This window comes from Bradyrhizobium sp. HKCCYLRH1030 (assembly GCF_051168395.1).
GTDB lineage: Bacteria > Pseudomonadota > Alphaproteobacteria > Rhizobiales > Xanthobacteraceae > Bradyrhizobium.
The window spans coordinates 282,492-394,693 of sequence record NZ_JBNPUY010000004.1; the positions used below are offsets into that span (position 1 = coordinate 282,492).

Annotated in this window: 109 protein-coding genes (2 of these 109 cut by a window edge); 74 read left to right on the top strand and 35 right to left on the bottom strand. The window is 66.4% G+C overall.

Annotation, left to right across the window (positions count from 1 at the left end; genetic code table 11):
* Together ACQR1E_RS14405 and ACQR1E_RS14410 are read right to left on the bottom strand one after the other, a co-directional pair.
* On the bottom strand, positions 1-477 hold the 5' portion of the coding sequence (locus ACQR1E_RS14405) for an amidase family protein (RefSeq protein ID WP_434842876.1). The gene continues 1,089 nt to the left of window position 1, outside the view; 477 of the gene's 1,566 nt are visible here — the first part of the coding sequence; the start codon lies at positions 475-477; its stop codon lies off the left edge, out of view.
* A 23-nt stretch (positions 478-500) separates the two neighbouring features.
* The gene (locus tag ACQR1E_RS14410) at positions 501-1,919 is read right to left on the bottom strand and encodes a M20 family metallopeptidase (RefSeq protein ID WP_316193123.1); all 1,419 of its coding nucleotides are present in this window, start codon (positions 1,917-1,919) and stop codon (positions 501-503) included.
* Positions 1,920-2,218: 299 nt separating this feature from the next.
* Here ACQR1E_RS14410 and ACQR1E_RS14415 point away from each other — a divergent pair, with 299 nt between their 5' ends.
* Positions 2,219-2,464: a hypothetical protein gene (locus tag ACQR1E_RS14415; RefSeq protein ID WP_315717765.1), complete on the top strand. Its 246-nt coding sequence runs from the start codon at positions 2,219-2,221 to the stop codon at positions 2,462-2,464.
* Positions 2,465-2,470: 6 nt separating this feature from the next.
* On the opposite strand, the gene ACQR1E_RS14420 is transcribed toward ACQR1E_RS14415, so the two are convergent.
* Both ACQR1E_RS14420 and ACQR1E_RS14425 read right to left on the bottom strand, forming a co-directional pair.
* A complete protein-coding gene (locus tag ACQR1E_RS14420; protein ID WP_172112235.1) occupies positions 2,471-2,659 on the bottom strand; it encodes a hypothetical protein in 189 nt (62 codons plus the stop codon).
* Positions 2,660-2,712: 53 nt separating this feature from the next.
* Positions 2,713-2,868 carry a hypothetical protein gene (locus tag ACQR1E_RS14425; protein ID WP_315717764.1) on the bottom strand — a complete coding sequence of 52 codons (156 nt, stop codon included), beginning with the start codon at positions 2,866-2,868 and terminating at the stop codon, positions 2,713-2,715.
* Positions 2,869-2,984: 116 nt separating this feature from the next.
* Between ACQR1E_RS14425 and ACQR1E_RS14430 the strand changes: the two genes are divergently transcribed.
* The 6 genes from ACQR1E_RS14430 to ACQR1E_RS14455 all read left to right on the top strand — a co-directional run bounded on the left by ACQR1E_RS14430 (position 2,985) and on the right by ACQR1E_RS14455 (position 8,553).
* A complete protein-coding gene (locus tag ACQR1E_RS14430; RefSeq protein WP_316226400.1) occupies positions 2,985-3,563 on the top strand; it encodes a cytochrome c oxidase subunit 3 family protein in 579 nt (192 codons plus the stop codon).
* A gap of 3 nt (positions 3,564-3,566) precedes the next feature.
* Complete coding sequence (locus ACQR1E_RS14435) at positions 3,567-3,830, top strand: cytochrome C oxidase subunit IV family protein (protein ID WP_315750297.1); 264 nt, start codon at positions 3,567-3,569, stop codon at positions 3,828-3,830.
* A 101-nt stretch (positions 3,831-3,931) separates the two neighbouring features.
* On the top strand, positions 3,932-4,384 hold the full coding sequence (locus tag ACQR1E_RS14440; RefSeq protein WP_315717761.1) for a c-type cytochrome: 453 nt from the start codon (positions 3,932-3,934) through the stop codon (positions 4,382-4,384).
* A 36-nt stretch (positions 4,385-4,420) separates the two neighbouring features.
* Positions 4,421-5,767 carry a cbb3-type cytochrome c oxidase subunit I gene (locus tag ACQR1E_RS14445; protein WP_315717760.1) on the top strand — a complete coding sequence of 449 codons (1,347 nt, stop codon included), beginning with the start codon at positions 4,421-4,423 and terminating at the stop codon, positions 5,765-5,767.
* 59 nt (positions 5,768-5,826) lie between these two features.
* Entirely contained in the window at positions 5,827-6,636 is an 810-nt protein-coding gene (locus ACQR1E_RS14450) for a CbbQ/NirQ/NorQ/GpvN family protein (RefSeq protein WP_315717759.1), read from the top strand.
* Positions 6,637-6,639: 3 nt separating this feature from the next.
* Positions 6,640-8,553 (top strand): nitric oxide reductase activation protein NorD, encoded by a 1,914-nt coding sequence (locus ACQR1E_RS14455; RefSeq protein ID WP_316226399.1) that lies wholly within the window; start codon positions 6,640-6,642, stop codon positions 8,551-8,553.
* A 67-nt stretch (positions 8,554-8,620) separates the two neighbouring features.
* Here the strand turns inward: ACQR1E_RS14455 and ACQR1E_RS14460 are convergent, their stop codons facing one another.
* Entirely contained in the window at positions 8,621-9,055 is a 435-nt protein-coding gene (locus ACQR1E_RS14460) for a DUF2267 domain-containing protein (RefSeq protein ID WP_315750299.1), read from the bottom strand.
* 1,279 nt (positions 9,056-10,334) lie between these two features.
* Between ACQR1E_RS14460 and ACQR1E_RS14465 the strand changes: the two genes are divergently transcribed.
* Both ACQR1E_RS14465 and ACQR1E_RS14470 read left to right on the top strand, forming a co-directional pair.
* Positions 10,335-10,577 (top strand): hypothetical protein, encoded by a 243-nt coding sequence (locus tag ACQR1E_RS14465; RefSeq protein WP_315717756.1) that lies wholly within the window; start codon positions 10,335-10,337, stop codon positions 10,575-10,577.
* 303 nt (positions 10,578-10,880) lie between these two features.
* Positions 10,881-11,675, top strand: coding sequence for a creatininase family protein (locus ACQR1E_RS14470; protein WP_434897198.1), 795 nt, complete (start codon positions 10,881-10,883; stop codon positions 11,673-11,675).
* Positions 11,676-11,778: 103 nt separating this feature from the next.
* Here the strand turns inward: ACQR1E_RS14470 and ACQR1E_RS14475 are convergent, their stop codons facing one another.
* Complete coding sequence (locus ACQR1E_RS14475) at positions 11,779-12,717, bottom strand: LysR family transcriptional regulator (protein ID WP_315717754.1); 939 nt, start codon at positions 12,715-12,717, stop codon at positions 11,779-11,781.
* Positions 12,718-12,896: 179 nt separating this feature from the next.
* On the opposite strand from ACQR1E_RS14475, the gene ACQR1E_RS14480 reads away from it, so the two are divergent.
* The 7 genes from ACQR1E_RS14480 to ACQR1E_RS14510 are packed head-to-tail and all read left to right on the top strand — an operon-like array spanning position 12,897 to position 19,380.
* A complete protein-coding gene (locus ACQR1E_RS14480) occupies positions 12,897-13,847 on the top strand; it encodes an N-carbamoyl-D-amino-acid hydrolase (RefSeq protein WP_434897199.1) in 951 nt (316 codons plus the stop codon).
* A 23-nt stretch (positions 13,848-13,870) separates the two neighbouring features.
* Entirely contained in the window at positions 13,871-14,692 is an 822-nt protein-coding gene (locus tag ACQR1E_RS14485; RefSeq protein WP_434897200.1) for an ABC transporter substrate-binding protein, read from the top strand.
* Entirely contained in the window at positions 14,689-15,543 is an 855-nt protein-coding gene (locus ACQR1E_RS14490) for an amino acid ABC transporter permease (RefSeq protein ID WP_434897201.1), read from the top strand. Before ACQR1E_RS14485 ends, ACQR1E_RS14490 begins: the two co-directional genes overlap by 4 nt.
* A complete protein-coding gene (locus tag ACQR1E_RS14495) occupies positions 15,540-16,307 on the top strand; it encodes an amino acid ABC transporter ATP-binding protein (protein ID WP_315750447.1) in 768 nt (255 codons plus the stop codon). Before ACQR1E_RS14490 ends, ACQR1E_RS14495 begins: the two co-directional genes overlap by 4 nt.
* Before the next feature lie 4 nt (positions 16,308-16,311).
* Entirely contained in the window at positions 16,312-17,130 is an 819-nt protein-coding gene (locus ACQR1E_RS14500; RefSeq protein ID WP_434897202.1) for an ABC transporter substrate-binding protein, read from the top strand.
* A complete protein-coding gene (locus tag ACQR1E_RS14505) occupies positions 17,117-18,010 on the top strand; it encodes a polysaccharide deacetylase family protein (RefSeq protein ID WP_315750305.1) in 894 nt (297 codons plus the stop codon). The genes ACQR1E_RS14500 and ACQR1E_RS14505 overlap by 14 nt, the downstream gene beginning before the upstream one ends.
* On the top strand, positions 18,007-19,380 hold the full coding sequence (locus tag ACQR1E_RS14510; RefSeq protein WP_316174812.1) for an amidohydrolase family protein: 1,374 nt from the start codon (positions 18,007-18,009) through the stop codon (positions 19,378-19,380). The genes ACQR1E_RS14505 and ACQR1E_RS14510 overlap by 4 nt, the downstream gene beginning before the upstream one ends.
* Before the next feature lie 6 nt (positions 19,381-19,386).
* Here the strand turns inward: ACQR1E_RS14510 and upp are convergent, their stop codons facing one another.
* From upp to ACQR1E_RS14525, 3 genes are all read right to left on the bottom strand, one after another.
* Positions 19,387-20,016, bottom strand: coding sequence for a uracil phosphoribosyltransferase (upp, locus tag ACQR1E_RS14515; RefSeq protein ID WP_315827065.1), 630 nt, complete (start codon positions 20,014-20,016; stop codon positions 19,387-19,389).
* Positions 20,017-20,287: 271 nt separating this feature from the next.
* Positions 20,288-21,511, bottom strand: a complete 1,224-nt coding sequence (locus tag ACQR1E_RS14520) for a URC4/urg3 family protein (protein WP_434897203.1) — start codon at positions 21,509-21,511, stop codon at positions 20,288-20,290.
* Between the two features lie 15 nt (positions 21,512-21,526).
* Entirely contained in the window at positions 21,527-22,783 is a 1,257-nt protein-coding gene (locus ACQR1E_RS14525) for a GTP cyclohydrolase II (RefSeq protein ID WP_315717746.1), read from the bottom strand.
* Positions 22,784-23,039: 256 nt separating this feature from the next.
* On the opposite strand from ACQR1E_RS14525, the gene ACQR1E_RS14530 reads away from it, so the two are divergent.
* Positions 23,040-24,269 carry an amidohydrolase family protein gene (locus tag ACQR1E_RS14530; RefSeq protein WP_316193120.1) on the top strand — a complete coding sequence of 410 codons (1,230 nt, stop codon included), beginning with the start codon at positions 23,040-23,042 and terminating at the stop codon, positions 24,267-24,269.
* Between the two features lie 143 nt (positions 24,270-24,412).
* On the top strand, positions 24,413-25,339 hold the full coding sequence (locus ACQR1E_RS14535) for an N-carbamoyl-D-amino-acid hydrolase (protein WP_434841264.1): 927 nt from the start codon (positions 24,413-24,415) through the stop codon (positions 25,337-25,339).
* 256 nt (positions 25,340-25,595) lie between these two features.
* Here the strand turns inward: ACQR1E_RS14535 and ACQR1E_RS14540 are convergent, their stop codons facing one another.
* Entirely contained in the window at positions 25,596-26,255 is a 660-nt protein-coding gene (locus ACQR1E_RS14540) for an aspartate/glutamate racemase family protein (RefSeq protein ID WP_316193118.1), read from the bottom strand.
* A 128-nt stretch (positions 26,256-26,383) separates the two neighbouring features.
* Between ACQR1E_RS14540 and hydA the strand changes: the two genes are divergently transcribed.
* The 3 genes from hydA (at position 26,384) to ACQR1E_RS14555 (ending at position 29,786) form a co-directional block, all read left to right on the top strand.
* Entirely contained in the window at positions 26,384-27,853 is a 1,470-nt protein-coding gene (gene hydA / locus ACQR1E_RS14545) for a dihydropyrimidinase (RefSeq protein WP_316193117.1), read from the top strand.
* Between the two features lie 198 nt (positions 27,854-28,051).
* Positions 28,052-29,023: an NAD-dependent epimerase/dehydratase family protein gene (locus ACQR1E_RS14550; protein WP_316193116.1), complete on the top strand. Its 972-nt coding sequence runs from the start codon at positions 28,052-28,054 to the stop codon at positions 29,021-29,023.
* Position 29,024: 1 nt separating this feature from the next.
* Positions 29,025-29,786 carry an SDR family oxidoreductase gene (locus ACQR1E_RS14555; protein WP_316171556.1) on the top strand — a complete coding sequence of 254 codons (762 nt, stop codon included), beginning with the start codon at positions 29,025-29,027 and terminating at the stop codon, positions 29,784-29,786.
* A 1-nt stretch (position 29,787) separates the two neighbouring features.
* Here the strand turns inward: ACQR1E_RS14555 and ACQR1E_RS14560 are convergent, their stop codons facing one another.
* Positions 29,788-30,684, bottom strand: a complete 897-nt coding sequence (locus ACQR1E_RS14560) for a LysR substrate-binding domain-containing protein (protein ID WP_315750315.1) — start codon at positions 30,682-30,684, stop codon at positions 29,788-29,790.
* A 210-nt stretch (positions 30,685-30,894) separates the two neighbouring features.
* On the opposite strand from ACQR1E_RS14560, the gene ACQR1E_RS14565 reads away from it, so the two are divergent.
* The 6 genes from ACQR1E_RS14565 to ACQR1E_RS14590 all read left to right on the top strand — a co-directional run bounded on the left by ACQR1E_RS14565 (position 30,895) and on the right by ACQR1E_RS14590 (position 39,230).
* A complete protein-coding gene (locus tag ACQR1E_RS14565; RefSeq protein WP_315750316.1) occupies positions 30,895-32,310 on the top strand; it encodes an NAD(P)/FAD-dependent oxidoreductase in 1,416 nt (471 codons plus the stop codon).
* Between the two features lie 143 nt (positions 32,311-32,453).
* Positions 32,454-34,073 (top strand): ABC transporter substrate-binding protein, encoded by a 1,620-nt coding sequence (locus ACQR1E_RS14570; RefSeq protein WP_315750317.1) that lies wholly within the window; start codon positions 32,454-32,456, stop codon positions 34,071-34,073.
* Between the two features lie 18 nt (positions 34,074-34,091).
* The gene (locus ACQR1E_RS14575; protein WP_315750318.1) at positions 34,092-35,123 is read left to right on the top strand and encodes an ABC transporter permease; all 1,032 of its coding nucleotides are present in this window, start codon (positions 34,092-34,094) and stop codon (positions 35,121-35,123) included.
* Positions 35,124-35,125: 2 nt separating this feature from the next.
* On the top strand, positions 35,126-35,986 hold the full coding sequence (locus ACQR1E_RS14580; protein WP_315750319.1) for an ABC transporter permease: 861 nt from the start codon (positions 35,126-35,128) through the stop codon (positions 35,984-35,986).
* Positions 35,987-36,032: 46 nt separating this feature from the next.
* Positions 36,033-37,694, top strand: a complete 1,662-nt coding sequence (gene nikE, locus ACQR1E_RS14585; protein WP_315750320.1) for an ABC transporter ATP-binding protein — start codon at positions 36,033-36,035, stop codon at positions 37,692-37,694.
* A 120-nt stretch (positions 37,695-37,814) separates the two neighbouring features.
* Complete coding sequence (locus ACQR1E_RS14590; protein ID WP_315827052.1) at positions 37,815-39,230, top strand: FAD-binding oxidoreductase; 1,416 nt, start codon at positions 37,815-37,817, stop codon at positions 39,228-39,230.
* A 24-nt stretch (positions 39,231-39,254) separates the two neighbouring features.
* Here ACQR1E_RS14590 and ACQR1E_RS14595 read toward each other — a convergent pair whose 3' ends face one another.
* From ACQR1E_RS14595 to ACQR1E_RS14605, 3 genes are read right to left on the bottom strand one after another with little or no spacing between them, the layout of a single operon-like run.
* Positions 39,255-40,067, bottom strand: a complete 813-nt coding sequence (locus tag ACQR1E_RS14595) for a TonB family protein (RefSeq protein WP_434897204.1) — start codon at positions 40,065-40,067, stop codon at positions 39,255-39,257.
* Between the two features lie 58 nt (positions 40,068-40,125).
* Positions 40,126-41,607, bottom strand: a complete 1,482-nt coding sequence (locus ACQR1E_RS14600) for a mannitol dehydrogenase family protein (protein WP_434897205.1) — start codon at positions 41,605-41,607, stop codon at positions 40,126-40,128.
* Between the two features lie 11 nt (positions 41,608-41,618).
* Positions 41,619-42,629: a Zn-dependent oxidoreductase gene (locus tag ACQR1E_RS14605; protein WP_434897206.1), complete on the bottom strand. Its 1,011-nt coding sequence runs from the start codon at positions 42,627-42,629 to the stop codon at positions 41,619-41,621.
* Between the two features lie 171 nt (positions 42,630-42,800).
* Between ACQR1E_RS14605 and ACQR1E_RS14610 the strand changes: the two genes are divergently transcribed.
* From ACQR1E_RS14610 to mmsB, 21 genes are all read left to right on the top strand, one after another.
* Positions 42,801-43,817: a TRAP transporter substrate-binding protein gene (locus tag ACQR1E_RS14610; RefSeq protein WP_434897207.1), complete on the top strand. Its 1,017-nt coding sequence runs from the start codon at positions 42,801-42,803 to the stop codon at positions 43,815-43,817.
* A gap of 72 nt (positions 43,818-43,889) precedes the next feature.
* On the top strand, positions 43,890-45,752 hold the full coding sequence (locus tag ACQR1E_RS14615) for a TRAP transporter large permease (protein ID WP_434897208.1): 1,863 nt from the start codon (positions 43,890-43,892) through the stop codon (positions 45,750-45,752).
* A gap of 18 nt (positions 45,753-45,770) precedes the next feature.
* Positions 45,771-46,496, top strand: coding sequence for a GntR family transcriptional regulator (locus tag ACQR1E_RS14620; RefSeq protein WP_315718189.1), 726 nt, complete (start codon positions 45,771-45,773; stop codon positions 46,494-46,496).
* Between the two features lie 33 nt (positions 46,497-46,529).
* Positions 46,530-47,726: a mannonate dehydratase gene (uxuA, locus tag ACQR1E_RS14625; RefSeq protein WP_434897209.1), complete on the top strand. Its 1,197-nt coding sequence runs from the start codon at positions 46,530-46,532 to the stop codon at positions 47,724-47,726.
* Between the two features lie 83 nt (positions 47,727-47,809).
* Entirely contained in the window at positions 47,810-48,577 is a 768-nt protein-coding gene (locus tag ACQR1E_RS14630; RefSeq protein ID WP_434897210.1) for a glucose 1-dehydrogenase, read from the top strand.
* Positions 48,578-48,610: 33 nt separating this feature from the next.
* Positions 48,611-49,642, top strand: a complete 1,032-nt coding sequence (locus tag ACQR1E_RS14635; RefSeq protein WP_316226324.1) for an L-idonate 5-dehydrogenase — start codon at positions 48,611-48,613, stop codon at positions 49,640-49,642.
* Positions 49,643-49,689: 47 nt separating this feature from the next.
* Entirely contained in the window at positions 49,690-50,586 is an 897-nt protein-coding gene (locus tag ACQR1E_RS14640) for a sugar kinase (protein WP_409977992.1), read from the top strand.
* On the top strand, positions 50,583-51,227 hold the full coding sequence (gene eda, locus ACQR1E_RS14645; RefSeq protein ID WP_315750329.1) for a bifunctional 4-hydroxy-2-oxoglutarate aldolase/2-dehydro-3-deoxy-phosphogluconate aldolase: 645 nt from the start codon (positions 50,583-50,585) through the stop codon (positions 51,225-51,227). The genes ACQR1E_RS14640 and eda overlap by 4 nt, the downstream gene beginning before the upstream one ends.
* A gap of 240 nt (positions 51,228-51,467) precedes the next feature.
* Complete coding sequence (ytfQ, locus tag ACQR1E_RS14650; RefSeq protein WP_315718196.1) at positions 51,468-52,433, top strand: galactofuranose ABC transporter, galactofuranose-binding protein YtfQ; 966 nt, start codon at positions 51,468-51,470, stop codon at positions 52,431-52,433.
* Between the two features lie 109 nt (positions 52,434-52,542).
* Complete coding sequence (locus ACQR1E_RS14655; RefSeq protein WP_316175846.1) at positions 52,543-54,093, top strand: sugar ABC transporter ATP-binding protein; 1,551 nt, start codon at positions 52,543-52,545, stop codon at positions 54,091-54,093.
* Positions 54,090-55,082, top strand: a complete 993-nt coding sequence (locus ACQR1E_RS14660) for an ABC transporter permease (protein ID WP_315718199.1) — start codon at positions 54,090-54,092, stop codon at positions 55,080-55,082. The genes ACQR1E_RS14655 and ACQR1E_RS14660 overlap by 4 nt, the downstream gene beginning before the upstream one ends.
* Positions 55,079-56,074, top strand: a complete 996-nt coding sequence (gene yjfF, locus ACQR1E_RS14665; RefSeq protein WP_315718200.1) for a galactofuranose ABC transporter, permease protein YjfF — start codon at positions 55,079-55,081, stop codon at positions 56,072-56,074. The genes ACQR1E_RS14660 and yjfF overlap by 4 nt, the downstream gene beginning before the upstream one ends.
* Positions 56,071-56,814, top strand: a complete 744-nt coding sequence (locus ACQR1E_RS14670) for a FadR/GntR family transcriptional regulator (RefSeq protein ID WP_315827042.1) — start codon at positions 56,071-56,073, stop codon at positions 56,812-56,814. Before yjfF ends, ACQR1E_RS14670 begins: the two co-directional genes overlap by 4 nt.
* Positions 56,811-58,547, top strand: a complete 1,737-nt coding sequence (locus tag ACQR1E_RS14675; protein WP_315718202.1) for an IlvD/Edd family dehydratase — start codon at positions 56,811-56,813, stop codon at positions 58,545-58,547. Before ACQR1E_RS14670 ends, ACQR1E_RS14675 begins: the two co-directional genes overlap by 4 nt.
* 9 nt (positions 58,548-58,556) lie before the next feature.
* Positions 58,557-59,486, top strand: a complete 930-nt coding sequence (locus ACQR1E_RS14680) for a dihydrodipicolinate synthase family protein (protein WP_315718204.1) — start codon at positions 58,557-58,559, stop codon at positions 59,484-59,486.
* Positions 59,487-59,488: 2 nt separating this feature from the next.
* Positions 59,489-60,415: a Gfo/Idh/MocA family protein gene (locus ACQR1E_RS14685; RefSeq protein WP_315718205.1), complete on the top strand. Its 927-nt coding sequence runs from the start codon at positions 59,489-59,491 to the stop codon at positions 60,413-60,415.
* A gap of 4 nt (positions 60,416-60,419) precedes the next feature.
* Positions 60,420-61,499 (top strand): aldose epimerase family protein, encoded by a 1,080-nt coding sequence (locus tag ACQR1E_RS14690; protein ID WP_315750335.1) that lies wholly within the window; start codon positions 60,420-60,422, stop codon positions 61,497-61,499.
* Positions 61,499-62,380, top strand: coding sequence for an SMP-30/gluconolactonase/LRE family protein (locus ACQR1E_RS14695; protein ID WP_315750448.1), 882 nt, complete (start codon positions 61,499-61,501; stop codon positions 62,378-62,380). Before ACQR1E_RS14690 ends, ACQR1E_RS14695 begins: the two co-directional genes overlap by 1 nt.
* 109 nt (positions 62,381-62,489) lie before the next feature.
* Positions 62,490-63,560 (top strand): multiple monosaccharide ABC transporter substrate-binding protein, encoded by a 1,071-nt coding sequence (gene chvE, locus ACQR1E_RS14700; RefSeq protein ID WP_315750336.1) that lies wholly within the window; start codon positions 62,490-62,492, stop codon positions 63,558-63,560.
* 82 nt (positions 63,561-63,642) lie between these two features.
* Complete coding sequence (gene mmsA, locus ACQR1E_RS14705) at positions 63,643-65,193, top strand: multiple monosaccharide ABC transporter ATP-binding protein (RefSeq protein ID WP_315750337.1); 1,551 nt, start codon at positions 63,643-63,645, stop codon at positions 65,191-65,193.
* Between the two features lie 21 nt (positions 65,194-65,214).
* Complete coding sequence (gene mmsB / locus ACQR1E_RS14710) at positions 65,215-66,405, top strand: multiple monosaccharide ABC transporter permease (RefSeq protein ID WP_315750338.1); 1,191 nt, start codon at positions 65,215-65,217, stop codon at positions 66,403-66,405.
* A 185-nt stretch (positions 66,406-66,590) separates the two neighbouring features.
* Here mmsB and ACQR1E_RS14715 read toward each other — a convergent pair whose 3' ends face one another.
* From ACQR1E_RS14715 to ACQR1E_RS14735, 5 genes are all read right to left on the bottom strand, one after another.
* The gene (locus ACQR1E_RS14715) at positions 66,591-68,210 is read right to left on the bottom strand and encodes a rhodanese-like domain-containing protein (protein WP_434897211.1); all 1,620 of its coding nucleotides are present in this window, start codon (positions 68,208-68,210) and stop codon (positions 66,591-66,593) included.
* Positions 68,167-68,757: a cysteine dioxygenase gene (locus tag ACQR1E_RS14720; protein ID WP_434897212.1), complete on the bottom strand. Its 591-nt coding sequence runs from the start codon at positions 68,755-68,757 to the stop codon at positions 68,167-68,169. The genes ACQR1E_RS14715 and ACQR1E_RS14720 overlap by 44 nt, the downstream gene beginning before the upstream one ends.
* A 71-nt stretch (positions 68,758-68,828) precedes the next feature.
* Positions 68,829-68,993, bottom strand: coding sequence for a hypothetical protein (locus ACQR1E_RS14725; protein ID WP_434897213.1), 165 nt, complete (start codon positions 68,991-68,993; stop codon positions 68,829-68,831).
* Between the two features lie 92 nt (positions 68,994-69,085).
* A complete protein-coding gene (locus tag ACQR1E_RS14730) occupies positions 69,086-69,604 on the bottom strand; it encodes a hypothetical protein (protein WP_315718256.1) in 519 nt (172 codons plus the stop codon).
* A 277-nt stretch (positions 69,605-69,881) separates the two neighbouring features.
* Positions 69,882-70,286 (bottom strand): nuclear transport factor 2 family protein, encoded by a 405-nt coding sequence (locus ACQR1E_RS14735; RefSeq protein WP_315718215.1) that lies wholly within the window; start codon positions 70,284-70,286, stop codon positions 69,882-69,884.
* Positions 70,287-70,422: 136 nt separating this feature from the next.
* Between ACQR1E_RS14735 and ACQR1E_RS14740 the strand changes: the two genes are divergently transcribed.
* A complete protein-coding gene (locus ACQR1E_RS14740; protein WP_434897214.1) occupies positions 70,423-72,039 on the top strand; it encodes a flavin monoamine oxidase family protein in 1,617 nt (538 codons plus the stop codon).
* 223 nt (positions 72,040-72,262) lie between these two features.
* On the opposite strand, the gene ACQR1E_RS14745 is transcribed toward ACQR1E_RS14740, so the two are convergent.
* Complete coding sequence (locus tag ACQR1E_RS14745) at positions 72,263-74,005, bottom strand: hypothetical protein (protein WP_434842896.1); 1,743 nt, start codon at positions 74,003-74,005, stop codon at positions 72,263-72,265.
* 581 nt (positions 74,006-74,586) lie between these two features.
* Here ACQR1E_RS14745 and ACQR1E_RS14750 point away from each other — a divergent pair.
* Positions 74,587-75,744: a PcfJ domain-containing protein gene (locus ACQR1E_RS14750; RefSeq protein WP_434897215.1), complete on the top strand. Its 1,158-nt coding sequence runs from the start codon at positions 74,587-74,589 to the stop codon at positions 75,742-75,744.
* 12 nt (positions 75,745-75,756) lie between these two features.
* Here the strand turns inward: ACQR1E_RS14750 and ACQR1E_RS14755 are convergent, their stop codons facing one another.
* Positions 75,757-77,037 (bottom strand): gallate dioxygenase, encoded by a 1,281-nt coding sequence (locus ACQR1E_RS14755; RefSeq protein ID WP_434897216.1) that lies wholly within the window; start codon positions 77,035-77,037, stop codon positions 75,757-75,759.
* Between the two features lie 134 nt (positions 77,038-77,171).
* On the opposite strand from ACQR1E_RS14755, the gene ACQR1E_RS14760 reads away from it, so the two are divergent.
* On the top strand, positions 77,172-78,092 hold the full coding sequence (locus ACQR1E_RS14760; RefSeq protein WP_315750345.1) for a LysR family transcriptional regulator: 921 nt from the start codon (positions 77,172-77,174) through the stop codon (positions 78,090-78,092).
* Between the two features lie 19 nt (positions 78,093-78,111).
* Here the strand turns inward: ACQR1E_RS14760 and ACQR1E_RS14765 are convergent, their stop codons facing one another.
* The 4 genes from ACQR1E_RS14765 to ACQR1E_RS14780 all read right to left on the bottom strand — a co-directional run bounded on the left by ACQR1E_RS14765 (position 78,112) and on the right by ACQR1E_RS14780 (position 80,330).
* Positions 78,112-78,483, bottom strand: coding sequence for a signal transduction histidine kinase (locus tag ACQR1E_RS14765; protein ID WP_315750346.1), 372 nt, complete (start codon positions 78,481-78,483; stop codon positions 78,112-78,114).
* The gene (locus tag ACQR1E_RS14770) at positions 78,474-79,280 is read right to left on the bottom strand and encodes a sensor histidine kinase (RefSeq protein WP_434897217.1); all 807 of its coding nucleotides are present in this window, start codon (positions 79,278-79,280) and stop codon (positions 78,474-78,476) included. The genes ACQR1E_RS14765 and ACQR1E_RS14770 overlap by 10 nt, the downstream gene beginning before the upstream one ends.
* A gap of 73 nt (positions 79,281-79,353) precedes the next feature.
* Positions 79,354-79,752, bottom strand: coding sequence for a hypothetical protein (locus ACQR1E_RS14775; RefSeq protein ID WP_316192156.1), 399 nt, complete (start codon positions 79,750-79,752; stop codon positions 79,354-79,356).
* Positions 79,753-80,021: 269 nt separating this feature from the next.
* Positions 80,022-80,330, bottom strand: a complete 309-nt coding sequence (locus tag ACQR1E_RS14780; protein ID WP_316171619.1) for a hypothetical protein — start codon at positions 80,328-80,330, stop codon at positions 80,022-80,024.
* Between the two features lie 267 nt (positions 80,331-80,597).
* Between ACQR1E_RS14780 and ACQR1E_RS14785 the strand changes: the two genes are divergently transcribed.
* Positions 80,598-81,317 carry a class I SAM-dependent methyltransferase gene (locus ACQR1E_RS14785; protein ID WP_315718225.1) on the top strand — a complete coding sequence of 240 codons (720 nt, stop codon included), beginning with the start codon at positions 80,598-80,600 and terminating at the stop codon, positions 81,315-81,317.
* Positions 81,318-81,356: 39 nt separating this feature from the next.
* Here the strand turns inward: ACQR1E_RS14785 and ACQR1E_RS14790 are convergent, their stop codons facing one another.
* From ACQR1E_RS14790 to ACQR1E_RS14805, 4 genes are all read right to left on the bottom strand, one after another.
* Positions 81,357-81,836 carry a VOC family protein gene (locus ACQR1E_RS14790; RefSeq protein WP_315718226.1) on the bottom strand — a complete coding sequence of 160 codons (480 nt, stop codon included), beginning with the start codon at positions 81,834-81,836 and terminating at the stop codon, positions 81,357-81,359.
* Between the two features lie 321 nt (positions 81,837-82,157).
* The gene (locus tag ACQR1E_RS14795) at positions 82,158-83,312 is read right to left on the bottom strand and encodes a DUF4340 domain-containing protein (RefSeq protein ID WP_434897218.1); all 1,155 of its coding nucleotides are present in this window, start codon (positions 83,310-83,312) and stop codon (positions 82,158-82,160) included.
* Positions 83,309-86,233, bottom strand: coding sequence for a Gldg family protein (locus ACQR1E_RS14800; RefSeq protein ID WP_434897219.1), 2,925 nt, complete (start codon positions 86,231-86,233; stop codon positions 83,309-83,311). The genes ACQR1E_RS14795 and ACQR1E_RS14800 overlap by 4 nt, the downstream gene beginning before the upstream one ends.
* The gene (locus ACQR1E_RS14805; protein WP_315827029.1) at positions 86,226-87,179 is read right to left on the bottom strand and encodes an ABC transporter ATP-binding protein; all 954 of its coding nucleotides are present in this window, start codon (positions 87,177-87,179) and stop codon (positions 86,226-86,228) included. Before ACQR1E_RS14805 ends, ACQR1E_RS14800 begins: the two co-directional genes overlap by 8 nt.
* A gap of 461 nt (positions 87,180-87,640) precedes the next feature.
* Between ACQR1E_RS14805 and ACQR1E_RS14810 the strand changes: the two genes are divergently transcribed.
* The 14 genes from ACQR1E_RS14810 (at position 87,641) to ACQR1E_RS14875 (ending at position 97,985) form a co-directional block, all read left to right on the top strand.
* Positions 87,641-88,045, top strand: coding sequence for a hypothetical protein (locus ACQR1E_RS14810; RefSeq protein ID WP_315718230.1), 405 nt, complete (start codon positions 87,641-87,643; stop codon positions 88,043-88,045).
* Positions 88,042-88,638: a TlpA disulfide reductase family protein gene (locus ACQR1E_RS14815; protein ID WP_316167702.1), complete on the top strand. Its 597-nt coding sequence runs from the start codon at positions 88,042-88,044 to the stop codon at positions 88,636-88,638. Before ACQR1E_RS14810 ends, ACQR1E_RS14815 begins: the two co-directional genes overlap by 4 nt.
* A gap of 127 nt (positions 88,639-88,765) precedes the next feature.
* Complete coding sequence (locus tag ACQR1E_RS14820) at positions 88,766-89,113, top strand: BufA1 family periplasmic bufferin-type metallophore (RefSeq protein ID WP_315718233.1); 348 nt, start codon at positions 88,766-88,768, stop codon at positions 89,111-89,113.
* A gap of 55 nt (positions 89,114-89,168) precedes the next feature.
* Positions 89,169-90,056: an MNIO family bufferin maturase gene (gene bufB / locus ACQR1E_RS14825; protein WP_316171586.1), complete on the top strand. Its 888-nt coding sequence runs from the start codon at positions 89,169-89,171 to the stop codon at positions 90,054-90,056.
* Positions 90,037-90,828: an HvfC/BufC N-terminal domain-containing protein gene (locus ACQR1E_RS14830; RefSeq protein WP_316187215.1), complete on the top strand. Its 792-nt coding sequence runs from the start codon at positions 90,037-90,039 to the stop codon at positions 90,826-90,828. The genes bufB and ACQR1E_RS14830 overlap by 20 nt, the downstream gene beginning before the upstream one ends.
* A complete protein-coding gene (locus ACQR1E_RS14835) occupies positions 90,825-91,331 on the top strand; it encodes a DoxX family protein (RefSeq protein ID WP_409977990.1) in 507 nt (168 codons plus the stop codon). Before ACQR1E_RS14830 ends, ACQR1E_RS14835 begins: the two co-directional genes overlap by 4 nt.
* Positions 91,321-91,953: a sigma-70 family RNA polymerase sigma factor gene (locus tag ACQR1E_RS14840; protein WP_316167707.1), complete on the top strand. Its 633-nt coding sequence runs from the start codon at positions 91,321-91,323 to the stop codon at positions 91,951-91,953. The genes ACQR1E_RS14835 and ACQR1E_RS14840 overlap by 11 nt, the downstream gene beginning before the upstream one ends.
* Positions 91,950-92,618 (top strand): DUF1109 domain-containing protein, encoded by a 669-nt coding sequence (locus tag ACQR1E_RS14845; protein WP_315718237.1) that lies wholly within the window; start codon positions 91,950-91,952, stop codon positions 92,616-92,618. The genes ACQR1E_RS14840 and ACQR1E_RS14845 overlap by 4 nt, the downstream gene beginning before the upstream one ends.
* A gap of 137 nt (positions 92,619-92,755) precedes the next feature.
* Entirely contained in the window at positions 92,756-93,103 is a 348-nt protein-coding gene (locus ACQR1E_RS14850) for a hypothetical protein (RefSeq protein ID WP_434840617.1), read from the top strand.
* A gap of 90 nt (positions 93,104-93,193) precedes the next feature.
* Positions 93,194-93,607, top strand: a complete 414-nt coding sequence (locus ACQR1E_RS14855; protein WP_316167711.1) for a hypothetical protein — start codon at positions 93,194-93,196, stop codon at positions 93,605-93,607.
* A gap of 666 nt (positions 93,608-94,273) precedes the next feature.
* Complete coding sequence (locus tag ACQR1E_RS14860) at positions 94,274-94,882, top strand: nuclear transport factor 2 family protein (RefSeq protein ID WP_315750349.1); 609 nt, start codon at positions 94,274-94,276, stop codon at positions 94,880-94,882.
* A 306-nt stretch (positions 94,883-95,188) separates the two neighbouring features.
* On the top strand, positions 95,189-96,232 hold the full coding sequence (locus ACQR1E_RS14865; protein WP_315718240.1) for an aromatic ring-hydroxylating dioxygenase subunit alpha: 1,044 nt from the start codon (positions 95,189-95,191) through the stop codon (positions 96,230-96,232).
* A 6-nt stretch (positions 96,233-96,238) separates the two neighbouring features.
* Complete coding sequence (locus ACQR1E_RS14870; protein ID WP_315718241.1) at positions 96,239-96,994, top strand: GntR family transcriptional regulator; 756 nt, start codon at positions 96,239-96,241, stop codon at positions 96,992-96,994.
* Positions 96,995-97,004: 10 nt separating this feature from the next.
* Positions 97,005-97,985 (top strand): PDR/VanB family oxidoreductase, encoded by a 981-nt coding sequence (locus tag ACQR1E_RS14875; protein WP_315718243.1) that lies wholly within the window; start codon positions 97,005-97,007, stop codon positions 97,983-97,985.
* A 12-nt stretch (positions 97,986-97,997) separates the two neighbouring features.
* On the opposite strand, the gene ACQR1E_RS14880 is transcribed toward ACQR1E_RS14875, so the two are convergent.
* Both ACQR1E_RS14880 and ACQR1E_RS14885 read right to left on the bottom strand, forming a co-directional pair.
* A complete protein-coding gene (locus ACQR1E_RS14880) occupies positions 97,998-98,648 on the bottom strand; it encodes a hypothetical protein (RefSeq protein ID WP_434897220.1) in 651 nt (216 codons plus the stop codon).
* Positions 98,649-98,787: 139 nt separating this feature from the next.
* Positions 98,788-99,822 carry a cobalamin-independent methionine synthase II family protein gene (locus tag ACQR1E_RS14885; protein ID WP_316167729.1) on the bottom strand — a complete coding sequence of 345 codons (1,035 nt, stop codon included), beginning with the start codon at positions 99,820-99,822 and terminating at the stop codon, positions 98,788-98,790.
* A gap of 148 nt (positions 99,823-99,970) precedes the next feature.
* On the opposite strand from ACQR1E_RS14885, the gene ACQR1E_RS14890 reads away from it, so the two are divergent.
* From ACQR1E_RS14890 to hemC, 3 genes are all read left to right on the top strand, one after another.
* Positions 99,971-101,149, top strand: coding sequence for an acetate/propionate family kinase (locus ACQR1E_RS14890; protein WP_315750353.1), 1,179 nt, complete (start codon positions 99,971-99,973; stop codon positions 101,147-101,149).
* Positions 101,150-101,246: 97 nt separating this feature from the next.
* The gene (locus ACQR1E_RS14895; RefSeq protein ID WP_434897221.1) at positions 101,247-102,872 is read left to right on the top strand and encodes a GMC family oxidoreductase; all 1,626 of its coding nucleotides are present in this window, start codon (positions 101,247-101,249) and stop codon (positions 102,870-102,872) included.
* 15 nt (positions 102,873-102,887) lie between these two features.
* Positions 102,888-103,865, top strand: a complete 978-nt coding sequence (gene hemC / locus ACQR1E_RS14900; protein WP_315750355.1) for a hydroxymethylbilane synthase — start codon at positions 102,888-102,890, stop codon at positions 103,863-103,865.
* Between the two features lie 4 nt (positions 103,866-103,869).
* On the opposite strand, the gene hemE is transcribed toward hemC, so the two are convergent.
* Entirely contained in the window at positions 103,870-104,901 is a 1,032-nt protein-coding gene (gene hemE, locus ACQR1E_RS14905; RefSeq protein ID WP_409998625.1) for a uroporphyrinogen decarboxylase, read from the bottom strand.
* 197 nt (positions 104,902-105,098) lie between these two features.
* On the opposite strand from hemE, the gene ACQR1E_RS14910 reads away from it, so the two are divergent.
* Together ACQR1E_RS14910 and ACQR1E_RS14915 are read left to right on the top strand one after the other, a co-directional pair.
* A complete protein-coding gene (locus tag ACQR1E_RS14910; RefSeq protein ID WP_316187212.1) occupies positions 105,099-105,335 on the top strand; it encodes a hypothetical protein in 237 nt (78 codons plus the stop codon).
* A 170-nt stretch (positions 105,336-105,505) separates the two neighbouring features.
* Complete coding sequence (locus ACQR1E_RS14915; RefSeq protein WP_315718251.1) at positions 105,506-107,416, top strand: diguanylate cyclase; 1,911 nt, start codon at positions 105,506-105,508, stop codon at positions 107,414-107,416.
* A 13-nt stretch (positions 107,417-107,429) separates the two neighbouring features.
* Here ACQR1E_RS14915 and ACQR1E_RS14920 read toward each other — a convergent pair whose 3' ends face one another.
* Both ACQR1E_RS14920 and ACQR1E_RS14925 read right to left on the bottom strand, forming a co-directional pair.
* On the bottom strand, positions 107,430-107,657 hold the full coding sequence (locus ACQR1E_RS14920; protein WP_434897222.1) for a SlyX family protein: 228 nt from the start codon (positions 107,655-107,657) through the stop codon (positions 107,430-107,432).
* Positions 107,644-108,423: a rhodanese-related sulfurtransferase gene (locus ACQR1E_RS14925; RefSeq protein WP_434897223.1), complete on the bottom strand. Its 780-nt coding sequence runs from the start codon at positions 108,421-108,423 to the stop codon at positions 107,644-107,646. The genes ACQR1E_RS14920 and ACQR1E_RS14925 overlap by 14 nt, the downstream gene beginning before the upstream one ends.
* Before the next feature lie 132 nt (positions 108,424-108,555).
* On the opposite strand from ACQR1E_RS14925, the gene ggt reads away from it, so the two are divergent.
* Both ggt and ACQR1E_RS14935 read left to right on the top strand, forming a co-directional pair.
* Positions 108,556-110,142: a gamma-glutamyltransferase gene (gene ggt / locus ACQR1E_RS14930; protein ID WP_315718254.1), complete on the top strand. Its 1,587-nt coding sequence runs from the start codon at positions 108,556-108,558 to the stop codon at positions 110,140-110,142.
* A 909-nt stretch (positions 110,143-111,051) separates the two neighbouring features.
* Positions 111,052-111,489 (top strand): FKBP-type peptidyl-prolyl cis-trans isomerase, encoded by a 438-nt coding sequence (locus ACQR1E_RS14935; RefSeq protein ID WP_315738722.1) that lies wholly within the window; start codon positions 111,052-111,054, stop codon positions 111,487-111,489.
* A 263-nt stretch (positions 111,490-111,752) separates the two neighbouring features.
* Here ACQR1E_RS14935 and ACQR1E_RS14940 read toward each other — a convergent pair whose 3' ends face one another.
* Positions 111,753-111,968 carry a CsbD family protein gene (locus ACQR1E_RS14940; RefSeq protein WP_315750360.1) on the bottom strand — a complete coding sequence of 72 codons (216 nt, stop codon included), beginning with the start codon at positions 111,966-111,968 and terminating at the stop codon, positions 111,753-111,755.
* Positions 111,969-112,116: 148 nt separating this feature from the next.
* Between ACQR1E_RS14940 and ACQR1E_RS14945 the strand changes: the two genes are divergently transcribed.
* Positions 112,117-112,202, top strand: partial view of a cupin domain-containing protein gene (locus tag ACQR1E_RS14945; RefSeq protein ID WP_434897224.1) — the start only. Its footprint extends 433 nt past the window's final position; the window shows 86 of its 519 coding nt (coding positions 1-86); it begins with the start codon at positions 112,117-112,119; the stop codon falls past the right edge of the window.

Genomic DNA, 112,202 nt, shown 5'->3' on the forward strand with positions numbered 1-112,202 from the left:
CACGACGGGCGCGTCCGACGGCGCGATGATCCCCATCTGCGCCGGAACGCCGTTGGGGTTTGGCCGTCCCTGGTAGTCGACGTTCTCCTTGATGGTGACGGGCACGCCATGCAGCAGGCCGTCCTTGTTGCGCGCCTTGTCCGCGGTGCGCGCAGCTTTCAATGCTTCTTCGGACAGATCGACGACGACCGCATTCAGCTTCGGATTGACCTCATGCATGCGCGCGATGTGCGCCTCGGTCACCTCGACCGAGGAGACCGCGCCCGAGCGGATCGCAGCGGCGGTGTCGAGCGCCGACCACTGCCAAACCGGTCCTCTCGGCAGCCGCGGCTTCGGCGCGGTGGCCCTCGCCTGTGGTCTGGCCTGCGGCTTCGCCTTTGCGGGCTTCCGGTTGGCCGTGGCGCGCGCGGCCACGCGCTTCTGAGCCGGCTTGGCGGTCTTCGCCGCCGGCTTCTTCCTTGTCGCTGTTTTCGCCATCGTGTTCCCCCCCAGTGTATCTCTCAAACGACCGACATGGTCAGCGGCGGCTCGACCTCGGCGGGCAGCGGGCTGACATAGGGCGTGCGCAGCGTCCGCTTCTTCAGGTCGGCCTTGGCGGCTGCGATCAGCGCCGGCTCATTGAGCGCCTTGATGCCGAGACCGGCCATCGCCTTGGCGGCCTGCACCATCGCCTTGTGCGCGGCCGGCGTCTTGCCTTGCGCAACGACCTGCCAGGTGTGGAACGGCGTGCCGATCGCCACCGTCGGCGCGTGCACCTGCACCGTTGGCACCACCCAGCTGACGTCGCCGACATCGGTCGAGCCGATCTGCGGATTGCGCTTGGCGTTCAGCGGCACCAGGAAGTCGGCCAGCGGCTTGTCGGTCGGGTCCATGCCGATGCTGTAGTAGACGGATTCGATGTCCTTGTCGGTCAGGGTCGCCTGGATCTGACCGGCGAAATCCTTGTCGCTCGCGTCGAAATGCGGCGGCCCGAGCTCCTCCATGATCCCGTGCAGCGCCTCTTCGAGCGGCGTGTTGGGCAGGATGTTGGAGACCGCCGAGATGATCTTCATCTCGACCCTGGTCTCGGTCATCATCGCGGCACCTTGCGCGATCTTGTGCACGCGCCCGACCAGCTCGTTCATGCCGGGCAGGTCGCGCGCGCGGATCGAGTAGCGGACGCGCGCATGCGCCTGCACGACGTTGGGCGCAATGCCGCCGGTGTCGAGCAGCGCGTAATGCACGCGGGCGTCGCTCGGCATGTGCTCGCGCATGTAGTTGACGCCGACATTCATCAGCTCCACCGCGTCGAGCGCGCTGCGGCCGAGATGCGGCGAGGCGGCCGCATGCGAGGTGCGTCCGGTGAAGATGAAGTCCGCGCGCGTGTTGGCGAGAGAGGGCGTCATCACCACTTCCCAGAAGCTCGACGGATGCCAGGTGATCGCGATGTCGGCATCCTCGAACGCGCCTGAGCGCACCATGAAGGCCTTTGCGGCGCCGCCTTCCTCGGCAGGGCAGCCGTAGTAGCGCACGCGTCCCGGAACCTTGTTGGCGGCGAGCCAGTCCTTCACGGCGGTTGCCGCGAGCAGCGCCGCCGAGCCCAGGAGATTGTGGCCGCAGCCATGGCCATGGCCGCCGGTCTCGATCGGACGATGTTCGGCGACGCCGGCCTCCTGGCTGAGGCCGGGCAGGGCGTCGTATTCGCCCATGAACGCGATGACCGGACCACCTTCGCCCCATTCGCCCATCAGCGCGGTCGGGATGCCCGCGACCTTTTCGATGATCCGAAAACCCTGGTGCTTCAACTCGGCGAGGTGTTCGGCGGACGAGCGGGCCTCGGTGTAGCAGACCTCGGGCATGCTCCACACCCGGTCGCTGAGCTCGATGAAACGGGTCTTGATCGCGTCGACGCCGCGCCAGATCTCGCTGCGGTTGTCCATCTCCGGTCCTTGTCCTCTGCTGCCGATAGGGAGCCGGTATGGTTATCAGCTAAGTTCCCTGACGCCTAGCGATCCGCCGCGAGAGCAGCCATGCGGCGCGCGGCAAGGCGCGGTGGAGCGCGCGTCATCCTTTGAGCAGATGATGCTGCGATTGGATGCAGCGCGATGCTTTCGGCGGCGCAGCGAGAAGGGTGGGGACGCCGTCCTCAAATTTCGGAACTGCCGCCGTGCGCCGTTACCGCACCCGTCCAGGAACGATCGTGGTCGCGTCCTGTTCTCGTGTCAGGAGTGCGACCGCCATGCGTGCAGGACCCATCACTATCATCGTCGCATTGCTGCTGATTCTCGCGGCCGCCGTCGTCTTCGCCTATCAGGGCATGACCTTGCCCGGCGATCCGATGCCGACCGAGGGCTGGATCGCGCTCACGCTCGGCGTGGTGTTTTCGCTCATCGTGGGGATCGGGCTGATGGTGCTGTTGTTCTACAGCAGCCGCAAGGGCTACGACGAGCCATCACAGTTCGGGGCTGATGATCATCGCGACTGAGACCGCTCAAGCCGGATGCGGCGGATGCTGTGTCCGCGGATGCCGGTCGTGAAGCAGCTTGGCGAGTTCGTGCCTCAGATCGTCGTGACCGCGCATCGCCGTCTCGAACAGCGCTTCCTGGATGTCGCGCGGCATGTCGCCCCAGACGCCGATGGCGGCGTTGCCGAGCAGCTCTGCGAACCGGTTGTCGTCCATGCGGCACCTCCGGACGATCTGACGCCCGAGGACAGCAAAGGTTCCAGGCCAGGTTATTGCGTGGTGAACAGGACAACCGCAATCGCAACGGAGAGCGCGATCGCGGACACGGTCCCCGTGGTCGACAGCACGCCCATGCGCCGCAGCGCCGCTGCAAACACGATGATGATCGGGGTGGCGGTGACGAGGCCGAGCTGCGCTTCGGTCATGGACATGCTCCTGATGTCGATCCGGTAGCGCATCCGGGCGCCGTGCTGTTTGTGCGCCGACAAAGAGCATGTCTGCCGCCCCGATTAGCTTTGCCGACATCTGATCGGAGGTGGCGGTGTCGGCACTCACATACGAACCGGAACCAACGGAGCGCTGGGGCGTGCTCGACGGGTTGCCGGGCGACCCCATGATGTGGGTCCTGATCCTCAGCGAGCTTGTCGCTTTCGGCCTGCTGCTCGGCGCCTTCGTCGTGGCGCGCGCAGTCAATCCAGTCGTGTTCGCAGCCGGGCAGGCCATGCTGGACGGACCTCTCGCCGCATTGAACACGATCGTGCTTGTGACGAGCGGGTGGGCTGCGGCGCGCGGGGCGGCGGCGGCGAGAGGCGGATCGCCGGCCACAGCACGGCGTTGGATCATGCTGGCGATCCTGCTCGGCACGGCCTTCATTGCCGTCAAGCTGACCGAGTATGGCAGGGAGATTGCCGCCGGCGCAGGCCTGGAGACGTCGCCGTTCTTCACGCTCTATTTTCTGCTCACGGGCTTCCATCTGCTTCACGTCGTACTCGGGATGGTCATCCTCGGAATCGTCGGTCGTCATGCCGCGCCCACCAGCGTCGAGACCGGGACGGCGTTCTGGCACATGGTCGACCTGGTCTGGATCGTGATATTCCCGATCCTCTATCTGGTGGGATGAGTCATGGTCCGCGATCGCCTCACGCTCGCCTGGCTTCAATTGCTGAGCTTCGCCGTCGCCACGCTCGCGGCCTCGTTGCTGCTGCCGAATCGCTGGCTCGCCGATGCCCTCGTGCTCGCGCTCGCATCGGCAAAGGGCAGGGTGATCGTGCTGGATTTTCTCGGCCTGCGCCATGCGCCCGCGCTGTGGCGCGGCCTGCTCGCATCGTGGCTCCTAGGCCTGGTTGCGCTCGCCGGGCTGGCGGTGGCGCTCCGCGCGCTGGTCTGACGGGCCATCGCCGTGCTGCTTGCGCCGCGACAAAGAGACTCCCGGCAGTGCCGGTAGATTGCCTTCACCATCGACCTTCACCAAAACGGAAAGGACGTGTCATGGCGGAACGCCTGACCAAGTCGGCCGCACGGAACGTCTTCTACGGCGGTTCGGCCTTCTTCTTTGCGATCTTCCTCGGGCTCACAGCGCACAGCCACTACTACATGGTCACGACCTCGACCAATGCGTCGACGCTGTCCGACGGAGTCGCTCGCGGCAAGCACGTCTGGGAGAGAAACTCCTGCATCAACTGCCATACCCTGCTCGGCGAGGGCGCCTATTTCGCGCCAGAGGTCGGCAATGTCTGGGACCGCTGGGGCGGCCGGCAGGACCCGGCCGCCGCGCGCGAGATGCTGAAATCTTGGATGCAGTCGCAACCCTCCGGTGCGCCCGGCCGCAGGCAGATGCCGCAGTTCAATCTGTCCGACCAGGAGCTCAACGACCTCGCCGACTTCCTGCAATGGACCGACACGATCAAGCGCCAGGACTGGCCGCCGAACAAGGCCGGCTGAGCCGGCATCCCGTCCCCGTCATGAGAGAGATCCGCGATGAGATATGAGACCCAGAAGGTCGCGATGCTGTATTTCTACGGCGCGCTGACGCTCTTCCTCGCCCAGGTCATCTTCGGCCTGCTCGCCGGCACCATCTACGTGCTGCCGAACACGCTGTCGGTCCTGCTTCCCTTCAACATCGTCCGCATGATCCACACCAACGCGCTGATCGTGTGGTCGCTGATCGGCTTCATGGGCGCCACCTACTTCCTGCTGCCCGAGGAGACCGAGACCGAGCTCTACAGCCCGCTGCTCGCTAAGATCCAGTTCTGGATGTTCTTCGGCGCGGCCGGCGCGGCCGTCGTCGGCTATCTCTTCCACTACCATGAGGGCCGTGAGTTCCTCGAGCAGCCCTTCATCATCAAGGTCGGCATCGTCGTCGTCTGCCTGATGTTCCTGTTCAACGTCACGATGACCGCCCTGAAGGGTCGCAAGACGACGGTGACCAACATCCTGCTGTTCGGTCTGTGGGGCGTCGCGATCTTCTTTTTGTTCGCCTTCTACAACCCAGCCAATCTCGCCGTCGACAAGATGTACTGGTGGTACATCGTCCATCTCTGGGTGGAGGGCGTCTGGGAGCTGATCATGGCCTCGATCCTGGCCTTCCTGATGATCAAGCTCAACGGCATCGACCGCGAGGTGGTGGAGAAGTGGCTCTACGTCATCATTGGCCTGGCGCTGTTCTCCGGCATCCTCGGCACCGGCCATCATTTCTACTGGATCGGCGCGCCCGGCTATTGGCAGTGGATCGGCTCGCTGTTCTCAACGCTCGAGGTCGCGCCGTTCTTCACCATGGTGATCTTCACGGTGCAGATGACGCTCAAGGCGGGACGCAAGCATCCGAATCGCGCCGCGCTGCTGTGGTCGGTCGGCTGCTCCGTCATGGCGTTCCTCGGCGCCGGCGTGTGGGGCTTCCTGCACACGCTGTCCAGCGTGAACTACTACACCCACGGCACCCAGGTGACCGCCGCGCACGGCCATCTCGCCTTCTTCGGCGCCTATGTGATGCTCAACCTCGCGGTCATGGCCTATGCGGTGCCGCAGCTGCGCCAGCGTGCGCCGTATAACCAGTGGCTCTCGATGGCGAGCTTCTGGATCATGTGCACGGCGATGATGACGATGACCTTTGCGCTGACCTTCGCCGGCATCATCCAGGTGCATCTGCAGCGCGTGCTCGGCCAGAGCTACATGGACGTGCAGGACCAGCTCGCGATGTTCTACTGGGTGCGGCTCGGCTCCGGTGTGTTCGTGGCGATCGCGGCGCTGATGTTCGTCTGGGCCGTGCTGGTGCCCGGCCGCGCCAAGCAGGCGATCATCCCCGGCGCCCTGCAGCCGGCGGAGTAAAACCCCGCAGGCGGCGGCTCCGATGCCGCCGCCTGCATCCCCCGATTCGGAGAGTGATCATGAAGCCCGCGCTGCACGCGATCGATACCGTCCTGTCGTTCCCCTCGTACACGCCGACCGGCAATGAATGCGCGCTGTTCGAGCATGCGTTCCGACATCGCTTACCGGTGCTGCTGAAGGGGCCGACCGGCTGCGGCAAGACCCGCTTTGTCGCGCACATGGCGGCGCGACTGGGCCTGCCGCTGCACACGGTCGCCTGTCACGACGACCTCACCGCCGCCGACCTCACCGGGCGATATCTGCTCAAGGGCGGTGACACCGTGTGGACCGACGGCCCGCTGACCCGCGCGGTGCGCGAGGGCGGCATCTGCTATCTCGACGAGGTCGTCGAGGCGCGGAAGGATGTGACCGTCGTGCTGCATCCTCTCACCGACGACCGCCGCATTCTTCCGCTGGAGCGCACCGGCGAGGAGCTGCTCGCGCCCGACGGCTTCATGCTGGTGGTGTCCTACAATCCGGGTTATCAGTCGCTGCACAAGGCGCTGAAGCCATCGACACGGCAGCGCTTCATCGCCATCGAATTCGGCTTCCTGCCCGCCGAGCAGGAGATCGCGGTGGTTGCCGCCGAGAGCGGGCTGGCGCCGGAGCGCGTTCGGCCGCTGGTGGCGCTCGCGCATCGGCTGCGCGCGCTGCAAGGCCATGACTTGGAGGAGGGCGTCTCGACGCGGCTCCTGGTCTATTGCGCGACGCTCGTCGCTGCCGGAGCATCCATCGCGGACGCCGTGCTCGCCGCGATGATCGAGCCGCTCACCGACGACGCCGACGTCAAGGCCGCGTTGCGCGAGGTCGCGCATGCCGTGATCGGGTGAGCCATGCTCGACTTCCTCGAACTGGAGGAGACCGTCGGCCGCGCCTGGCATCGCCTGGTCGGCACGACCTCGAGCTATCCGGTCCATCCGGATCAGGCCGTCGCCCTGAACGAGATCAGCGGCCGCATCGCCGTGATGTTCCGCGCGCTGGGCGGCGAGAGCGGCGTGCAGGTCGCCGGAGCCAAGGCGCGCAAATCGGGCCATCGGCTCGGCTGGCGCCAGCGCATTGGCCTCGGCGACGAATGCCTCGATCAGGCCGGGCGCGATGGCGCCACCGTGTTCCTGCCGGAGACCATCGCGCTGCTGCCGGGGCGCGCGCTCAATGCGCAGCTCTATCACTGGCTCGCGGCGTGGTTCGCGACCATGGCAGTCGAGCCGATCGCGGAGCGCGATCCGCTGCGGCATGATCTGCTGGCGCTGCGCCGGGCCTGTGAGACGACCTCGCTGGTGCTGGCGCGCTTCCCTGGACTGGCGCGTCCGCATGCGCAACTCGCCGAAGCGCTGGCTGTGGCGCGTCCGCGGCGGCCGCTGCCTCGGCTCGAGCAGCAGGTCGAGCACATCGTCATGGCCCTGCTCGGCGCCGGCGCGCCGCCCAAGGGCGCGCTGTGGAATGCGGTCATCGCTGGCGGCGCGTTGCCGGAGGCCGCCCCGCCCGGCTATCGGCCGATGCTGCCGTGTCCGCTGTGGGGCGATTGCTGGAGCCGCGATGCCGTTGCCGCGGCGCGCGAGGACGACGAGACGCAGACGCCCGCAGAGCAGGAGGGTGCACCCGACACCCGCAAACGCTTCGCGCGGCGCGAGCGCGACGACACGGCCAAGCGCGATCCATTCATCCTCAACCGCTTCGAGAAGATCCTGGCGATGGCGGAGATGGTCAATGTCGATCGTCCGTCCGACGATACCGACGATGACGACGCCCGCAAGGCTGCCGACGATCTCGATGAGCTCGCGATCGCCAGGCGCAAGGGGCGTCCGGCGAGCAAGCTGAAGTTCGATCTCGACCTGCCGCCCGAGGCGGTGGACACGGCCCGGCTCGACAGCGGCCGGCTGTATCCCGAGTGGAATTATCGCAGCGGCGCCTATCTGCCGGACCATTGTCGCGTCGTGACCGGCGATGCCGCCGAGGCGGGCGAGGCGTGGTCTCCGGACGATGCGATGCGCCGGCGCATCCGCAGCGTGCGGCGCAGGTTCGAGACCTTGCGGCCGCGTCATGAGGTGATGCGCGCGCAGGCCGACGGCCACGACCTCGACATCGACGCGCTGGTGCGCGCGCGCAGCGATCTCAATGCCGGCCATGGCGGACTTGATCGCGTGCATCTGGCGATGCGCCCGCTCGCGCATGATCTCGCGGTGACTCTCCTGGTCGACGTGTCCCTATCGACCGATGCGTGGATCGACGGCGTGCGCGTTCTCGACGTCGAGAAGGAGGCGCTGCTGGTGCTGGCGCATGGGCTGTCGGCCTGCGGCGACAGCCACAGCATTCTCACCTTCACCTCGCGGCGCAACTCATGGGTCCGCCTGGAGACCGTGAAGGCATTCGATGAGCCGATGAGCGGGCGGGTCGAGCGCCGCATCGGCGCGCTCAGGCCCGGCTACTATACGCGTATCGGCACGGCGGTGCGTCATGCCGCCAGCCAGCTCGCCGAGCGATCCGAGCGCAAGCGCCTGCTGCTGGTGCTGACCGACGGCAAGCCGAACGACGTCGATCACTATGAGGGACGGTTCGCGATCGAGGACACGCGCAAGGCGGTGCAGGAAGCGCGGCGCGGCGGCGTCGCGGTGTTCGGCGTGACCATCGATGCGTCGGCGCAGTCGTATTTTCCCACCCTGTTCGGCCGCGGCGGCTACGCCATCGTCGGCAACATCAGGCGACTGCCCGCCGCGCTGCCGGCGCTGTACCGGCAGCTCGCGCATTGAAGGCGAGAGGCGCACTGCCGCCGTACCGACGACCGATACCGGCCAGCTGATCGAAGGGGTCCGTCCCTCAGGTCGCCGGCTCGCGCAGATTGCGCAGCGGCACCGGCAGGTGGCCCATCAGCTTGTCGAACTCGCCGGGATCGAGCTTCTCCCAGAGAATTTCGAAGATGCCGCGCGCAGCCGTGAGCGGATCGACCGGGAATTGCGGCGGCAGTTGGCGGAAGATGTCATCGACGAAATATTCGAGATGGCGGTCCTTGGTCGGGGTTGCCGCGTGGTGCCAGCCCTCGTAGTAGATCCCGCGAATGAGCATCGGCAACTGGGCGCCGAAATTCACGGCGACGGCCATCGGCATACGGTCGCGCAGCACATGCAGCACGGCACGCAGTGCATTGTAGGCCTGCTGCCGGCTCGCCAGCGCGAGGCGTTGCTCGATGGCCTTCAGCCAGATGTTGGTTTCCTGGACGGTGTGATCCAGGGCGGTCACGCCGGTCTCGCTCATGTGGTTCTCCATGATGACAAGTGCACAGGACCGTTCGAGGGACGCCGAACGAGATAACGGCAAGGCCTGATTCGCTTGAACGCCTTGTCAGTAGGTGGTGCGTTCGGGCCGGTTATGTTGACCTGCATCAAATCACGATGTCGTGGTTGGACCGTGAGGTAAATGGCGGGTCAACGTCCGGCGCAGTCGTTTACGATCCCTTGCTACCGCAGCGGCACCGGCGGTCGGCAAGCCCATCCGTCATCTTACGGGGATCGTCGTGGTCCCGTGCACGGCACGTGACAATGGTCAGCAGTTCACTCTGACAAACAGCCATCGACAAACAGCCATCGACAAACAGAACGTCTACAAATCAGCACGTCGCGATCTCGCGGCGCCTATCGCGCCCGAGTCTTGCTTGACGGAGCCCTCTTCAAGTGAGAGGGCGCAGGGAAGGCCGGGAGCTCGCCGCCCCCATGGCCCCCGTGCGGAAAGAATGCACGGGGCAGGAACCACAGGTTCGGCTGAGACATCCCGGCCTTCCCTGCGCGATAGTGTTACGGCTTATACGCATTCTCCCCGGTGAACGGGCTGTCTTGCCACCGTCACCCGCGCGAGGCTGAAACCTCGTCACGAGCTTGACGCCAGCGTCGCGGCGCCAGGACCATGCGACTTCGCCGTCCGCGCCGTGCCGTTCGTCCGCAGGCATGACACCCGCTGCGACACGTCGCGTCCATCGCATCCCGCACTCCACGTCTCGTGACGTTCGCGACACGCCCCTCTTCATGAGGCGGGATGCGCGGAAATGTCGTCCTGATTTGCCCGACGGTGCAAGCTGTTTATCTGCGGCAGACTGGCACGACGGGCAATTCGCGCATGGCGGTCATGCTGATTCGTTCGTCCGATGGCCCCGGGATTTTGCGTCTACCCGTGCTCAGTCGCAGAGCGCATCTCGAGTTGGAATCGGGCTGCTGCCTTGGGGGCGGCGCGAGGTGGGCGCTGCGGACGCTGAGAGACGCGCGACCACGGCGCTCCTCGTTCGCGGTGGCGAGCAGGATGCCGAGCGACCGGAACGTTCGCGTCGCAAGTCTGGAACTTGCGCGACTCGTTCGCGCTGAACATCCCGAGATCATCGCGAGCCGGCGCTGCGCCGTCAGGTTGAACCCGTAATCGCCCTGCTTGTGAAGAACACGTCTTCGCTTGCTCGTCGCGACAGACTCACCTTACATCGGAGTCGTCCGAGGCGGAGAGATCGCGCGCTCGACACCCCTTTCAACTCACGAATCGACGTCGGCTCGCAATGCTCAAGTCTGCCCAAGAGAAGTCTGTTCACAACAAGCCTGCTCAAGACAAATCCGGCAACGACCTTCCGCTGACCGGCTATGCCGTCGTGGTCGATGGTCAGATCAAGACCGAATTCAAGACCAAGGATGGCGCACACAACGGCGCGCATGACCTCAAGCGCCGGTTTCCGATGTTGCAGATCAGGGTGTACGACGCGGAGACGAAGCAGACCCACGACATCGAACTGACGCGGGCGTGAGACCGGCCTGCCGCGCGGGCCGTGGTGTTGTGAGGACGCAAGGCCGTTGCACCTTGTCGAGCCCGCAATCGCTGTCGATGTTTGAGTGCATTGAGAGCATGCTCCTGATGTAGCCGAGGGTGCGGTGCCGGTCGCCGCGTCCTCGTCCCTGTGGGAGAGGGCGCAGTATCGCGCAGTGGCGTGCGGGCTGGGGTGCACGCAGGCGACTGTCGGCCTGCGCGCCAGATACGCCGAGATGGGCTGTTGCGGTGGCTGCGTGATATGAGCCAATCTGCCTCATCTCCGACCATGCGAGCAGCCATCATGACCGAAACCGCCTGGAACAGACTTTCCGCCGCAGCGCTTCGCGCGCTCGCGGCCCGAGACGCGATCGTGCTGTTGCCGGTGGCCTCGACCGAGCAGCACGGCCCGCATCTGCCGACGGGAGTTGACGACTTCCTGTGCAGCGAGGTCTGCCGTCGCACCGCGCTGGAGCTGACTCCAGACCATCCCATCGTGGTCGCGCCGACCGTTTGGTGCGGGCTCGCCGACCATCACGTTCCGTTCGGTGGCACCTTCACCCTCAGTCTCTCCACCTACCACGCCGTGCTCAGAGACCTGTGCCGCTCGATTCTGAATGCCGGCTTCCTCCGCATCGTGATCGTCAACGGCCATGGCGGCAACATCCAGGCGCTGGCCACCCTCACCGGCGAACTGACGCGCGAGCTCAATGCGCCGATCGCGACGACGACCTATTTCATGGAAGGGCGGGAGACCATGGCCAAGGTCCTCGAGGATCAGGAGGGCGTGATGCATGCCTGCGAAGCCGAGACCTCGATGATGATGGCGGCTCATCCAGGCCTCGTCGACGCGGCGAGGCTCGACGCTGCCTTTGGGCCGAGCTTCGACATCATGGGCTCGCTGGTCCCGTCGCTGAAGATGTTCAGATCGTTCGCCGACATCACCACCTCCGGCGTCGCAGGCGATGCGCGCAAGGCATCTGCTGCAAAGGGCGAGAAGCTGCTCGCCGGCTGCGCGGCGGCGCTGGCGGCGCGATTGCGGGAGGGCGAGCCATGGTCCACTGCACCAATTCCGCCGCCAGCCGCAAGACGACAGTGACGCGGAGCATCATCCCGAGAAGCCCGTCGCAGGCGGGCGTTTCGGATGATGGGCCGCAAACGATACGTCCACGGGTTTGATGGACGCATGCCGATCGGCAAGCTCAGCCGCGCTGCGCGGAAGCGGCGAGGCTCGGAGCTCCGATCGCGTCGAGGCCGTCCGCAAGACTGCGGCTCGCGTTTCGCACCTCGCTGCGAAACGTCTTCGCCAGGTTCGACAGCGGCCGCGCCTCCGACCACAGCACATAGGCCGAGACTTTGGTGCTCGGCGTGAACGGCCGTACCACGAGATCATGCCCGCCCTGGCGCGGCGAGAATGGATCGACCACGGCGACGCCGACGCCGGTCGAAGCCAGCACGCAGGCCGTGTTGCAGTAACGCACTTCGACGGTCGGCTGGAAGTCGGCATCGGCTTGCCGGAAGCTCTCGCGCACCGCTTCGCCGAGGCGCGTGCCGCGTTCGAGGCCGATCAGCGGGAAGCCGGCGAGATCCCGCGCTGAAATCACGTCGCATTCGGCAAGCGGATGCAGGGCCGGCATCACGCACACCATCTCCCCGGTATGCACGACCTCATGGGCGATCCCGGGATGATCGGACAGTCCGAGCGCGAAGCCGAGCTCGGCGACGTTGCCGAGCACGCCCTCGATGATGCCTTCGTAGCGGCGCACGTCGAAGAACATCCGCGTCTGCGGCCGGCGCCGCAGGAAGCCTGACAAGGTCGGCGGGATGATGCTGTAGGCGAGCGGCGGCGTGGCGACGATCGACAGATGACCCGTCTTCTGCTCGCGCAGGTCACGCACGCGGTTTTCCAGCCGGGCGTGCAGGGTGAAGATCGCCTCGCTCTCCTCATAGAGCGTCATCGCCTCGGGTGTCGGGAACAGCCGGTTGTTGACGCGCTCGAACAGCGTGAAGCCGGCCTGCGCCTCCATCGCCTTCAGCGCATTGCTGATCGCAGGCTGCGACAGCGCGAGCTCCTCGGCGGCAGCGACCGTGGTGTGGTGGCGGATGACCGCCCGCAGGATCTCCAACTGGCGCAGGTTCATGGCATGGTCGCCCTATTAGCCCGGGTGATGGTCTCGGCCAAAATATCATAGACCGAGGTCGTCCCGACTGGTTGCAATTCCTGCGCCGGTTTCGCTTCATTGATGCTTCTCTTGCGCGTCGCAGAGGGCGGTGATGCCGCCTGCTGGAAAGGCATGACGCACAGATCGGAGGCAGAGTTTTGAGCCGTATCTTCCGCGCGGCCGCCGCCCAGATGGGGCCGACCCAGCGCGCCGACAGCCGCGGGCACACGCTGTCGCGCATGATCGGGCTCCTGGAACAGGCGGCCGCCCAGGGCGCCAAGCTGGTGGTGTTTCCGGAACTCGCATTCACGACCTTCTTCCCGCGTTGGATCCTCGAAGGCGATGAGCTCGACAGCTATTTCGAGCGCGCGATGCCGAACCCGTCCGTTGCCGCGCTGTTCGACCGGGCGCGGGCGCTTCGCGTCGGCTTCTATGTCGGCTATGCCGAGCTGACACCGGACGGACGCCGCTTCAACAGCTCCATCCTTGTCGATCCCGACGGCGAGATCATCAGCAAATATCGCAAGGTGCATCTGCCCGGCTCCGTCGAGCCGCGCCCGAGTGCCAAGTATCAGCAGCTGGAGAAGCGCTATTTCGGCTATGGCGATCTCGGCTTTCCGGCCGTGCGCGCCGGCCGCGAGTGGGGCGGCGCCATCATGGGCATGATGATCTGCAACGACCGGCGCTGGCCGGAATCGTGGCGGGTGCTCGGGCTGCAGGGCGTCGAGCTGGTCTGCGTCGGCTACAATTCCGCAGCCTACGATCCGAATGGCGGCAACACCGAGGATGCCTCGCTGCGTACCTTCCATTCGACCCTGGTGGCGCAGGCCAACGCCTACATGAATGCGACGTGGGCGATCGCGGTCGCAAAGGCGGGCGACGAGGACGGCAGCGGGCTGATCGGCGGCTCCTGCATCGTCGATCCCAATGGCTGCATCGTGGCGCGGGCGAAGACGCTCGCTGACGAGGTCGTCGTCGCCGACATCGACCTCGATCTGTGCCGCCAGGGCAAGGACAAGATGTTCAACTTCGCGGCGCATCGCCGGCCGGATCAGTACAGGCTCATCACCGAGCGCGCCGGCGCCGTCGAGCCGGCCGTGGTCGATTAGCCGTTCACGTGGGGAGTTGCAGGATGCGCCGTTCGTTGTTCGCAGGTTTCGTCATCCTCACCTCGCTTGCTCCGGCGGGGGCCGCGGAGCTGCCCGCTGAGATCAAGCAGGCCGGCGTACTCAAGCTCACGGTCAACTCGACCTACGCGCCGATGGAATATCACGACCCCGCCACCAACGAGCTGAAGGGGCTCGACATCGATCTCGCCAACGAACTGGCGAGGCGGCTCGGCGTCAAGATCGTGTGGAGCGAGACGGCGTTCGCCGAACTCATTCCCTCGCTGCAGACCCGGCGCGCCGACTTCATCATCTCGGGCATCTCCGACCGTGCCTCGCGGCGCGAGACCGCCGACTTCGTCGACTATCTCGTCACCGGCCCGCAGTTCTTCGTGCTGGCGGAGAGCGATGCCAAGGTCGCGACCGATCTGTGCGGCCGGAAGATCGGCACCACGCGCTCGACGAGCTTCCCGCAGGAGATCGAGAAATGGAGCAAGGCCAATTGCGAGGCCGCAGGCAAGCCTGCCGCGCAATATGTGCCGGGGGAGAACTCGATCGATGTCCGCAATCAGCTCAAGCAGAGCCGCATCGATGCCGCCGTGCAGGGCAGCGAGACCTTGCCCTATGCGCAGTCGCAGGAGGCCGGCAAGTATCGCATCGTCGGTGAGCCCATCGCCTTCGGCTACCAGGGCATCATGCTCCGCAAGGACGATGCAGGCTTTCGCGAGGTCGTGACCGAACAGCTCAAGGCGATGATCGCCGACGGCAGCTACAAGGCCATTCTCGACAAATGGGGTCTCGGCGCCAATGCGGTGCGCGAGCCGATGCTCAACGCGGCGCCGCAATGAGCCGCGCCGACGTACTGGCCGATCGCTTTCCCGACCTGTCGGCGCACAGGATCGCGCGCAAGGCGCATTGGGGCCGCTGGCTTACGGCTGCCGTCATTGTCGTGATCCTGCTGGCGATCGGCCGCGCCTTCGCCAGAGGCCAGATCGAATGGTCTTACGTCGAACGCTTCGTGACCGCGCCGGTGATCCTGCGCGGCATCGTCAACACCATGGTCATGGCTGTCGCGGCGATGGCGCTGGGCATCGCGCTCGGCGTGGTCGTCGCGATCATGCGGCTGTCGCCCAATCCGGTGCTGCGGTCGGTCGCCGCCGGCTACACCTGGCTGTTTCGCGGTACGCCGCTGATCCTCCAGTTGTTGTTGTGGTTCAACCTCGCGCTGGTGTTTCCGACCATCGGCATTCCCGGCCTGTGGAGCGCGCGCGCCGTCGACGTGATGACGCCGTTCCTGGCCGCGCTGCTCGGGCTCGGCATCAACCAGGGCGCCTACACCTCGGAGGTGATGCGAGCCGGGCTGCTGTCGGTCGACATCGGGCAATACGAGGCGGCGCAGGCGATCGGCATGGGACGGCTGCAGGCGCTGCGCCGGATCATCCTGCCGCAGGCGATGCGCGTGGTGATCCCGCCGCTCGGCAACGAGTTCATTGGCCTGGTCAAGGCGACCTCGCTCGCCAGCGTGATCCAGTATCCGGAGGTGTTGCACTCGGCCGAGAACATCTACTACGCCAATTCGCGCGTCATCGAGCTCCTGATCGTCGCCGGCCTCTGGTATCTGCTCGTGGTCTCGGTCCTGACGCCGCTGCAGATGCTGCTCGAACATCGTTTTGCCCGTGGCATCGCGCGGGGGCGCTGATGACGCCGCTCGTCGCCATCCGTCAGGTCAGCAAGCGCTTCGGGGAATTCCAGGCGCTCAAGCAAGTCTCGCTCGATGTCTTCGAGGGCGAGGTGGTGTGCCTGATCGGGCAATCCGGCTCCGGCAAGACCACCTTGCTCCGTTGCGTCAACCAGCTGGCCACGGCGGACAGCGGCGGCATCTGGCTCGACGGCGCGCTGCTCGGCTTCCGCGAGACGGCCGGTCGGCTGCATCGGCTGTCGGAGCGCGAGATCGCGCGGCAACGCCTCGCCTGCGGCATGGTGTTCCAGCGCTTCAACCTGTTCCCGCACATGACGGCGCTGGAGAACGTGATCGAGGGGCCGGTGCAGGTGCAGAGGCGCAGGCTTGCCGAGGCGAAGGACGAGGCCTTGTCGCTGCTGCGCCGGGTCGGCCTTGCCGACAAGGCGCAGTCCTATCCGGCGCAACTGTCCGGCGGTCAGCAGCAGCGCGTGGCGATCGCACGCGCGCTCGCAATGAAGCCGCGGCTGGTGCTGTTCGACGAGCCGACCTCGGCGCTCGACCCGGAGCTGGTCGGCGAGGTGCTCGGTGTGATGAAGGAGCTGGCGAGGTCCGGCATGACCATGCTGGTCGTCACGCATGAGCTCGGCTTCGCGCGCGAGGTCGCCGACCGGGTCGTCTATATGGACCAGGGCGTGATCGTGGAGAGTGGTCCGGCCGGCGAGGTGCTGCGTGCGCCGCGCGAGGCGAGGACCAAGGCATTTCTGGCAGCTGAAGTGGGGTGAGGTGATGAAATTGAAGTCGATCGTGTTGGCTGGGCTCATGAGCGCGGCCGTGGCGGGCGCGGCTCTCGCCGCCGAGCTGCCGGCCGATATCAAGCAGAACGGCCTGCGCATCGCGGTGGTGCCGAACTATCCGCCGATGGAGTTCAAGGATCCGGCCACCGCGACCCTGACCGGCTTCGACGTCGAGCTCGGCGAGGCGCTGGCCAAGAAGCTCGGCGTCAACGCGGTGTGGCAGGAGACCAGCTTCGACCAGCTGATGCCGGGCCTCGCCACGCAGCGTTTCGACATCATCCTGACCGGCATGACCGACTACAAGAGCCGGCAGGATACCGCGACCTTCATCGACTACCTGCGCAGCGGTCCGCGATTCTTCGTGCAGGCTTCGCGCGCCAGCGAGTTCAAGGAGCCGACGGCGCTGTGCGGCAAGAAGGTCGGTGCCTCCAGGCGCACGATGTTCCCGAAGGACATCGCCGCCTGGAGCGAGAAGAACTGCGGCGCGAGCGGAATCGAGTTCGTCGGCACCGAGGGATCGGCCGACGCCCGGACGCAGCTCAAGCAGGGCCGCATCGACGCCGCCGTGCAGGGCAACGAAACCTTGCCCTACATCATGGATCTCGAGCCGAACACTTACGTGCCGGTCGGCACGCCCATCGCCTACCAATATACGGGGCTGGCGACGCCGGTGAAGGCGGACGAACTGCGCGAGGCGCTGCGCGCCGCGCTGGAGGGCCTGATTGCCGACGGCAGCTACAAGGCGTTGCTGGCGAAGTGGAAGCTGAGCGACAATGGAATCGAGAAGGTGCTGATCAATGCTGGACAGTAAGGCGCTCGCGGGAATCCCGGTCGTTCCCGCCAACACCGCGCCGCCGGCGCCGGACTATCCATGGCCTGCGCCGCACAGAGCGGCGATGTTCCTGTCGTTCGACATCGACGCCGAGAGCGCCTGGACCTCGAAGGATCCCGCGCATGCGGCGCGTCTGGTCACGATGAGCTTCGGCGGTTTCGAGGCGCGCGTCGGCACGCCGAAGCTGCTCGAGCTGCTCGCCGAGCTCGATCTCAAGGCGACGTTCTTCATCACGGGATGGGCGGTCGATGCGCATCCGGCGATGGCGGAAGCGGTGCTGAAGGCGGGCCACGAGATCGGCCATCACGGCTATCACCATCTGCTGCCGGATCCCGGCGATCCCTTCATCGTCGAGGAGATCGAGCGCGGCTTCGAGGCGATCCAGCGCCGGCTCGGAATCCGGCCGATCGGCTACCGCGCGCCGTTCGGCGAGTTCTGCGAGGAGCTGCTGACAGCGCTGGTGCGCCAGGGCATCGTCTACACCTCCTCGTTCCGCGATGACGTCAGGCCCTATCGCCATCGCTTGGCCTCCGGCTCGCCGGGCACGATCGAAATCCCGGTGACCGCGAGCTATGACGACTGGATGCACGGCCTGTCGGCGCGGTTCTCGCCGCGCTCGATCTTTCCGAAAGAGCACGTGCTGTCGATGTGGAAGGATGAGCTGGACGAAGTCCGCGATTGGGGCGCGATGGTGACGACCGTGCTGCATCCGCAGGTCTCGGGCCGGCCGATGCGCTTCCGGCTGCTGCGCGAGTTCCTGACCTACGCCAAATCGTGCCGGGACGTGTGGATCACGACCGGAGCCGAGATCGCGGCGAACTACCAGCGCCATGAGGCGGCGGAAGCGAAGGACGCATGAGTACGACGGCGATCTTCGGCAGCTACGTGCTGACGCGCAAGGACGGCGCGCAGGACGTCCTGCGCGATCACTGGGTGCTGGTCGAGGGCAGGCGCATCGCGGCCGTGACGCGTGATCGGCCGGCGGCGGACGAGGTGTTCGATCGTCCGGGCCGCTTCGTGCTGCCGGGCCTGTTGAACCTGCACAACCACATCTTCAGCGAGGCGATCGCACGCACGCTCACCGAGGACGGCAACGGCCGGCGCAACAACAAGAGCATCGTCTACACCGTGCTGCTGCCGCTGTCCAAGCGCGGGGCCGAGATCCTTTCGGTGAAGGAGCGGCTGGCGATCGGCCGCATGGGGGTGCTGCAGCTCCTGAAGGGCGGCGCCACCACGGTGATGGAGCCGTTCCGCAACACGATCCCGGAGCTGTTCGATGCGGCTCTCGAGATGGGCCTGCGCTTCTATGGCGCGCCCTATCTGTTCTCGACATCAGATGCCAGGGCGGATGCCTCCGGCGTCGTGACTTACGCCGGCGATGACGGCGAGGCCGACATGGCGGTCTGGAATGCGCTCCATCAGCGCTGGCACGGCCAGGGCGACGGCCGCATTCGTCTTGCGATGAGCCCGCACGCGACCGATACCTGCGGACCGGATCTGTTGCGCGCGGCTGCCAGCCGGGCGCGCGAGCTCGGCGTTCCCATCACCACGCACATGGCGCAGAGCGCGGGCGAGGTCGCGACGATCGCGCAGCGCCATGGCGGCCGCACCCCGGCCGAATATCTCGACTGGCTCGGCCTGCTTGGTCCCGATCTGCTGGCGGCGCATTGCCACGCATCGACCGATGCGGACCTTGCGCTGATGGCGGCGCGTGGTGCCGGCGTGCTGAACTGCCCGCGCGTGTTCGCGCGCGCCGGAGTCACCGCCGCCTTCGGCCGCTTCGCCGCGCATGGCGTCCGCACCGCGGTCGGCACCGACGGCTACAACATGGATCTGCTCGGCGAGCTCAACGCCGCGTCGATGATCTCGAAGATCGTGCTGGGAAGCGCCGAGACGGCGAGCGCGCCGGAACTGATCGACGCCGTCACCACGACGGCCGCCGCCATGATCAAGCGCGACGATCTCGGCGTCATCGCGCCCGGCGCGACCGCCGACCTCACCGTCGTCGACATGACGCATCCACATCTTCAGCCGCTACACGACCCGCGTCGCGGCCTGATCGCGCTCGCGAACCGCGCCAACATCGACCAGGTGATGATCGACGGCCGGCTGCTGATCCACGACGGCCGCTATCTCCACGGTGACGAGGCGGCGATCACGGCGGCAGGCGCTGCAGCGATCGAAAAGATCTGGGCGTTGCCGGAGGCAGAGGCCGCATTCGCCGGCTGAATGCTGCTACCGCGTGCCGTAGGCGCGGTCGCCGGCGTCGCCGAGGCCGGGAACGATGAAGGCGTCGTCGTCGAGGCCGTCGTCGATCGCGGCGGTCCACAGTGCGACATCGGGATGCAGGCCGCGGACGCGCTCGACGCCCTCGGGCGCCGCGATCATGCAGACCATGCGGATATCCTTGGCGCCGCGCTCCTTGAGCCGGTCGACCGCGGCGACTGCGCTGTTGCCGGTCGCGAGCACCGGCGTGACGACGACGGCCAGGCGCTCCTGCAGGTCGGACGGCGCCTTGAAGAAGTACTCGACCGCGGTGAAGGTCTGCGGCTCGCGGTACAGGCCGATATGGGCGACGCGTGCGGTCGGCACCAGATCGAGCATGCCGTCGACGAAGGTGACGCCGGCGCGCAGCACCGGCACGAACACCAGCTTCTTGCCGGCGATCTTGGCCGACTGCATTCGCGCCAGCGGCGTCTCGATCTCGACCTCCGTGAGCGGCAGGTCGCGCGTGACCTCGTAGCACAGGAGCATGCCGATCTCCTTGAGGAGCTCGCGGAACGACTTGGTCGAGATCGACTTGTCGCGGATCAAGGTCAGCTTGTGCTGCACCAGCGGATGATCGACGACCGTGACGCCTTCCATGGCTTTCATCTCCGAAGCGTAGGGTGGGCAAAGGCGCGAAGCGCCGTGCCCACCTGATACTAGCTCAGCTTGGAATGGTGGGCACGCTGCGCCTTGCCCACCCTACGCGCAACTTATGAATCGCATCATTGCGAGGAGCGAAGCGACGAAGCAATGCAGACTTTCTTCCGGGCCCTGGATTGCTTCCGCCGTCGCCCTTCGGGCTATGGCGGACAAGTCGCTTCGCTCGCAATGACGTCGGCTGTTATGAAGCAAGGCTACCAAACACCTCTTAAAACACCGTGCCGTCGCTGAGGATGGTCAGCGGCGGCGAGCCGTCGGGACGGCGTTCGAAGGCGAGCTTGCGGCCGGCGGCCCAGCTGCCGCCTTCGAGGATGCGCGCCAAGGGCAGCTGTTCCGCCGTCTGGCCGGTGCGCTGGCGGATCAGCGCGGCCAGGCGATCGAGCAGGGCGACGGTCAGCGCGCGCCATTCCACCACCAGCGGGGAATCAACGGCATGCGCCCGCGCGGCATCGGCGGGATCGCGCAGCACCAGCACGCCGCCGTCGACGAACAGGCCGCCATTGCGGTATTCGGCGAGTCCCGTAAGGCCGTCGATGTTCTCGACCACGAGGCCGGCGCGCTGCAGCGGTTCGATCAGCGAATAGCTCAGCCATTGCGACAGCTTGTGCAATGGGACGAGACCGCTGGTCGCGTCATCGGTGACCAGGGAAGCATGGCGCCAGCAGTCGCCGAGCGCGATGCCTTGCAGCGTCAGCCGCGACGGCCAGATCGGGCCGAGCTGCAGCAGCACCTGCTGCAGAATGTCAGCGGCCTGGAGGTGGCCGCCGGTCGCACCGGCGGCGAGCTGATCGAACAGACCGCCGGGACGTGGGGTATCTTTCCGACCGAAGATATCCGGCTTTGCAGCCGTGACCTCGCCTAGCCGGCGCAGCAGCGCAACGCGGCCTTCGAGTCCGACCAGCGGATTGTCGGCGCTCACCTGGAAGCCGCGTTCGAGATCGGCGACGATGATGTGCTGCAGCTTCGCGGCGTCGGCCCGCAGCGGATGGCTTGCATCGGCCGAAAACGCACCGCGTGCGAACATGTCGAGGCTCGCCAGTGCCAGCCCTTCGGAGCGGCCGATGCGCGCGCCGGTCACGGCATCCTGATAGCGCCACGCCGCGCCGGCGCCGGCGTCGAGCAGCACGCTGGTGATGGCGAGATCGAACTCGGCGCGCGCCCGTGAAGCCGCATCCGGCCAATTCACATTGTCGGCGATCGCGGCCCAGCGATCGACACCGCCGACCACGAAATGCCGCCAGCGCGAGTGGAACGGCACCTCGCCGCCGGGATAGGTCCTGCGGGTCACGTCGCGCACGAGGTCGGCAATCGTATCGAGCTTCGCGAGGTCGATGCGGAAATGCGGCAGCCTGTCCGCGAGACCGAGCGCAAGCAGCTGATGCGACCGCTCGCGCACTGCGCGGGCCGAGAGGAGATAGGCGACGTCGTCCATGATCGGCTGCTGCGCTCAGTACTTCTCGAGCGGTCGGCCGACGGTGTCGCCGAGCGCCTCGGGCTTCTGCGGCTCCAGCGAGAAATAGCCGGCGGCCTTCTTGGCCGCGATCTCGACATGGGCATCCGCCGGGATCAGCTCGTCGGGGATCGGCACGCGCTCGACGATGTCGACACCCTGGCCCACCAGCGCGTCATGCTTCATGTCGCTCATCGAGATGAAGCGGTCGATGCGTTTGACGCCGAGCCAGTGGATGACGTCGGGCATCAACTGCTGGAAGCGCGCATCCTGCACGCCGGCGACGCATTCGGTGCGCTCGAAATAGGCCGCCGCGGCGTCGCCGTCCTCCTGGCGCTTGCGCGCATTGTAGACCAGGAACTTCGTCACTTCGCCGAGCGCGCGGCCTTCCTTGCGGTTGTAGACGATGATGCCGAGGCCGCCGTTCTGCCCGGCCGCAACGCATTCTTCGATACCGTGGATCAGATACGGGCGGCAGGTGCAGATGTCGGAGCCGAACACGTCGGAGCCGTTGCACTCGTCATGCACGCGACATGTGATCTTCGTCCGGCTGTCATTGAGCTTGTCGACGTCGCCGAACAGATAGACCGTGGTGCCGCCGATCGGCGGCAGGAATACCTGCAGGTCGGGCCGGGTCACCAGCTCCGGATACATGCCGCCGGTCTGCTCGAACAGGCCGCGGCGCAGACTGGTCTCGCTGGTGCCGAAGCGCGCGGCCACGCCGGGCAGGTACCACACCGGGTCGATCGCGATCTTCACCACGGAGACGCTGCCATTGGCATGCACGACGTCGCCGTCATGAACGAGGCGCTTGGCCGCGAGCGCCGCATGCAACTCAGGAAGCTCGATCCGCGCCTTGGTCACGGCGATCGTCGGCCGGATATCGATTCCTTCCGCGATCTCGCCGCCGAAATTCTCGGCCACCAGATGACCCCAGGGATCGAGTGCGACGATCTTCGCCGGCTCTCGCCACTGCGCGAACGGGCCGATCGTGGCGGCGGGATGGGTGTTGGTGAGATCGGGGCGGCGGATCGGGTCGAGCGCACCAGATGATACCGCGAGCGCGCGGTAGACCGTGTAGGAACCGCCATGGCTGCCGATCACGTTGCGGTCCTGCGGACGTGATACCGTGCCGATCACGGGTCCGCGCTCGCGTGCGCTTTCGGCGCCCCAGTGGAGCGGGAAATTATGCTTGGCGCCTGGCACCGGGTGCGAGGTCAGGCGGATGTGATCCGTACGGTTGGAGCGAGTCATCGGACAGCCACCCCCAAAACGGCAACGGCCCGCCTTGACGACGGGCCTGAGCAGAACGCGTTCACGTTTTCCATGCACCAATATAGCAGTTTTTCCCCGCCAAACAAGTGGTCCCGGGTGGCCGGTTATTTGTAAACGAATGGTTTCGGATCCCGGTCGGCGGTCCCGCGGCGTCAGGCCCTGGCATGGCGCTTGCCTTTTGCAGGCGGCGCCGCCAGCTTGGCGCGCATCTGGAATTCTCGACGGCAACGGCGGCATGGACCTGATCATTCGCAATGCGGTGCTGGCGCAGCACAGTGAGCTGCGCCGGGCCGATATCGGAATTTCCGACGGCACCATCGTGGCGATCGCGCCGTCATTGCAGGCCGACGGCGAACAGCGCGATGCCGAGAACTGCCTCGTCGTGCCCGGCTTCATCGAGACGCACATCCATCTCGACAAGACCTGCATCCTCGACCGCTGCACGATCAGGGAAGGGACCGTGGCAGAGGCGGTGCGCGAGACTGCGGCCGCCAAGCGCAACTTCACGGCCGACGATGTCTATGACAGGGCGAAGCGGACCGTTGAACGCTGCGTCAGCCACGGCACGATGCGGATGCGCACCCATGTCGAGCTCGATCCCGGCATCGGCTTCATCGGCTTCGAGGCGATCCAGCAGCTCGCGCGCGACTATGCCTGGGCGCTCGACCTCGAGATCTGCGTGTTTCCGCAGGAAGGGCTCACCAACTATCCGGGCACCGAGGAGCTCTTGATCGAGGGCCTGCGCCGCGGCGCACGCACCATCGGCGCCGCCCCGTATTTCGACACCGACCCGCCGGCGCAGATCGACCGCATCTTCGCGATCGCGCGTGACCGCGACGTCGACATCGACATGCATCTCGATCTTGCCGAGACGCTCGATCACATGCAGATCGAATATGTCTGCCGCAAGACGGAGGAATACAGCTGGGGCGGACGCGTCGCGGTCGGCCACGTCACGCAGCTGTCGCTGCTGCCGCCGGAGCGTTTCGACGCGATCGCAACGCAGCTCGCCAATGCCGGCGTCGCAGTCACCGTGCTGCCCTCGACCGACCTGCATCTGATGGGGCGCCGGCACGATCATGCGATCCCGCGCGGCGTGGTCCCGCTGGAGCCGCTGCGCGCGCAAGGGGTGACCTGCTCGCTCTCGACCAACAACGTGCTGAACCCGTTCACGCCGTATGGCGACGGCTCGCTGATCCGGATGGCGAACCTCTACGCCAACGTCTGCCACGTCTCGCGGCCGGATCATCTTGCGGGGTGTCTCGACATGGTCACGCACGACGCGGCGCGGCTGATGCGGCTCGATGACTACGGCATCGAGGTCGGCGCGCCGGCCGATCTCGTCTGCATCGATGCGGCGACGCCGACCGAGGCCGTGGCGACCCTGGCGCAGCCGCTCTGGGGCCTCAAGCGCGGCCGGCCGTCGTTCTCGCGGACGCGGCCGGTGCTGTACCGGCCGGGGTGAAACGATGAGGGGTGTTGCATGACGCTGTCGCCACATTCGTCATTGCGAGGAGCGAAGCGACGAGGCAATCCAGAGTCCTCGTGTAGCCCTGGATTGCTTCGCTTCGCTCGCAATGACGTCGGAGTCCGGATAGGAGTTCTGCAATGCGCGTGATCAACGTCGCCGCCGCCCAGATGGGACCGATTCAGCGCGCTGACAGCCACGAGGCGGTCGTCGCGCGCATGATCGCACTGATGGACGAGGCCAAGCGCAAGGACGCCGACCTGATCGTCTACCCGGAGCTGGCGCTGACCACGTTTTTTCCACGCTGGTACATGGAGGATCAGGCCGAAGTCGACAGCTGGTTCGAGCGCGAGATGCCCAATGCGGCCGTGCAGCCGCTGTTCGATCGCGCCGCGCAGCATCAGATGGCCATGTATCTCGGCTATGCCGAGCTGACACCGGACGGGCACCACTACAACACGGCAGTTCTCACCGACCGCGCCGGCAACGTCGTCGGCAAGTATCGCAAGGTGCATCTGCCCGGCCACGAGGAGTTCGAGCCGGAGCGCAGCCACCAGCATCTGGAGAAGCGCTATTTTGAGCCGGGCGATCTCGGCTTTCCCGTCTGGCGCAGTCTCGATGGCATTATCGGCATGGCGATCTGCAACGATCGCCGTTGGCCGGAGACCTATCGCGTCATGGGGCTGCAGGACGTCGAGCTGGTGCTGATCGGCTATAACACGCCGTCGGTGAACTCATTGAAATCGGCCGAGGGACTGCAGCAGCGCCTGTTCCACAACCGGCTCTCCGCGCAGGCCGGCGCCTATCACAACTCGTGTTGGGTCGTCGCGGTCGCGAAGGCCGGCGTCGAGGACGGTCATCACCTGATCGGTGGCAGCCTGATCGTCAATCCCGACGGCGAGATCGTCGCGGAGGCGGTGACGGAAGGCGACGAGGTGCTGGTCGCACCCTGCGATCTCGATGCGACGCGGTTCGGCAAGCAGACGATCTTCGATTTCGCAAGGCATCGGCGGATCGAGCATTACGGGCTGATCACCAGCCGCACGGGCGCGGTGCCGCCGGAGTGAGGCAGGAGAGAGAGTGGGCCTGACCACGCTGATCAGCAGTTGCATTGTCAGGCACCAGCGCCGCTACACAAACAGTGTCGTCCCGGCGAACGCCGGGACCCATACCGCGGAAGCTATCGAGGAACGGAGCTGACAGTTGCCTGCCTCACGTCGGCCGGCGGCTATGGGTCCCGGCTCAAGGCCGGGACGACAGCGGAGTGTGAGATGGCCGGCCGGGCAGGTCCGTGCAGGGGCAAACGACGGATGTGCGAACCACTCACCCCGCAAACGCCACCGCGCCGAGCGCCATGGTCACTGCGGCCTGGGTCGGATCGATCACCGGAATTCCCAGCGCGTCCTCCAGGTTCTTGCGATGCCGTGCCATGCCGGCGCAGCCCATGACGATGGCACCGGCGCCGTCCTCCTCCTTCAGCGCGCGGCCGACAGCAATCATCTTCGCCAAAGTACCTTCGCCTGACGCCGTCTCCGCCACGGTCATGTCCAGCGGGCGCTCCGCGGCCAACCGATCCATCAAGCCCATCTGGCGGAGATAGCGGATGTGGCGGCGGATCGAGCGCTGCGCGATGGCGAGCACGCCGAACGTATCGGCGCGAGTCAGTGCAGTGAGCACGCCGCATTCGGCGATGCCGAGCACCGGCCGTGCCGTGGCCTCGCGGCAGACGTGCAGGCCAGGGTCGCTGTAGCAGGCGATCACGAACGCGCTGGATGCGTTGTCGCCCTCGACGAAACGCCGCAGCGGCAGGGTGACGCTGTCGGCATCCTTCTGGCTCTCGATGCCGTAGGGACCTTCCTTCAAGGTCTCGCAGACGATCTCCGGTCCGTCGGCGAACATCAGCGGCTTGAGCGCCGCCGCCAAGCCGTCGGTGACCACCTGGTTGGAGTTCGGATTGATCACGGTGATGCGCGGGCGGGACATGGGAGCTACCTGCTTCTTCAGTGTTGACGGCGCGTGACAGGCAACCACTATGCCACGGCTGACGCAATGGGGCCGATGCGGTCACCTCGCGTCCACGGCGTTCCATCTGGCAGAACTAGGAGATCGCGATGACCGAGCCGGCCTATGACCTGATCATCCGAGGCGGGCGCGTCGCCACCACCACCGATACGTTCGAGGCCGATGTCGCCATCACAGGCGAGACCATCGCGGCGATCGGCCGCGGCCTCGGCCCGGCGAAGCGCGAGATCTACGCGCGCGGCAAATATGTGCTGCCCGGCGGCGTCGACAGCCATTGCCATATCGAGCAGCTCTCGGCGGCAGGGATCGTCAACGCCGACACGTTCGAGAGCGCCACCAGGTCGGCCGCGTTCGGTGGCACCACGTCCGTGATCTCCTTCGCGGCCCAGCATGTCGGCATGCAGTTGCCGCAGGTGGTCGAGGACTATCACGCGCTGGCGCGCAAGGGTGCCGTGATCGACTACGCGTTCCACATGATCGTCGCCGATCCGACCAGGGAGACGCTGGAGCGCGACCTGCCGGCGCTGATCCGCCAGGGCCACGGCTCGATCAAGATCTTCATGACCTACGACCGGCTCAAGATCGACGACGAGCCGCTGCTCGACATTCTCGTCGCCGCGCGCGAGGGCGGCGCCATGCTGTGCGCGCACGCCGAGAACCATGGCATCATCTCCTGGATGGTGAAGCGGTTGCTGTCGCGCGGCTACACCGCGCCGAAATACCACGCCATCAGCCACGCGCGGTTCTCCGAGGCCGAGGCGTTCAACCGCCTGATCGGCATGGCCGCCCTCGTCGATCAGCCGATCATGATCTTCCACGTCTCGACCGCGGAAGGCGCCAAGGTGATCCGCGATGCGCGCGGGCAGGGGCTGAAGGTGTTCGCGGAGACCTGTCCGCAATACCTGTTCATGACGGCCGAGGATCTCGACAAGCCCGGCATCGAGGGCGCGAAGTGGATGTGCAGCCCGCCGCCGCGCCGCGCGCCCGACCAGGAGGCGCTGTGGCAGGCGCTGTCGCTCGGCGATTTGCAGACCATCTCCTCCGATCACGCGCCGTATCGCTTCGACGAGACCGGCAAGCTGCGCGCCGGCTCCAACCCCAACTTCAAGCAGATCGCCAACGGCCTGCCGGGCCTGGAGCTGCGGCTGCCGCTGCTGTTCGATGCGATGGTGTCAAAGGGCCGGCTCGGCCTCAACAAGTTCGTCGAGCTCACGGCGACGGCGCCGGCCAAGATCTACAATCTGCATCCGAGGAAGGGCGCGATCGCGATCGGCGCCGATGCCGACATCGCGCTGTGGGATCCGGACAAGCACGTCACGATCAGCGATGCCGCCATGCACGACCTCGCCGGCTACACGCCGTTTGCGGGGCGCAGCGTGCAGGGCTGGCCGGTGACCGTGCTGTCGCGCGGCCGCGTCATCATTGACAACGGCAGACTGTCGGCCGCGCCCGGCTCCGGCCAGTTCCTCGCCCGCAGCGGCGGCGAGGCTGCGAAGCCGACGGGGCGCCTGGTCGCGGATATGGACCCGGAGCAGAATTTTGGGGCGAAGCTGCTCTAGACGCGAAGAGCTGTTGGAGTAGCTGATCATGTTGACGCGGTCGCTCCGCTCTCCGCCGTCATGCCCGGGCTCGAGCCGGGCATCCACGTGCTTCCCGGGATGCCGCCGGACGTGGATGGCCGGGACGGCGCCAGGCCATGACGTGGGGCGAGAGCTGAATGCCCCTCGTCGATCGCTGTCCATGCGAGGACCTCCTTGATGCATGTCCTGATCTTCGGCGGCGCCGGCTTCGTCGGGCTCAACATCGCGCAAGGCCTGCTGGAGCGCGGCCATGCCGCGACGGTCTTCGATGCAGCGGCTCTGCCGAACGCGGCGGAGCGCGCCTTTGCGCCGTATTGCGAGCGTCTGCACCTCGTGCAGGGCGACGTCACCGATGCGAGCGCTGTTGCGGCCGCGATCGCCAGCGGCTGCGATGCCGTTGTCATGGGCGCCGCGATCACCGCCGGTCCGGAGCGTGACGCATCCGACCCCGAGCGCATCCTCGCGGTCAATCTGCTGGCGCAGGTGCCGATCCTGCAGGCGGCGCGGCGCAGCGGCATCCGCCGCGTCATCAACCTGTCCTCGGCGGCGTCCTACGGCGCCAGCGGTCAGCGCTTTGCCGTGCTGGAGGAGAGCACGCCGTGCGAGCCGGTGTCGCTCTATGCGATCAGCAAGTTCGCCTCTGAGCGCGTCGCGGCGCGGCTGTCGGACCTGTGGCAAACCGACGTGATCAGCGTGCGTCTGTCGGCCGTGTTCGGCCCGTTCGAGCGCGGCGGCGGCGTGCGCGACACGCCATCGCCGCAGGCGCTGATCGCGGCCTGTTGCGCGCGCAATGCGCCGGCGCTGCTGAACGAGCCGGGCGACAAGGACTGGGTCTATGCGGTCGACGTCGCCGACGCCGTCTACCGGTTGCTGGAAGCCGAGAGGCCGCAGCACACGCTCTACAACATCTCCAGCGTAGCCACGTTTACAGCCGAGGCCTGGGGCCGCGCCTTCGCGCAAGGCCGCCCCTGCTTCGTCTGCCGGCTCGCGGAGCAGGGCGAGACGCCCACGGTGCCTGTGTTCGCGCCGAGCCGCGGCCGGCTGTCGACGACGCGACTGGCCGAGGAGTTCGGCTGGCGCGCGCGCTTCGACTGCGCGGCATCGGCCGAGCATTTCGGCCGCTGGTTCGATCAGTACGGGAGAGACTGAGATGAGGCTCAAGGCGAAGGTCGCGGTCATCACCGGCGGCGGCTCCGGCATCGGCCGCGCCAGCGCCGTCATGTTCGCGCGCGAGGGCGCTTATGTTGCGCTGGTCGACCGCGACGCGGCAGGCGCGGAGGAAACCCTGTTGCTCCTGGCCAAGGCCGGAGGCCAGGGCCGCGTGTATGTCGGCGATGTCGGTGATGCGGATTTTGCAAAGGCGACGGTCGAGAGCGTGGCAGCCGCGCGCGGCCGGCTGGATGTGCTGATGACCGCTGCCGGCTTCTCCTGCGGCGGCACCGTGGTCACGACCGATCCCATGGATTGGGACGCGGTGTTCCGCGCCAATGTCGGCGGCACCTGGCTGTGGGCGAAGGTCGCGGTGCCGATCATGCAGAAGCAGAAGGCCGGGTCGATCATCACCGTGGCATCGCAGCTTGCGGTCGCCGGCGGCAAAGGCAATAGCGCCTATATCGCCGCCAAGGGCGCGATCATCAGCCTGACCCGCACCATGGCGGTCGACTTCGCTACCGACGGCATCCGCGTCAATGCGCTGGCGCCGGGTGCGATCGACACGCCGCTGCTGCGCCGGAGCTTTGCGCGCCACGTCGATCCGGAGCCGGTGCGCGAGGCCTCGCGCCAGCGCCACGCGATGAAGCGCTTTGGCGCGGCCGACGAGGTCGCCGCCGCCGCGCTGTTCCTGGCCAGCGACGAGGCGTCGTTCACGACCGGCATCGTGCTGCCGGTGGATGGCGGCTGGCTCGCGGCGTAGCTCAACGCCTGGCCGTGCCGGACTTCCGATCGCGCCCGCGCAAAATGTCCGCAAGCGCGGCCGCGTTGCGAGACAGCGGCTCGAAGCGAGGCGTCAGGAGATACGCGCGCATCGGAATCTTCGGTGCGAGTGGCCGTGCCGCGAGGTCGGGCCAGGCGCGGCCGCGCAGCACGAATTGGTCGACCACGGCAAGGCCCGCGCCGGCGCGGGCCATGGCGCAGGCGTCGGGCGTGTAGCGCACGATCGTGGTCGGCTCCGGGCCGCCGGCCAGGGCCGACGTGACGATGTGACCATAAGGCGTCTGCGGGCCGAAGCCGACCAGCGGATAGGGCAGCATGTCCTTCGGCCTGATGCTGCGCAGCCTCGTCAGGGCATGGTCGGCCGGCATGATCACGTGCAGCGCGCCCTCCGCGATCGTCTCTGCCGCGACTGTCGGCTCGTCGACCGGCAGCACAGTGATGCCGAGATCGGCGCGGGCTGTGCCGACGCGGCTGACGATCTCCAGCAGGGTCAACGATTCGAACTCGACGCGCAGATCTGGAAAGCGGCCGCGCAGCCGCGCCAGCGCCTCCGGCACCATGCTGTGGGCCGCGCTCGGGCTCGCCACCACGCGGATGGTGCCCGTGCCGCCGGCGCGCAGCTCGTCGGCGAGGTCGTTGATGCGCGCGACGCCGCGATGGACGTGCTCGACCTCGGCGAACAACCGCTTGGCCTCCGGCGTCGGCTGCACCCGGCCGCTGATGCGCTCGAACAGCTTGAGCTTGAGGCCATCCTCGGTATAGGCCAGCAGCCGGCTGATCGCAGGCTGCGACACCGAGAGCAGCCGCGCAGCGCCGCTGATCGAGCCTGTCATCATAATCGCGCGGAACACCTCGATCTGGCGCAGATTGAGCGGCATGCGACCTCTTGTCTCGCTGTGGATGGCTGTCGACTCTAGCCGCCGCTGCCGCCCCATAACAAGCTGTTATGGGCGGCGGACAAATCGGTATGGTCGGTGCCGGACCTGCTTTGCTAAGCTTCGCGTGCCGGGTGACATGACTGATGGAGAGAGCGTGAGCGACAGCGAGCGTTTCGATCGCGATTGCGCGTGTCAATTCCGGTGCCCGGCATGAGCGATGGCCTCGCCGCGCTGACGGCCCAGGTCCGTGGCGATCTTGCCAGGATCGCCCATCCCAGCATGCCATGGCTGACGCCCGTCGTCGGTCCCGATGGCCGGCCTGCGCGCGATGTGCTGATCGTCGGCGGCGGCCAATCGGGTCTTGCCACCGCCTTCGCGCTGCTGCGCTCGCGCGTCAGCAACATTCTCGTGCTCGACAAAGCCGAGGCAGGCCGCGAAGGACCGTGGCTCAGCTATGCGCGCATGCCGACCCTGCGCAGCCCGAAGGACTTCACCGGACCCGATCTCGACATCCCCTGTCTGACCTATCAGGCGTGGCACGAGGCGAAGTTTGGCGGCGAGAGCTGGCGCAATCTTGATCTGATTCCGCGCGAATATTGGGCAGATTATCTCGCCTGGTATCGCGAGGTGCTCGACCTTCCCGTGCGCAACGGCTGCGAAGTCGTCGATATCGCACCGGCCGCTGACGGACTGCTGCAGGCGACACTGCGCAGCAAGGATGGTGAGACGACGATCTATGCCCGCAAGATCGTGCTGGCGACCGGGCAGGAGGGGATGGGCGATTGGAGCATTCCGGAGCCGCTGCGCCATTTGCCCGCAACGCGCTGCGCCCATTCCGGCGCCGAGATCGATTTCGACAGCTTGCGCGGCCGCCGCGTCGCCGTGATCGGGGCCGGTGCCTCGGCGTTCGACAATGCGGCGGCTGCGCTCGAATCCGGTGCGAACAGCGTCGATCTGCTATGCCGCCGCACGGAAATCCAACTGATCCAACCCTATCGCTGGCTGACGTTCCGTGGTTTCCTGCGGCATTTCTCCGAACTCGACGACGTCTGGCGCTGGCGTTTCATGCGCGCGGTCCTCGAGTTGCGCGAGGGCTTTCCGCAGCACACCTATGATCGCTGCGCCCGTCATGCTGCGTTCCACCTGCATGAGGGCGCGCCTGTGCTGATCGCGTGCGAAACGTCAGAGGGAGTCGTGCTGCGGACACCGCAAGGCGAAGTCACAGTCGATTTCGTGGTCAGCGCGACGGGCATCTCGATGGACTTCGCAAAGCGTCCGGAGCTGCAGCGCTTTGCCGCCAACATCGCGCGTTGGTGCGATCGCTACACGCCCGATGCCGGCGAGCGCAACGACCGGCTTGGCGCCTTTCCCTATCTCGCCGACGACTATGCGCTGTGCGAGCGTGTGGCTGGCCGGACGCCGTGGATCCGCGACGTCCATGTGTTTGCCATTGCCTCGACGATGAGCTTCGGCGCGTCGGGATCTTCCATCAATGCAATGACCACCGCGGTGCCGAAGCTCGTGCATGGGCTGACGCGCGGGCTGTTCAAGGCCGACATCGACAAGCATTGGGCCAACTTCCAGGCCTACGATGTGAAGCAGGCCGAGGTGCGCCGTGGCACGTGATTTGCTGCTGAACTCCCATCTGATGCGCTCCCATCTGATGCGCTCCCATCTGATGCGCTTCCATCTGATGTGCTTGCGTCGCCGGTGACCGCTGGCAGGGTATTTCAGTCCCGGATTTTGAGACCAATGAGGGAACAAGGGCGATGAGTTTCGAGATGTCCAAACGTTCGTTGTTCGCTGCGCCCGCCTTGCTCGCGGTGATGCTGGCTGCGCCATCGGCGCATGCGCAGAGCCGCGCCGAGACTCTGCGCTATGTCACCGGTGCCACCGTCAACACGCTCGATCCGAACATTCCGGGCTCGACGCGCGAGGCCTTCGCGCTGTCGATGTCGAGCTACGACCGGCTGGTGTCGTTCGGCCGCAAGCAGCTCAATGGTAAGTGGGTGTTCGATCTCGACACGATCACCGGCGAGCTCGCTGAATCCTATCAGGTCAGCTCTGACGGTTTGAAGATCACCTTCAAGCTGCGCCCCGACGCCAAGTTCCAGGACGGCTCGCCGGTGACGGCCGAGGACGTCAAATGGTCGCTCGACCGCTGCGTCACCGCGCCAATCCTCGGCAAGGCGCAACTGCTGACGGGCTCGCTGACGTCGGCCGATCAGTTCAAGGTCATTGATCCCCTGACGTTCGAAGTGACCTTGCCGAAGCCGGACAAGCTGGCGCTGCCGAATCTCGCGACCGTCTATCCGATCATCATCAACTCCAAGCTCGCCAAGGCGCATGCGACGGCCGAAGACCCATGGGCGCTGAACTGGACCAAGGAGAACGCGGCCGGCAGCGGTGCCTACATCGTCGAGACCTTCAAGCCCGGCGAGCAGGTGATCGCCAAGCGCAGCGAGGCCTGGAATCGCGGCGCGCCGGACAAGCCGGCGGCGTTCAAGCGCCTGATCATCCAGTCGGTGCCTGAACCGGCGACGCGCGCCAACCTCGTGGAGCGCGGCGACGCCGACCTCGTCATCGACCTGCAGGCGAGCGACGTGCAGTCGCTCGAAGGCAAGGGCAAGCTGAAGGTGATCTCGACGCCGCAATACAACGCGGTGACCTTCATCTCGATGAACAACACCATCCCGCCGTTCGACAACGTCAATGTGCGTCGCGCCATAGCCTACGCGCTGCCCTATGACGACATGTTCAAGGCGGCCTTGTTCGGCCGCGGCGCGCCGCTCTACGGCGCGACGTGGGCCGACGGCAAGCCGCCGAGCGGCGGCTATCCGATCCCGCAGCCGATCAAGCTCGATCTGGAGAAGGCCAAGGCCTATCTGAAGAACGCCGGCATGGCGGACGGCTTCTCCACCACCTTCAGCTTCAATGTCGGCCAGGCGGCGACCGCCGAGCCGATGGCCGCGCTGGTCAAGGAATCGCTCGCCAAGATCGGCATCAAGGTGGACATCCAGAAGCTGCCGGATGCGCAGATGTCGACCGCGATCAACGAGAAGAAGCTGCCGTTCTTCACCGAAGGCATCGTCGCCTGGCTGCCCTCGACCGACTACTTCTATCGCAACTTCTACACGGGCAAGCAGCGCTGGAACTATTCCTCGACTGACAATGCCGAGCTGGAGAAGATCGCGCAGGAGGCGCGCTTCGAGGCCGACAAGGCGAAATATGAAGAGCAGGGCAAGGCGCTCAACGCCATCCATTTCGACCAGATGTTCCAGATCCCGATCTGGCAGGCGGCGCAGGACGCGGTGATGCAGCCGACGGTGGACGGCTACGTCTACCAGTTCACGCGGCAGGTCGATTATCGTAACCTGAGTCGCAAGTAACGGGGACGGCTGATAACCATGGGCACGATCGTCGCAACCTTGGCTCGGGCGGGACGACGCTTCGTCTCGTCGCTGCCGGCGCTGTTCGGGGTCCTGGTCTTCACCTTCCTGCTGATGCGCGTGCTGCCGGGGGATCCGGCCGTGTTCTTTGCCTCCGGCCCCAATGCCGGCCAGGAGGAGATCGAGGTCATCCGCCGGCAGCTCGGGCTCGACAAGCCGCTGCCGAACCAGCTCGCGATCTATCTCTACGACGTCGGCCGCGGCAATCTCGGCCGCTCGATGATGACCGGGCAGGCGGTCGCCAAGGATCTCAAGGAGCGGCTGCCGGCCTCGCTCGAATTGACCCTGACGGCGCTGCTGATCGCGCTGGTGTCGGCGGTGCCGCTCGGCGTGCTGGCTGCGCTGCGGCCGGGCTCGCTGGTCGATCACGGCGTGCGGCTGTTCTGCTCGCTCGGCGTCTGCGTTCCGACCTTCGTCTCCGGTCTGCTGCTGATCTACGTGTTCTATTATCTGCTCGGCCTGGCGCCGGACCCCACGGGCCGCATCGATATCTTCGCCACACTGCCGCCGTCGCGGACCGGCTTCCTGATCATCGACTTCCTGCTCGCCGGCGATGTCGAGGGCTGGTGGGCGGCGGCCCGGCAGCTGATGCTGCCGGCACTGACCATGGCGCTGTTCGTGATCGCGCCGCTGGCGCGCATCACCCGCGCCTCGATGCTGGTGTCGCTCGGCAGCGACTTCGTGCGCACGGCGCGCTCGGTCGGGCTGTCGTGGTGGCGCATCGTCGTGACCTATGCGCTGAGGAACGCGATCCTGCCGGTCATCACCATCGCCGGGATCGTGTTCTCGACCATGCTCGGCGCCAATGTGCTGGTGGAGAAGGTGTTCTCCTGGCCCGGCGTCGCCTCCTACGCGCTCGATGCGCTGCTGGTCTCCGACTACGCGCCGGTGCAGGGCTTCGTGCTGCTGATGGCGACGATCTTCGTGATCGTCAATCTGCTGGTCGATGTACTCTATGGCATCGCCGATCCCAGGGCGACGGTGGCGTGAGCATGAGCACGATCGAGGCCTCGTCGACCCTGCGCCACACTGCCTTCGTGCTGCGCGGCAATCCGGTCACCGCCGTCGCGGCTGGCGGTGCGCTGCTGCTGGCTCTGATCGCGATCTTTGCGCCGTGGCTCGCGCCCTATGATCCGGTCGTCTCCGACGTACCGCAGGCGCTGCAGCCGCCGAGCGCGGCGCACTGGTTCGGCACCGACCAGCTCGGTCGCGATGTGCTCAGCCGCCTGATCGTCGCGAGCCGGCTCGACCTCACGATCGCGGTGACGGCGGTTGCTGTGTCCTTCGCGCTCGGCTCGGTGATCGGTGCACTCTGCGGCTATGCCGGCGGCCGGCTCGACAAGGCGGTCGGCCGCTTCATCGACGTCCTGATGGCGTTCCCGCTGTTCGTGCTGGCGATGGCGATGGTCGCCGCGCTCGGCAACCGCGTCGAGAACATCGTGATCGCGACCGCGATCATCAATCTGCCGTTCTACATCCGCTTCGCCCGCGCCGAAGTGAACATCCGCCGCAATCTCGGCTGGGTCGAGGCCGCGCGGGCCTGCGGCGAGAGCCATGTCGCGGTCGTGCTGCGCTTCCTGTTGCCGAACGTGCTGCCGGCGATGGCGGTGCAGATGTCGCTCAATCTCGGCTGGGCGATCCTCAATGCCGCGGGCCTCTCCTTCATCGGCCTCGGCGTCAAGCCGCCGACGCCGGAATGGGGCATCATGGTCGCCGAGGGCGCGCGCTTCATCTCCACCGGGCGCTGGTGGCTGGTGGCGTTTCCCGGACTTGCGCTGATGAGCGCGGTGCTGTGCTTCAATCTGCTCGGCGACGGCCTGCGCGATATCCTCGATCCCCGGATGCGCACATGACGGGCGAATTGAAGATGATCAGCGTGGCGCATCCGAGGATGAGAACGTGAGCGCACCGCTGCTCGAGGTCGAGAACCTCAAGGTCTCCTTCTCCACCCGCCGTGGCATCGTCGAGGCCGTGCGCGGCGTGTCTCTTTCGCTGGCACCGGGTGAGATGCTTGGCCTCGTCGGCGAGAGCGGCTCCGGCAAATCGGTGACCGGCTTTGCCATCACCCACCTGCTCGACAAGGCCGGCCGGATCACCGACGGTCGGATCCGCTTCAAGGGCCAGGACATCACCCGCGCCGGCGGCGCCGATCTGCGCAGCCTGCATGGTGCTGCGATGGCGATGATCTTCCAGAACCCGCGCGCGGCGCTCAATCCCATCCGCACCGTCGGCCAGCAGATTGCGGATGCGATCCTTGCGCATAGACGGCTGTCGCGGCAGGAGGCGCAGGCCGAGGCGCTGCAACTCTTGAAGGCCGTGCAGATCCGCGATCCCAAGCGGCGCATGAGCGCCTATCCGCATGAGCTCTCCGGCGGCATGTGCCAACGGGTGATGATCGCGATCGCGATCTCCTGCAGCCCGCAGCTGCTGATCGCGGACGAGCCGACCACCGGCCTCGACGTCACCACGCAGAAGGTGGTGATGGACCTGCTCGCTCATATCGCCGGCGACCGCGGCATGGCGACGATCCTGATCACGCATGATCTCGGGCTGGCCGCGCGCTACTGCGCGCGCGTCGCGGTGATGGAGCAGGGCAGGCTGGTCGAGGAGGCCGAGCCGCTCACGCTGTTCCATCGGCCGCAGCACCCCTACACCAAACGGCTGGTCGCGGCGTCGCCGACGGCGACCTCGCGCATCGAGGATCTGGTGCCCGATGGCGAGAGGCTTCCGTTGGTCGAGATAAGCGAGCTGCCGCCTCCGCCGCACGGCACGCCGCTGCTGCTCGACGTCAGGACTGTCAGCAAGCGTTTCGACGACGGCACCGTGGGCGTCGCGGACTTCTCGATGACCATGCGCGGCGGCGAGAGCGTCGGCCTGGTCGGCGAGAGCGGCTCCGGCAAGAGCACGACGTCGCGCATGATCTGCCGGCTGATCGATGCCAGCGCCGGCGAGATCCTGTTCGACGGCCAGTCCATCGGCCAGATCCCGGCGCGCGACTTCCACCGTTCCGAGCTGCGCAGGGACATCCAGATCGTCTTCCAGGATCCGAACGACAGCCTCAATCCGCGCTACACGGCGTTCGACTGCATCGCCCATCCGCTGCTGCGGCTGATGAACATGCGCAGCGGTGACAAGCTGCGCCAGCGCGTCGAGGAATGCGCCGAGCGTGTCGGCCTGCCGCGCGAGCTGCTGTCGCGCTTTCCGCATCAGCTCTCTGGCGGGCAGAAGGCGCGCGTCGGCATTGCCCGCGCAATTGCCTGCAAGCCGCGGCTGCTGGTGCTGGACGAGCCGACCGCGGCGCTCGACGTCTCCGTTCAGGCCGTGGTGCTGCAGCTCCTGAACCGGCTTCGGCGCGAGGACAACCTCGCCTTCCTGTTCGTCAGCCACGATCTCAATGTCGTGCGCATGATGTGCGACCGTACCATCGTGCTGCGCACAGGCCTCATCATCGAGCAGGGCGAGAGCCGGGCGCTGTTCGCCAATCCGCAGACCGACTACACGCGCGAGCTGGTCGACGCCGTCCCGCATATCGACCCGCCGATGGCGCTGGCACCGGCCTGATCCTCGCCCATAACAATCGATTATGGACGGCGGACAACTTGGTATTGGGGCCGCGATCGGCGGAGCTGTTAGTTTGTGCGCATCGCCATCTCAGGTCATCAAAGGGTTGGATCGCGCGTCATGACGGAGCTGATCGAAAGGCTGCAGAGCGCCGTCGGCGCAGCGCATGTTCTCGTCGCAGCCGAAGATCAGGCGCCATATCTGCGCGACTGGCTGGGCAAGTATCGTGGCGCTGCCATCGCCGTCGTGCGTCCTGCGTCGACGGCAGAGGTCTCCGCGGTCATGGCGGCCTGCGCCGAGGCCCGCGTCGCCGTGGTGCCGCAGGGCGGCCACACGAGCCTGTCCGGCGGCGCGACACCGGATGCGAGCGGCGGGGCGATCGTGCTGTCGCTGGCGCGGATGAACCGCATCCGCGCGCTCGATCCCATCGGCCAGACCATGGTGGTCGATGCCGGCGTCGTGCTGGCGAAGGTGCAGGAGGCCGCCGGCGCGGCCGGCCTGCTGTTTCCACTCAGCCTCGGGTCCGAGGGGAGCTGCACCGTCGGCGGCAATCTCGCGGCCAACGCCGGCGGCGTCGCCGTGCTGCGCTATGGCGTGATGCGCGAGCTCACGCTCGGCCTCGAAGTGGTGCTGCCGGATGGCCGCATCTGGGACGGCCTGCGCGCCTTGCGCAAGGACAACACCGGCTATGCGCTGCGCGATCTCTTCATCGGCTCGGAAGGCACGCTCGGCATCATCACTGGCGCGGTGCTGAAACTGTTTCCGCAGCCGACCGCGCGCGCCACGGCCTTCGTCGCGCTCGCCGATGCGGCCGCCGCGCTGGAGCTGCTGCGGCTGTCACGCGCCCATTGCGGCGATCGCCTGTCGGCGTTCGAGTTCCTGACCGCGGCGACGCTGGAGATGATCCTGCGGCAGATGCCGGACACGCGGCTGCCCTTCGCGGCGCTGCCTGAGGCCGCCGTGCTGATCGAGCTCAGCGACATCGGCGACGAGCGCGCGCTGACCACGCGGTTTGAAACCGCGCTGGGGGAGGCGATGGCGCAGGGCCTCGTCGCCGACGCCGTCGTCGCGCAGGACGGCACGCAGGCGAAGGCATTCTGGCGCGTGCGCGAGAGCGTGTCGGAGGCGCTGGTGCGCGAGGGCAAGGCGTTGAAGCACGACATCGCCGTGCCGGTCGCCGAGATCGCCGATTTCGTCGACGTCATGGACGCGGCGGTCGGCGCGGCGCTGCCCGGCATCCGCCCGATGGTATTCGGCCATCTCGGCGACGGCAATCTGCACTACAATCTGATGCGTCCGCTGGCGATGACCGAGGACGCGTTCTACGCCCACGGCCCGCGCATCACACGCCTCGTGCATGACGAGATCACCCGCCGCCGCGGCTCGATCAGCGCCGAGCACGGCATCGGCCAGCTCCGTACATCCGAGATGCCGCTGTGCAAGCCGCCGCTCGAGCTAGAGCTGATGCAACAGCTCAAGCGCACGCTCGATCCGCATGGGCTGATGAACCCGGGCAAGCTGCTGCCGGGTACGTGAGGCAAACTCTCCACGACGTTCTGGTCAGCAGCCCCGGCAGACGCCGTTGACCTTTCGACGGGCCTCTTCGTCGTTCCAGATTCCCTTGGGAGAGATGACCAGCTCAGCTGTCAGTTTCATCGGCGCCCTGAGCTCTGCCGGGATCTTTGGGAAAGGTTGGACCGACCGGAGCCAAGCGATCGTCTGATCGTCGACGGCTTTCACGCCAAAAGTCTTGATCATTTTCACGTCGACGAGGTTTCCGTCGCGATCGATCGAAAAGGTGATGATCGAGCGGATCTCGGTGGCGTTCTTGACATCGTCGGACAGGACGAGCGGACCGATCCGCAACTGGTGTTGGACCTCGCTGCGATAGGAGATCTCGGGGCCGGACGTGTCGGAGGTTGGAGGCCATTGCAGCTCTACATGGGCGATGCGCTTCTGCATGCCCAGATTGAACGTCGTCTTGATCTCGAACGGCACGTTCAGGTCGTCCGGGACGGGCGGAAATGGTCGCATGCGCCGCAGCCCTGCGAGAACGTCTGCATCGTCGTCGGCCGAGCCGGAGCTCTGGTCAACCGTCGCGTTCAAGATCTTGCCGTCCCGATCGATCGAAAAGACAACTCCCACGTGAACTGTCTTGGTTCTCAATCGTTCTGGGATCGCCCAGGAATTTGCCATGAGATGCCGGTAGAGCTGACGCTTGAACGCGGCTTCGTCTGCAAGCGCTGCCGCGGATATCGAAATCAGGATCAGGAGACCAAGACCAAAGTATCGCATTGAAGCCCGCTCATTCTTCTGCGGATCAATGTAGCTTGCTCGTTGGTTGGTGTCGTGAGGGATTAAGCGGGCAGACATGGCTCGCTTTCGTCCGTAGATCCTGGTCGACAGTCCGTCTTCGGCGACCAGGTCAGGATCAGCGCGCGGTCCGGCGAGTCTGCGCCACCGTGATCCGAGTTCCTGTCTTCAGCAGGCTTTCCAGCGCGGTTTCCACGGCATCTGTGAAGCGAGGATCGTTCGGCAGCTCGGTGCCGAACACCGATGTGACCGACAACAATGCGGGCGCAAGCCGGCCCGCAACCGGGCCGGCGTCATCCGCCAGGGCCCGCAGTCTGGCCGCCAGCGGGTCGCGCAGCGCGATCGGCTGGCGGTGTTCGTCGGTGCCGCTGACGTAGCGCATCCACCCGGCGACGGCGAGCGCGAGGCGGGTGATCGGCTGGCCGCGGGCGAGCCGGTCGCTGATGGTGCCGAGCAGGCGCTGCGGCAGCTTCTGCGAGCCGTCCATCGCGATCTGCGCTGTCAGATGCTTCAGCGCCGGATTGCGGAAGCGTTGCAGCAGTGCGGCGCGATAGGCTGTCACGTCGAAGCCGCCGAGCGCGGGCAGAGTCGGCGTGACCTCGTCGCACATCATGTCCTCGACGAGGCCGGCGAGGTCGGGCTCGGCCATGGCCGCGGCAACCGTCTCGCAGCCCATGAGATAGCCGAGATAGGCGATGGTGGAGTGTGCGCCGTTGAGCAACCGGAGCTTCATCAGCTCGAACGGCGCGACGTCGCGGACGAACTGGGCGCCGCTGACGTCCCAGGCCGGGCGCTCGCCGCCGAAATCGTCCTCGATCACCCATTGGCTGAACGGCTCGGTCACGACAGGCCAGGCATCGTCGAGCCCGAGCGCGGCGCCGATCTCGGCGCGGTCGGCATCGGTGGTCGCCGGCACGATGCGGTCGACCATGGTCGAGGGGAAACACACCTCGTCCGCGATCCACTTGGCGAGATTGCGGTCGACCAGCTCGGCGAAGGCGATGGCGAGGCCGCGCAGGGTGTGGCCGTTGGCGGGAAGGTTGTCGCAGGCGAGCACCGTGTAGGGCGGCAGGCCCTGCTGCCGCCGCAGCCGCAGGCCGCTGACGATGAATCCGAGCGTGCTGCGAGGATGCGCGAGGTTGATGCTGTCGTGGCGGATGTCGGGATCGTCAGCGCGCAGTGCGCCGGTGGCCGGATCGTGGCTGTAGCCCTTCTCGGTCACAGTGGTGGAGATGATACGGACAGCGGGATCGGCGAGGCGCTTGAGTAGGTCAGCCGGATCATCCGGCGCGACCGCAAGCCCGGTGAGTGCGCCGATGACCTGCCGCTGCTGTCCGGCACCGTCGCTCGCCGTCACGCTGTAGAGCCCGCCTTGCGGCTGCAGCGCGTCGCGTGTGTCTGGCGAGCGCAAGGAGACGCCGAGGATGCCCCAGCGCGGATCGTCCTTGAGCAGCGCATCCGTGTAGACCGCCTGATGGCCCCGATGAAACGCGCCGAGCCCGAGATGGACGATGCCGGTCGCGACCGCCGCGCGGTCGTAATCCGGCGCGAGGACGCCGGCGGGCAGGCGGCGGAGCGTGGCGGGGCTGAGGCGGTCCATGCCGGGAGCTCTCAGAAGATCAGCTGCACTTTGCAGCATTCGGTCTGATTGTGCTCGAACGTGTCGAACGCGGTCGCGTAGGCGTCGAGCCCGAAGCGGTGGGTGATCAGACGCTCGGGTTGCAGCGTGCCGCGCGCGAACCAGTCGACGACCTTGACGAACTTGCCGCTGTTGAGCCTGGAAGCGTGGATCGCGAGCTCCTTGGCGGTCACCTTCTGCTGCACGATGGTCGACGGCTCGGCCGAAAAGCCGAGCAGGCCGATGCGTGCGGCAGGCGAGGCGATCTCGATGGCCTCGGCGAGAATGGCGGGATGGCAGGCGGCATCGATGATCAAGGTCGGCGTCACATCGGCCGCGGCGAGGGCCTCGGGCAGGGCGGTGCTGGCGGTGTTGATGACGCGGTCGGCGCCGTTGTACCGCGCCGCTTCGAGCCGGGCATCGATGCGATCGGTGACGATCAGCTGCTTCACGCCGTAGACGTGCTTGAGCACCTGGATCACGGTCAGTCCGATCGGGCCCGCGCCATAGACCAGCGCGACGTCAGAGGCGAACACGCGGGTGTGGTCGGTAATGTTGGCGGCGATCGAGAACGGCTCGACCAGCGGCGCCTGGTCGTCGTCGACGCTGTCCGGCAGCAGATGCGCGTTGGCCGCCGGCACGCAGGCATATTCGGAAAAGCCGCCGTCGCGGTGGACGCCGAGCACGGCGAGATGGGCGCAGACGTTGGGGCGGCCGACCGAGCAGGGATAGCATTGGCCGCAGGCCACCACGGGATCGACCACCACGCGGGCGCCGAGCCGTGCGCTGACACCGTCGCCGAGCTTGTCGATGCGGCCGAAGAATTCATGGCCGATCACGCGCGGATAGCGCGCGAACGGGTTGCTGCCGTGGAGGATGTGGATGTCGGAGCCGCAGATTCCGGCGCGCTCGACCTTGATGCGGACCTCGCCTGCCGAAGGCTCGGGAACCGGGCGCGTTTCGATCGACAGGCGGCCGGGCCGCTCCGCCACGAGGCTCTTCACGCGTTCCTCCATCCCTTCTCGCCCATTTCGACCGCGAGCTGCCGTCGTATAGCAATCCCAGTTCTTGGATACAAGTTTATGATTGAAAGCCTAGCTGGTATCCCTTATAGCCTTGGAATATAGGAATGACATACAAAGGCTCCGCAGCGGGCCGGCAGGGGAGGTTTGCCAGTGTCTTTGCCCACATCCATGTCTCGTCGCAGTTTCGTCGGCACCGCGCTCGCGGGAGTCTCGGCCTTGGCGTTCACGCCCGCCCGGGCGCAGTCGGCGAAGTATCGCCTGCGCTACGGCACGGCGTTTCCCGCCACCCATCCCGGCGTCGTCCGGATCATCGAGGCGTCGGAGGTCATCAAGAAGCAGACCAATGGTCTGGTCGACCTGCAGGTCTATCCGAACAGCCAGCTCGGCAGCGAGCCCGACATGTTCTCGCAGGTGCGCAGCGGCGCGCTCGACTTCATGTCGACGTCAGGTGTGAACCAGACGGTGGTGCCGATCGGCGGCATCAATGCGGTGGCGTTCGCGTTCGAGAGTTACGACCAGGTGTGGTCGGCGATGGACGGCGATCTCGGCAACCATGTGCGCGGCGAGTTCGCCAAGGTCGGCCTGCACGTGCTCCCGAAATGCCTCGACAATGGCTATCGCAACATCACCTCCGGCGCCAAGCCGATCGCCTCGCCCGACGATCTCAAGGGCTTCAAGATCCGCGTGCCCGGCAATCCGTTGTGGGTGACGCTGTTCAAGACGCTCGGCGCGGCGCCGACGCCGATCAATTTCGGCGAGCTCTATGCGGCCCTGCAGACCCGCATCGTCGACGGCCAGGAGAATCCGCTGGCGCTGATCCAGAGTGCCAAGCTCTACGAGGTGCAGAAGTACATCGCGCTATCAGGCCATATCTGGGACGGCCACTACATCTTCGCCAATGCAGCGCGCTGGAATGTCATGCCTGCCGACGTCCGCGACGCCATCACCGCGGCGCTGTCGGAGGCCGCCGTCAAGGAGCGCCAGGACATCCAGAGCTTCAACGAGAAGGCGCAGGCGGACATGCAGGCGGCCGGCGTGACCTTCAACAAGGTCGACACCAAGCCGTTCCGCGACGCGCTGCGCACCGCCGGCTTCTACACCGAGTGGAAGACCAAGTTCGGCGCCGAGGCGTGGGGCCTGCTGGAGAAATCGGTCGGCCGGCTCTGAGCGAGCTGCCGTTGCATCCCTGATGCATGTCCGCGTGCGCGGACATCAGCAGGATCTTGCGGGGAGGGTGGAATGGCCGTTGACATGACCGCGACGACCTCGGTGCCGTCGAATGGCGCCTTTGCGCGTTTCGATCATCTGCTAGGCCGCGCCGTCGAGGCGCTGGCGGCAGCGCTCGTCGTCGCCGAGCTGGTCCTGCTCGGCGCGGCGACGGCCGCGCGCTACGTGTTCAATGCTCCGCTGATCTGGTCCGACGAACTCGCCACCGTGCTGTTCGTGTGGTTGGCGATGCTCGGCGCCGTCGTCGCATTGCGACGCGCCGAGCACATGCGGCTCACCGCCTTCGTCCGCAATCTGTCGCCGGCGTGGCGGGCGCGCACCGACGCGCTCGGCCTGATGCTGGTCTGCACCGTGCTGGTCGCGCTGGTGATGCCGTCCTGGCACCACCTCGAAAGCCACCTGATCAGCCGGATGCCCGTGCTCGAGATCAGCGAAGGCTATCGCGAGGCCGCGATGCTGGTCGGCGTGCTGCTGCTGCTGCTCACCGCGGTCGACCGGCTGATCCAGCAGGCGAGCCTCATGCAGATCGTCGGCGCTCTGGCCCTGGTGCTCGCCGGTGCAGGGGCGCTCTATGCGGCCGCACCTGTGCTGGAGGATCTCGGCAACTACAATCTGTTCATCTTCTTCTTTGTGCTCGTCGCCAGCGCCATGGTGATCGGCACGCCGATCGCCTTCACCTTCCTGCTCGCCACCGTGGCCTATCTGCATTTCAGCACCACCGTGCCGGTCCTGATCGTTCCCGGCCGGGTCAGCGAGGGCATGTCGCACATGGTGCTGCTGGCGGTGCCGATGTTCGTGCTGCTGGGTGCGCTGATCGAGATCGCCGGGCTGGCGCGGGCGATGATCCTGTTCCTGGTTTCGCTCATCGGCCATCTGCGCGGTGGCCTGCAATATGTGCTGCTCGGCGCGATGTACCTGGTCTCCGGCATCTCCGGCGCCAAGGCGGCCGACATGGCAGCGGTTGCGCCGGCGCTGTTTCCCGAGATGAAGCAGCGCGGCAGCTCGGAAGGCGACCTGGTGTCGCTGCTGTCGGCCTCGGCCGTTATGTCGGAAACGATCCCGCCCTCGATCGTGCTGATCACGGTCGGATCGGTGACGGGCGTGTCGATCGCGGCGCTGTTCACCGGCGGGCTGCTGCCGGCGGTGGTCGGCCTGATCGCACTCTCCGTCGTCGTCTTCCTGCAGACGCGCAAGGAGGACATGAGCGGCGCGCAGCGTTTCGATGCCAAGACGCGGCTGCGGCTGTTTGCGATCTCTATTCCCGGTCTCGGTCTGCCGATCGTGATCCGCTCGGCTGTGGTCGAGGGCGTCGCCACCGCGACCGAGGTCGCGGCGATCGGCGTCATCTACACCGTGCTGGTCGGTATCTTCGTCTATCGCCAGTTCGACTGGAAGCGGGTGTATCCCATCCTGGTCGATACGGCCTCGCTGTCCGGCGCTATCCTGCTGGTGGTGGGGGCTGCGACCGGCATGGCCTGGGCGCTGACCCAGTCCGGCTTCTCGCAGCAGCTCGTCGACCTCATGGTGGCCGCGCCCGGCGGCCGCTGGGGCTTCCTGCTGATTTCGGCGCTCGCCTTCGTCGTGCTCGGCAGCGTGCTCGAGGGCGTGCCGGCGGTGGTGCTGTTCGGGCCGCTGCTGTTCCCGATCGCGCGCATGATGGGCGTGCACGAGGTGCACTACGCCATCATCGCGGTGTTCGCGATGGGGCTCGGCCTGTTCACGCCGCCTTTCGGCGTCGGCTTCTATCTCGCCTGCGCCATCGGCCGCGCCTCGCCGGACGAGGTCATCCGCCACGTCTGGCCGCATCTCGCCGCACTCGTCGTTGCGCTGCTCTTGATCGTGTTCCTGCCGTGGATCTCGATCGGCTTCCTGTGAATCGGGTAGACTGCCGTCATGGATGACGATCTGACACCGCTGACACGACTGGACGGCAAGGCCGGCCGGCGGCTCGCCGACCAGGTCTACGAGCGGCTGCTCGAGGACATCGTCTCCGGCGCGCTGCCGCCGGGCACGCCGATGGCCGAACTCGATCTGTGCGAGCGGCTCGGCGTCAGCCGCACGCCGGTGCGCGAGGCGCTGATCAAGCTCGCCGATGTAGACCTCGTGCGCATCTATCCGCAAAGCGGCAGCGTGGTGGCGCCGGTGTCGCGCGAGGCGTTCGGCGAGGCGCAGTTCATCCGCGAGCATCTCGAATGTGCGCTGGTTGCCGAGGCCGTCCGCTACATCGATGCGACGGCGCTGCGCGAGCTGACCGAGCTGATCGACAAGCAGAAGGCGGCGGCGACGCCGGCGGAGTTCTACGTCCATGACGAGGCGTTCCATCAGACGATTGCCCGCACCAGCCGGCATCCCCATGTCTGGCAGGTGATCCGTCAGACCAAGATCCATTTCGACCGCGTCCGCCATCTGACCTTGATCGAGGATGCCGGCCATATTCCGCTCCTGATCGCGCAGCATCAGGAGATCCTGGACGGGCTGGCCGCCTGCAACGAGGCCCAGGCGGTCGCGGCGATGCGCCGGCATCTGCGCGAGGTGTTTCGCCGCGCTGACGGCATTTTTGCCCGGCAGGAGGAGATGTCGCAGGCCGAACCGCGCACGCGGGCACGGCGGCGGCGCTGATCGCGCGCTTGATTCATTCTGGAAGGTGACGACATGGAACAGACGTGGCGCTGGTTCGGACCCGATGATCCCATCACCTTGCCGCAGGTTCGCCAGACCGGCGCGACCGGCATCGTGACGGCGCTGCATCACATTCCCTACGGCGTGGTGTGGAGCACCGATGAGATCATCAGGCGCATCGGCTTGATCGAAGGCGATTCATCGCTGCGGCTGCGCTGGAGCGTGGTCGAGAGCCTGCCGGTCTCCGAGGCCATCAAGCTGGGCGAGGGCGATCTGACGTCCTTGTTCGACAACTACCGCCAGTCGCTGCGCAACCTCGCCGCCTGCGGCGTCACCACCGTCTGCTACAATTTCATGGCGGTGCTGGACTGGACCCGCACCGAGCTCGCCTTCCGCCTGCCGGGCGGCGCCACCGCGCTCCGCTTCGACATGGATCGCCTGGCGGCGTTCGACTGCTACATCCTGCAGCGGCCCGGCGCCGAGGCGGAATTCTCCTCCGACGTGCTCGACCGCGCCAGGGCCTGGGTGGCGCAGGCCTCCGAAGCCGACAAGGACCGGCTGCTCGCGACCATCATGGCCGGGTTGCCCGGCGCCTATGACCGCTATGACGTGCCCGGCCTGCGCCGCATGCTGGAGAAATATCGCGGCATCGGCCATGCCGAGCTGCGCGCCAACTACGCGCGCTTCCTGCGCGAGGTGGTGCCGGTGGCGGAGGAGTACGGTGTCAGCCTGTGCGTCCATCCCGACGATCCGCCGCGCGACCTGTTCGGCCTGCCGCGCGTGGTGTCGTCAGCCGAGGATCTGCAGTTCATCGTCGATGCCGTCCCGTCGAAGGCCAATGGCATCACGTTCTGCACCGGCGCGCTCGGCGCCGGCGGCCACAACAACGTGCCGCGGCTTGCCGAGCGGTTCGCCCCGCACATCCGCTTCGTCCATCTGCGCAACGTCACCAAGATGCTCGACGGCTCGTTCATGGAGGCCGAGCATCTGCGCGGCGATGTCGACATGGTTGCGATCGTGACGACGCTGCTCAAGGAGCAGGCGCGCCGCAAGGCCGAGGGCGATCCGGACTGGCGGATACCGTTCCGCCCCGATCACGGTCATGAGCTGGTCGACGACATCGGCCGCGGCACGCATCCCGGCTATCCGCTGGTTGGCCGGCTCAAGGGCCTCGCCGAGATCCGCGGGGTGATGACCGCCGTCGCGGCCATTAACCGTCTCCCGGTTTGATCGGCAGGGCCGGATAACGCGCTTGTCAGCGCGCTGTCCGTCAACGAGGATGCCAGCCGGAACGTCGTCCACGAGTTGAACAGATGTCGACCTCGCTCTTCGATCTCTCCGGCAAGACCGCGCTGGTGACCGGCTCCTCCCGCGGCCTCGGCCGCGCTATTGCCGAAGGCCTTGCCAAGGCCGGGGCGCGGCTCGTCATCAACGGCACCGACCCGGCGCGCACGCTGGCGGTGGCGGAAGAATTCCGCGCCGCGGGCCATCAGGCCGAGGCCTGCCCGTTCGACGTGACCGATGAGCAGGCCGTGGTCAGCGCCTTCGCGCGTTTCGATGACCAGGGGATCGCGATCGACATCCTCGTCAACAATGCCGGCATCCAGCACCGCAAGCCGCTGGTCGAGTTCACCACCGACGAGTGGCGCCGCGTCATCGAGACCAACCTCACCAGCGCGTTCGTGATCGGGCGCGAGGCCGCCAAGCGGATGATTCCGCGCAACAGCGGCAAGATCATCAACATCGGCTCGCTCGGCAGCGAGCTGGCAAGGCCGACGATCGGGCCCTACACCACGGCCAAGGGCGGCATCCGCAACCTGACCCGCGCGATGGCCGTCGAATGGGCCGCGCACGGCATCCAGGCCAATGCGATCGGTCCCGGCTACATGCTGACCGACATGAACCAGGCGCTGATGAGCAACCCCGACTTCAACAACTGGCTGATGTCGCGCGTCCCGGCGAAGCGCTGGGGTCGTCCCGACGAACTGGTCGGCACCGCGATCTTCCTGGCCTCCGACGCGTCGACCTATGTCAACGGCCAGACCATCTATGTCGATGGCGGCATGCTGGCGGCGATGTAGGATCGCGGAAGACACGAGACAGGGAGGCCGGCCATGCGTGCGGTCGTCATTCACGCGCCGAAAGATCTGCGCATCGACAGCTTTCCCGATCCGGCGCCGGGACCCGGCGAGGTCCGGGTCAAGATCGAGGCCGGCGGCATCTGCGGCTCGGATCTGCATTACTACCATCACGGCGGCTTCGGCACGGTCCGCATCAAGCAGCCGATGGCGCTGGGTCATGAGATCGCAGGCCACGTCGCCGCGGTCGGTGCCGGCGTGACCGGCCTCGCCGAGGGCACGCGCGTCGCCGTCAATCCGAGCCTGCCGTGCGGCAAATGCGCCTATTGCCGCGAGGGGCGGCGCAACCAGTGCCTGGACATGCGCTTCATGGGCAGCGCGATGCGCGATCCCCACGTGCAGGGCGGCTTCCGCGAGTTCGTCACCGTGGATGCCTCACAGGCGGTGCCGATCGCGCCGTCGTTGTCGCTGGGAGAGGCCGCGATGGCCGAGCCGCTGTCGGTCTGCCTGCATGCCGCGCACCAGGCCGGTTCGCTGCTCGGCAAGCGCGTGCTGGTGACCGGCTGCGGCCCGATCGGAGCGCTGTCGATCCTGGTCGCGCGTTACGGCGGCGCAGCCGAGATCGTGGCGACCGACGTCGCCGACGCGCCGCTTGCGATGGCGCGCACGCTCGGCGCCAGCCATGCGTTCAATGTCGGGGCGGAGCCGTCGGCGCTCGATCCGTGGCGGAGCGGGAAGGGCACGTTCGACGTGTTGTTCGAGGCCTCCGGCAACCAGGCCGCCCTGCGGGCGGCGCTCGACGTCATGAGGCCCGGCGGCGTCATCGTCCAGCTTGGGCTCGGCGGCGAGATGACCTTGCCGGTCAACACGCTGGTCACGAAGGAGCTGCAATTGCGCGGCACGTTCCGGTTCGACCGCGAATTCGAGCTGGCGCTGCGGCTGATGGGCGAGGGGCTGCTGGACGTCAAGCCGCTGATCTCGGCTGCGCTGCCATTCGAGCAGGCGGTCGCCGCCTTCGAGCTCGCCAGCGATCGAAGCCGGTCGATGAAGGTTCATTTGACGTTTTGATGGATGGATTGACGCCGATGAAAGTCGCCTGCATCGGAGAGTGCATGGTGGAGTTTGCGCAGGAGGACGGCTCGCTGTTCCGGCGCGGCTTCGGCGGCGACACGCTCAACACGGCGCTCTATCTGGCCCGGCTCGGCGTGCCCACCTCCTACGTCACGGCGCTCGGCGATGATCCCTTGAGCGCTATGATGCTGGCGGCCTGGCAGGCCGAGGGCATCGACACCTCGGAGGTGCTGCAGGTCGAGGGCCGCGTGCCCGGCCTGTACATGATCGAGCGCGATGCCCGGGGCGAGCGCAGCTTCCTCTATTGGCGCGACCGCGCGCCGGCGCGCGAGCTGTTCGATCGCGCCGACCGCGACATGCTCGACAGGCTCTCCCGCTTCGACTGGATCTATCTCTCCGGCATCAGCCTCTCGCTCTATGGCGAGACCGGCAAGGCCAAGCTGCGTGAGCTCTTGACGGTGGCGCGCAAGCGCGGCGCGCGTGTGGTCTTCGACGGCAACTACCGGCCGCGCGGCTGGGCCAGCCGCGAGGTGGCGCAGCGCGCGTTCCGCGCGATCCTGCCGCTGGTCGACGTTGCGCTGCCGACGCTCGAGGATGAGCAGATGCTGTTCGGCGATGCCGACGCCTCCGTCAGCCTGCGCCGCTTCAAGGAAGCCGGGGTCGGCGAGGTCGTCGTCAAGCGCGGCGCACGCGGCTGCCTGATCCATGCCGATGGTGTGCTGGTCGACATCGCGCCGCCTGCGGTGCTCAAGCCGATCGACACCACGGCGGCCGGCGATTCCTTCAATGCGGGTTATCTCGCCGCGCGCATCAAGGGCGCGCCGCCCCGCAAGGCGGCGTTGGCCGGCCACCGGCTTGCCGGCGCCGTGATCATGGCGCCGGGAGCCGTGATCCCGGCCACCGCGATGCCGCGGGACATTCTGACGATGAGCGAGGCATGATGAACAATTTGGACAAGCGCACGAAGCTCGATGCGGTGTTCGCTCTGGCGCCGGTGATTCCGGTGATCACGATCGAGGACGCCGCGCATGCCGTGCCGCTTGCGCGCGCGCTCGTTAGCGGCGGTCTCCGCGTCATCGAGATCACCTTGCGGACGCAGGCGGGGCTCGATGCCGCACGCGCGATCATCGATGAGGTGCCGGACGCCGTTGTCGGCATCGGCACGGTGCTGACGCCGGCGGACTACGAGCGCGCCGTCGGGCTCGGTGCAGCCTTCGCGATCAGCCCGGGCCTGTCGATCGGCCTGCTCGATGCCGCGAATGCGGGCGAAATGCCGTTCGCGCCGGGCATTCAGACCGCCTCTGATCTCATCGCCTGCGTGACGCGCGGCTATGAGCTGGTGAAGTTCTTTCCTGCGGTGCCGGCCGGTGGGCTCGCCGCGCTGGATGCGCTGGCCGGGCCGTTCCCCAACGTACGGTTCTGCCCGACGGGCGGCATCAATGCCGGCAACGCTGCGCAATGGCTGGCGCATAAGAAGGTCGTTGCGATCGGCGGCTCCTGGGTCGCCCCCGCGGCCGACATCAAGGCCGGTGCCTGGGCTGCGATCGAGCAGCGCGCCCGCGAGGCGACGAAGCTGCGCTGATCTGGCCTGTCCACAACTTAAAATTTTGTTTGTGTCCGACGTTCATCTTCGGCAGCGTAGGCCTCCGTCGGCGCTTGTCATTCTCAAAAAGTATTACAGTCAAATAATATGACTAGTCATCCCAAGTGTTCCGTGGAATAACGGACGTCACCGGCCGTCGAGGCGGGTGAATAGGTGCGTCGGCACCGCTGTTCGCGGCGGCGCATCAAAAAACAGTACCTTTTTGGGAGAGAACGTCTGATGACCCTGAAAGCCCTCTTTGCGGCCTCGGCAACGGCCGCCTTGTTGCTTGCCACGTCTGCTGGCGCCGCTGAGCTGACCGTCGGCTTCTCGCAGATCGGATCGGAGTCCGGTTGGCGCGCCGCCGAGACCTCGGTCTCGAAATCTGAAGCCGCCAAGCGCAAGATCAATCTGAAGATCGCCGACGCCCAGCAGAAGCAGGAGAACCAGATCAAGGCGATCCGCTCCTTCATCGCCCAGGGCGTGGACGCGATCTTCCTCGCACCGGTCGTGGCCTCCGGCTGGGACGCGGTGCTGAAGGAAGCCAAGGAAGCCAAGATCCCGGTCGTGCTGCTCGACCGCGACATCGATCCCTCCGGCAAGGACCTCTATCTGACAGCCGTCACCTCCGACAGTGTGCACGAGGGCGAGGTGGCAGGCGAGTGGCTCGCCAAGACGGTCGGCGGCAAGGCCTGCAACGTCGTCGAGCTGCAGGGCACGGTCGGCGCCAGCGTCGCCACCAACCGCAAGAAGGGCTTTGACGCCGTCGTCGCCAAGAACGCCAACCTGAAGGTCGTTCGCAGCCAGACCGGCGACTTCACCCGTGCCAAGGGCAAGGAGGTGATGGAAAGCTTCATCAAGGCCGAGAACGGCGGCAAGTCGATCTGCGCGGTCTATGCCCACAACGACGACATGATGGTCGGCGCCATCCAGGCGATGAAGGAAGCCGGGCTCAAGCCGGGCAAGGACATCCTGACCGTCTCGATCGACGCGGTGCCGGACATCTTCAAGGCGATCGCCGCCGGCGAAGCCAACGCCACCGTCGAGCTGACGCCGAACATGGCGGGCCCGGCGTTCGACGCAATCGTGGCTTTCAAGGAGAAGGGCACCGTTCCGCCGAAGTGGATCCAGACGGAATCGAAGCTCTACACCGCGACTGACGATCCGCAGAAGGTCTACGACAGCAAGAAGGGGCTCGGCTACTGAGCCGAAGATCTCGCCGTCGTCCTGGCTGTTGCCGGGACGACGGAAATCAATCGTGGCGCCCGCATCGCGTGCGGGCGTCGACTTTCCGGTCTTGCCCAAGTAGTTCGTCATGTCTGATCCTTCAGCTCCGCCGGCGATGCGTCCGTCTCTTCTGGAGATCCGCGGCCTCACCAAGAGCTTCGGTGCGCTCAAGGCGCTGCAGGATGTCGACTTCATGCTGGGTGAGGGCGAGATCCACGCGCTGCTCGGCGAGAATGGCGCCGGCAAGTCGACGCTGATCAAGGTCGTCACCGGCGTTTTCGCGCGGGACGCCGGCACCGTGCGGCTGGCCGATCGGGAGATCGCGCCGCGCTCGGCCAAGGACGCGGTCGATGCCGGCATCGCCACCGTCTATCAGGAAGTCAATCTGCTGCCGAACCTCTCGGTGGCGCAAAATCTGTATCTCGGCCGGCAGCCGACGCGGTTCGGCGTCGTGCGCGAGGCCGAGATGCGGCGGCGCGCGCATGCGCTGCTGCTGGATTATGGGCTGGACATCGACGTCGGCGCACCGCTTTCGAGCTACTCGGTCGCGGTCCAGCATATCACGGCGATCGCGCGCGCCGTCGATCTGTCGGCGCGCGTCCTCATTCTCGACGAGCCCACGGCGAGCCTCGACCGCCACGAGGTCGAGATCCTGTTCAAGGTGATGCGAAAGCTCGCGGCTGATGGCATCGGCATCATCTTCGTCAGCCACTTCCTCGATCAGGTCTATGAGATCTGCGACCGCGTCACGGTGCTGCGCAACGGCCGGCTGATCGGCACGCGCGAGATTGCCGATCTGCCGCGGCTCGACCTGATCCGCATGATGCTCGGGCGGGAGCTGGCCGAGACCACCCACGAACGCGCAGCGAGCCAGCCGGACAAGGCGCGCGAGGTCTGCATCAGTTTCAAGGGCTATGGCAAGCAGGGCTACCTTGCGCCGTTCGATCTCGAGCTGCGCCGCGGCGAGGTGGTCGGGCTCGCCGGCCTGCTCGGCTCCGGACGCACCGAAACGGCACGGCTCGTGTTCGGCGCCGAGCGCGCCGACAGCGGCGCGGCCACCGTCAACGGCGAGACCGTCCGGCTGAATTCGCCGCGCGATGCCGCCGGGCTCGGCTTCGGCTATTGTCCGGAAGAGCGCAAGACGGAGGGCATCGTTGCCGACCTCACCGTGCGCGAGAACATCGTGCTGGCGCTACAGGCGCGGCGCGGCCTGCACCGGCCACTGTCGCGGCGCGAGCAGGACGAGATCGCGATGCGTTACATCCGCATGCTCGACATCCGGCCGCCGGATCCGGAACGTCCGATCGGGCTGCTGTCGGGCGGCAACCAGCAGAAGGCGCTGCTGGCGCGCTGGCTCGCCACGTCGCCGAAGCTCCTCGTTCTGGACGAGCCGACGCGCGGCATCGACGTCGGGGCCCATGCCGAGATCATCCGGCTGGTGCGCGAGCTATGCGAGCAGGGGCTGGCGCTGCTTGTGATCTCCTCCGAGCTCGACGAGATCGTGACCTATTCGAACCGCGTCATCGTGCTGCGCGACCGCGCCCATGTCGAGGAGCTGAAGGGCGACGCCGTCGAGGTCTCCAGCATTCTAGCGGCGATCGCTGCGGATACCGAGTCCGTGCGCGAGGCCGCATCATGACGCTTCGCATTCCCCGCCGTGGCCTGGCACAAGCGCTCGCACTGATCTTGATCCTGATCATCGATCGCGCGGTGTCGCCGCAGTTCTTCAATCTCCATCTGCAGGACGGCCGGCTGTTCGGCAGCGTCATCGACGTCCTGAACCGCGGCACGCCGGTGGCGCTGCTGTCGCTGGGCATGGTGCTCGTCATCGCGACCGGAGGCATCGACCTTTCGGTCGGTGCCGTGATGGCGATCGCGGGCGCTACCGCGGCGAGCCTCGCCGATACGCATTCGCTGCCGGTGGTCATCGGCTCCGCGCTCGCTGTCGGTCTGGTGTGCGGGCTCTGGAACGGCATCCTCGTTGCCTTCTTGCGTATCCAGCCGATCGTCGCAACGCTCATCCTGATGGTCGCAGGACGCGGCATCGCGCAGCTCATCACCGAGGGGCGCATCGTCACGTTCACGTCGCCCGATCTGGTCTGGATGGGCAACGGCGCCGTGCTCGGCCTGCCGACGCCGGTCGTGATCGCGATCGGCATGCTGCTGGTGACGGGGGCGGTCGTGCGCGGCACCGCGCTCGGGCTCTTGATCGAGGCGACCGGCGGCAACGCGCGCGCCAGCGAGCTGTCGGGCGTCGGCACCCGCGCCATGATCCTGTCGGTCTATGTCTGGTGCGGACTGTGCGCCGCGCTCGCGGGCGTCATTGCGGCCGCCGACATCATGGGGGCGGATGCCAACAATGCCGGGCTGTGGCTCGAGCTCGATGCGATCCTCGCCGTCGTGATCGGCGGCACCTCGCTGTTTGGCGGCCGCTTCAGCCTGGTGCTGGCGGTGGCCGGCGCGCTGATCATCCAGGCCATGAACACCGGCATTTTGCTGTCGGGCTATCCGCCGGAGCTCAATCTGCTGGTCAAGGCCGTCGTCGTACTTGCCGTGCTGCTGGCGCAATCGCCGCGGCTCGGCGATCTCTCGCGCTTCACCGCGCGCTGGCGGAGGACCAAGCCATGAAGGCCTCGACCTCGGTTGCGATCACGGCGTTCGTGCTGGTCGCCGGCTTCGCGTTGTGCGCGCTGCAGTTCCCGAACATCGCCTCGACCCGCGTCGTCGCTAATCTGCTCACCGACAACGCCTTCCTCGGCATCGTCGCGGCCGGCATGACCTTCGTCATCATCTCCGGCGGCATCGATCTGTCGGTCGGCTCGGTGATCGGCTTCACGACGGTGTTCGTGGCTCTGGCGGTCGAGCGCTGGGGCATTCCGCCGTTTGCCGCGTTCGCAATGGTGCTCGTGCTGTGCGCGCTGTTCGGCGCCGCGATGGGGGCGGTCATTCACGTATTTGAGCTGCCGCCCTTCATCGTGACGCTCGCGGGCATGTTCCTGGCGCGCGGCGTCAGCTTCCTGCTGTCGACCGAGTCGATTCCGATCACCGCTCCGATCTACAGTGCCGTCTCCGACTTTGCGATCCGGCTGCCAGGCGGCGGACGGCTCACCGCGATCGCGATGGCGATGCTCGTGATCCTGGTGCTCTGCGCGTTGCTGCTGCATTTGACCCGGTTTGGCGCCAACGTCTACGCGCTCGGCGGCAGCCGTGTGGCGACAGCCCTGATGGGCATTCCGGTCGGGCCGATGACGATCCGCATTTATATGCTGTCGAGCGTGCTTGCGGGCCTCGCCGGCATCGTCTTCTCGTTCTACACCGCGGCCGGCTACTCGCTCTCGGCCGTTGGCGTCGAGCTCGATACAATCGCGGCCGTGGTGATCGGCGGAACCTTGTTGACGGGCGGACAAGGCTCGGTCATCGGCACCTTCCTTGGCGTCCTGATCCAGGGCATGATCCAGACCTACATCAACTTCGACGGCACGCTGTCGAGCTGGTGGACCAAGATCGCCACGGGGGTTCTGTTGTTCGTCTTCATTGCGTTGCAACAAGGTCTGATGGCGCTCGCGCGCCGCTCATCCGTCAAGCCCGCAGGGGCCAAGCCGATGGGGGCGCCGACATGACGACGTCGCACATCGTCTCGATTCCGACCCGGCGCGCGCATTCCAACCATGCCGAGGTCGCCCGCAGCATCGGCATCGACATCATCTCCGGCCGACTGGCCGAGGGGGCGCGGCTGCCGGGTGATGCCGAGCTGACCGCGACCTTCGGCGTCTCACGGCCGGTGCTGCGCGAGAGCGTGAAGACCCTCGTTGCAAAAGGTCTGCTGTCGACCAAGGCCCGCGTCGGCACCGTGGTGCGCGGACGCTCGGACTGGAACATGTTCGATCCCGACGTGCTCGCCTGGCACCTCGACGCGGGCATCGACAAGCGCTTCCTCGCCGACCTCGCCGAGATCCGGTTGGCGATCGAGCCGCGCGCCGCGGCGCTCGCGGCGGAACGCCGTACGGATGACGACGTCGCGGCGATGCGCAAGGCGATGGCGCAGATGGAGCGCGAGCCATCGACATCGGTGGCTTTCGCCGAGGCTGATCTTGCGCTGCACATCGCGGTCGCCAACGCCTCGGGCAATCCCTTCATGCGCTCGATCGGCGCTGTCATCGAGGCCGCGTTGCGCGCCTCGTTCGTCCTGAGCGCCCCGATCGAGACCGCCGATCGCGACACCGTGCTGGTCTGGCACCAGCGCATCATCGACGCGATCGCCGATGGAGACGCCGAGGGCGCCTCCGAGGCCATGATCGAAGTCATCTACAACGGCCGGCGGCGCCATGCCCAGTCGGCTGCACGAACGGACCGGGAATGAGCAACGACAACGAGAAGAAGACGCTGCGGAGCCAGGCGTGGTTCGGCCGCCAGGACAAGATGGGCTTCTATTATCGCTCGTTCCTGAAGAACAGCGGCACGCCGCAGGATCGCTTCGAGGGCCGTCCGGTCATCGGCATCTGCAACACCTGGTCGGAGCTGACACCCTGCAACGCGCATTTCCGCGTCATCGCCGAGCATGTCCGCCAGGGCGTGCTCGATGCCGGCGGCTATCCGCTGGAGTTTCCGGTCTCCTCGCTCGGCGAGGTGACGATGCGCCCCACCGCGATGCTGTTCCGTAACCTCGCTTCGATGGATGTCGAGGAGGCGATCCGCGCCCACCCGCTCGACGGCGTCGTGCTGCTGATGGGCTGTGACAAGACCACGCCGGCGCTCTTGATGGGCGCCGCCTCGGCCAACCTGCCTGCGATCGGTGTTTCAGGCGGGCCACAACTGCGCGGCGTCTATCGTGGCCAGATCATCGGCTCCGGTACCAACATCATCTCGATGAGCGAGCAGCTGCGCGCCGGCGAGATCACGCTGAAGGAATTCCACGAGGCCGAGGCCGGCATGAACCGCTCCGCCGGCAGCTGCATGACCATGGGCACGGCCTCGACGATGGCCTCGATGGTCGAGGCGCTCGGCATCGGCTTGCCGGAAAATGCGGCGATTCCGGCTGCGGATGCGCGGCGCAACCTGCTGGCCCGCATGGCCGGACGGCGCATCGTCCAGATGGTCGGCGAGGATCTCAAGCCGTCGGATATCCTGACGCGCCAGGCGTTCGAGAACGCGATCCGCACGCTGGCCGCGATCGGCGGCTCGACCAATGCCGTCGTGCATCTGCTCGCGATCGCCGGCCGTGTCGGCGTCGAGCTGACGCTCGATGATTTCGATCGGCTCTGCCGCGACGTGCATTGCCTGGTCGACCTGATGCCGTCGGGCCGCTTCCTGATGGAGGACTTCTATTACGCCGGCGGCCTGCCGGCGGTGCTGCGTGCGCTCGGCGAGCGCGGCCTGCTGCACAAGGACGCGCGCACCGTCAACGGCAAGACGTTGTGGGACAATGTCGCCGAGGCTCCGAACTGGAACGCCGAGGTCATCACACCGTTCGAGACCCCGTTCAAGACGGAAGCCGGCATCGCCATTCTCACCGGCAATCTCGCCCCCAACGGCGCTGTCATCAAGCCGTCGGCGGCCTCGCCGGAACTGATGAACCATACGGGACGCGCGGTCGTGTTCGAGAGCGTCGAGGAGATGCATGACGCGGTCGACGACGACAATCTCGACATCGATGCGTCCTGCATCATGGTGCTGAAGAACTGCGGGCCGAAGGGCTATCCGGGCATGGCCGAGGTCGGCAACATGCCGCTGCCTGCGAAAGTGCTGCGTCAGGGCGTGCGCGACATGATCCGCATCTCCGATGCGCGCATGTCCGGCACGGCCTACGGCACGGTGGTGCTGCATGTCGCGCCGGAGGCTACCGTCGGCGGACCGCTGGCGCTGGTGAAGAACGGCGACATGATCACGCTCGACGTCGCCGCGCGCCGGCTGCATCTGCATGTCAGCGACGAGGAACTGGCCGCACGCCGCGCCGCCTGGACGCCGCCGAAGCCGCATGCGGCCCGCGGCTATCAGAAGCTCTACATCGATCACGTGCTGCAGGCCGATCGCGGCGTCGATTTCGATTTCCTCGTCGGCCGCACCGGCTCGCCCGTGCCGCGCGACAATCACTGAGAGGGGCCCATGACCGCTTCCGCCAAAAAGCTCTACAAGGGAGTCTTCCCGGTGGCGCCGACCGTGTTCGACGCCGACGGCCGTCTCGACCTCGAAGGCCAGAAGCGAGCGATCGACTTCATGATCGATGCCGGCTCGCACGGCATCTGCATCCTCGCCAATTTCTCCGAGCAGTTCGTGCTGACCGATGATGAGCGCGATCTGGTGATGACCACGGTGCTGGAGCATGTTGCCGGCCGCGTGCCGATCATCGTCACCACGACGCATTTCTCGACCTTTGTCTGCGCCGAGCGTTCGCGCCGGGCGCAGGAGAAGGGCGCTGCCATGGTCATGGTGATGCCGCCCTATCACGGCGCGACCTTCCGCGTGCCGGACACCTCGATCTATGAATTCTATCGCGGCGTCTCCGACGCGATCTCGATCCCGATCATGGTGCAGGACGCGCCGGTCGCCGGCACGCCGCTATCGGTGCCGTTCTTGGCGCGCATGGCCAAGGAGATCGAGAATCTTGCTTATTTCAAGATCGAAGTGCCGCGCGCGGCCGACAAGTTGCGCGCGCTGATCGAGGCAGGCGGCCCGGCGATCGAAGGTCCGTGGGACGGCGAGGAGGCAATCACCCTGATGGCCGATCTCGACGCGGGCGCCACCGGCGCGATGACCGGCGGCGGCTATCCCGACGGCATTCGCAAGATCATCGATCCGTATTTCGCGGGCGACCGCGAGGCCGCGGCGGCGGCCTATGAGCGCTGGCTGCCGCTGATCAACTACGAGAACCGACAGTGCGGGCTTGCCACCTGCAAGATCCTGATGAAGGCGGGCGGCGTGATCCGCCACGACACGCTGCGCGCGCCGCAGCCGCCAATTCATCCGGCGACCCAGAAGGGACTGATCGAGATTGCGCGCCGGCTCGACCCAGTCGTGCTGCGCTGGGGACGCTAGAGATGAGTGAGCTTCGTGTCGCCATCGTCGGCTTCGGTAAGATCGCCAGGGATCAGCACGTGCCGGCGATCGCCGCCACCGAGGGCGTGACCCTGACGGCGGTGGCGAGCCGCAACGCCTCTCTGCCAGGCCTGCCGCATTTCGGCACCATCGAGGAGCTGCTGCGCGACGGGCCGGAGATCGACGCCGTCTCGCTATGCACGCCGCCGCAGGTGCGCCGCGCGCAGGCGCAGGCCGCGCTCGAGGCCGGCAAGCACGTGATGCTGGAAAAGCCGCCGGGTGCGGCGGTCAGCGAGCTCGATCCATTGATCGCGCTCGCGGCTGCCAAGCAGCGCACGCTGTTCGCGACCTGGCATTCGCGCTATGCGCCGGCCGTCGAGCCGGCGCGCGCGTGGCTGTCGTCGCGTCAGATCCGCAGCGTGCGGATCGACTGGAAGGAGGACGTGCGCGTCTGGCATCCCGGACAGGCCTGGATCTGGGAGCCGGGCGGGCTCGGCGTGTTCGATCCGGGGATCAACGCGCTGTCGATCTTGACCCGCATCCTGCCCGAGCCGGTGTTCCTGACCGAGGCCGAACTGTCGTTTCCGTCCAACCGCCAGGCGCCGATCGCGGCCAACCTGTCACTGTCGACAGCCAGCGACCTGCCGATCGCGGCCGAGTTCGACTTCCGCCAGACCGGGCCGCAGAGCTGGGACATCCGGATCGAGACCGACGCCGGGCAGTTGAAGCTGTCGCTCGGCGGCGCGCGGATGACCGCGGACGATCAGCCGATGGTCGACGAGAAGGAACGCGAATATCCCGGCCTCTATCGTCGCTTCGTCGAACTGACGAAGACCGGCGCGAGCGACGTCGATCTTGCGCCGCTGCGGCTGGTGGCCGATGCGTTCCTGCTCGGCCGCCGGCAATTCGTCGAGCCGTTCGAGGACTAGAGCGATGGCAGAAGCGCGGATCACCAGGGATGTGTTTGGCAGCCTGCCGGACGGCCGCGAGGTCGAGCGCGTCACCTTGCGTGGCGCTCACGGTTTCGAGGCGCGGATCATCACCTACGGCGCGGCGCTGCAGACGCTGCTGGTGCCGGATGCGCAGGGGCTTGTCGATGACGTGGTGCTCGGTCATGACGACTTGCTGAGCTACGTCAAGCTCCGAAAGTTCTTCGGTGCGACGGTCGGGCGCTACGCCAACCGCATCGCCAAGGCGCGCTTTTCGCTCGACGGTCAGGATCTGCGCCTCGACGCCAACAATGGTGCACATGCATTGCATGGCGGTCCCGACGGCTTCGACCGCAAGCTCTGGCAGATCGTCGCGACCGAAGACGGCGCCCAGCCCTCGGTCACGATGCTCTATGTCAGTCCCGACGGCGAGGCCAATTATCCGGGGCGGCTCGACGTTCGTGTCACCTATCAGTTGACCGGGCCGATGGAGTTGGCTGTCAGCTTCAGCGCCCGGACCACCCGGACGACGGTGGTCAACCTGACCAACCACAGCTTCTTCAATCTCGATGGCCTGGCCGCCGGCAGCGACATCCTTGATCATCGTCTGACCGTCGAAGCCGACCATTATCTTGCGATCGACGAGACCGCGATCCCGCTGGAAGGGCCGCCGCACGCCGTCGCCGGCACGCCGTTCGATTTCCGCGAGCCGCATGCGGTCGGTGCCCGCATCCGCGCTGACGACCCGCAGATCAAATGCGGTCGCGGCTACGATCATAATTTCTGCCTTCGACAGCAGGCGGGGGTGCGCTTGGCCGCCCGGCTGGCGTCCGCGCGCTCGGGGCGCGTCATGGAGTTGCTCACCGATCAGCCCGGCCTGCAGGTCTATTCCGGCAACTATCTTGACGGGACCGTGACCGGCAAGGGGCGTGTCTATCGTCAGTCCGACGCGCTCTGCCTGGAGCCGCAGGTCTGGCCGGACAGTCCGAACCGTCCGGATTTTCCCAGCGCGCGTCTTGCGCCCGATGACGTCTACAAGCACGAGACGGTGTATCGCTTCTCGACCGCGGGAGCGTCCGCATGATGGAGCAGGTGCCGACCACGATCCTCTGCGACGAGCGCTGCCATCTCGGCGAGGGGCCGACCTACGATCCCCACACCGACACCGCCTGGTGGTTCGACATTCGTGAAGGCCTGCTGTTCGAGGCCAAGATCGGCAGCGGCGAACTCCGCCGCCACGGCCTCGGCAGGATGGCGAGCGCGCTCGGCCGTATCGATGCCAACAGGCAGTTGATCGTGGCCGAGGACGGGCTCTACATCCGCAGCATCGCCGACGGTGCGCTATCCCTGTATCTGCCGCTCGAAGCCGACAATCCGGCGACGCGGTCGAACGACTCCCGGGTTCATCCCTCCGGGACGTTCTGGATCGGCACCATGGGCCGCAACGCCGAGTGCGGCCTGGGCTCGATCTACGCGCTGCATCGCGGCGAGATCATCCGCCTGTTCCCCAACGTCACCATTCCCAACGCGATCTGCTTCTCGCCGGATGGCACGATCGGCTATTTCGCCGACACCGACGAGAACGTCCTCTATCGTGTCGCACTCGACCCGGAGACGGGCCTGCCGCGCGGTGAGCCGGAGGTCCTGCTGCGCCATGCCGGCGTCGGGGGGCTGGATGGCGCCGTCGTCGATGCCGAGGGGCGCATCTGGAACGCACGCTGGGGCGGCGGTTGCGTCGATGTCTACAGCCCGCAGGGCGAGCATCTCCGCAGCATCGCGGTTCCGGCCAGCCAGGCGAGCTGCCCGGCGTTCGTCGGCCCCGGTCTGTCGCGCCTGCTGGTCACGTCGGCCTGGCAGGACATGGACGCGGCGGCCAAGGCGGCCGACCCTGGCCATGGCCAGACTTTCCTTCTCGAGGTCGGCGCTCACGGTCGCGCCGAGCCTGACGTCAAGCTGTCGATCTGAGAGGAGGAACAATCGAGTCGAGCGTCGTTCAGCCTAACAGCCATCTGGTATCAAGATACGCAATCGCGTATTCCTAGTTCAAATCTGAAAATCTTAGAGGGAGTGAAGCATGCTGAATTTCAAGACCATCATGGCCGCCGCGCTGGCCGGCCTCGGCGCCGTGGCGCTGTCCGGCGCTGCAATGGCCCAGAGCAAGCCGACGATCGGCATCGCGATGCCGACCAAGTCGTCGGCGCGCTGGATCGACGACGGCAACAACATGGTCAAGGTGCTGAAGGAGCGCGGCTACAACACCGACCTGCAATATGCCGAGGACGACATCCCGAACCAGCTCTCGCAGGTCGAGAACATGGTCACCAAGGGCGCCAAGGTGCTGGTCATCGCGGCGATCGACGGCACCACGCTGTCCGACGCGCTGAAGCAGGCCAAGGAGAAGGGCGTCACCGTGATCGCCTATGACCGCCTGATCCGCGACACGCCGAATGTCGACTACTACGCGACCTTCGACAATTTCCAGGTCGGCGTGCTGCAGGCGCAGTCGATCGTCGACAAGCTCGGCCTGAAGGACGGCAAGGGCCCGTTCAACATCGAGCTGTTCGGCGGCTCTCCGGACGACAACAACGCCTACTTCTTCTACAACGGCGCGATGTCGGTGCTGCAGCCCTATCTCGACTCCGGCAAGCTCGTGGTGGCGTCCGGTCAGAAGGGCATGGACAAGGTCGCGACCCTGCGCTGGGACGGCGCCACCGCCCAGGCCCGCATGGACAACCTGCTCAGCGCCTATTACGGCAACAAGCGTGTCGACGCGGTGCTGTCGCCCTATGACGGCCTCTCGATCGGCATCATCTCGTCCCTGAAGGGCGTCGGCTATGGCAGCGGCAACCAGCCGATGCCGGTCATCTCCGGCCAGGACGCCGAAGTGCCGTCCGTCAAGGCGATCCTGCGCGGCGATCAGTACTCGACCATCTTCAAGGACACCCGCGACCTCGCCAAGGTGACCGCCGACATGGTCGATGCTGCGCTGAGCGGCAAGCAGGTGCAGGTCAACGACACCAAGACCTACAACAACGGCGTCAAGGTCGTCCCGGCCTATCTGCTCAAGCCGGTCGTCGTCGACAAGAGCAACTGGGAGAAGGTTCTGATCGGCAGCGGCTATTACAAGAAGTCGCAGGTCGAGTGATCTCAACCGGCCGGCGAGCGCGGCCATGCGCTCGCCGGCTACTCTCGTTTAGGGCGGCTCAAGTGTTGCGGGAAACAGGGCGATGACGGCAATCCTCGAGATGCGCGGCGTCAGCAAGAGCTTCGTGGGCGTGCAGGCGCTCCGCGACGTCAGCTTCACGGTCGAGGCGGGCGAGATCCACGCCCTGGTCGGCGAGAATGGCGCCGGCAAGTCGACCTTGATGAAGGTGCTGAGCGGCGTCTATCCCTATGGCCGCTATGAGGGCCAGATCATCTTCGAGGGCGAGGAGCGGCGCTTCCGCGACATCAACGATTCCGAGGCGCTCGGCATTATCATCATCCACCAGGAGCTCGCGCTGATCCCGCTGATGTCGATCGCCGAGAACATCTTCCTGTCGCATGCGCCGCAGCGCTTCGGCGTCATCGATCGCGACGAGGTCTACCGGCGTACCCAGCAACTGCTGGCCCAGGTCGGCCTGAAGGAATCGCCGGATACGCTGATCACCGATCTCGGCGTCGGCAAGCAGCAATTGGTCGAGATCGCCAAGGCGCTGTCCAAGCGCGTCAAGCTCTTGATTCTCGACGAGCCGACCGCGAGCCTGAACGAGGCCGACAGCCAGGCGCTGCTCGACCGCCTCGTCACCTTCCGCGAGCAGGGCATCTCCTCGATCCTGATCACGCACAAGCTGAACGAGGTCGCCCGCGTCGCCGATCGCATCACGGTGCTGCGCGATGGCCGCAGCGTCGACAGCATCGACTGCCGCGCCGAGCCGGTCCTGGAGGACCGCATCATCAAGAGCATGGTCAATCGCGACATGGCGCACCGCTTCCCCGAGCGGCAGCCCAAGATCGGCGAGCCCGTGTTCACGGTCGAGAACTGGTCGGTCTACCACCCGCAGCATTCCGACCGCCAAGTGATCAAGAACGTCAACTTCCAGGTGCGCCGCGGCGAGATCGTCGGCATCGCCGGCCTGATGGGCGCGGGACGCACCGAATTCGCCATGAGCCTGTTCGGCCGCTCGTGGGGCGTCAACATCACGGGCCGCGCTCGCCTCGAAGGCCACGACGTCAATCTCAACAGCGTACCGGCGGCCATCGATGCCGGCCTCGCCTATGTCACCGAGGACCGCAAGCAGCTCGGCCTGATCCTGGCCGACGACGTGCGCAAGAACATCACCCTGGCGAGCCTATCTCAGGTCGCGCCGAACGGCGTGATCGACGACATCGCCGAGCTCAAGGCGGCGTCCGGCTACCGCGGCCGGATGCGCATCCGCTGCTCCGACGTCTATCAGGAGGCCGGCCAGCTCTCCGGCGGCAACCAGCAGAAGGTCGTGCTGTCGAAATGGCTGATGACCGATCCCAAGGTCTTGATCCTTGACGAGCCGACGCGGGGCATCGACGTTGGCGCAAAGTATGAGATTTACTGTATCATCCAGGAGCTCGCGGATGCCGGCCGGGGTGTTGTCGTGATCTCATCGGAGATGCCGGAGCTGCTCGGAATCTGCGACCGCATCTGCGTGATGAATGACGGCGCCTTCGTCGGCGAGTTCGCCGGGCCGGAGGCGACGCAGGAAAAGATCATGCGCGCCATCATGCGTAACGAAACCATCAAGAACCAGGAGACGGCCGCGTAAGCGGTCGGGAGGACGCCAGCAATGACCGACAAGACGGTTTCGCTCCCGGAGGAGAAGTCGCATAGCGGCTTCCTGAAGAACAATCTGCGCAGCTACGGCATGCTGCTGTCGCTGTTCGTGATCATGCTGTTCTTCCAGTTCATGACCGACGGCACCCTGCTGCAGCCGCTCAACCTCACCAACCTGGTGCTGCAGAACAGCTATATCGTCATCATGGCGCTGGGCATGCTGCTGGTGATCGTGACCGGGCACATCGATTTGTCGGTCGGCTCGGTCGCGGGCTTCGTCGGCGCGGTCGCCGCCGTGCTGATGGTGCGCTATCACGTCGACTTCCCGCTCGCGATCATCGCCTGCCTGATCGTCGGCGCCGCGATCGGCGCCGCGCAGGGCTATTGGGTGGCCTATTTCGGCATTCCCTCGTTCATCGTCACCTTGGCCGGCATGCTCGTGTTCAAGGGTCTGGCGCTGGCGCTGCTGCAGGGGCAGTCGGTCGGGCCGTTCCCGGGCACGTTCCAGAAGCTGTCGTCCGGCTTCATCCCTGAGTTCATGCCGAGCGCGGCGCACCTTTATCCCACGTCGCTCGCGATCGGCGCGGTGCTGACGCTCATTCTGGTCTATGCCAGCGTCAAGGGCCGCGCGCGCGAAGTGGAGCACGGCATCGAGGTCGAGCCGTTCGGCTTCTTCGCCGCCAAGAACGTCGTGCTGGCCGGCGCATTGATGTATTTTACCTACCTGATCGCCTCGCATCGCGGCCTGCCCAACGTGCTGGTCATCATGACCGCGCTGATCGCGCTGTACGGCTTCATGACGCGCCGCACGGTGATCGGCCGGCAGATCTATGCGGTCGGCGGCAACGCCAAGGCGGCCAAGCTGTCGGGTATCAAGACCGAGCGGCTGGTGTTCATGACCTTCGTCAACATGGGCGTGCTGGCCGCGCTGGCCGGCCTGATCTTCGCCGCCCGGCTCAACACCGCGACGCCGAAGGCCGGCCTCGGCTTCGAGCTCGACGTCATCGCGGCGTGCTTCATCGGCGGCGCCTCGGCCTATGGCGGCGTCGGACGGGTCGGCGGCGCTGTCATCGGCGCCATGATCATGGGCGTGATGAACAACGGCATGTCCATCCTCGGCATCGGCATCGACTATCAGCAGGTCATCAAGGGCCTGGTGCTGCTCGGTGCCGTCTGCATCGACGTCTACAACCAGCGCCGCTGAGCGCTATACGCCGCACATTCTCTGACAGGGCGTCTTAGCCGGGGCTCTTCGGCATCCACCATCGTCATTCCGGGGCGCGCGTCGCGCGAGCCCGGAATCCATCTGTCCTCATGCCCCCCGGTGAAATGGATTCCGGGCTCGCGCGGCGCGCGCCCCGGAATGACGAGGTCGAGTCCGTCGCCGACCTATACCACGTGGAAATTCGACACGCTGTCGTTGGCGAGCTGGGCGACGAGCTGCAGCTCCCAGTCGATATAGGCCTGCATCGCTTCCGCGGCGTTGTCGGTGCCCTCATAGGGACGCTTGTAGACGTCGTCGGCAGGCGATATCCATGAGGACCGATCGCTCTCCAGCACATGGCCGGCAGCCGTCCAGGCGCGCGTACCAGCGGTGAGCGCGCGGAGCTCACGCGTCGTTGCGGCACGTGCATCCGCAAGCGCAAAGGCCGCCTCGGCGCCGTCGTCACTTGTCAGCACGATCGGACCATCGCCTGGCAGCTTGACGAGATCCGATGAAAAGCGCGACGCCAGCACGAAATGTGCGCCCGGAATGTGTCCGGCCTTGTAGCTCGGACTGCGCGTGAGATCGACGATGGTCCACGCCGCCGCATCGGCCGCGAGTTGCTCGGCGCTGATTGCCGCGTCGCCAAGCTGCGGCAGCGGCGGTCGGCGTGCGGCGCGGATTCCGGTTTCGGTCGTTCCAACGACATCCGGTCCCACGACCGCCACGTCCCAGCCCATCTGCTTCAGCCATGACGCCGTCATGCGCGCGCGCACGCCGTCATCGTCGAACAGCACCAGGCGGGCGCCGCGCACGCCGACCCACTCGTCGGTCGCCTGCACCAACTGGCCGCCCGGCGCCGACGCGAAGCCAGCCGGATGGCCGGCGGCATAGTCCTCGGGCGTGCGAACGTCGAGGCAATACAGCGTGCGCGTCCCAGCCTCGGCCTGATAGCGCGCGAAGGTCGCGGTATCGAGCACGCCGACGCCGACGCGCTCGGCCCAGGCCTTGGCATCCGCCAGCGCGGTCGCGTAGCTCGCCCCTGGCCGCTCCAGCATGCGCGCGGTCCTGCCGCGCTCGACCTGATGGCCGGCAAGGGTCCAGCCGATGGTGCCGTTGCGCAACGCATAGATCTTGTTCGGCAGCCCGGCATTGATCAGCGACTGCGTGCCGATGATCGAGCGCGTGCGTCCGGCGCAGTTGACGATGATCGTGGTGTCGGGCGACGGCGCGATCTCGCGTGCCCGAAACGCCAGTTCGCCGCCGGGGACGCTGACCCCGCGCGGAATGCTCATGGTGCGGTATTCCTCGAAGCGGCGGGCATCGAGCACGACCAGATTCGCTTCGCGCTCGATCAGCGCCTTGGCTTCGTCGGCCGACAGCGACGGCGTGTGCCGGATGGCCTCGACCAGTTCGCCGAACGCCTTGCTCGGCACATTGACGTCGCGGAACACCTCGCCATGCCGCGCATAGCCCGACAGCCCGCCAGCGAGCATCGCGACGTCGGTGTAGCCCAGTGCATGAATGCGCGGCACCGCGCGGGCGGCATAGCCTTCGCCGTCATCATAAACGACGACGGGTACATTCAGACGTGGCACGAGATCGAGGATGCGCAGTTCGATCTGCGACAGCGGCAGCGACACCGCGAAGAACGGGTGCGACAGCGAATAGGGCCCTTCCTCGCGGACGTCGAGCAGCGCCACCTCCTCGCCGGCGCGCCAGCGCCGCCGCAGCTCGGTCGGTGTGATGATGCGGAAACCGTCAGGCGGCGGTGCGGTCGGGCCAGAGGTTGGGGACGGTGTCATTCGAATATCCGGAAATGAAGTCTCGGGCGGCGCCGGTCTCCGCATCGTACACCGCGCGGCGGATGCGGCCGATATTGCCGTCATAGACGTGGATGCTGATCGAGGAGCGGTCCGCCAGACCGTTGGAGATCGCGTGGATGTCGCCAATGTGTGGCGATACCGCGGCCGTTTGTCCAGCCCGCAGCCGCTCCGGCGCAGCCGCGCGCAACGTGCCGTCCGGCTGCCGCGCATAGCTGACCGAGAGTTCCTCGCCGCGCAGCACGCCGACGAGGCCCCAGACGCGATGGTCGTGCACCGGCGTGCCCTGGCCGGGGCCCCACACGAAGCTCACGATGGAGAACCGATCGAGCGGATCGGCATACAGCAGATATTGTCGGTAGCGGCCGCCGTCGGCGACCGCAAAGGCCTGAGGCAGCCAGTCGTCATGCGCGACCAGCTCCTTCAGTTTCGGTGCGAGCGCGGCGAGCAGCTCTGGCTCTTTTGTCGTGCTTGCGACGAGGCGTGCCGTATCGGCGACGAAGTCGCGGAAGCGCGCAATGTCAGTCATGTCGGACTCGTGTCGTATCGAGGCGGGAGGCTGCCGATGGGCGGCGTGATGGGCGAGGGATCTGGTCCCACTCAGATGTGAGGGCCGAGCATCGCGATGTAGAACAGGTCCTCGTTGGACAACTCGGCGGCCGGGCGGCGCCGGGTGAGGATGTCGTGCGCTTTGAGACGGCCGTCAGCACGCCCTTGCGGCAGCAAATGACCGAGCCAGCCTCCAAACCACGAGACGTAGCGCATGAGAACCTCCGCAGCTGCTGTGGCCACTCGACTATCACGCGGCAGGATTGCGCGGACAAGGTCCGGTCATGCTGTCGCGCGACTTTGGCAAATCATGCTCGCTGCAACGCGTCGTCGGCAAATTCCTTTCCCGCCGCGTCCCGCTCGCACGCATCGGTTTCTCCACCGGATGCGTCAACGTCGCCATTCCGGCCCATCAGGTCGTCATGCCAATGGGTACGGAACGCCATCCAAGAGGCGTGATCCTGGAAGGCGACCTCGGCGAACCACTCGACCGTGACGGCGCCGCTCGGCCAATAGCGTTCCTGGTCATGCCAGCACACCACCGGCCAGCGCGGATTGCGATAGGAGCGGCCGGTCTCGTCATGCAGCGACGGACGGCCGAGGTGATCGATCAGCCACGCCATCACCTCGGGCAGGAACGTCGCGGCAAACGACACGCCGTGGCGGCCGAGCCGTTGCGGCATCCGCATGACGCGCTGATCGATGATGGCGAACGCCGGCGGCACGGCACCGACGTTGAACTGCCGAATCATCAGCAAGCGGAAGCCGCAGCCGCAGAGCTCGGCGGGAACGGCGTGAATCGCGGTCGGCTGTAGCGGAGCCGTGATGTTCATCCCCGTGCTCCCCGCGCCTGGCCGAGCGTGAGATCGATGGCGTGCTGCAACGCTGTGCGCGTCGGCACATCGCTGCGTTTTAGATAGGCGGTCAGAACGCGTGCCATCCCCTGTCTCCCGTCGGCATCTGCACATTGCTGGTCGCAGCCGTCGCAGATCGCCTTGCGTGGAGACGGACATCCGGTCCGAATCCGACGCGACGAAAATCAACAATCTCCGACATTGCTGCCGGTCAGGGAGGACACATCAAGTTTCGTGCCAGATGCGGCGGTCAGTGGAGGCGATGGCCGTCGGCGTCGTCTTCCGGCGTTGCGAGCTGCGCGATCGGGCTGGATTGGTGGTGGATCATCCGCCAGGCGCCGTCGATGCGCGCGAAGTGATTGGCTGCGGCGAGCGCCGCGCCGTCCACCAGCTCGATGCAGAGCACGTGACCATGATCGCCGTCGACGATCGCGTGCGGATCCGCGCAGACGATGTTCGGCCGACCCGGGTTGGCGAGGATGTCGCGCCAGCTGCCGATCACGGCGGCGCGGCCGACGATCGCCGGCCAGCCGGGATGAATGCAGGAGATGCCGTCGCGATCGGCCCAGAGGGCGACGAGCGCCGCGAAATCACCGTCCGTGAAGGCGGCATAGAAGGCCGCATTGGCGGCCAGGATCTCGCGATCATCGCTCATCGTGATGGCGTGAGCCAAGCCGGTGCGAAAATCAAGCAATGTTTGGAAACGCACACCCGCGCGCCTGCGAAAATTTGCAAGCTTTTTGCAGGACGCGGTCGAGACGCGATCGCAACGCATCAGCCGAGGTCCTGCCATGCTCGAAACGGCCATTGTCGGAGGTGGATTGTGCGGAATGGCACTCGCGCGCAGCCTGCAGCAGCGCCGCAGCACGTTCGCTTTGTTCGAAGCCCGACATCGCCTGGGCGGACGGGTGCTGTCGGCCAGGAGCAAGGCGGGGCTTGCGCTTGACCTCGGCCCGACCTGGTTCTGGCCGGACACCCAGCCGCTGCTCGCCGGCCTGGTCGCGGAGCTCGGCCTGTCCGACTTTGCCCAGCACGATGACGGCACGGTCCTTCATCTGGAAGAGGCGGACAAGCCGGCCGAGCAGATCAGCGGGCCGCCGGTCCACCAGGGCGCGCGTCGGCTCTCCGGCGGCATGACGAAATTGATCGAGGCGCTGGCGCGCGATCTGCCGCAGCCCTTCATCCATCTCGGCCATGAGCTGATGCGTATCGTCGATTGCGGCACGCATGTGCGGCTGATCTTCGCCACAGCAACGGAATCGGTCGCGATCGAGGCCAGGCGCGCCGTGCTCGCGCTGCCGCCGCGGCTGCTGATCGACCACGTCGGCTTCTTTCCCGCGTTGGACGACGCGACCTTCGAGGCGATGCGTGGCGCCGAGACCTGGATGGCGGCACAGGCCAAGGTCGTGATCGCCTACGACCAGGCGCATTGGCGCGACCAGGGCCGGTCCGGCAATGCATTCGTCAGCCACGAGCAGGCCGTGATCGGCGAGATCTTCGATGCCTGCGATGCGGGCGGCGACCGCGCTGCGCTCGGCGGCTTCCTTGCGTTCCCGCCCGATCTGCGCGCGACCTTCAGCGTCGGGCTGCCGTTGCTGATGGACAGCCAGATGGTGCAACTGTTCGGCTCCGCGCTGGAAGGCGGTGAGCAGCACTATCAGGACTGGGCGGCCGAGCGCTTCACCTGCAGCGCACTGGATCGCACCACGCCGCGCGGCGAGCACAGCGAGATCGCCAATCCGATGCTGCGGCGGGCGCTGTGGGACGGGCGGCTGCATCTCGGTGGCGCCGAAACCGCAAGCCACGCGGCCGGCTATCTCGAAGGTGCCCTGAACGCCGCCAGGCGCATCGAGCGCGCGATGGCCCGGGTGATCGGCGAGACCGCCGGGCCGCGCCCGGCCGCGGCGATCGGCGACGGGCTGTCGGGCAACGCAGCGAGCCTCGCCTGGTTCGGCGCCTGGGTCGCCGCGCAGCGTGATGCCGCGTTCGACGACTATCGGCAGCGGCTCAACCGCAGCCTCGCCGCGCAGCAGCGCGAACAACTGACGCAGCTCGCTCTTCTCGGGGCCACCGAGCAGGTGTTCGCTGCGGCGCTGCAGGTGCTGGACGCACTGACCTTCGACATGCGCGACGTCGCCGTCGAACGCGGTCGCTCCGCCCTGATGCCCGAGATCCAGAAGCCGTTTCGCGATGTCATGCAGTCGCTGCTCGACGATGCCATAGCGTTCAACCGCACCTCCTGCGCGTTGTCGAACTTTCCGTTCGAGCACAAGCCGTCGAAGGATTATCTGCAGACGATCCTGCGCGACATCGCCGCCGCCTGGCAGGAGTTCTCGCTCGCCGCGAACCGTCTGCTGCTGGCGAAGGCGGAAGCGGCGATGCGCCCGCCGACGAGAGTGTCGTCGTGAGTCGGACGGCATCGAGGTGCAAACCATGAAGCTGCAGATCGAACGTCCGACCATCCTGACGATGGCGGCGGCCTTGCCGCACCTCGCTCCGCTCATGGAGCAGTTGCGCTTCGGCGACAAGGTCGAGGTCAACCTCGCGCAGCTCGCGGGCGCGGAGCTCGACTTCCTGCGCGACAGCTACCGTGGACCGGTGACTGATGTCCGGTGTGCGCGGTCGGCTATATCAGCCCCAGATGTGGTGCAGTGCGTGGTGGTGATGATCGACGACGGTCGAAGAATGCGCCGCTGCCGTCGTGTGGGTGGAGGTCGAGTTGTGGGCGGCGGCCGTCGTGTTGTTGTGGTGATGGTGCGAAGAGCCTTGAGTGGTCGTCTTGGTGGTCGTCGATGTCGTATTGCCGGTGGCGTTGGTCGCGGTCGTCGTCCCGGTCTTCGTCGTGGTTCCGCCGCTCGATGTCGCGGCCGTGGACGTGCTGGTACCGCCGGTGCCGTTTGCGATGTTCGGCGTGGCCGTGACCTTCGTCGTCCCCTGGGCGAGGCCGGCGACCGATGTCGCCTTGGAGACCGTCGTTGCCGATCCGACATAGGTCGCCCCGCCGATCGCGATGTTGTTGCCGCTGACGTCGTTCGCGTCGGCGACGAAGCCCTCACCGGCAGCCGTCAGCATCGCGAGGTCCGAAGTGAGCGCCGCGCCGGTATCCCCGTTCAGGATGCCCTGCAGTCCTTTGATGGCGGTGGCGGAGTCCGCCTGCAGCGTGCCATTGTTGAGCTCGTTGTCGAAACGGCCCTGGAACACGGCGCCCTGGGCGGCATCGAAGCTGGCGCCGAAATTGTTGTAGTTCTCGATCTGCGTGATCAGCGCCTGGCTGGCCGTACCGCTGCCGTTCACGATCGCCATCAGTTGCGCGTTGATCGTGTTCGCCTCGGCGACGAAGGTGGCCCAGAAATTGGTTTGCGCCTGATTGTCTTGGAACCGCGTGACCGTGCCGGTGAGGCCGCCCGGATCCTCGGCGAAGCCGCCGGTGTGGCCCGGATTGCCGTTACCGCCGGCCGCGACGTTCAAAGCGGCGTCGTTCTGGACGATGTCGATGATGTCGAGCAGATTGTCCGCCGTGCCCCGCAGCGCGGTGGTGTTTCCGGTCGCGGCGGCGGCATCGTATTTCTCGAGCTGCAGTGTGACCTGATTCAGCACCGTCTGGAGGTGAAGCGTCGTGGCGGCTGCCGCGTTGGTGGTTTCTCCGGCTTCGATCTGCGCGAGCAGGGTCGCGTTGGCGAGGATGGCCGTGAGGCCCGATTGCACCGCCGTCAGGTCGTTGGTCACTTGGGTCAGATTGGTCGCGTTGATGCCGCCGGAGATGACGCTCACTGCGGCATTGAAGACCTCGCCGACCACCTTCAGGCTGGTGCCGGCCGTCGCGGCCGCGAGCGTGGTCGGATCGTCTGCGCCTGCCGGCAGGTTCTGGAACGCAACGTCGGTCGCGCCGGTATTGGCGGTGAAGGTGACGTTGTTGAGTGCCGCCGACAGATGCGCGTCGTTGTTGATCTCCGACAGGATCTCGGTCTGCAACGCGTGGATGGTCTGCGACGCCGCCGACAATGTCGTCGCATTCGTGGTCTGCGCGGCCGCGGTCAGCAGCGTGCCGAGCTGGGTCTGGACGTTGGTCAGCGCGGCGATGTCTGTGGAGTTCAGCGCAAACGTCTCGCCACCGATCGTCACGTCGTTCGGGTTGGCCAGGATGGCCGCGATATCGTTCTGCACCGCATGGATGTCAGTGGTGTAGTTCGACAGGAAGGTGTTCGAATTGCCGCTGCCTTGACTGCCGGAATAGAGGCCGAGCGAGATGCGAACGGCGTCGTCGAAGACGACGCCGGCTTGAACCAGATCGGTCGACAGATTGAGCGCACTCGCTCGCGTGAGCAGGTTGGACGTGCCGTTGGCGAGCGCAGTCGCATTGAAGTTGGTGGCCATTCGATCGTCTCCTCACACTTTACTGCTGTCGCGGCATGACAATCCTGGTCGGCAATGCATCTGCGTTCGCCTGTATCGCTTCGATGCAGGTCGTCGGGATGGTGCATGTCGTGACGTGAGGAGCTTTGTAGTTACACAATCGGGCCGTCGGCCGCTGCAAAGTCGTCATCGAACGGGCAGCGGGCCGGCTTTCCAGTCTGTTTGTTTCTGTCTGGCGGAGGAGAAATATTCGTTGGGCGCGTGCGACGTTCTGCCGCATGCCTGATTGGGCGCTGCATCCTGCTCGTCGGCGAATAGAATCATTTGCAACTAACAGCGCCGCGCTTCGTGATGATGTGCGGCTGAAAGAATATAGCGTTGGCGTGCCCCGCCGCTGATGCCTCGTGACATGCCTGCGCTGAAGAGCGGCGCGCGACGGCTTGCATATCTGCAGTTCGGATGTATGAGCGTCGCCCGTTTCAATACCCAAAGCGTTCAACGCGAGAGGCCACCAGCCATGTCAAGTCCACTGTGCGCGACACGATCCGTGCCGACGCCCGCAGTGCGTTCGGCTGACAGTCACTCCATCATGTTGAACGACCATGGCACAGTCATTGATGGCGCGCCGGGGGGAGGCCGAGCGCGCGCGGGTTGAAGCCTATCAGCTGACGCTGCGCCGCGCGGTGCGGCCGACGCGTTCGCCGCCGGATCTGCACAATGCGATCCGCGAGGCGCGGCGCGGCTTCGAGGCTGACATCATTCGCGATCCAGAAGGCTGGAAGCCCCAGTTGAAGACGCGCGACGCCGCGCGGCTGCGGCTGGCGGCTGCGCGTCATCTGTTTGGCCGCTATTCGTTGGCCCAGCACCTGGAGCTGATCTGGATCGATGACGGCGGGCTCGGCCGCGACGAGACGATCCTGCGCAAGCGCTGGTACATCGCGGTCGCCGGCGGCGGCTCGCTGTACAAGGCAGGCGCCTCGGCTTGGCTGTCGCGCAAGGAGGTTCACGCCTTTCTCCATCCGCTCGGGCAGGTCGGCTTCGACGAGGCGATATGGCAGGCGATCGCGCGGTCCTACACGAGCGATCCGGCGATCGTGTTGCGGATCGCCCGGTCCAGGATTGCGCGGACGCCGCGCGGCGAGATCGCGTTCTGGCGCGAGGCGGCGCAGTTCTTCTGCGCACATCCGACGACGGGCGAGGAGATCGACGATCTCTGCGACTACATCGCGCATCGTCGCCGGCGCGAGCGCCAGTTCAGCCTCAAGGGCCGCTCGCTGGCCGCGCTGCGCCGGCTGATGAACGCATGGCATCGTGATCTCGCGGTGATCGCGCGCATCGAGGCGGCGCGCCGGCGGGCCGAGATCGCCCGTGGCCGCATGGCGGCACGGACCGCGGAGCCAGCGCATTGGCCGGGGGCCGCGCTGACGGACTGGTCATGGAGCCCGTCGGAGGGCTCGGCCACGCGCGACGCGTATGTCATCATGCAGTTGCGGACCGCCGAGGATCTCGTCGCGGAGTCCAGGGCGATGCATCACTGTGTCGCGAGCTACGCGGACAAGTGCATTGCCGGCCACGCCTCGATCTGGTCGCTGCGCTATCGTCACGCCGGCAAGACGCAGCGGCTGCTGACGATCGAGCTCAACCCGCGGCACCGCGCGGTTCAGATCCGCGGCTTCGCCAACCGCGTCGCTAACGCGGACGAGCGCAAGGTCCTGGAGCGCTGGGCCAAGGCGCGCGGGATCGAGCTGCCGCAGACATGAGCTGCGTCGCCATCAATGTCCGTCGATCGCGGCCGCCTTGGCGCCGCCGGCGACGGAGTAGCGCATCGGGACCTTGCGGGTCTTCAAAAAGGCTTCCAGCGTCTCGCCGCGGAAGGCTGCGTAGACCTCCGGATTGGAGACGCCGATCACCGCCGCCATCTTCTCCAGCACGAAGAAGCTGACCCCCCGCCTGATCATCTCGATCCAGCGGCGGTTGCGGATCAGGTCGCGCTCCTCGTCCGTGAGACCGTGCTCGTCCGCCAGCGCGTCGAATTCCGCAACGAATCTCGCGCGATGCGCGGGGATCACGAGCCGGTGCAGGAAGTCGTTGATGCGGAAATTGGCCTGGCTGCGGCCATGGGTGAAGGGATAGGTGCCAGCCAGCGTCTCGGCGCCCGCGAGCTCATGTCCGATATGCGCGCGATAGGCCGCGACCTCCCGCGGGTCGGGCGCGCCGCCGAGATCGTCGAACACGAGGGTAGCGATGTTGGTCACCGACGGTGCGTAGGTCTGCCTGTGCACGAGCTTCACGTTCTCGGACAGCGCGCCGCGCATGATCAGCCACATGATCACCTCGGCGCCTTCCATGCCGCCCTTGATCGCATAGTCGGCGATCCGCATCGCAGTGAGCCGCTCCGGGTCCTTTTCCAGCAGATCGAGGAATTCGTTGTCCCAGTCCTCGTTGAGAAAGCCGGCGCGCTCGCCGTGAACCTGGTGCGACAGCCCGCCGGTGGCGAAGATCGCCACTTTCAGGTCTTCCGGATAGCTCTCGATCGCCTTGCGCAGGGTCTTGCCGAGCTTCCACATCCGCTTCGCATTGGGAATCGGCAGCTGCAGCACGCCGACCTGCAGCGGCACCACCATGCCCGGCCACGCGCCGCTGGCATCGCCCATCATCGACAGCGGCGACAGCAGGCCGTGATCGACCGGCTTGCCCTGGAAGAACGACATGTCGAACTCGTCCGCCATCATCGCCATCGCGATGTGCTGCGACAGGCCGAGATGGCCCTTCGCCGGCGGCACGTCGCGCGGTCCGCCGCCTTCGTCGGCGGCGACATAGCGGTCGTCAATGCCGAGCGCGAAGGCGGAGTAGTGATCGAAGAAGAACGAGGTGATGTGATCATTGTAGACCATGAACAGGACGTCGATGTCCTTCTGCTTCACCCAGTCGCGCACGACCGCGAAGCCGTCGAAGATCGGCTTCCAGGCCGGGTCGTTCTGCTTGTTGGTGTCGCGTGCGAAGCCGATGGTGGGCGAGTGCGATGCGCCGATGCCGCCGATGATCCGGGCCATGTGTCCCTCCGCGAATGGGCCGCCGCTGACTGTCACTCGCGGCCGCGCCGGGACGGACCATACGAAGTTTCCCCTGCTAGACAATCATGCTAACGTGCACGGATCGTTTCTCTCGATGAACGAGCGGCTCTCGGATGAAATGGCGGATCGAGGACATTCCTGTGTTCCATGCGGTGGTGGCGACCGGCGGCATGACCGGCGCCTCGCGGTCCCTGGGCATGCCGAAATCCTCGGTCAGCAAATCGGTCGCCCGGCTTGAGCAGGATCTCGGCATCCGGCTGTTCGACCGCAACTCGCGGCGCGTCCGGGTGACCCGCGAGGGCGAGCTGTTCTTCCAGCAATGTCAGAAGATCCTGGATCAGGTCTCGGAGGCCGACGCGGTCATGACCGGGCTGGTCGGCGTGCCCAGCGGCCGGCTCTCGGTGGCGCTGCCGCCGGCGTTCTGCGAGGAGATCCTGGCGCCGCAGCTCGCCGAATTCCACCGCCGCTATCCGCGCATCGAGCTCGATGTCGAGGCAACCACGCGCGCGATCGACATGCTGGCCGACCGCTTCGACATCGCGGTCGTGGTCGGCGTGCAGGAGAATTCCGAGCTGGCGCAGAAGGTGCTGATCGGCGGCCGCCTGATCTGGGTGACCAGCCCCGCCTATCTCGCCGCGCACGACATCGGCGAGGACGTCCGCGCGCTGGAGCGCCATCTCATGATCTGCGAGCGGCGCTATGGCGATCGCACCCTGATGATCAAGCAGCACGGCCATCTCGTCCGCTTCGACGTCGGTGCGCATGTCGCCCGCATCAACAATCCGCTGGCGGTGCGCCGGGCCGTCGCCCACGGCGCCGGCATTTCCTTTCTGCCGGAGCACTATTGCGTCGAGTTGCTCGGCGAGGGCCGGCTGGTCGAGATCGGCAGGGGGGTCGCGTTCGACACCCGCGCCGCCCAGCTGACCGCGATCTTTCCGAGCCGCAAGCTGATCTCCTCGCGCGCCCGCGCCTTCCTCGACTTCCTCGAGGAGATCTGCGCCGCGTCCGCGCACACCCTGATCGGTCAGACCTGAGGTGCGCCGTCCGCCTGTCTCACGCAAGCCGATGGAATGACGGCGGCAACGGCTCTCGCACCAGCTCGCTCAGATTGAGCGTTTCACCGCTGTCGGCGATATCCGAGAACAGCACCTCGATGAAGGGATGCTGCCGGTTGGATGCGGCGCCGCGCCGATATTTCCTGCTCACGATCCGCTCGATCGCAGCAAGGTTCAATTGTCCCAGCGCATTGTATTGGACACGAAACAGGCTCTGCCGGCCGCCCGTGTGCTCGATCGACTCGGCCCAGATGTCCATCACCTTGCGGCTGACGAAGGCCTCGACGCCGACGGCGCCATCTTGGGCGAGCAGGCGCAATCCGTCCATCGTATGCGGCTGCTCATCGACGCGAAATTGGCTCAGCGACATCGGAGATCCCTTTCTGTTGCGTGCATCGGCGGTCTCACGGGAGAGTCGAGAACGGCGATCGGCGCATCGAACGTGTAGGAGAGCCCTGACGGCGCATAGGTCAACTGAACCTCGCCGCCGAGCTGCACGCCGAGCGTTTCGATCAGCCGGGTTCCGAAGCTTCGGCTGGCGGGCTGTTGAACGACCGGGCCGTGTCTTTCGGTCCAGGCGAAGCGGACCCGGCGTTGGTCGACGGTCCAAAGCAGATCGACGCGTCCTTCCGGCACGGACAGCGCGCCGAACTTCAGGGCGTTCGTGCATAGCTCGTTGAGCGTCATCGCGAGGGCGATGACGGCATCCGGCGTCACCAGCACGTCGGGTCCGGTGATCGCAAAGCGTGAGTCGTCGGGCGTGTCGAACGCCTGGACGGACGTACGGATCACCGTGCGGAGGTCGCCGCTGGAAAATTTCGCTTGCAGGAGGAGATCGTGTGCCCGTCCGAGGGCCAGGAGCCGCCCGGAGATGGCATGCTGTGCATCCTTGGTCGCCGGCACGTTGCGGAGGCTCTGGGAGACGATGGCGGTGACGGTCGCGAGCGTATTCTTGATGCGATGGTGCAGCTCCTCGAGAATGAGCTTTTGCAGCCTGCTCGCCGTCTCGCGTTCTCTCGCCTCGATTTCGGCCTGCTCAGACCGGGTCTTGGCATTGCTCTCGGCCTCGGAAAGCAGGCGCTTCAGCCCGATGATTTCCGTCAGCAGAAAGTCGGGGTCCACGACCGTGCCGTGAGGAGGCTCTGTGGTGAGGTTGATCTCGAGCATTGGCTGACATGTCCTTGCACCGGATGCCGCCCTCGGAGGGCACAATGGTACGCAGGAGCAGGCCGCCCCAGCGTCACTTCGTTCGCGAGCGGACATTTCCGTTGAAATGCCCGAGTATCTCGGCGGCGTTTGCGAGGATGGTCGCCTTCCTGATCGCGGCAGCGCGCTCGCCGCCTTGCTGCATCAGGCCCGCCGTCTCCAGCGCATTCTCCGCCCTGGTGGCGAGCGTCGCGTGCAGCGATGACCGCTCTCGCTTGGCCGGCTCGGACGGCTTGTCGGGGTGACCTGGCGCAAGCGCCCCACTGCGAACGGCGGCCACCGGATCAGAATCGCGGCGACGATCGGCAGCCCAAAGAATGGCGGCGCCAGGAGCGGTCGCACCAACCACGCGCGCACCGGACGTGGTGGTATTCGAAGAGGTGTTCGAAGTTTTCGACATGCTGTCCGCCTTCTGGTTGCGGCGGGAGCGCATGGCTCTCAGTCACCGATGGCAGCCGGGGGACGCGCGGTGATCATCAACATATGGTGTGTGCGCGCGCAATAGCGAGGTCCAGCCGAAATTATTTGCCGTGAGGATCCGGTCGCCGCCATCGCCTGAAGCGAGAGCGAGTCTGGCCCTGCGGCTCATCCGACGTTCGTAGCATCGTTGCATCGACATGCGAACGTCGGACGCTTGGCTCATTTGTAGATCATGTGCAGTCCTGATCACGATGCCTTGGCATGAGTCAGACGTCGGACGTGTTATCGGCCGATTCCGACGCTCACGCCGGGCGCGTGGATGCCGATGCCGCCACGATCTTCATAGTCACGTCCTTCATAGCCACGCCGCTCGTGCCGGCCATAGCCGTAGGCGCCGCGGTCTTCGCGGATGATGACACGGCGTTCGCGGCCTTGGCGCCAGCAGCGGCCGTTCTCGTTGCAGACCATGCGAACCTGCTGGATGCTGCTCTCCGGGAGGACCGATATGCCGGCCGTGAGCGGGGCAGCGGAGGCGGCTGCGGCCATCAATGTGCTCGCGGCGGCTGCGAGCGTGATCGTAAGAATCTTCATGGTCATGACATAACTCCGGGTGCGGGGATTGCGTCATGGAACCAATCTGCTGGCAATCCCATGGTTCCCCGGCGGTGGCATTTGTTTTGGCGTCGAACGGCTGCCTGTGCGGCGCTGTGGCGACATCGGACAGGACGCTGTTGGTCTCGAGCGGCACACGGACGGGCATGCCCGTCAGGTAACGACCCGCGCCGCTGATGACTTGGGCGAGGAAGCAGTTTAAGAAGCGCGGCTCTTGAATCCGCAGGGTCGGGCGAGGAGGCCGCGATGAATTTGCGCGAGCAGTGGGAAGCAGAGGCCGGCCGGTGGCTCGCCTGGGCGAGAGCGCCGGGTCACGACAGCTTCTGGCGCCACCATCGCGAGCAATTCAGCCGCTTGCTGCCGCCGCCCGGTGCGCTCACGCTCGACATCGGCTGCGGCGAGGGCAGGCTGTCGCGACATCTCGCCTCCGAAGGGCACAGAGTGGTCGGCGTCGATGCATCGCCGTCGTTGATCGCCGCGGCCCGGGCGGCCGATCCCACGATCGGCGTCGTGCGTGCCGACGCGGCCGCGCTGCCGCTGGCCGATGCATGCGCGGATCTCGCGATCGCCTTCATGTCGCTGCAGGACGTTGACGCGATGCCGGCCGCGGTGCGCGAGCTTGCGCGGGTTCTCAGGCGCGGCGGCCGCTTCTGCATGGCGATCGTCCACCCGCTCAACTCGGCCGGGCGGTTCGCGAGCCTGGCATCGGATGCGCCCTTCGTCATCCAGGGCAGCTATCTGGACTCCTACACCTTCAGCGACGCAATCGAGCGCGACGGGCTCAGCATGACCTTCCACAGCGCGCATCGCCCGCTGCAGAGCTATTTCGAAGCGCTGGAAGCGGAGGGATTCCTGATCGAGGCGCTGCGCGAGCCGTCCATTCCCGAAGCAATTATCACCCGCGACAGCAGCCGGCGCTGGCTGCGCGTGCCGCTATTCCTGCATCTGCGGTGCCTGCGCCCGTGACGCCGGAGCGCGGCGATGCTGCGCTCCGGCTGGCGAGGGTCATCCCCGCCGCGCTGCCTCGATGGCGGCGACGTCGATCTTCTTCATCGTCATCATCGCGGCAAACACGCGCTTGGCCTCGGCTCCGCCGGCTGCCATCGCGTCGGTGAGCGCGCGCGGCGTGATCTGCCAGGAGATGCCCCATTTGTCCTTGCACCAGCCGCATTGGCTTTCCTGGCCGCCATTGCCGACAATGGCACTCCAATAGCGGTCCGTCTCCGCTTGATCGTCGGTGGCGATCTGGAACGAGAAGGATTCGTTGTGGGTGAACGCAGGTCCGCCATTGAGGCCGAGACAGGGGATGCCACACACCGTGAATTGCACCGTCAGCACGTCGCCGGCCTTGCCGGAAGGGTAGTCACCCGGCGCGCGATGGACCGCCGTCACTTCGCTGTCCGGAAACAGTTCGGCGTAGAAGCGCGCGGCGGCCTCTGCGTCCTTGTCGAACCACAGACAGATCGTGTTCTTGTGCTTTGCCATGGCAGACGTCCCTTCCTTCCAAGTGCAGGCCGCGTCGTTCGTTCACCGGGCGGTCCATTGGTTACGCTCGAGCCGGGTCGTTGCGATCCGGCTGATCCAAGGACGTTCGTGCATCGCCGGTGCCGACACGACCGGCCGCCGAGCGAGAAAAAAATCTCATCCCCCACGACTGACGATCATCGGTGGCACAGCCAAGGATTGAGGCGCTTGGCTGATCATACCTTTCCTCAGCGGCTGATCGGGGCCGAGCGACAATAGGCTACCCGGCGCGGGATCCGGCTCCAGTCTCGCGGCGAAGCCGGATACGCGCGTCGTGAGGACCTAGCCTCCGGGCGACTTTGGCGGCTCGGCGCCGCCGTGAGAGGCCTGATCGGCGCCATGGGATGACGTCGGAGCAGCCTGCAGTGCTGCAGCCGCCGGCGCCTGATCTGCCTTGGCGCCTGCCGTCTCGGCCTTTGCGGCGTTGTCGTCCGGGCTCTTCGCGCCCGAAACCTTGTCTTCCGAGCTCTTGTCGTTCGAGTTCTTGTTGCCCGAGCTGTTGGCGTTCGGCGCCTTGTCCGGTTTCGGCGGCTCGATCAATGCCGCGCGCGTGGCCAGCACGATCGGCGCAGCGGTGTCGGCGCTCACGTGGAAGAGATAGTCCTCCGCCGAACGCGTGAACAGATAGCCGCCACCGGCGTCCTTCTTGTAGCGATAGATGAGCTGGCTTCCATCGGTCCGCTTCAGCGTGACGGTGATGTCGGGCGCGTCGGTCTGGGTCAGCGCCGCCTTGCCCTTGCCGCGTACGCCATCGAAGAGAGGATGCGCCATCGCGCTGACCAGGGCATCGATCTTGTCGGGCCGCGGCTTCTCGTCCTTGCCGAGCCCCGCCAGCGTGAACTTGCCGTCCTTGCCATCGATGGTGACGTCACCGACGCTCACGCTGGCGATCTTGTCGCGCGGCGTGTCCAGCATGTCGTGCTGCATCCAGGCGCTGGGCTCCGCGCCGATGTCGTAGGTCGCCAGCTCGACGGCGTAGACCGGAGAGGCATCGCCGGCCCGGACATGCACCTGGCGATAGGCCGGCGAGGTCCCGACCAGCAACTCGCCGACCCGGCTGCCGCCGCTCGTCAGCACCACGCGGCGCTCATGAACCTTTTCGGTGACCTTGAAGCGCTCGGCCGCGGCATCGGTCTTCGCGATCGGCCAGCCCTTCTTCAGGCCGGCGATGCGGTCGAGCAGGCCATTGACCTTGGTCGTGTCGGCGGGAAAGTCCGACAACGCAGGGATCACCCATTTGCCGTCCTTCCGCGCGAGCGTGACGGTGTGGCCGGCGTCGTCGTCGATCGCGACCTGATCGACCTTGGCCGGCGCGAACCCGACCAGCGGCTCCTTGGCGTCGAACGCGGCATGATCGGAGCGGTTGACCGCGAAGGTGAGAGCCAGCGCGAGCTGGCCACCCAGCAGCGCGGTGAGCAGGATGGGAAGCCCTTTCATGTCCGCGCCTCCGCTATGCCGAGCATGTTGAGATATCTCCGTTGGGCGCCGAGCCGCAGCACGCGGCGCACGATGTAGACGAGTGCGAGCCCTGCGAGCGCGAGCGCATAGTTCAGGTATTCCCAGAACATCTGGCCGCCGCTCTGCATCGGCGCGAGCGTGCGCGAGAACTGGCCGCCGCGGCTGCGCAGCGCCAGCAACCCGCGGTCCTCGAGCGACCAGTCGACCAGGTTCTGGGCGAAGTCGAGCGGTGCCAGATATTGCGTGCGGTCGACGCTGGAGGCGAGCTGCAGCACGTCGTCCGACAGGAACGTGCCCGAGCCGATCACGATCAGCCGCGCGCTCTCGGGCGAGCGGGAGATCACGCCGGTGATGCTGGGCTTGGCGTCGGCAGCCGCCGTCTTCGCCGCATCATCGGGCTTCGCGTCGGGTTTGGGCGGAGCCGCGTCCTTGGCGAGAGGCGATGGCTTGCCGGCGAAGAACGACGTGAACTCGCCCTCCATCATGGCCCCGAGCAGCTGGCGCCCCTGCTTCTCGGCAGGAGGGAATCCGGTGTCGGGATGCGCCTTGAAGTCCGGCACGACGTTGGTCGTCTTGGCGGTCCAGGAATGCGGCGAACTCTGGATCAGATCGACGATCTTCCGCTTCTTGCCGACCTTGTCGGCGTCGATCGTCAGCGGCGAGGCCCAGGACAGCGTCAGCTGCTGGGTGCCGGCCGAGGGCGCCGCGCCCTGCGCCAGCCCGTCGCTGCGGATGTCGGCGAAGAACGGGTAGTCCATCAGCCGGATCTGCCGCACCTTGATGCCACCGCCGACGTCGCGCTCGGTCGGGATCGGGAATGAGGCGTTCTGGCGATCGAGCACCATGCTGTCGCCGACCTTCACCCCCTGGAACGCCAGCCAGTCGTCGAGGCCGGACGGCGTCTTGGCCACATCGAGATTGCCGCGCAGCGACGGCTGGTAGGGCGAGGTGGCGACGATCACGGTGCCCCCCTTCATCAGGAACTGATCGACGGCGAACAGCTGCTTCTGATCGAGCTGCTGCGGCGAGGCCACGAACAGGATGTCGGCGCGCTCGGGGACGCGGCCGTCCTTCAGCTGGGTGGCGTCGACGAGCGTGTTCTCCTGCAGCTTCTGCTGCAGCAGATCGAACGATGGCCCGCCGCCGCCGGGGATGCCGAGCTGCGGCATCGGCTGCTGCGCCGGGGGCGTGTACAGCGCGATGGTCCGCAGCGCGCCGGGCGTGAAGCGCTTCAGCTCGGCGTCGATGTTGCGCTTCAGGCCGTCCTTGTCGAGCTGCTCCGGCAGCTGGATCTGCTCGGTCTTGTCGCCGCTCTTCAGGATCAAATGGAACCAGAAGCGCTTCGGATTGAGCAGGCCGACCGAGAGCGGCTCGAGGCCGTAATCGTCCTGCAGGGTCTTGGCGATCTGGCCGCCATCCGCGTCGGGATCGACGATCTTCGCGTCGAGCTTGCCCGGCGTCTTGCTCTGGTCGTCCTTGATCAGCTCCTGCAGCGCGGTCTTCAGCTTGGCGAGCGGCTCGGGCAGGTTCTTGGCCGAGATATAGGCCTCCAGCGTCACCGGGTGCGGCAGGCCGGCCAGCACGTCGCCAGAGCCGCGATAGCCGTTCAGCACCTTCTTGATCGCGCGGGTGATCGTGTATTCCGGATTGCGCAGATTGACGTCGAGCTCGCTGTCGCCGTCACCGCGCTCCTTGACCTCGATGAGGTCGCGGAAGCCGAGCGTCGTATATTCATCGCCATATTTGACGAGAATGTTGAAGTAGGAGTTGGTCACCGACGCCTGATACTTGCTCGACGTCTGGAACGGCACCGGCTGGATGCCGTACTGCTTGTTGGCCTCCGCCTCGAGCGCGGCGTTCTGCATCGGATCGACGAACTCGACCCGGACCTTGCCTTGTCCTGCGATCTCGTACTCCTTCAGCAGATCGCGCAGCCGCGGCACCAGCGGCGCCAGCAGCGGGTGGGTCTGGGCGCTGAAATAGCCGCGGATCAGCAGCGGCTCCTGCAGCTGGCCGAGATAGCTCCGGGTTTCGTCCGAGATCGAATAGATGTGTCCGGCGGTGAGATCGGCCCGCGCGGCGGGGAGCTGGCCGAGCCACAGATTGACGGCGACGAGATTGGCCACCGTCAGCGCGGCCACCATGCGCCAGCGCCGGTGCTGCGGCGCGCGGCCCTGCGACGACCAGCGCAGGCTCTCCAGCACATAGAGGTTGAGCACCAGGAACACGCCGAAGATGCTGAGATAGTAATAGAGATCGCGCAGGTCGATGACGCCGCGGGCGATCGACTCGAAGCGCGAGCCGGCCCCGAGCTGGCGCAACAGCTCGCCGCCTTCGTTGCCGGTGAGCGAGGTCAGCGTGTTGGAGCCGAGCAGGTAGAACGCGCCGCAGATCAGGGTGGAGACGATCAGGCTGATCACCTGGTTGTCGGAGCGGGCGCTGACGAACAGGCCGATCGAGATGTAGGCGGAGGCGAGGGCCAGCGCGGCGAGATAGCCGCCGACCACCGGTCCCCAGTCGAGCCGGCCGATCATGGACACCGTGATCGGGAGCGGCAGTGTCAGCGCCAGCGCGATCGCGACCAAAGCGAGGCAGGCGAGGAACTTGCCGAGCACCAGCTGCAGCGGCGCGACCGGCGAGGTCAGCAGGAACTCCAGCGTGCCGGCGCGCCGCTCCTCGCTCCACATCCGCATCGTGACGGCCGACACGATGAAGATCATCAGCACCGGCATCCATTCGAACAGCGGCCGGACGTCGGCGATGTTGCGGGCGAAGAAGCGGTCGACCCAGAAGAACAGGAACAGGGTGACCGCGAGGAACGCCGCCATGAAGATGAAGGCCGCGGGCGAGGCGAAGAAGACGGCCAGCTCCTTGCGAGCGATACGAAGAACGTTATGCATGCAGGGCCTCACGGGTCGGCGCGCCGGCGCCGGTGATGTCGGCGAACAGGGTTTCGAGATCGCGCTGTTCGGGATGCAGGGCGAACAGATCCAGCTTGTTGTCGGTGATCACGCGGGCGACGGCCGGCGCCACGGTGCTGGCCGCGTGGCCATTGAGATTGAGCGCATAGGCATGGCCGGGCTCGGCGGCCGTCAGCCGCTCCACGCTCTTCACCAGGCCGAGCCCCGTGACCAGCCGCTCGACCAGTTCTGGCGGCCCGCTGGTGACGAGACGCAACCGGCCAGGGCCGCCGAGATCGCTCATCCGGGTGTCGAGCGCCAGCCGGCCGCGGTTGATCAACAGCACGCGCTCGCACACGGCGCGCACCTCCTGCAGGATGTGGGTCGACAGGATCACCGTGGCGGTCTTTGCGAGATCCCTGATCAGTCCACGCATCTGGGCGATCTGCGACGGATCGAGGCCGTTGGTCGGCTCGTCGAGGATCACGATCTTCGGCTTGTGCAGGATCGCCTGCGCGACGCCGGTCCGCTGCCGGTAGCCGCGCGACAGGCTCGCGATCGGCGCGGTGGCTTTTTCCCCAAGGCCGGTGGCGGCGATGGCGTCGCGCAGCGCCTGCGCCCGGGCGCCCGGCGGGATTCCTCTCAGCTCCGCGGCGTAGTCGAGGAATTCGACCACCGTCATCTCCGGATACAGCGGGCAATTTTCCGGCAGGTAGCCGATCAGCGCCTGCGCCTGACGGCGCTGCGTGCCGATGTCATGGCCATGAATGGTCGCCGTGCCGGCGGTCGGCTCGAGATAGCCCGTCAGCATCTTCATGATGGTGGTCTTGCCGGCGCCGTTGTGCCCGAGCAGGCCGACGATCTCGCCGTCGCCGACCTCAAAGGAGACGTCGTCGACGGCGGTGAATGACCCGTATTGGCGGGTCAGGTGTTCGGCGGAGATCATGCGGGGCGTCGCTCCTGAGTTGGCCGTCGCAGCGCCAGGTCCTGATCGACACGCAGGATCGATCACCGGCGGCACGAGCGTCGGATGCAGCTGAAAGGATCTGGCCGACCGAACCGGCGGTCGTCAGCGGGGAAAGCTGAGGTGGTCGGGTGCGCTGAGCGCGGCGGTTCAGAGCGGCCCGGCCTGTGCGATGGGGAGAGTCGTCATCCGGAAGAGCACATCGTACGACGAAGCCTTGTGCAAACCTTGGGAGGTCGTGAAACTGTGTTTCCGCCGTTCTGTTGGTTGCGGCTAACTAATCGGACGCGATCGAATGAATCAAGCGGGGGCCGCCGCTCTGGATCGATCACGACCGGTCAATTGGATGTGAGCGGGCAACTCGAACGCACGCGCTGCGCTGACCGCGATCCGCGCCGGTGCTCATGACTTCGCCGCGGCTGCGCGTGGCCTGGTAACCTTTCTTGGTCCGCCATCGTACCGTCGAATGGCAGTATCAGGACACGCCGGCGGGAGGTATCCAATTGCATGTGAGGCGCCCGCGCATCGTGCGCATTACCCATCGTCCGAGCGGCGAGGTGATCGCCGAGGGGCCGGTCGGTCTCTGGGACATCACGCCGTTCGAGGGCAACTTCTACATCCGGCGGCGCTGCCTGAGAACGTGCCATCTGCGTCCGAACTGGATCCCCGGACTCTGCATCTACAAGTTCCTGTACGTGTGGCTCGACCTGAAGCTTCCGGACGGCCGGCGCGAGCCGTCGATCGGATGGCTGTACTGGCTGCCCAATCCGCTGTTTTTCTTCATCGCGTTCCGGCCGGCCGTTCCGCAGTCCTCGCCCGCCCTCGCCGTCGAGGAACGGGCGGGATGATTGTTGCGACACGGCGCGAGGTGATCGGCGGTGTGTTGACGGCGCTCATGGCAGGCGCCGGCCCCGCTTCGGCAGGGTCTGCTGACGACGAGGTCCCGGCCTTCGCAGCCGGCCGTCATCAGCTCACGCTGCTGCGGCCGCAGCAGAGCCTGCCGGCGCTGCGGCTGTTTCGCCTCGACGGCGGTACGCTCGATCTGGCCGCGCTGCGCGGCGCGCCAATCGTGCTGAACTTCTGGGCCTCGTGGTGTACGGCCTGCCGCATCGAGCTGCCGGAGCTCGATCGGCTCGCGCGCAGCGTCGGGCGCGAGCGCCTGCACGTCGTTGCGGTGTCCGAAGACCGCAGCGATCGCGACAGTGTCGGTCGTTTCGTGCGCTCGCTGCGGCTGACGTCGCTGCCGATCTGCCTCGATCCGAACGGGTACGTGGCGCAATCCGGTGACGGTCGCGGCAGGCCTGCGCCGTTCACGCTGTATGGCATGCCGATCACCTATCTGATCTCGGCTTCAGGACTGATCGTCGGATACCTCCCGGGTGCGGCCGACTGGTCGTCGTCGGCGGCGGCCGATCTGCTCGACTATCTCGGGCGCAACTGAATGATGAATCGCGAAGCAGACGACGTAACCTTCCAACGCACTGGAGCGAACCATCGTACAGGCGCGCCGATGGCCGCCAGACACCTGCAATGTCCGCAGGCTGAACCCGGAGAATGGAGGAACACGCATGTCCAATCGCACGCTGTCCGCAATGATCGTCGGTGCATTTGCGGTCGCTGCCGGCGCGCTCGCCGTCACATCCGCCTCGGCGGAGACGATGGCCAAGGGCGACATGGAAAAGATGATGAAGGCCAAGCAGGCCGAGACCATGAAGGCCATGAAGGACGGCAAGATGGAGAAGTGCTTCGGCGTCGCGCTGAAGGGCCAGAACGACTGCTTCGCCGGCGCCGGCACGACCTGCGCGGGCACCAGCATGACCGACTATCAGGGCAATGCGTTCAAGCTCGAGCCGAAGGGCACCTGCACGACGATGCAGACCCCCAAGGGGCCGGGTAGCCTGACGCCGAAGGCCTGAGACATTGCCGGCGGGCTGCTTGCAGCCCGCCATTTCTCTCGATCGGAGTCTTCGGGTGGCACGCGCACAATTCTCGACGGCCGGACGGATCCCCGCGCGGGGCGGCGTCGGCCTCAAGGCCGAGCACTATCGCGGCATCGTCGAAACGTGGCCCGATATCGGCTTCTTCGAGGTTCACGCCGAGAACTACATGGGCGCGGGCGGGCCACCGCACCGCTATCTCACGGCTATTCGCGAGCGCTATCCGCTGTCGCTGCATGGAGTCGGATTGTCGATCGGTGCCGACCGCCCGCTCGACCAGGCCCATCTCGGCCGTCTCAAGCATCTGGTCGACCGCTACGAGCCGGGGCTGTTCTCGGAGCACCTGGCGTGGTCGACGCACGATACCGGTTTCCTCAACGATCTGCTTCCCGTTCCCTATACGGGCGAGACCCTGATCCGCGTCTGCGATCACATCGACGAGGTGCAGAGCGTGCTCGGCCGGCGGATGCTGCTGGAGAATCCATCGACCTATGTCGCGTTCGCCGAGAGCAACTGGTCCGAGCCCGACTTCATCGCCGAGATCGCGCGTCGCACCGGCTGCGGTCTCCTGCTCGACGTCAGCAACGTCCATGTCGCCGCGACCAATCAGCAGTGGGATCCGCATGGCTATCTTGCCGCCTTTCCGCTCGCGCAGGTGGTCGAGATCCATCTCGCCGGCCACGCCCGCGAAGCCGATGAGCACGGCAGGCCGCTGCTGATCGACACCCACGACCGGCCGGTCGACGACGTCGTCTGGTCGCTGTGTGCGCATGCGATCCGCGCCACCGGCCCGGTGCCGACATTGATCGAGTGGGACGCCGAGGTGCCGCCATGGCCGGTGCTCGCGGCGGAGGCGCGCCGGGCCGAGGCCATCATGCTCTCGCCGACGATGGAGGTGGCCTGTGACGCCGCCGCTTGCTGAACGTCTTGGCGGCTTTGCCCGCGCACTGCTCGATCCGGCGCAGCCGGTGCCTCCCGGCCTGGTTGGACCGGATGGGACGCCGAGCGGGCGCCGGTTCGGCGTCTATCGCAACAATGTCGTGGCCGGCTTGACGGCGACGCTGAAGGACGCCTATCCGGCGGTTCATCGCATCGTCGGGGAGGAGTTCTTCCAGGCCATGGCGCGCCGCCATCTGCTGTCCGAACTGCCGTGCTCGCCGATTCTGCTCGACTATGGCAGCGGCTTCGCAGCGTTCATTCGCGGCTTCGCACCGGCATCGGCACTGCCTTATCTGGCCGATGTCGCGGCGATCGAGCGCGCCTGGGCCGAGGCCTATCATGCGGCGGAAGCCCAGCCGGTCACGCCTGCGGCTTTCGCCGCCCTAGCGCCGGCCGATCTGCCGGCTCTCCGCCTGCGCCTGCATCCATCCCTGCGGCTGGTCTGCTCGGCGTTTCCCGTGCTCACGGTCTGGCAGATGAATGTCGCGGAGGGAATTCCTGGCCCGGTCGATCTCGACGCGGGCGGCGAGGCGGTTCTGATCGTCCGTCCCGAGGCCGACGTCGTGGTTCGCGCGATCCCGTCGGGCAGTTTCGCGTTCGTTCAGGCCTTGTCGGCCGGGCGGTCGATGCTGAGGGCAGTCGAAGATGCGCTGCGCGAGGACGTTGGCTTCGACCTCGCCGGCACCCTCCACGATCTGATCCATGGCGGAGCGGTGATCGGCTTCGACCGCGCGACGATGGGGGAGGCGTCATGAGCACGATCGCGGGCCGCCGGGCGCTCACCTTGGCCATGTCGGATGCGATCGATCGGCTCGCGCGACTGGCTCTCATCGTGGCGCCGCCGATGCTGCGCATCGCGCTCGCGGTGCCGTTCTTCAAATCCGGACTCACCAAATGGGATGGCTTGCTGTCGCTGTCGCCGTCCGCGGTGTATCTGTTCGAGGACGAATTCAAGCTGCACCTGTTCGGACAGACCTATGACTTTCCCTGGCCCGCAGCCTTTGCTCATCTTGATGGCGTGGCCGAGATCGTGCTGCCGGTGCTCCTGGTGGTCGGGCTGGCGACCAGGGTCAGCGCGCTCGGGCTGTTGGTCATGACCGCCTTCATCCAGCTCGTCGTCCCGGATGGCTGGGCCAATTTTCATCTGCCCTGGGCTGCGATGGCGGTTGCGATCATCGCGCTCGGGCACGGGCCCTTCAGCGTCGATCAACTCGTCGTGCCGCTCGGTCGAAAACTGGAGAGCGCCGATGGGCAGTGACCAGAGCGCTCCTGCGCCGCGGCTGAGGCTCGTCGCGGTGGACGCGCAGAGCGGGGCGGACGTCAAGCCGGGACGCCGCGCGCTCGATTGGGCGATTCTGATGGCGCATGCCCAGGAGGGCGATCGTGTCGCCTATCAGCGGCTGCTGCAGGAGATCACGCCCTACCTTCGCTCTCTCGCGGCGCGGCACTGCAGGCAGCGCAGCGACATCGAGGACGCGGTGCAGGACGTGCTGTTGACCATCCACTCGATCCGCCACACCTATGATCCGACGCGCCCGTTCGCGCCGTGGCTGGTGACCATCACGAACCGTCGCCTGATCGACCGAGTACGGCGGCAGTCGCGCCAATGGCGGCGCGAGACTGTGCTGTCTCCCGAGCACGAGATCGCAGCCGAGCCCGAGACCGGCGTGGAGGCGGCGCCCGACCGCCGCGAATTGGAGCTGGCGATCGACAATCTCCCGCCAGCGCAGCAGCAGGCCGTGCGCCTGTTGAAGCTCAGGGAGCTGTCGCTCAAGGAGGCCTCGGCGGCAACCGGAATGTCCACGACCTCATTGAAGGTGAACATGCACCGCGCTCTGAAGAGCCTTCAGAAGCTGCTCATTCCGCGGAACGAGCCATGATCAAGACCGACGATCTGATCAACTCTCTTGCGACTGACATGCGGCCCGTGAAGCGGCTGCGGCCCCCGCTGTTGCGCGCCTGCACTTGGCTGATCGGGGCCGGTGCCGTGGTGGCGCTGCTCGCCGTCAACCAGGGGATCCGTCCAGATCTGGTGCAGCGTCTGCACGATGCGCCATTCGTGACCAGCCTCGTCGGCTCGATCCTGACCGGCGTGCTGGCCGCGATTGCGGCATTCCTGGTCAGCCTTCCCGACCGCTCGCGGTGGTGGATGCTGCTGCCGCTGCCGGCGCTGGCGCTATGGCTGTCCAACATCGGCTATCAGTGCCTCACCGACTGGGTTGCGGTCGGTCCAGACGGCATGAGCCCCGGCGAGGCGGCCCGCTGCTTCACGACGCTCGCCGTGACGAGCCTGCCGTTGTCGCTGGCCCTGCTGGTGATGCTGCGCTACGCGGCGCGGCTGCGGCCGACCATCGTCGCCTTGACCGGCGGCGTCGCCGTATCTGCGATCACGTCGACGGCGCTCGCTCTGTTTCATACGATCGACGCCTCGGTGATGATCCTGATGTGGAACGTCGGAACGGCTGTCCTGCTGATCGGTGCGGGCGGCCTGTTCGGCCGTCGCATGTTCGGCTGGGTCGCGCCGCGCGTCTTCGCGCACGACTGAGCTCGCCGTTCGTCGACCGACGCGGACCGGTAACCTTCGTCGTGCCTGGAGCGAACAGTCCGCGGGCTCGGGCGCAGATAGCCCTGTCGCGACGCGCATCGCGCGTCGATGTTCACGGACGCGAGGAGAATGAGACCATGCAACGATCGAACCCCCTAGCCGGGTGGACAAGTGCGGCGCTGATGCTGGCGGCGCTCGCGCCGTCCGGCGCCAGCCGGGCCGCCGATGCGACCCATCTTTCGTTCGTCACGCACGCGGCGTTCTTCTCGGCGGAGACGAAGCAGCCGAAGCCGCTCGATCCCCATGCCTTCGTCGCCGACGCCGCGGCGCCGGCCGCTGTCGGTCCGCAGAACATTTCCCACGTCGCGGGGGTCCGGCCGGCCTTGATCGAACAGGATGCGAAGACCGCCGTTGTCGCCAACGCGAAGGGCGAGCCGGAACGACGAATGATTTTGTGGCCGGAGCGAACGGCAAAGCGAAGCTGACGATCGTCGCGCCACAGCCGCTGACCATGACAACGCCGTGCTGCTGGTCTATCACAGCGACGGACCGCCGCTTCGTCCGGCAGCGTCTCGATGGTCGCCAATACCTTCTCGACGTTGCGCAGCAGTTCGAGCGACGGCGGCAGTATCGAGATCTGCTCGCGCCTGACGAGCTGCTTCACCCACCAGAAGCGGGTCATGTGCCTGATCGAGATCCGCCAACGGCTTGCCGGCGCCGGCAGATTGTCGAATGCGCCATGGTCCTGGGCAGATGCGGATCTGCACCTCGACCCAGGACTCGCAGCTCGCGGTCAGTGGCTTACGCTCCGTCATGCCCGGCCGGACCTTTTTTGTCGCATCGACGGCACGAGGCCATCACCGGACGAGATCGGCGGCAAAAATAGTGGTTGCTGTTTTTCAGAAATCATGCTTATATCCGGTATCCCGCCTCGAGCAGAGGGACGTACGCGTCGTCACGAACGTGGAGGCGGGCTGCGATGGACGTGACGGCTGTGCCGACGAGCGCAGGCGTTACGTACGGCGAAGTCGTGTGGTCCTGGCCTCTCGGCGCTGAGGTCAAGCTCGCGGTCGTTGCTTGACGGCACGCGCGGGCGATGGGGGCAAGAGAGCCGATCCCCAGGGAGAGCACGAAGGACACCGTTAAAACCGATCGCGCGGGGAAGGCCGGGTCTGTCCGGCTGTACCTGTGGTACCTGCCGCCTGCATTCTTTTGAGCAGGCGGGCCACGGGCCTCAGCCGAGGTCCGGCCTTCCTCGCGCCCTCTCGTTGTTCAGAGGGACACGAATGCTGCATCACCCGGGCACGACGTGCTGCGGGATGAAAGATGCTTATCAGTTCGCCTCCGTGATGAGGTCGAAGGTGTCGACATCTACTCAACTGTCGTCCCGGACAAGCGCGCAACGCGCGCGCCGATCCGGGATCCATAACCCCAGGGAGATGTGCGAGGCACGATGGTCGACCATTCTCGCCCAGCCACATCCGCCGCGGCGTATGGATCCCGGGTCGGCGTCCGCCAACGCTCCGCGTTGTCGGACTTGCCCGGGACGACATCGAATGCTTGGCGCGTTTTGGACTTCATCACCAGCAATGTGAGTTTTGCAGCGCTGCTCCGATCCATGTATTCAGCAGCCGCGCAACACGGAGGAAATGCACATGACCAAGACCGCCACCGAGATCGAGGACGACCGTCAGATCCGCGAACTGTTGCAGAACTGGGCGATCTGGCGCGATGCCGGTGATTGGGAGCGTTTCCGCACGGTGTGGCATCCGGATGGGCGGATGATGGCGACGTGGACGCAGGGCACCGGTGACGAGTTCATCGAGATCAGCAAGGCGGCCTGGGCCAAGGGTGTCAACATCCTGCACTTTCTCGGCGGCATCTCGGTCGATCTCGCCGGCCATCGCGCGATCTCCCAGACCAAGATGACGATCTCACAGCGGGCCGAGGTCGAAGGCGTCGTGTGCGACGTGCTCTGCACCGGCCGCTTCTACGACTTCCTCGAGAAGCGCGCGGGCAAATGGGGCATCGTGCTGCGCCAGCCGATCTACGAGAAGGATCGCATGGACCCGGTGACGCCGGGCGCGGTGCCGGCGCTGGATCGCGCGCTGCTGGAGCAATTTCCCGTGGGGTATCGGCATCTCGCCTATCTGCAGACGCGCATCGGCTACACGGTGAAGCGCGACATGCCCGGGCTGAAGGGGCCGGAGGTCGAAGCGCTCTATGCGCGCGGCGCCGCGTGGCTGCGGGGCGAGGGGCTGTGATCATCGGCCCCTGCCTCGCCGGTGCCGCGCTCCGAACGGAACAGCTCTCGCCGAGGGGGCTGATCCGGGGAATCTCTGGGGCCGTTACCGAGCGGGTGAGTCTTTTCGGAGTGCCTAGCGGAATCAGCGCAAGTGCTTGAATCAGAAGGGATTGTCTGTCAGCCTTGTTCCTTGGAGCGGAACCGTCGTGCGGCTATTGTATACAGGATTGGCAGTTTTCCGCCGGGAGAAGGCGGAACTTGCGCCTCCTCCCTCGTTTGCTGTATACAATGACCAGCTAGAAGTATACCGCCACGAGGACACGCCATGGCCGCTTCTTTTCCGATGAATGCCTGGTACGCCGCGGCCTGGGACGCCGAGGTCAAGCAGGCCCTGCTGCCGCGGACGATCTGCGGCAAGCACGTCGTGATGTTCCGCAAGGCCGACGGCACCATCGCCGCGCTCGAAGATGCCTGCTGGCACCGGCTGGTGCCGCTGTCCAAGGGCCGGCTGGAAGGCGACACCGTCGTTTGCGGCTATCACGGCTTGAAATTCAGCCCGCAGGGCCGCTGCACCTTCATGCCGTCGCAGGAGACCATCAACCCCTCGGCCTGCGTACGGGCCTATCCGGCGGTCGAGCGGCATCGGTTCATCTGGCTGTGGATGGGCGATCCGGCGCTGGCCGATCCGGCTGCCATTCCCGACATGCACTGGAATCACGATCCGGCCTGGGCCGGCGATGGCAAGACCATCCACGTCAAATGCGACTACCGGCTGGTGGTCGACAATCTGATGGACCTCACGCACGAGACCTTCGTGCACGGCTCGTCGATCGGCAACGACGCGGTGGCGGAAGCGCCGTTCGACGTCACCCATGGCGAGCGCACCGCAACCGTGACGCGCTGGATGCGCGGTATCGAGCCGCCGCCGTTCTGGGCGAAGCAGCTCGGCAAGCCCGGTCTGGTGGACCGCTGGCAGATCATCCGCTTCGAAGCGCCGTGCACGGTGACGATCGACGTCGGCGTCGCACCGGCCGGCACGGGCGCGCCGGAGGGCGACCGCTCGCAGGGCGTCAACGGCATGGTGCTCAACACCATCACGCCAGAGACCGACAAGACCTGCCATTATTTCTGGGCGTTCGCCCGCAACTACCAGCTCTCCGAGCAGCGGCTGACGACGGAGATCCGCGAGGGCGTGTCGGGCATCTTCCGCGAAGACGAGCTGATCCTGGAAGCGCAGCAGCGCGCGATGGACGAGAATCCGGGACGCGTGTTCTACAACCTCAACATCGATGCAGGCGCAATGTGGGCACGGCGGATCATCGATCGGATGATCGCGCGCGAAACGCCGCTGCGTGAAGCCGCGGAGTAGAATGGAATGGCCGAGCGTGACAGCGAGCGTTCGATCTCGCAGACCGTACGTGCGCAGCTCACCTTGCGCGACCTGATCCTCACCGGCGGCTTGCGCCCCGGCGAGCGCATCTCCGAGCTGCAGGCGGTGGAGGCCGCCGGCGTGTCGCGCACACCGGTGCGCATGGCGCTGGTGCGGCTCGAGGAGGAGGGGCTGCTGGAGGCCATTCCGTCCGGCGGCTTCATGGTGAAATCGTTCTCCGAGCGCGACGTGCTCGACTCCATCGAGGTGCGCGGCACGATGGAAGGACTGGCGGCGCGGCTCGCCGCCGAGCGCGGCGTGTCCGTGCGCGACACCGAGCCGATGCGCGAGTGCCTCGCCCAGATCGACGAGCTGATCGCGCCGGCCGAGCTCTCGTTCGACGCGTTCTCGGCTTATGTGGCGCTGAACGCGCGCTTTCATGCCCTGCTGGCCGAACTGTCGCGCAGCCCGCCGGTGATCCGCCAGGTCGACCGCGCCAGCGCGCTGCCGTTCGCCTCGCCGAGCGGCTTCGTGATGGCGCAATCGGCGCTGCCGGAGGCGCGTCACATCCTGGTGGTCGCGCAGGAGCATCACCGCATCGTCATCGATGCGATCGAGAACCGCGAGGGCGCCCGCGCCGAGAGCATCATGCGCGAGCATGCCCGGCTGGCGGCCCGCAACCTGCGGCTCGCCGTGAAGGCGCGTGGTCCGATGGACCTGGTGCCCGCGGCGGTGCTGATCAAGACGCAGATCAACGGCTGAGGAGGCGATCATGCGTTTCCAGGACAATTGGTCGCCTGCGACCCTGGTCTCGACACGCGACCTTGCGCCGGGCATCCGCGAATTCATCCTGCGGCCCGACGGCTACGTCTGCGCGCCCTATCCGGTCGGCAGCCACATCAAGGTCGGCGTCCTCGCCGCCGGCCAGCCCGATGTCCGCTCCTATTCGCTGGTCGGCGAGGCGGACCCGCGTGGCTACCGGATCGCCGTGCGCTTCGCCGAGGATTCCCGCGGCGGGTCGCGCTATCTGTGGTCGCTGCAGCCCGGCGCCCGGCTGGATGTGGCGAGCCCGACCTCGCTGCTGCAGGTCGATTGGCAGCGTCCGCATTATTGTCTGGTCGCCGGCGGCATCGGCATCACGCCGCTGGTCGGAGCAGCGCACGCGCTGCTGCGCAAGACGCCGAACGTCTCGCTGCACTATGCGGTGCGATCGCGCGGTGATGCGGCCTATGTCGATGAGCTCGCGGCGCTGCTCGGCGACCGTCTCACGGTGTATGCCGCGGACCAGTCGCAGCGGCTTGACCTGTCCGATCTTTTTTCGAGTCTGCCGTCCGGAGCAGCCGTGCTGTTCTGCGGACCGATGCGGATGCTGGATGCCGCGCGCAGCGCGTGGGCGGCGTGCGGCCGCGTGCCGGCCGATCTCAGCTATGAAACGTTCGGATCGAGCGGCCGGCTGTCGACCGAGCCGTTCAAGGTCCGGCTGCGCGACAGCGGCGAGGAGATCGTTGTGCCGCGCGACCGCTCGATGCTCGACGTGCTGAATGCCGCCGGCCACGAGGTCATGGCGGATTGCCGGCGCGGCGAGTGCGGCGTCTGCGCGGTCGACGTGGTCGAAGTCGAGGGCGAGATCGATCATCGCGACGTGTTCTTCAGCGCCGAGCAGAAGCACGACAGCCGCAAGCTCTGCGCCTGCGTTTCCCGCGCCCACGGCGTGGTCACGATCGACACGCTGGAACGGGCCGACGCGCTGTGAGTGCGCCGCCGGCTACTTGTCGGCGAGCAGGTTGACCGACATCGCCGACGGCGGCTTGCCTGAGGACTTCCGGCCGCTCTGCTGCGCTGCGACGGCGGCGCGTGCGGCCTTCAGACGTGCATCGGTCTCCTTGTCGGCCAACAGCGCGTCGGTGAGGTTCGCTTCGGCGGTGTACGCCGCCTCGGCCGCGGCCTTGGCCGCCGCGATGTTGGCTGCGGTGGGATTGGCCTTCGCCAGCGCCTCCGCCGCGTCGCGGTCGGAAATGGCCTTCTCGTTGGCCGCCAGCGCGGCATCGAGATTGGCGTCGGCGACCGTCTCGGCAGCATCGGCAGCCGCCAACGTCGCCGCGGCGGGACTGAGCGGCGGCCGGGGGCGCAATGGTTTCGCTACCGCCTGCGGCTTGACGGCCTGAGCCTGGGGCGGGAGCGCGGGCCGAGAGGATGGTGGCAGTGCCGTTGGCTGCTGGATGGGAGGCGGCTGGAGCGATGGCATGGTCGGTACGAGCCCGATCGGCACCATCCGCGCAAACGAACTGCGCGCGTCGCGCATCAGGCCGCCCATGATGTCGTCGAGCGGGTCGGCCATCGCGGTCCCGCTCGCCGCTGCGCCAGCAAGCATGCCGATCGCGGCGGCGACGTTCCTCGACGTGATGCAGACGGCCATCGGAGCCTCCCTCGCGACGAAATCGGGCCAGCCGACCCCCGGCGCTCACCGCCTGCCTTATTCCGGAAATGGGTTTGCAGGGTGGCGCCATCGTGGAGCGGTCGCGCCTGACATGCGCCGCATCTGCCACATTGGGCTTTCAGGCGAGCTCCTCGCGCACCCGCGCCGCCGCCGCGCACATCGCCTTCAATTTCCCGAAAGCGGTCGCACGCGGCAGATATTTCATGCCACAGTCCGGCGCCACGACCAGCCGCTCCGGTGCCACCACTTTGAGGCCGTTGCGGATGCGCTCGGCGACGACCGCGACCGGATCGACTTCGGGATTGCCGAGATCGAGGACGCCTAGCACGATGGTCTTGGTCGAGAGATCCCTGAGAACGCCGAGGTCGAGCCGCGGCTGCGCCGCCTCGATAGCGATCTGCGCGGCGTGGCAATCGGCAAGCTCGGCCAGGAACGCATATCCGCTCGGCTTGCTGGAGCCCGGCACGATGGCGGCATAACCGAAGCAGACGTGAACGATGGTGGGCACCGTAATATGATCCAGAGCCCGGTTGATCGCCTTGACGGCATAGCGCCGCGCCGCCTGCGGATTGTTGCGGACCCAGGGCTCGTCGAGCTGGATGACGTCGGCGCCGGCGCGTTGCAGGTCGCGGGCCTCGGCATTGACGACCTCGGCGAAAGCCATGGCGAGTGCCTCGTCGTCGCCGTAGAAATCGTCCTGGGCCTGCTGGCTCAATGTGAACGGCCCGGGCAGCGTGATCTTGGCGGCACGCTTGGTGTTATGGCGGAGGAACTCCATGTCGCGCAGCTCGACCGGGTGCGTCCGCGTGATCGGACCGGCGACGCGCGGCACTGGCGTCTTGATCCCGGACGGCGAGATGATGATGGCGGGATTGTCGGCATCGACGCCGTCGAGCGCGGTCGCGAACCGGTTGGAGTAGCTTTCGCGCCGGATCTCGCCATCCGATACGATGTCGATCCCCGCCTGTTCCATGTCGTGGATCGCGACGATGGTCGCATCGTCCTGAGCGTCGTCGAGCAGCGGCCGGGGAATGCGCCACATGCCCTGCATGCGAATGCGGGGAACGGACTTCGAGAGCATTGCGCGATCAACCAGCCAATCCGGCTGCGGGTAGCTTCCGACCACGGTGGTCGGCAGGAGATGTCGAGGCATATTCACGCAGTGGCCCTCCCGCGGGTCCGACGGTCATCTCGGCGCCAGAATACAACCTAGCGTTTTGTTCGTCTTCGGATCGTCATGGAAATAATTCGCATTTTCTGCAGTTTATCAGTTCATCCTTCGTCACGAGGCGGCATCACCGATGCAACACATCCTGATCCTCAACTCCGGCTCATCCTCGATCAAGTTCGCCTTGTTCGAGGAAGATGCCGACCTTGTGGAGACCGTGTATGGCCAGATCGAAGGGCTTGGCAGTGCCGCGCCGCATCTCGAAGCGAAGCTGAGGGGCGCTCCGCTGGCCGATGAACGCCTCAATGCAGCGAGCGCCACCGATCACGAGGCGGCTCTCGGCGTCGTGCTCGAGGTACTGCAGCGCGCCATCGGGCGCACCGAAGTCGACGCCGTCGGTCATCGCGTCGTCCATGGCGGGCTCGCTTTCAAGCAGCCGATCGTCGTCAATGACGATGTTCTGAATGACCTGCAGAAGCTCATTCCGCTCGCGCCGTTGCACCAGCCTCACAATCTCTCCGGTATCCGCGCCGCCCATCGCGCCTTTCCTGGCGCCGTGCAGGTCGCATGTTTCGACACGGCGTTCCATCGTTCGCACCCCTGGGTCAATGATACCTATGCCTTGCCGCGTGAGTTCTACGACCAAGGCATCCGCCGCTACGGCTTTCACGGCCTATCCTATGAATACGTCGTTTCGCGATTGAAGGAGATCGCTCCGCTCGACGAGAAGGGCCGGGTGGTCGTGATGCATCTCGGCAACGGCGCCTCGATGTGTGCGATCCGGGATGGGCAGAGCATCGGTTCGTCGATGGGCTTCACGGCACTCGACGGCCTGCCGATGGGCACGCGCTGCGGTCAGCTCGACCCTGGCGTCGTTCTCTATCTGCTTCAGGAGAAGCGCATGACGGCTGAGGCGGTCACCGATCTCCTCTACAATCATTCGGGCCTGAAGGGATTGTCGGGATTATCGCAGGACATGCGCGAATTGGAGGCCGCCGGCACGCCGGAGGCGCGGCAGGCGATCGACTACTTCGTCGACCGCATCAGGCGCGAACTCGGCGCCATGACCGCGGTCCTCTCGGGCATCGACGCGGTCGTGTTCTGCGGCGGTATCGGCGAGCACGCATGGCACATTCGCCAGCGCGTCTGCCAAGGCTTCGAATGGCTCGGGATCGCGCTGGACGAGGACCGCAATCGTGCGAACCATTCCTTGATATCTTCGGATCGATCGCGGGTGCGCGTGCGCGTGGTCCACACCAATGAGGAAATGATGATCGCGCGGCACGCCGCGCGCCTGCTGAGGCCGCAATGACTGAGATGGCCGACCAGACCTGCTGATTTGCCGCTTGCATGTCCTTGCTTTTTGGTATCATCGAGGATGAAAGAACAACAAGGCCGGTGGGGAAGCGATGGAAGGCAGCGTGGTGTTGCGTGAGGCGGACATCGAGTTCGACTACGTCGTGGTCGGTGCCGGCTCGGCCGGCTGCGTTCTCGCCAACAGGCTCAGCAGCGACGGCAAGCACACGGTGCTGCTGCTCGAGGCGGGTCCAAAGGACACCAACATCTGGATCCACGTCCCGCTCGGCTACGGCAAGCTATTCAAGGAAAAGACCGTCAACTGGATGTACCAGACCGAGCCGGAGCCCGGACTCGACGGCCGCTCCGTGTTCCAGCCGCGCGGCAAGGTGCTCGGTGGCTCCAGCTCGATCAACGGCCTGCTCTACGTGCGCGGCCAGCACGAGGATTACGACCGCTGGCGCCAGCGCGGCAATGTCGGCTGGGGCTATGACGACGTGCTGCCCTATTTCAAGCGGGCGGAAAATCAGTCCCGCGGCGCCAATGACTACCACGGCGTCGACGGCCCGCTGCCGGTGTCCGACTGGCGGCACGAGGACCCCTTGTCTGAAGCCTTCGTGAAAGCGGCGGTCGAGGCCGGGTTGCCCTTCAATGGCGACTTCAATGGTGCGAGCCAGGAGGGGGCGGGGTTCTTCCAGACGACGACCCGTCGCGGCCGCCGCGCCAGCAGCGCGGCCTCCTACCTGCGGCCGGCGCTCGGCCGCAGCAACCTCCACGTCGAGACCGACGCGCTGGCCCAGCGGATTTTGTTCGAGGGGCGCCGGGCCCGCGGCGTCACGTTCAGCCAGCGCGGCCGAATGCGGACGGCCCGCGCTCGCAAAGAGATCCTGGTGTCGAGCGGTGCCTATAACTCGCCGCAACTGCTGCAGTTGTCCGGGGTCGGTCCGGCCGAGCTGCTGAAGCAGCACGGCCTCGACGTGGTTCTCGATGCGCCCGGTGTCGGGAGTGACCTGCAGGACCATCTGCAGGTCCGCATCGTGATGCGCTGCAGCCAGCGCATCACGCTCAACGACATCGTCAACAACCCCGTGCGCAAGGTGCTGGCCGGCGCACGCTATGCGGCCTTCCGCAACGGTCCGCTGACGATCGCGGCGGGTACGGCCGGCGCGTTCTTCAAGACCGATCCGCGGCTTGCGAGCCCTGACATCCAGATCCACTTCATCCCGTTCTCGACCGACAAGATGGGCGAAAAGCTGCACACCTTCTCCGGCTTCACCGCCTCGGTCTGCCAGCTCAGGCCCGAAAGCCGCGGTTCGCTGCGGATCAGGAGCGCGGATCCGACGGTGCCGCCGGAAATCCGCATCAATTATCTCGCCAGTGAAACCGACCGGCGGGCCAACATCGAGGGCCTCCGGATCCTGCGGAAAATCCTGGCGGCACCGGCGCTGAAGCCGTATGTCTCGGATGAAGCCTATCCCGGGTCCAAGATCGTGAGCGATGACGACATCCTGGCCTACTGCCGGCAGACCGGCAGCACGATCTACCATCCGACCTCGACCTGCCGGATGGGGACCGATGCTGCCGCCGTGGTCGATCAACGCCTGCGGGTGCGCGGCGTCGACGGCCTGCGCGTGGTCGATGCCTCGATCATGCCGGATCTGGTTTCGGGCAACACCAACGCGCCGGTCATCATGATCGCGGAGAAGGCCTCCGACATGATCTTGCAGGACGCGCGCTGACGCAGGAATGAGTTCGTGACACGTTTCCGGATCGGCACCCGCAAGAGCACGATGGCCTTGGCGCAGACGGAGGAGATCGCCCGTCGGCTGCAGGCGGCGATTCCGTCGCTCGACATCGAGATCGTCAAGTTCGAGACGACGGGCGATTCCGACCAGACCAGCAAGCTGCTCACCCACGGCGGCAAGGGTGGCGCGTTCGTGGCCGAGATCCGCCGTGCCATGCTGGACGGCCGGCTGCATGCAGCGATGCACTCGCTGAAGGACATGCCGGGCAATGAGGAGACGCCCGGTCTGGTGGTTGCCGCGCTGCTGTCGCGCGATCCGCCGGGCGACGTGCTGGTGCTGCGGCGCGGGCTGTCGCTGGACCAATTCCGCAACGATGGCGGCCGGGGCTTCAAGATCGGCACCAATGCCGTGCGCCGGGCCGCCTATGCGCGGCGGCTGTTTCCGCACGCCGAGCTGATCCATTTCCGCGGCGCGGCCGACACCCGCATCCGCAAGCTCGACAATGGCGAGCTGCAGCGGCTGCCGGATGGCGGCGCCGTGGGACCGGCCGATGCGCTGATCATGGCGCGCTCCGGGCTGGAGCGGGTCGGTCTTTCTGATCGCGCCTCGTACGACTTCCCGGTCGCCGACATGCTGCCGGCGGTCGGGCAGGGCATCGTCGCCGTCGAGTGCCCTGCCTCCGATTGGGAGACGCGGCGCATCCTGGCGACGATCGACGATGCAGCGGCGCGGACCTGCGCCGACGCCGAGCGCGAGGTGCTGTGGGTGCTCAACGGCCACTGCAACTCGCCGATCGCAGGATTTTCGACCATCGACGGCGAACAGCTGACGCTGACCGCCTCGGTGCTCGACGAGGACGGCGGCCGCTTCATTGAAGCACAGCGCTCGGCGCCGGCGGATCGTCCGCGCGAGCTCGGCCGGGCGGTCGGGCTCGAGCTGCTCGCCAACGGCGCGGCCGAGCTGATCGAGCGCAGCCGGCCGCGCTAGCAAGTCATCCCTTGTAGGCGCGCACCCGCGCCAGCATCTGCTCCACATGGGCGATCGGCGTCTCCGGCAGGATGCCGTGGCCGAGGTTGAAGATGTGCCGTCCACCGGAATAGCTCGCCAGCACGTCATCGACCGCCTGGTCGAGCGCCGCGCCCCCAGTGAGCAGCGCCAGCGGATCGAGATTGCCCTGCACCGCGACCTTGCTCTGCACCCGCTCGCGCACGAGGCCCGGCTCCGCCGTCCAGTCGATGCTGACGGCATCGATTCCGGTCTCGGCGACGTAGCCCGGCAGCAATGCACCGGCGCCGCGCGGAAAGCCGATGATCTTCGCATCCGGCCGCGCCTTGCGCACGCCCTCGACGATGCGTCGCGTCGGCGCGACGGACCAGCGCGCGAACTCGCGCGGCGACAGCACCCCGGCCCAGGTGTCGAAGATCTGCAGCGCGTCGGCTCCGGCCTCCAGCTGCTTCAAGAGATAGCCGATCGAGCTGTCGACCAGCGCGTCGATGATCGCGCCGAACGCCTCGGGATGGCGATAGGCCAGCAGCCGCGCCGGTGCCTGGTCGGGCGTGCCTTGGCCCGCGACCATGTAGGTCGCGACCGTCCACGGGGCGCCGCAAAAGCCGATCAGGGCAGTGCTCGGTGGCAGCTCGGCCCGCACCCGGCGCAGCGCCTCGAACACCGCTTGCAGCTTCGACAAATCTGCCTTCGCCGACAGCGTCGCGATCTTCTCCGGCGTATCGAGCGGGTCGAGCCGCGGGCCCTCGCCGACCTCGAAGCGGACGCTGCGGCCGAGCGCATGCGGGATCACCAGAATGTCGGAAAAGATGATTGCCGCATCGAAGCCGAAGCGCCGGATCGGCTGCAGCGTGACTTCGGCTGCGAGCTCAGGATTGAAGCAGAGGTCGAGAAAGCCGCCGGCCTTGGCGCGGACCTCGCGGTACTCCGGCAAATAGCGGCCGGCCTGCCGCATCATCCAGACCGGAGGCACGCTCTGGCGCCGACCGGCCAGCACGTCGATGAAAGGCTTGTTCACGGCAGTCTCACTCACGCTCGGGCTCCGCAACCTTCGGGAACAGTTTACCGTCCGTGATACATGCCCACGCGGTTCCAGCCAAGGTCATATCGGCTCGGGAATCGCCGGAGATGCGATCGTCCCCACAGTTGCGGGACGTCACATCGAGGGGAACACGTCCGCCGCCCCTGCGTTGTCGTTCCACAGGGAGATTCATCATGGCTGAGAAATTCAATCCCGCGCCGCACGACAAGCACGCGGTCGATCCGCGCGAAGCTGCGCGTCTCGACCGTGCGACTGCAACGCAGCTCGACAAGGGACTGATGGACACGTTTCCGGCATCGGATCCGGTGAGCCTACAGCAGCCCTCGACGACCCGCGTGAAGGGCGATGACATTGACCTGGACCATTCGCCATCGCTTTGGGAAAAGGTGCGATCGGTGTTCGTTCGCTGAACTAACAGGCTGAATGCCCGCCTCGAGCGTGGCGCCGCCGTTGTTTGTCCGTAGTAGTACGGGAGCGGCCGTAGTCTTACGGGTCGGTGCGGACGCCTTCGGACCAATCGCATTTCAGAGTTAAATAAGATGTCCATGGGACTCTCGCGGCGTCCGGAGAGTCCCGCGGAATGGACATTGGTGCGACCAGAGTTGATCGAAGCCGCCTGCCGATGTGGGCGGCTGGCGTGCTCGCGCTCGTGTCGGTCACGATTCTCGCTTACAGCGTCTGGGGCGAATGGACTTCCCGACAGGCGGAGGTGCGCAATGCCGAAACCGATCTCGGCAACCTCGCTCACTCGCTCACCCAGCACGTCGAGGATACCTTCGAGCTTGCGGATTCGCTGTTGCGCGGCGTCGTCGCCGCGCTCGAGACCGATGACGGCAAGCCCGGTGCGATCGCCCGACTGCAGACGATTCTGAAGACGAGGAAGGCCAATCTCGGCCGCATCCGGGGCATCTTCGCCTATGGCGAAAACGGCGACTGGCTTGCCACCACCGAGGACGTCACGCTCACCAACTACAACAATGCCGATCGCGACTACTTCGCACACCACAGGATTTCGGCCGATCGCTCGCTGCTGATCGGTCGTCCGGTGCAGAGCAGGGCCGGCGGTCAATGGGTCATCACCCTGTCGCGGCGCTGGAATCACGCGGATGGCCGGTTCGGCGGCGTCGTGCTGGCAACCATCGACGTTGCCTATTTTGCTCAGTTCTACCGTCAGTTTGCCGTCGGTCGTCAGGGCACGATCAGCCTGATGAGCCGTGACGGAGCCGTCCTCGCCGACAATGCGGAACCGGACCCGCAGACGCTTGGGCGCCCCATACCTGAAGCGATACCCTATCATCCGGCGTCGGGGCCGTTGCATTTCCGGCGGCTCGGCGAACCGTCCGAACGCATCGGGTTCTATCAGCACGCGCAGCGCTATCCGTTCCTCATTCTCGTGACGCGCACCGAGGCGGAGGTCCTGGCGGAATGGACGCGTGACGCGCTGGTCCGGCTGACGGTGCTGGTCTGTCTGGTTGCGCTGGTCATCGCGATCGGCATCTTCCTCGCGAAGCAGTTGCTGCAGCGGCAGCAGCTCGCCGCGGCGCTGGCGGCAAAGGAGGAGAACTTCAGGTTGCTCGCCGAAGGCTCCAGCGACATCGTGACGCGGATCGAGCTGGACGACTGCATCGGCTACGTTTCGCCGTCGACCATGCGCGTGCTGGGCTGGCACCCGTCGCAGCTCCTGGGCAAGCGCGCGCTGTCCGGTGTGCATCCGCTCGATCGCCCGCAACTGCAGGAGATCCTCGATCAGCTCAGGAGGGGCGCCGTCGACGAGGCGCGCGCCACCTATCGCATGCGTCGCCGCGACAAATCTGAGATCTGGGTCGAGACCACGATCCGCGCCACCCGTCAGCCGGATGGCGCGCTCGACGGCTTCGTCGCCGTCACCCGCGACGTGACGCAGCAGAAGACGCTGCAGGGCCGGCTCGAGACGCTGGCCATCGAGGACGGCCTCACCGGGCTCGCCAACCGCCGCCGGTTCGACGAGCGGCTGCTGGAGGAGTGGGGCAGGGCCTACCGCGACAAGACTTCGCTGGCGCTGCTGATGATCGACATCGACCACTTCAAGGCCTTCAACGACGCCTATGGCCACCCGGCCGGCGACGAATGCCTGCACACCGTGGCCGGCATTCTGGCCGACGAGGCGCAGCGCAGCTCGGATCTGGCGGCCCGCTACGGCGGCGAGGAGTTCGCCGTCCTGCTGCCGAACACCGATGCCGGGGGCTGCGCCAGGCTCGGCGAGCGGATCAGGCGGGCACTGCACGAGGCCCGCATCGTCCACGATCACAACCCGGTGGGCATCGTCACCGCCAGCATCGGCGGCGCGGTGTGCCGGCCGGGCTTCGAGCGCTCCGCCGGCCCGGCCTCGCTGATCGAGGCGGCCGACCGCGCGCTCTATGCCGCCAAGGACGCCGGCCGCGACCGTCTGATCATGGCCGGCGAGGTGATCGATCTGCCCGCCGGCAAGGCGCCGGCGACCGTCCCGGCCTGAGATCGCCGCCCGCTCAGTAGTGCGGCGGAGGCTCATTGCGCGGCCCCTCGGCGTTGCCTTGCGCGTCCTCAGGCCGCTCGACCAGCAGGGCGATCCGCCGCTTCAGCGCGTCGATCTCGCGCCACTGCGCAGTGATGGTCTGGTTCAGCGTCTCGATCGTGTCGTCCTGGAAGGTGAGGCGCATCTCCAGCGTGTCGATCCGCTCGCCGAGCTCCGCGTTGGATGGCTCAGAACTGCTCATCGCGTGCGCCCTCCGGAACGGCCTTGATGGTGGCCTTGCTGTGCTCCCGCAGCCCGTGACCGAGCGCCACCCGGTCGTCGAACACGAAACAGCCGCCGCGCCAGCGGCTCTCGGATTCCGGGATCTCCTCGAGATACTTCAGGATGCCCCCCTTGAGGTGGTAGACCTCGGAAAAGCCGCGCGCCAGCAGCAGCGCGCTCGCCTTCTCGCAGCGGATGCCGCCGGTGCAGAACATCGCGATCCGCTTGTGCTTGGCAGGATCGAGTGCGCGTTCTGCAAAATCCTTGAACTGCCCGAAGCTCTGCAGGCCTGGATCGACCGCGCCTTCGAACGTCCCCATCGCCACCTCGAACGCATTCCGGGTGTCGAGCACGACGGTATCCGGCGCGGCGATCAGCGCGTTCCAATCGGCGGGATTGACATAGGTCCCGACCTGCCGGGTCGGATCGGCGGCGGGATCGCCGAGCGTCACGATCTCCCGCTTCAGCCGCACCTTGAGGCGCCGGAACGGCATGGCCGTGGCGCGCGAGTATTTCAGCTCCAGATTGTCCAGCCGGCCGGCGAACAGCGTTCCGTCGCGAAACGCGCCTACCAGGGCGGCAATTGCCGGCTCGGTCCCCGCCACGGTGCCGTTGATGCCCTCCTCGGCCAGCAGGACGCTGCCCCTGATGCCGCGCTCGGCGCAAAAGGCGTGGAGCGGCGCGCGCAGGTCGCGAAAATCCGGCAGGGTGACGAACTGATAGAAGGCGGCGACGGCGAGGGGCATGCGGCCGTTTACCAGCAGAGCTGACCATAGAAAAGCTGGTATCCCCGGGCATTGCCGAGCCTGGAAGGAATGTGCGATGTAGCCGGCCAGCACTGGTATTCCAACCACCACACGATCACGCAGCGAGCAACGATGAGAAGCTTCCACTTCCCAGGCAGGTCGACGGTCCACGCCCAGAACGGAATGATCGCGACATCGCACCCGCAGGCGGCGCTGGCCGGGATCGAGGTGCTGCGGGCCGGGGGCACCGCGGCCGACGCCGCGGTGGCAGCCTGCGCCCTGCTCGGCGTGATCGAGCCGCAATCGACCGGCATCGGCGGCGACTGCTTCGCCTTGGTACAGCCCAGGGGCGAAAGCCGGATCATGGCCTATAACGGCTCGGGTCGGGCGCCCGCCGCCGCGACCGTGGACTGGTACCTCGAGCGCAAGATCCATTCGGTCCCCCTGACCTCGGCCCATGCGGTGTCCGTCCCCGGCGCGATCGATGCCTGGGACCGCATCCTGCGCGACCACGGCCGGCTCGGGCTCGACCGGCTGCTGCAGCCCGCGATCCGCGCCGCGGAGGACGGCTATGTGGTGGCGCCGCGTGTCGCGTTCGACTGGAACAACCAGTTCGAGAAGCTCAAGAACGGCACCAACACCGCGCGCTACTTTCTGCCGCATGGCAAGGCGGCAGCGGTCGGTGACGTGATCCGCCAGCCGGAGCTGGCGCAGACCCTGCGCGTCATCGCCAAGGAGGGGGCGAAGGGCTTCTACACCGGTGCCGTCGCCGAGGACATGGTGCAGACCCTGCGCGGCATCGGCGGCCTGCACACCTTGGAGGATTTCGCCAACCACCAGACCGAGGTGACCTCGCCGATCGGCACCACCTACAAGGATTACGACGTCTGGCAGTGCCCGCCCAACGGTCCGGGCATCACCATGCTGGTGATGCTCAACATCCTCTCGCGCTTCGACCTCACGCGCATCGATCCGCTCAGCGTCGAGCGCTTCCACCTCGAGGCCGAGGCCGCCCGTATCGCCTACATGATGCGCGAGCAGCACATCGGCGATCCCGCGCACATGACGACCGAGGTCGCGAGCATCCTCGCCAAGGAGTTCGCCGACGAGTACATCTCGCAGATCAGCCTCGACAAGCTGCTCGACCTGCCGAACGTCGCGCCGCCGATGAATCCGGAGACCGTCTACATCACGGTCGTCGACCGCGACCGCAACGTCTGCTCCTTCATCAACTCGATCGCGCATTCGTTCGGCTCGGCGATCGTCTCCAACGAGACCGGCGTGCTTCTGCAGAACCGCGCCGGCGGCTTCCGCATCCAGCCGGGCCATCCGAACTGCATCGGCCCGGGCAAGCGTCCGCTGCACACGATCATTCCGGCGCTCGCCACCAAGGCGGGCCGCGCCCAGATGTCGTTCGGCGTCATGGGCGGCCAGTATCAGCCGGTCGGCCAGACCCACGTTCTGACCAACATCCTCGACTACGGCTGCGACGTGCAGGAAGCGATCGATATGGCCAGGGGTCTGCATTACGAGGGCGTCTATCAGCTCGAGGACGGCGTGCCGGCCGAGGTGGTCGAGGGCTTGCAGAAGATCGGCCACAAGACCACCAAGGTGGTGTCGCCGCTCGGCGGCGGTCAGGCGATCTGGATCGACTGGGACAAGGGCACGCTCACCGGCGGCTCCGACCCGCGCAAGGACGGCTGCGCGCTGGGGTATTGAGGCGGCGCCATTCGTCATCGCGAGCGCAGCGACGCGATCCAGAGCCGTGGTTGTCACTCTGGATTGCTTCGTCGCTTCGCTCCTCGCAATGACGATGGTGGCTACGCAAGCTGCATCCACACACACCACTGTCGTCCCGGCCTTGCGCCGGGACCCATGACCCCAGGCAGTGGTTTGAGGCAGGCCAGCCGTTAGTTCTTCGCACGTCACGTCCGCCGCGGCGTATGGGTCCGGATCGGCGCCGCGACACGCGGCGCGCGTCACGGCTTGTCCGGGACGACGGCGGTGGACGGGGGCGGATACACGGCTCAAACAACGATCGACACATGGTCTCGTTCTCGCGGCACGGACGCCCGAGGTCTGCGATCAGTTCGTCCCTCTCGAAAGGCAGAGGGCGCAGGGAATGCCGGGTGAAGGCCTCACCCATGGCCCGCCTGCGAAAAAAATGCAGGCGGCAGGTACCACAGGCAAAGCCGATTCAACCGGCATTCCCTGCGCGACGGTCTTCACGCTTATACGCAGTCTCCCTGGTGCGCCGGGCTTGTTGGCCACCATTGCGACAATGCGCTTGCGCGCACTGCGCGTGATACCAGCATCGGGGTATCAGGACGCTGCGACTTCACGTCCGCGAGCTGCCGTTCGTCCGCGCATCCGAAAATGCGCTGCGGCTTGATCGCGGCCATCGCTCCCCGCCTCGCGTGTCGTGACGATCGCGCGCAACGCCCCTCCGCAATGAGGCGGGATGCGCGGAGATAATCATGATTTCCGATTATTGGCAAGAGGATTATTTTTTTCGGAAATCGATGCCGGGCTGGTCAGCCGCTCCCGCATGAGCTAAACCGCGGCTCCCGTGAACGAGCAGAGGCGGTCTGGAGCATGCGGCGTCCGATGAACAGAAGAGTTGCGATGATGGCGGCGGCATCGGCCGCGGCCGGTGTCTTGCTGGGCTCCCGCGCGGTCTCGGCACAGACCAGTTCCGCCAAACCCACAGGAAAGACCATGACCACTCCCTCCGGACTGCAGATCATCGACACCAAGGAAGGCACCGGCGCCACGCCGACGCGCGGTCAGACCTGCGTGATGCATTATACGGGCTGGCTCTATGAGAACGGCCAGAAGGGCAAGAAATTCGACTCGTCGGTGGATCGCAACGAGCCGTTCGAATTCCCGATCGGCATGAAGCGCGTGATCGCCGGCTGGGACGAGGGCGTCGCCACCATGAAGGTCGGCGGCAAGCGTACCCTGATCATTCCGCCCGAGCTCGGCTACGGCGCCCGCGGTGCCGGCGGCGTGATCCCGCCGAACGCGACGCTGATGTTCGACGTCGAACTGCTCGGTGTGAAGTAGAGACGCTGCCTTCGCCCGCTCTCATCACGAGCTGAGTTGATGCAAAGGCTCTCACCGCCGTCATTGCGAGGAGCCGCAGGCGACGAAGCAATCCAGTGTCCGGTCGGGACTCTGGATCGCGTCGCTTCGCTTGCGATGACGGACGTAAGCATGAGCTATTTCTCGGACGTGATATAAAACGAAAGGATCGGCCCACGAGGAGCCGATCCTTTTAGTTTCTATTGAGCTTCATCGCGCTACCTCAGCGGTCGCGCCGATCCTGCTCAGAGGTTCTTGTTGGCGGCGCCGGCGGCAGTGTTCACCGCGTCCTTGGTCGCCTGCTTGGCATCGCCCAGCGCCTGCTGGCCCTTGCCCTTGATCTCCTGCACGGCACCCTCGCCCTGCAGGCGCTCGGAGCCGGTGGCTTCGCCGATGCCCTGCTTGGCCTTGCCGATGGTCTCGTTGGCGACGCCCTTGATCTTGTCGGTGGTGGCACCCATGATTTCGTCCTCCGTTGTTCGTGTGAACTCCACCGACCCAACGCATGCAATGCAGAAAGGTTCGCGCGGAACTGCGAATAGCTTCGCTGCGGCATTTCGGCTAAGAACGGTTGGTTCCCTCGAACCGACGAAATCCCGAGAAGAAATCATGTCAGGCTCTCACGATCACGCGCACGGCCATGCCCACGATCACGGCGACGAGCGCTGGAAGCACGACGGCGTCCGCGTCATTCC

Excerpts from the sequence above, each read along its gene's own strand:
- ACQR1E_RS14735 (WP_315718215.1), bottom strand. The coding sequence starts at position 70,286 with ATGAGCGATGATCGCGAGATCCTGGCCGCCAATGCGGCCTTCTATGCC.
- ACQR1E_RS14535 (WP_434841264.1), top strand. The coding sequence starts at position 24,413 with ATGCGCGTGATCAACGTCGCCGCCGCCCAGATGGGACCGATTCAGCGC.
- ACQR1E_RS14505 (WP_315750305.1), top strand. The coding sequence starts at position 17,117 with ATGCTGGACAGTAAGGCGCTCGCGGGAATCCCGGTCGTTCCCGCCAAC.
- ACQR1E_RS14590 (WP_315827052.1), top strand. The coding sequence starts at position 37,815 with ATGACGGAGCTGATCGAAAGGCTGCAGAGCGCCGTCGGCGCAGCGCAT.
- ACQR1E_RS14895 (WP_434897221.1), top strand. The coding sequence starts at position 101,247 with ATGGAAGGCAGCGTGGTGTTGCGTGAGGCGGACATCGAGTTCGACTAC.
- ACQR1E_RS14875 (WP_315718243.1), top strand. The coding sequence starts at position 97,005 with ATGCGTTTCCAGGACAATTGGTCGCCTGCGACCCTGGTCTCGACACGC.
- ACQR1E_RS14885 (WP_316167729.1), bottom strand. The coding sequence starts at position 99,822 with ATGCCTCGACATCTCCTGCCGACCACCGTGGTCGGAAGCTACCCGCAG.
- ACQR1E_RS14475 (WP_315717754.1), bottom strand. The coding sequence starts at position 12,717 with ATGAACCTGCGCCAGTTGGAGATCCTGCGGGCGGTCATCCGCCACCAC.
- ACQR1E_RS14525 (WP_315717746.1), bottom strand. The coding sequence starts at position 22,783 with ATGACTCGCTCCAACCGTACGGATCACATCCGCCTGACCTCGCACCCG.
- ACQR1E_RS14440 (WP_315717761.1), top strand. The coding sequence starts at position 3,932 with ATGGCGGAACGCCTGACCAAGTCGGCCGCACGGAACGTCTTCTACGGC.
- ACQR1E_RS14575 (WP_315750318.1), top strand. The coding sequence starts at position 34,092 with ATGGGCACGATCGTCGCAACCTTGGCTCGGGCGGGACGACGCTTCGTC.
- ACQR1E_RS14845 (WP_315718237.1), top strand. The coding sequence starts at position 91,950 with ATGATCAAGACCGACGATCTGATCAACTCTCTTGCGACTGACATGCGG.
- ACQR1E_RS14690 (WP_315750335.1), top strand. The coding sequence starts at position 60,420 with ATGGCAGAAGCGCGGATCACCAGGGATGTGTTTGGCAGCCTGCCGGAC.
- ACQR1E_RS14740 (WP_434897214.1), top strand. The coding sequence starts at position 70,423 with ATGCTCGAAACGGCCATTGTCGGAGGTGGATTGTGCGGAATGGCACTC.
- ACQR1E_RS14855 (WP_316167711.1), top strand. The coding sequence starts at position 93,194 with ATGGTCGCCAATACCTTCTCGACGTTGCGCAGCAGTTCGAGCGACGGC.
- ACQR1E_RS14750 (WP_434897215.1), top strand. The coding sequence starts at position 74,587 with ATGGCACAGTCATTGATGGCGCGCCGGGGGGAGGCCGAGCGCGCGCGG.
- ACQR1E_RS14840 (WP_316167707.1), top strand. The coding sequence starts at position 91,321 with ATGGGCAGTGACCAGAGCGCTCCTGCGCCGCGGCTGAGGCTCGTCGCG.
- mmsB (WP_315750338.1), top strand. The coding sequence starts at position 65,215 with ATGACCGACAAGACGGTTTCGCTCCCGGAGGAGAAGTCGCATAGCGGC.
- ACQR1E_RS14870 (WP_315718241.1), top strand. The coding sequence starts at position 96,239 with ATGGCCGAGCGTGACAGCGAGCGTTCGATCTCGCAGACCGTACGTGCG.
- ACQR1E_RS14445 (WP_315717760.1), top strand. The coding sequence starts at position 4,421 with ATGAGATATGAGACCCAGAAGGTCGCGATGCTGTATTTCTACGGCGCG.
- ACQR1E_RS14490 (WP_434897201.1), top strand. The coding sequence starts at position 14,689 with ATGAGCCGCGCCGACGTACTGGCCGATCGCTTTCCCGACCTGTCGGCG.
- ACQR1E_RS14510 (WP_316174812.1), top strand. The coding sequence starts at position 18,007 with ATGAGTACGACGGCGATCTTCGGCAGCTACGTGCTGACGCGCAAGGAC.
- ACQR1E_RS14580 (WP_315750319.1), top strand. The coding sequence starts at position 35,126 with ATGAGCACGATCGAGGCCTCGTCGACCCTGCGCCACACTGCCTTCGTG.
- ACQR1E_RS14910 (WP_316187212.1), top strand. The coding sequence starts at position 105,099 with ATGGCTGAGAAATTCAATCCCGCGCCGCACGACAAGCACGCGGTCGAT.
- ACQR1E_RS14675 (WP_315718202.1), top strand. The coding sequence starts at position 56,811 with ATGAGCAACGACAACGAGAAGAAGACGCTGCGGAGCCAGGCGTGGTTC.
- upp (WP_315827065.1), bottom strand. The coding sequence starts at position 20,016 with ATGGAAGGCGTCACGGTCGTCGATCATCCGCTGGTGCAGCACAAGCTG.
- ACQR1E_RS14770 (WP_434897217.1), bottom strand. The coding sequence starts at position 79,280 with ATGCTCGAGATCAACCTCACCACAGAGCCTCCTCACGGCACGGTCGTG.
- ACQR1E_RS14420 (WP_172112235.1), bottom strand. The coding sequence starts at position 2,659 with ATGGACGACAACCGGTTCGCAGAGCTGCTCGGCAACGCCGCCATCGGC.
- mmsA (WP_315750337.1), top strand. The coding sequence starts at position 63,643 with ATGACGGCAATCCTCGAGATGCGCGGCGTCAGCAAGAGCTTCGTGGGC.
- ACQR1E_RS14520 (WP_434897203.1), bottom strand. The coding sequence starts at position 21,511 with ATGGACGACGTCGCCTATCTCCTCTCGGCCCGCGCAGTGCGCGAGCGG.
- ACQR1E_RS14745 (WP_434842896.1), bottom strand. The coding sequence starts at position 74,005 with ATGGCCACCAACTTCAATGCGACTGCGCTCGCCAACGGCACGTCCAAC.
- ACQR1E_RS14550 (WP_316193116.1), top strand. The coding sequence starts at position 28,052 with ATGCATGTCCTGATCTTCGGCGGCGCCGGCTTCGTCGGGCTCAACATC.
- ACQR1E_RS14455 (WP_316226399.1), top strand. The coding sequence starts at position 6,640 with ATGCTCGACTTCCTCGAACTGGAGGAGACCGTCGGCCGCGCCTGGCAT.
- ytfQ (WP_315718196.1), top strand. The coding sequence starts at position 51,468 with ATGACCCTGAAAGCCCTCTTTGCGGCCTCGGCAACGGCCGCCTTGTTG.
- ACQR1E_RS14460 (WP_315750299.1), bottom strand. The coding sequence starts at position 9,055 with ATGAGCGAGACCGGCGTGACCGCCCTGGATCACACCGTCCAGGAAACC.
- ggt (WP_315718254.1), top strand. The coding sequence starts at position 108,556 with ATGAGAAGCTTCCACTTCCCAGGCAGGTCGACGGTCCACGCCCAGAAC.
- ACQR1E_RS14620 (WP_315718189.1), top strand. The coding sequence starts at position 45,771 with ATGGATGACGATCTGACACCGCTGACACGACTGGACGGCAAGGCCGGC.
- ACQR1E_RS14615 (WP_434897208.1), top strand. The coding sequence starts at position 43,890 with ATGGCCGTTGACATGACCGCGACGACCTCGGTGCCGTCGAATGGCGCC.
- ACQR1E_RS14790 (WP_315718226.1), bottom strand. The coding sequence starts at position 81,836 with ATGGCAAAGCACAAGAACACGATCTGTCTGTGGTTCGACAAGGACGCA.
- ACQR1E_RS14685 (WP_315718205.1), top strand. The coding sequence starts at position 59,489 with ATGAGTGAGCTTCGTGTCGCCATCGTCGGCTTCGGTAAGATCGCCAGG.
- ACQR1E_RS14630 (WP_434897210.1), top strand. The coding sequence starts at position 47,810 with ATGTCGACCTCGCTCTTCGATCTCTCCGGCAAGACCGCGCTGGTGACC.
- ACQR1E_RS14465 (WP_315717756.1), top strand. The coding sequence starts at position 10,335 with ATGCTCAAGTCTGCCCAAGAGAAGTCTGTTCACAACAAGCCTGCTCAA.
- chvE (WP_315750336.1), top strand. The coding sequence starts at position 62,490 with ATGCTGAATTTCAAGACCATCATGGCCGCCGCGCTGGCCGGCCTCGGC.
- ACQR1E_RS14805 (WP_315827029.1), bottom strand. The coding sequence starts at position 87,179 with ATGATCTCCGCCGAACACCTGACCCGCCAATACGGGTCATTCACCGCC.
- ACQR1E_RS14935 (WP_315738722.1), top strand. The coding sequence starts at position 111,052 with ATGGCGGCGGCATCGGCCGCGGCCGGTGTCTTGCTGGGCTCCCGCGCG.
- ACQR1E_RS14775 (WP_316192156.1), bottom strand. The coding sequence starts at position 79,752 with ATGCGCTCCCGCCGCAACCAGAAGGCGGACAGCATGTCGAAAACTTCG.
- ACQR1E_RS14425 (WP_315717764.1), bottom strand. The coding sequence starts at position 2,868 with ATGACCGAAGCGCAGCTCGGCCTCGTCACCGCCACCCCGATCATCATC.
- ACQR1E_RS14880 (WP_434897220.1), bottom strand. The coding sequence starts at position 98,648 with ATGGCCGTCTGCATCACGTCGAGGAACGTCGCCGCCGCGATCGGCATG.
- ACQR1E_RS14920 (WP_434897222.1), bottom strand. The coding sequence starts at position 107,657 with ATGAGCAGTTCTGAGCCATCCAACGCGGAGCTCGGCGAGCGGATCGAC.
- ACQR1E_RS14595 (WP_434897204.1), bottom strand. The coding sequence starts at position 40,067 with ATGTCTGCCCGCTTAATCCCTCACGACACCAACCAACGAGCAAGCTAC.
- ACQR1E_RS14915 (WP_315718251.1), top strand. The coding sequence starts at position 105,506 with ATGGACATTGGTGCGACCAGAGTTGATCGAAGCCGCCTGCCGATGTGG.
- ACQR1E_RS14760 (WP_315750345.1), top strand. The coding sequence starts at position 77,172 with ATGAAATGGCGGATCGAGGACATTCCTGTGTTCCATGCGGTGGTGGCG.
- ACQR1E_RS14500 (WP_434897202.1), top strand. The coding sequence starts at position 16,312 with ATGAAATTGAAGTCGATCGTGTTGGCTGGGCTCATGAGCGCGGCCGTG.
- ACQR1E_RS14670 (WP_315827042.1), top strand. The coding sequence starts at position 56,071 with ATGACGACGTCGCACATCGTCTCGATTCCGACCCGGCGCGCGCATTCC.
- ACQR1E_RS14725 (WP_434897213.1), bottom strand. The coding sequence starts at position 68,993 with ATGCGCTACGTCTCGTGGTTTGGAGGCTGGCTCGGTCATTTGCTGCCG.
- ACQR1E_RS14470 (WP_434897198.1), top strand. The coding sequence starts at position 10,881 with ATGACCGAAACCGCCTGGAACAGACTTTCCGCCGCAGCGCTTCGCGCG.
- ACQR1E_RS14800 (WP_434897219.1), bottom strand. The coding sequence starts at position 86,233 with ATGCATAACGTTCTTCGTATCGCTCGCAAGGAGCTGGCCGTCTTCTTC.
- ACQR1E_RS14415 (WP_315717765.1), top strand. The coding sequence starts at position 2,219 with ATGCGTGCAGGACCCATCACTATCATCGTCGCATTGCTGCTGATTCTC.
- ACQR1E_RS14695 (WP_315750448.1), top strand. The coding sequence starts at position 61,499 with ATGGAGCAGGTGCCGACCACGATCCTCTGCGACGAGCGCTGCCATCTC.
- ACQR1E_RS14820 (WP_315718233.1), top strand. The coding sequence starts at position 88,766 with ATGTCCAATCGCACGCTGTCCGCAATGATCGTCGGTGCATTTGCGGTC.
- eda (WP_315750329.1), top strand. The coding sequence starts at position 50,583 with ATGATGAACAATTTGGACAAGCGCACGAAGCTCGATGCGGTGTTCGCT.
- ACQR1E_RS14655 (WP_316175846.1), top strand. The coding sequence starts at position 52,543 with ATGTCTGATCCTTCAGCTCCGCCGGCGATGCGTCCGTCTCTTCTGGAG.
- ACQR1E_RS14785 (WP_315718225.1), top strand. The coding sequence starts at position 80,598 with ATGAATTTGCGCGAGCAGTGGGAAGCAGAGGCCGGCCGGTGGCTCGCC.
- ACQR1E_RS14765 (WP_315750346.1), bottom strand. The coding sequence starts at position 78,483 with ATGTCGCTGAGCCAATTTCGCGTCGATGAGCAGCCGCATACGATGGAC.
- hydA (WP_316193117.1), top strand. The coding sequence starts at position 26,384 with ATGACCGAGCCGGCCTATGACCTGATCATCCGAGGCGGGCGCGTCGCC.
- ACQR1E_RS14635 (WP_316226324.1), top strand. The coding sequence starts at position 48,611 with ATGCGTGCGGTCGTCATTCACGCGCCGAAAGATCTGCGCATCGACAGC.
- ACQR1E_RS14600 (WP_434897205.1), bottom strand. The coding sequence starts at position 41,607 with ATGGACCGCCTCAGCCCCGCCACGCTCCGCCGCCTGCCCGCCGGCGTC.
- ACQR1E_RS14815 (WP_316167702.1), top strand. The coding sequence starts at position 88,042 with ATGATTGTTGCGACACGGCGCGAGGTGATCGGCGGTGTGTTGACGGCG.
- ACQR1E_RS14890 (WP_315750353.1), top strand. The coding sequence starts at position 99,971 with ATGCAACACATCCTGATCCTCAACTCCGGCTCATCCTCGATCAAGTTC.
- ACQR1E_RS14860 (WP_315750349.1), top strand. The coding sequence starts at position 94,274 with ATGACCAAGACCGCCACCGAGATCGAGGACGACCGTCAGATCCGCGAA.
- ACQR1E_RS14715 (WP_434897211.1), bottom strand. The coding sequence starts at position 68,210 with ATGACACCGTCCCCAACCTCTGGCCCGACCGCACCGCCGCCTGACGGT.
- ACQR1E_RS14540 (WP_316193118.1), bottom strand. The coding sequence starts at position 26,255 with ATGTCCCGCCCGCGCATCACCGTGATCAATCCGAACTCCAACCAGGTG.
- ACQR1E_RS14795 (WP_434897218.1), bottom strand. The coding sequence starts at position 83,312 with ATGAAAGGGCTTCCCATCCTGCTCACCGCGCTGCTGGGTGGCCAGCTC.
- ACQR1E_RS14560 (WP_315750315.1), bottom strand. The coding sequence starts at position 30,684 with ATGCCGCTCAATCTGCGCCAGATCGAGGTGTTCCGCGCGATTATGATG.
- ACQR1E_RS14780 (WP_316171619.1), bottom strand. The coding sequence starts at position 80,330 with ATGAAGATTCTTACGATCACGCTCGCAGCCGCCGCGAGCACATTGATG.
- ACQR1E_RS14680 (WP_315718204.1), top strand. The coding sequence starts at position 58,557 with ATGACCGCTTCCGCCAAAAAGCTCTACAAGGGAGTCTTCCCGGTGGCG.
- yjfF (WP_315718200.1), top strand. The coding sequence starts at position 55,079 with ATGAAGGCCTCGACCTCGGTTGCGATCACGGCGTTCGTGCTGGTCGCC.
- ACQR1E_RS14755 (WP_434897216.1), bottom strand. The coding sequence starts at position 77,037 with ATGGCCCGGATCATCGGCGGCATCGGCGCATCGCACTCGCCCACCATC.
- ACQR1E_RS14450 (WP_315717759.1), top strand. The coding sequence starts at position 5,827 with ATGAAGCCCGCGCTGCACGCGATCGATACCGTCCTGTCGTTCCCCTCG.
- ACQR1E_RS14835 (WP_409977990.1), top strand. The coding sequence starts at position 90,825 with ATGAGCACGATCGCGGGCCGCCGGGCGCTCACCTTGGCCATGTCGGAT.
- ACQR1E_RS14530 (WP_316193120.1), top strand. The coding sequence starts at position 23,040 with ATGGACCTGATCATTCGCAATGCGGTGCTGGCGCAGCACAGTGAGCTG.
- ACQR1E_RS14435 (WP_315750297.1), top strand. The coding sequence starts at position 3,567 with ATGGTCCGCGATCGCCTCACGCTCGCCTGGCTTCAATTGCTGAGCTTC.
- ACQR1E_RS14570 (WP_315750317.1), top strand. The coding sequence starts at position 32,454 with ATGAGTTTCGAGATGTCCAAACGTTCGTTGTTCGCTGCGCCCGCCTTG.
- ACQR1E_RS14565 (WP_315750316.1), top strand. The coding sequence starts at position 30,895 with ATGAGCGATGGCCTCGCCGCGCTGACGGCCCAGGTCCGTGGCGATCTT.
- ACQR1E_RS14925 (WP_434897223.1), bottom strand. The coding sequence starts at position 108,423 with ATGCCCCTCGCCGTCGCCGCCTTCTATCAGTTCGTCACCCTGCCGGAT.
- ACQR1E_RS14850 (WP_434840617.1), top strand. The coding sequence starts at position 92,756 with ATGCAACGATCGAACCCCCTAGCCGGGTGGACAAGTGCGGCGCTGATG.
- ACQR1E_RS14720 (WP_434897212.1), bottom strand. The coding sequence starts at position 68,757 with ATGACTGACATTGCGCGCTTCCGCGACTTCGTCGCCGATACGGCACGC.
- ACQR1E_RS14865 (WP_315718240.1), top strand. The coding sequence starts at position 95,189 with ATGGCCGCTTCTTTTCCGATGAATGCCTGGTACGCCGCGGCCTGGGAC.
- uxuA (WP_434897209.1), top strand. The coding sequence starts at position 46,530 with ATGGAACAGACGTGGCGCTGGTTCGGACCCGATGATCCCATCACCTTG.
- ACQR1E_RS14485 (WP_434897200.1), top strand. The coding sequence starts at position 13,871 with ATGCGCCGTTCGTTGTTCGCAGGTTTCGTCATCCTCACCTCGCTTGCT.
- ACQR1E_RS14660 (WP_315718199.1), top strand. The coding sequence starts at position 54,090 with ATGACGCTTCGCATTCCCCGCCGTGGCCTGGCACAAGCGCTCGCACTG.
- ACQR1E_RS14940 (WP_315750360.1), bottom strand. The coding sequence starts at position 111,968 with ATGGGTGCCACCACCGACAAGATCAAGGGCGTCGCCAACGAGACCATC.
- ACQR1E_RS14410 (WP_316193123.1), bottom strand. The coding sequence starts at position 1,919 with ATGGACAACCGCAGCGAGATCTGGCGCGGCGTCGACGCGATCAAGACC.
- ACQR1E_RS14555 (WP_316171556.1), top strand. The coding sequence starts at position 29,025 with ATGAGGCTCAAGGCGAAGGTCGCGGTCATCACCGGCGGCGGCTCCGGC.